Source organism: Limnohabitans sp. 2KL-1, from assembly GCF_003063435.1.
GTDB lineage: Bacteria > Pseudomonadota > Gammaproteobacteria > Burkholderiales > Burkholderiaceae_C > Limnohabitans_A.
This window is the reverse complement of record NZ_NESL01000002.1, coordinates 224853-338157: the sequence shown is the minus strand read 5'-3', so window position 1 is coordinate 338157 and position 113305 is coordinate 224853. Positions and strand designations below refer to the sequence as shown.

At 59.6% G+C, this 113305-nt stretch carries 104 protein-coding genes and 3 pseudogenes (2 of these 107 only partly in view); 63 read left to right on the top strand and 44 right to left on the bottom strand.

The features are described from left to right. The 26 genes and pseudogenes from B9Z47_RS06080 to B9Z47_RS05960 form a co-directional block, all read left to right on the top strand. Nucleotides 1–711, top strand: the 3' portion of a protein-coding gene (locus B9Z47_RS06080) for an oligosaccharide flippase family protein (protein WP_158271632.1). Its footprint begins 549 nt before the window's first position; 711 of the gene's 1260 nt are visible here — the last part of the coding sequence; its start codon lies off the left edge, out of view; the stop codon is at nt 709–711. Next, nucleotides 708–1925 carry a glycosyltransferase family 4 protein gene (locus B9Z47_RS06075; RefSeq protein ID WP_108330353.1) on the top strand — a complete coding sequence of 406 codons (1218 nt, stop codon included), beginning with the start codon at nt 708–710 and terminating at the stop codon, nt 1923–1925. The genes B9Z47_RS06080 and B9Z47_RS06075 overlap by 4 nt, the downstream gene beginning before the upstream one ends. 220 nt (nt 1926–2145) lie before the next feature. Continuing rightward, nucleotides 2146–2610, top strand: a complete 465-nt coding sequence (locus B9Z47_RS18355) for a hypothetical protein (protein WP_146185766.1) — start codon at nt 2146–2148, stop codon at nt 2608–2610. Beyond that, nucleotides 2573–3037, top strand: a complete 465-nt coding sequence (locus B9Z47_RS06070; protein WP_233253715.1) for a helix-turn-helix domain-containing protein — start codon at nt 2573–2575, stop codon at nt 3035–3037. The genes B9Z47_RS18355 and B9Z47_RS06070 overlap by 38 nt, the downstream gene beginning before the upstream one ends. 20 nt (nt 3038–3057) lie before the next feature. Further along, nucleotides 3058–3468 (top strand): hypothetical protein, encoded by a 411-nt coding sequence (locus tag B9Z47_RS06065; protein ID WP_146185765.1) that lies wholly within the window; start codon nt 3058–3060, stop codon nt 3466–3468. Between the two features lie 9 nt (nt 3469–3477). Continuing rightward, the gene (locus tag B9Z47_RS18655; protein ID WP_233253679.1) at nt 3478–3651 is read left to right on the top strand and encodes an AAA family ATPase; all 174 of its coding nucleotides are present in this window, start codon (nt 3478–3480) and stop codon (nt 3649–3651) included. A gap of 14 nt (nt 3652–3665) precedes the next feature. Beyond that, nucleotides 3666–3872: a hypothetical protein gene (locus tag B9Z47_RS06055; RefSeq protein WP_108330349.1), complete on the top strand. Its 207-nt coding sequence runs from the start codon at nt 3666–3668 to the stop codon at nt 3870–3872. 51 nt (nt 3873–3923) lie between these two features. Next, on the top strand, nt 3924–4277 hold the full coding sequence (locus B9Z47_RS06050; protein ID WP_108330348.1) for a glycosyltransferase: 354 nt from the start codon (nt 3924–3926) through the stop codon (nt 4275–4277). A 148-nt stretch (nt 4278–4425) separates the two neighbouring features. After that, a complete protein-coding gene (locus B9Z47_RS06045; RefSeq protein WP_158271630.1) occupies nt 4426–4776 on the top strand; it encodes a type II toxin-antitoxin system RelE/ParE family toxin in 351 nt (116 codons plus the stop codon). Then, nucleotides 4769–5266 carry a helix-turn-helix transcriptional regulator gene (locus B9Z47_RS06040; protein WP_158271629.1) on the top strand — a complete coding sequence of 166 codons (498 nt, stop codon included), beginning with the start codon at nt 4769–4771 and terminating at the stop codon, nt 5264–5266. The genes B9Z47_RS06045 and B9Z47_RS06040 overlap by 8 nt, the downstream gene beginning before the upstream one ends. After that, complete coding sequence (locus B9Z47_RS06035) at nt 5263–5598, top strand: hypothetical protein (protein ID WP_108330345.1); 336 nt, start codon at nt 5263–5265, stop codon at nt 5596–5598. The genes B9Z47_RS06040 and B9Z47_RS06035 overlap by 4 nt, the downstream gene beginning before the upstream one ends. A 120-nt stretch (nt 5599–5718) precedes the next feature. After that, nucleotides 5719–6942, top strand: a complete 1224-nt coding sequence (locus B9Z47_RS06030) for an AAA family ATPase (protein ID WP_108330734.1) — start codon at nt 5719–5721, stop codon at nt 6940–6942. 47 nt (nt 6943–6989) lie between these two features. Next, nucleotides 6990–7442, top strand: a complete 453-nt coding sequence (locus tag B9Z47_RS06025; protein ID WP_108330344.1) for a hypothetical protein — start codon at nt 6990–6992, stop codon at nt 7440–7442. Nucleotides 7443–7507: 65 nt separating this feature from the next. Then, entirely contained in the window at nt 7508–8101 is a 594-nt protein-coding gene (locus tag B9Z47_RS06020) for a sugar transferase (protein WP_108330343.1), read from the top strand. Next, nucleotides 8098–8751: an acetyltransferase gene (locus B9Z47_RS06015; protein ID WP_108330342.1), complete on the top strand. Its 654-nt coding sequence runs from the start codon at nt 8098–8100 to the stop codon at nt 8749–8751. The genes B9Z47_RS06020 and B9Z47_RS06015 overlap by 4 nt, the downstream gene beginning before the upstream one ends. 3 nt (nt 8752–8754) lie before the next feature. Then, entirely contained in the window at nt 8755–9297 is a 543-nt protein-coding gene (locus B9Z47_RS06010) for a hypothetical protein (protein ID WP_199226280.1), read from the top strand. Between the two features lie 55 nt (nt 9298–9352). Then, nucleotides 9353–10624, top strand: a complete 1272-nt coding sequence (locus B9Z47_RS06005; protein WP_108330341.1) for a DegT/DnrJ/EryC1/StrS aminotransferase family protein — start codon at nt 9353–9355, stop codon at nt 10622–10624. A gap of 49 nt (nt 10625–10673) precedes the next feature. Beyond that, entirely contained in the window at nt 10674–11582 is a 909-nt protein-coding gene (locus tag B9Z47_RS18350) for a hypothetical protein (RefSeq protein WP_199226278.1), read from the top strand. A gap of 389 nt (nt 11583–11971) precedes the next feature. Continuing rightward, nucleotides 11972–12250, top strand: a pseudogene (locus B9Z47_RS05990) (hypothetical protein); the annotation flags it as partial. Between the two features lie 162 nt (nt 12251–12412). Then, nucleotides 12413–12598 (top strand): hypothetical protein, encoded by a 186-nt coding sequence (locus B9Z47_RS18855; protein WP_233253677.1) that lies wholly within the window; start codon nt 12413–12415, stop codon nt 12596–12598. After that, the gene (locus B9Z47_RS05985) at nt 12552–12815 is read left to right on the top strand and encodes a hypothetical protein (protein WP_233253676.1); all 264 of its coding nucleotides are present in this window, start codon (nt 12552–12554) and stop codon (nt 12813–12815) included. The genes B9Z47_RS18855 and B9Z47_RS05985 overlap by 47 nt, the downstream gene beginning before the upstream one ends. Before the next feature lie 97 nt (nt 12816–12912). Then, nucleotides 12913–13197 carry a DNA-binding protein gene (locus B9Z47_RS05980; protein WP_108330339.1) on the top strand — a complete coding sequence of 95 codons (285 nt, stop codon included), beginning with the start codon at nt 12913–12915 and terminating at the stop codon, nt 13195–13197. Between the two features lie 86 nt (nt 13198–13283). After that, nucleotides 13284–13574, top strand: a complete 291-nt coding sequence (locus B9Z47_RS05975; protein WP_108330733.1) for a CopG family ribbon-helix-helix protein — start codon at nt 13284–13286, stop codon at nt 13572–13574. Beyond that, entirely contained in the window at nt 13562–13852 is a 291-nt protein-coding gene (locus B9Z47_RS05970) for a type II toxin-antitoxin system RelE/ParE family toxin (protein ID WP_108330338.1), read from the top strand. Before B9Z47_RS05975 ends, B9Z47_RS05970 begins: the two co-directional genes overlap by 13 nt. A gap of 135 nt (nt 13853–13987) precedes the next feature. Then, the gene (locus B9Z47_RS05965; RefSeq protein WP_146185763.1) at nt 13988–14962 is read left to right on the top strand and encodes an ATP-binding protein; all 975 of its coding nucleotides are present in this window, start codon (nt 13988–13990) and stop codon (nt 14960–14962) included. A 606-nt stretch (nt 14963–15568) separates the two neighbouring features. Next, complete coding sequence (locus B9Z47_RS05960) at nt 15569–17509, top strand: nucleoside-diphosphate sugar epimerase/dehydratase (protein ID WP_108330336.1); 1941 nt, start codon at nt 15569–15571, stop codon at nt 17507–17509. A 49-nt stretch (nt 17510–17558) separates the two neighbouring features. Here B9Z47_RS05960 and B9Z47_RS05955 read toward each other — a convergent pair whose 3' ends face one another. The 6 genes from B9Z47_RS05955 to yjgA form a co-directional block, all read right to left on the bottom strand. Then, nucleotides 17559–20177 (bottom strand): bifunctional diguanylate cyclase/phosphodiesterase, encoded by a 2619-nt coding sequence (locus B9Z47_RS05955; RefSeq protein WP_108330335.1) that lies wholly within the window; start codon nt 20175–20177, stop codon nt 17559–17561. A 1-nt stretch (nt 20178) separates the two neighbouring features. After that, nucleotides 20179–21414, bottom strand: a complete 1236-nt coding sequence (locus B9Z47_RS05950; RefSeq protein WP_108330334.1) for an ABC transporter substrate-binding protein — start codon at nt 21412–21414, stop codon at nt 20179–20181. A 25-nt stretch (nt 21415–21439) separates the two neighbouring features. Then, nucleotides 21440–22087: a Crp/Fnr family transcriptional regulator gene (locus B9Z47_RS05945; protein WP_233253675.1), complete on the bottom strand. Its 648-nt coding sequence runs from the start codon at nt 22085–22087 to the stop codon at nt 21440–21442. Between the two features lie 242 nt (nt 22088–22329). Further along, entirely contained in the window at nt 22330–24852 is a 2523-nt protein-coding gene (gene rpoD, locus B9Z47_RS05940) for an RNA polymerase sigma factor RpoD (protein ID WP_233253674.1), read from the bottom strand. 403 nt (nt 24853–25255) lie between these two features. Next, on the bottom strand, nt 25256–25864 hold the full coding sequence (gene mog / locus B9Z47_RS05935) for a molybdopterin adenylyltransferase (protein ID WP_108330332.1): 609 nt from the start codon (nt 25862–25864) through the stop codon (nt 25256–25258). Further along, nucleotides 25857–26513 (bottom strand): ribosome biogenesis factor YjgA, encoded by a 657-nt coding sequence (gene yjgA / locus B9Z47_RS05930; protein ID WP_108330331.1) that lies wholly within the window; start codon nt 26511–26513, stop codon nt 25857–25859. The genes mog and yjgA overlap by 8 nt, the downstream gene beginning before the upstream one ends. Here yjgA and pmbA point away from each other — a divergent pair. Continuing rightward, on the top strand, nt 26512–28038 hold the full coding sequence (gene pmbA / locus B9Z47_RS05925; RefSeq protein ID WP_233253673.1) for a metalloprotease PmbA: 1527 nt from the start codon (nt 26512–26514) through the stop codon (nt 28036–28038). The genes yjgA and pmbA overlap by 2 nt on opposite strands. A 13-nt stretch (nt 28039–28051) precedes the next feature. Next, nucleotides 28052–28942 carry a DMT family transporter gene (locus B9Z47_RS05920; protein WP_108330330.1) on the top strand — a complete coding sequence of 297 codons (891 nt, stop codon included), beginning with the start codon at nt 28052–28054 and terminating at the stop codon, nt 28940–28942. An 84-nt stretch (nt 28943–29026) separates the two neighbouring features. Here B9Z47_RS05920 and B9Z47_RS05915 read toward each other — a convergent pair whose 3' ends face one another. Both B9Z47_RS05915 and rpsU read right to left on the bottom strand, forming a co-directional pair. Then, nucleotides 29027–29473 (bottom strand): GatB/YqeY domain-containing protein, encoded by a 447-nt coding sequence (locus B9Z47_RS05915; RefSeq protein WP_108330329.1) that lies wholly within the window; start codon nt 29471–29473, stop codon nt 29027–29029. Between the two features lie 110 nt (nt 29474–29583). Continuing rightward, the gene (gene rpsU / locus B9Z47_RS05910) at nt 29584–29796 is read right to left on the bottom strand and encodes a 30S ribosomal protein S21 (RefSeq protein WP_019428257.1); all 213 of its coding nucleotides are present in this window, start codon (nt 29794–29796) and stop codon (nt 29584–29586) included. A 305-nt stretch (nt 29797–30101) separates the two neighbouring features. Between rpsU and B9Z47_RS05905 the strand changes: the two genes are divergently transcribed. After that, nucleotides 30102–32357: a patatin-like phospholipase family protein gene (locus B9Z47_RS05905; protein ID WP_158271628.1), complete on the top strand. Its 2256-nt coding sequence runs from the start codon at nt 30102–30104 to the stop codon at nt 32355–32357. 295 nt (nt 32358–32652) lie between these two features. Here the strand turns inward: B9Z47_RS05905 and B9Z47_RS05900 are convergent, their stop codons facing one another. The 13 genes from B9Z47_RS05900 to B9Z47_RS05840 form a co-directional block, all read right to left on the bottom strand. Next, the gene (locus tag B9Z47_RS05900; RefSeq protein WP_108330327.1) at nt 32653–32832 is read right to left on the bottom strand and encodes an addiction module protein; all 180 of its coding nucleotides are present in this window, start codon (nt 32830–32832) and stop codon (nt 32653–32655) included. A gap of 171 nt (nt 32833–33003) precedes the next feature. Beyond that, on the bottom strand, nt 33004–34242 hold the full coding sequence (locus tag B9Z47_RS05895) for an NAD(P)/FAD-dependent oxidoreductase (RefSeq protein ID WP_108330326.1): 1239 nt from the start codon (nt 34240–34242) through the stop codon (nt 33004–33006). 116 nt (nt 34243–34358) lie between these two features. Further along, a complete protein-coding gene (locus tag B9Z47_RS05890) occupies nt 34359–34787 on the bottom strand; it encodes a YidB family protein (protein WP_108330325.1) in 429 nt (142 codons plus the stop codon). A 115-nt stretch (nt 34788–34902) separates the two neighbouring features. Beyond that, nucleotides 34903–35751: a uroporphyrinogen-III C-methyltransferase gene (gene cobA / locus B9Z47_RS05885; protein ID WP_108330324.1), complete on the bottom strand. Its 849-nt coding sequence runs from the start codon at nt 35749–35751 to the stop codon at nt 34903–34905. Further along, nucleotides 35748–36656 (bottom strand): DNA-binding protein YbiB, encoded by a 909-nt coding sequence (gene ybiB / locus B9Z47_RS05880; RefSeq protein ID WP_108330323.1) that lies wholly within the window; start codon nt 36654–36656, stop codon nt 35748–35750. Before ybiB ends, cobA begins: the two co-directional genes overlap by 4 nt. Nucleotides 36657–36708: 52 nt before the next feature. Beyond that, the gene (locus B9Z47_RS05875; RefSeq protein ID WP_199226274.1) at nt 36709–39570 is read right to left on the bottom strand and encodes a nitrate reductase; all 2862 of its coding nucleotides are present in this window, start codon (nt 39568–39570) and stop codon (nt 36709–36711) included. A 10-nt stretch (nt 39571–39580) separates the two neighbouring features. After that, nucleotides 39581–39967, bottom strand: coding sequence for a nitrite reductase small subunit NirD (gene nirD, locus B9Z47_RS05870; RefSeq protein WP_108330322.1), 387 nt, complete (start codon nt 39965–39967; stop codon nt 39581–39583). A gap of 84 nt (nt 39968–40051) precedes the next feature. Continuing rightward, nucleotides 40052–42520, bottom strand: coding sequence for a nitrite reductase large subunit NirB (gene nirB / locus B9Z47_RS05865; protein WP_108330729.1), 2469 nt, complete (start codon nt 42518–42520; stop codon nt 40052–40054). A gap of 10 nt (nt 42521–42530) precedes the next feature. Continuing rightward, a complete protein-coding gene (locus B9Z47_RS05860; protein WP_108330321.1) occupies nt 42531–43337 on the bottom strand; it encodes an ABC transporter ATP-binding protein in 807 nt (268 codons plus the stop codon). Continuing rightward, on the bottom strand, nt 43334–44236 hold the full coding sequence (gene ntrB / locus B9Z47_RS05855; RefSeq protein WP_108330728.1) for a nitrate ABC transporter permease: 903 nt from the start codon (nt 44234–44236) through the stop codon (nt 43334–43336). The genes B9Z47_RS05860 and ntrB overlap by 4 nt, the downstream gene beginning before the upstream one ends. An 11-nt stretch (nt 44237–44247) precedes the next feature. Next, on the bottom strand, nt 44248–45492 hold the full coding sequence (locus B9Z47_RS05850; RefSeq protein ID WP_108330320.1) for a CmpA/NrtA family ABC transporter substrate-binding protein: 1245 nt from the start codon (nt 45490–45492) through the stop codon (nt 44248–44250). Between the two features lie 405 nt (nt 45493–45897). Next, the gene (locus B9Z47_RS05845; RefSeq protein ID WP_108330319.1) at nt 45898–46524 is read right to left on the bottom strand and encodes an ANTAR domain-containing response regulator; all 627 of its coding nucleotides are present in this window, start codon (nt 46522–46524) and stop codon (nt 45898–45900) included. Nucleotides 46525–46562: 38 nt separating this feature from the next. After that, nucleotides 46563–47252 carry a substrate-binding domain-containing protein gene (locus tag B9Z47_RS05840; RefSeq protein ID WP_108330318.1) on the bottom strand — a complete coding sequence of 230 codons (690 nt, stop codon included), beginning with the start codon at nt 47250–47252 and terminating at the stop codon, nt 46563–46565. A 182-nt stretch (nt 47253–47434) separates the two neighbouring features. On the opposite strand from B9Z47_RS05840, the gene tsaD reads away from it, so the two are divergent. From tsaD to B9Z47_RS05815, 5 genes are all read left to right on the top strand, one after another. Further along, nucleotides 47435–48478 (top strand): tRNA (adenosine(37)-N6)-threonylcarbamoyltransferase complex transferase subunit TsaD, encoded by a 1044-nt coding sequence (tsaD, locus tag B9Z47_RS05835; RefSeq protein WP_108330317.1) that lies wholly within the window; start codon nt 47435–47437, stop codon nt 48476–48478. Between the two features lie 222 nt (nt 48479–48700). Further along, nucleotides 48701–49972, top strand: a complete 1272-nt coding sequence (locus tag B9Z47_RS05830) for a branched-chain amino acid ABC transporter substrate-binding protein (RefSeq protein ID WP_108330316.1) — start codon at nt 48701–48703, stop codon at nt 49970–49972. A 344-nt stretch (nt 49973–50316) separates the two neighbouring features. Continuing rightward, on the top strand, nt 50317–50928 hold the full coding sequence (locus B9Z47_RS05825) for a hypothetical protein (RefSeq protein ID WP_108330315.1): 612 nt from the start codon (nt 50317–50319) through the stop codon (nt 50926–50928). A gap of 349 nt (nt 50929–51277) precedes the next feature. Further along, complete coding sequence (locus B9Z47_RS05820; protein ID WP_108330314.1) at nt 51278–53269, top strand: FAD-dependent oxidoreductase; 1992 nt, start codon at nt 51278–51280, stop codon at nt 53267–53269. A 112-nt stretch (nt 53270–53381) separates the two neighbouring features. Continuing rightward, nucleotides 53382–54374 carry a tripartite tricarboxylate transporter substrate binding protein gene (locus B9Z47_RS05815; protein WP_158271627.1) on the top strand — a complete coding sequence of 331 codons (993 nt, stop codon included), beginning with the start codon at nt 53382–53384 and terminating at the stop codon, nt 54372–54374. Nucleotides 54375–54392: 18 nt separating this feature from the next. Here B9Z47_RS05815 and B9Z47_RS05810 read toward each other — a convergent pair whose 3' ends face one another. After that, nucleotides 54393–55712: an FAD-binding protein gene (locus tag B9Z47_RS05810; RefSeq protein ID WP_108330312.1), complete on the bottom strand. Its 1320-nt coding sequence runs from the start codon at nt 55710–55712 to the stop codon at nt 54393–54395. A 130-nt stretch (nt 55713–55842) separates the two neighbouring features. Next, nucleotides 55843–56517, bottom strand: coding sequence for a GntR family transcriptional regulator (locus B9Z47_RS05805; protein ID WP_108330311.1), 675 nt, complete (start codon nt 56515–56517; stop codon nt 55843–55845). A 207-nt stretch (nt 56518–56724) separates the two neighbouring features. Between B9Z47_RS05805 and B9Z47_RS05800 the strand changes: the two genes are divergently transcribed. The 5 genes from B9Z47_RS05800 to B9Z47_RS05780 all read left to right on the top strand — a co-directional run bounded on the left by B9Z47_RS05800 (nt 56725) and on the right by B9Z47_RS05780 (nt 61249). After that, complete coding sequence (locus B9Z47_RS05800; RefSeq protein ID WP_108330310.1) at nt 56725–57918, top strand: NAD(P)/FAD-dependent oxidoreductase; 1194 nt, start codon at nt 56725–56727, stop codon at nt 57916–57918. Continuing rightward, nucleotides 57915–58826 carry an oxaloacetate decarboxylase gene (locus tag B9Z47_RS05795; protein WP_108330309.1) on the top strand — a complete coding sequence of 304 codons (912 nt, stop codon included), beginning with the start codon at nt 57915–57917 and terminating at the stop codon, nt 58824–58826. Before B9Z47_RS05800 ends, B9Z47_RS05795 begins: the two co-directional genes overlap by 4 nt. Before the next feature lie 7 nt (nt 58827–58833). Further along, nucleotides 58834–59466: an isochorismatase family protein gene (locus tag B9Z47_RS05790; protein ID WP_108330727.1), complete on the top strand. Its 633-nt coding sequence runs from the start codon at nt 58834–58836 to the stop codon at nt 59464–59466. A gap of 3 nt (nt 59467–59469) precedes the next feature. Then, complete coding sequence (locus tag B9Z47_RS05785) at nt 59470–60210, top strand: arylmalonate decarboxylase (protein ID WP_108330308.1); 741 nt, start codon at nt 59470–59472, stop codon at nt 60208–60210. Nucleotides 60211–60271: 61 nt separating this feature from the next. Beyond that, entirely contained in the window at nt 60272–61249 is a 978-nt protein-coding gene (locus tag B9Z47_RS05780; RefSeq protein ID WP_108330307.1) for a tripartite tricarboxylate transporter substrate binding protein, read from the top strand. Between the two features lie 54 nt (nt 61250–61303). Here B9Z47_RS05780 and B9Z47_RS05775 read toward each other — a convergent pair whose 3' ends face one another. Next, nucleotides 61304–62803, bottom strand: coding sequence for a M81 family metallopeptidase (locus tag B9Z47_RS05775; protein WP_108330306.1), 1500 nt, complete (start codon nt 62801–62803; stop codon nt 61304–61306). 276 nt (nt 62804–63079) lie between these two features. Between B9Z47_RS05775 and B9Z47_RS05770 the strand changes: the two genes are divergently transcribed. Continuing rightward, nucleotides 63080–64276, top strand: coding sequence for a C45 family peptidase (locus B9Z47_RS05770; protein ID WP_158271626.1), 1197 nt, complete (start codon nt 63080–63082; stop codon nt 64274–64276). A gap of 112 nt (nt 64277–64388) precedes the next feature. On the opposite strand, the gene B9Z47_RS05765 is transcribed toward B9Z47_RS05770, so the two are convergent. Continuing rightward, on the bottom strand, nt 64389–65066 hold the full coding sequence (locus tag B9Z47_RS05765) for a transglutaminase family protein (protein WP_108330304.1): 678 nt from the start codon (nt 65064–65066) through the stop codon (nt 64389–64391). 84 nt (nt 65067–65150) lie between these two features. Here B9Z47_RS05765 and B9Z47_RS05760 point away from each other — a divergent pair, with 84 nt between their 5' ends. The 7 genes from B9Z47_RS05760 (at nt 65151) to B9Z47_RS05730 (ending at nt 73840) form a co-directional block, all read left to right on the top strand. Beyond that, nucleotides 65151–66044 carry an MBL fold metallo-hydrolase gene (locus tag B9Z47_RS05760; RefSeq protein ID WP_108330303.1) on the top strand — a complete coding sequence of 298 codons (894 nt, stop codon included), beginning with the start codon at nt 65151–65153 and terminating at the stop codon, nt 66042–66044. Between the two features lie 32 nt (nt 66045–66076). Next, nucleotides 66077–66892 carry a 2-keto-4-pentenoate hydratase gene (locus B9Z47_RS05755; protein WP_108330302.1) on the top strand — a complete coding sequence of 272 codons (816 nt, stop codon included), beginning with the start codon at nt 66077–66079 and terminating at the stop codon, nt 66890–66892. A 183-nt stretch (nt 66893–67075) separates the two neighbouring features. Then, nucleotides 67076–67933, top strand: a complete 858-nt coding sequence (gene cho, locus B9Z47_RS05750; RefSeq protein ID WP_108330301.1) for an excinuclease Cho — start codon at nt 67076–67078, stop codon at nt 67931–67933. A gap of 755 nt (nt 67934–68688) precedes the next feature. Then, nucleotides 68689–69483, top strand: coding sequence for an OmpA family protein (locus tag B9Z47_RS05745; protein WP_158271625.1), 795 nt, complete (start codon nt 68689–68691; stop codon nt 69481–69483). 46 nt (nt 69484–69529) lie between these two features. Next, nucleotides 69530–72277, top strand: a complete 2748-nt coding sequence (locus B9Z47_RS05740) for an Ig-like domain-containing protein (protein WP_108330299.1) — start codon at nt 69530–69532, stop codon at nt 72275–72277. Between the two features lie 93 nt (nt 72278–72370). Further along, nucleotides 72371–72637, top strand: coding sequence for a hypothetical protein (locus B9Z47_RS05735; protein ID WP_146185762.1), 267 nt, complete (start codon nt 72371–72373; stop codon nt 72635–72637). A 348-nt stretch (nt 72638–72985) separates the two neighbouring features. Then, the gene (locus B9Z47_RS05730) at nt 72986–73840 is read left to right on the top strand and encodes a transporter substrate-binding domain-containing protein (protein ID WP_108330297.1); all 855 of its coding nucleotides are present in this window, start codon (nt 72986–72988) and stop codon (nt 73838–73840) included. A gap of 43 nt (nt 73841–73883) precedes the next feature. On the opposite strand, the gene B9Z47_RS05725 is transcribed toward B9Z47_RS05730, so the two are convergent. Continuing rightward, nucleotides 73884–74528, bottom strand: coding sequence for a response regulator transcription factor (locus B9Z47_RS05725; RefSeq protein WP_108330296.1), 645 nt, complete (start codon nt 74526–74528; stop codon nt 73884–73886). Nucleotides 74529–74713: 185 nt separating this feature from the next. Next, nucleotides 74714–76060: an amino-acid N-acetyltransferase gene (gene argA / locus B9Z47_RS05720; RefSeq protein WP_108330295.1), complete on the bottom strand. Its 1347-nt coding sequence runs from the start codon at nt 76058–76060 to the stop codon at nt 74714–74716. 102 nt (nt 76061–76162) lie between these two features. On the opposite strand from argA, the gene hrpA reads away from it, so the two are divergent. From hrpA to B9Z47_RS19185, 4 genes and pseudogenes are all read left to right on the top strand, one after another. After that, a complete protein-coding gene (gene hrpA / locus B9Z47_RS05715; RefSeq protein WP_108330726.1) occupies nt 76163–80239 on the top strand; it encodes an ATP-dependent RNA helicase HrpA in 4077 nt (1358 codons plus the stop codon). A gap of 43 nt (nt 80240–80282) precedes the next feature. Next, entirely contained in the window at nt 80283–80660 is a 378-nt protein-coding gene (locus B9Z47_RS05710) for a type II toxin-antitoxin system RelE/ParE family toxin (RefSeq protein WP_108330294.1), read from the top strand. Continuing rightward, nucleotides 80650–80997 (top strand): DNA-binding transcriptional regulator, encoded by a 348-nt coding sequence (locus tag B9Z47_RS05705; protein WP_108330293.1) that lies wholly within the window; start codon nt 80650–80652, stop codon nt 80995–80997. Before B9Z47_RS05710 ends, B9Z47_RS05705 begins: the two co-directional genes overlap by 11 nt. A gap of 4 nt (nt 80998–81001) precedes the next feature. Continuing rightward, a pseudogene (locus B9Z47_RS19185) lies at nt 81002–81187 on the top strand (DUF3418 domain-containing protein); the annotation flags it as partial. A 10-nt stretch (nt 81188–81197) separates the two neighbouring features. Here B9Z47_RS19185 and B9Z47_RS05695 read toward each other — a convergent pair. Beyond that, a complete protein-coding gene (locus B9Z47_RS05695; protein WP_108330292.1) occupies nt 81198–82136 on the bottom strand; it encodes a LysR family transcriptional regulator in 939 nt (312 codons plus the stop codon). A gap of 112 nt (nt 82137–82248) precedes the next feature. Between B9Z47_RS05695 and B9Z47_RS05690 the strand changes: the two genes are divergently transcribed. Next, complete coding sequence (locus tag B9Z47_RS05690; protein WP_108330291.1) at nt 82249–82641, top strand: 4-oxalocrotonate tautomerase family protein; 393 nt, start codon at nt 82249–82251, stop codon at nt 82639–82641. Nucleotides 82642–82654: 13 nt separating this feature from the next. On the opposite strand, the gene B9Z47_RS05685 is transcribed toward B9Z47_RS05690, so the two are convergent. Beyond that, complete coding sequence (locus B9Z47_RS05685; RefSeq protein ID WP_199226270.1) at nt 82655–82960, bottom strand: addiction module antidote protein; 306 nt, start codon at nt 82958–82960, stop codon at nt 82655–82657. A gap of 323 nt (nt 82961–83283) precedes the next feature. Between B9Z47_RS05685 and B9Z47_RS05675 the strand changes: the two genes are divergently transcribed. Further along, nucleotides 83284–85494 (top strand): OsmC domain/YcaO domain-containing protein, encoded by a 2211-nt coding sequence (locus tag B9Z47_RS05675; protein ID WP_108330289.1) that lies wholly within the window; start codon nt 83284–83286, stop codon nt 85492–85494. Nucleotides 85495–85551: 57 nt separating this feature from the next. Here the strand turns inward: B9Z47_RS05675 and B9Z47_RS05670 are convergent, their stop codons facing one another. Beyond that, on the bottom strand, nt 85552–86814 hold the full coding sequence (locus tag B9Z47_RS05670) for a D-alanyl-D-alanine carboxypeptidase family protein (protein WP_108330723.1): 1263 nt from the start codon (nt 86812–86814) through the stop codon (nt 85552–85554). A gap of 340 nt (nt 86815–87154) precedes the next feature. Between B9Z47_RS05670 and B9Z47_RS05665 the strand changes: the two genes are divergently transcribed. Beyond that, nucleotides 87155–88273, top strand: a complete 1119-nt coding sequence (locus B9Z47_RS05665) for a stealth family protein (protein ID WP_108330288.1) — start codon at nt 87155–87157, stop codon at nt 88271–88273. Nucleotides 88274–88280: 7 nt separating this feature from the next. Here the strand turns inward: B9Z47_RS05665 and B9Z47_RS05660 are convergent, their stop codons facing one another. From B9Z47_RS05660 to B9Z47_RS05635, 6 genes are all read right to left on the bottom strand, one after another. Then, nucleotides 88281–88646 carry a TIGR03643 family protein gene (locus B9Z47_RS05660; protein WP_108330287.1) on the bottom strand — a complete coding sequence of 122 codons (366 nt, stop codon included), beginning with the start codon at nt 88644–88646 and terminating at the stop codon, nt 88281–88283. Next, nucleotides 88633–88995: a hypothetical protein gene (locus tag B9Z47_RS05655; RefSeq protein ID WP_108330286.1), complete on the bottom strand. Its 363-nt coding sequence runs from the start codon at nt 88993–88995 to the stop codon at nt 88633–88635. Before B9Z47_RS05655 ends, B9Z47_RS05660 begins: the two co-directional genes overlap by 14 nt. A 45-nt stretch (nt 88996–89040) precedes the next feature. Continuing rightward, entirely contained in the window at nt 89041–89478 is a 438-nt protein-coding gene (locus B9Z47_RS05650; protein ID WP_233253672.1) for a thiol-disulfide oxidoreductase DCC family protein, read from the bottom strand. A gap of 188 nt (nt 89479–89666) precedes the next feature. Further along, nucleotides 89667–90584 carry a B12-binding domain-containing protein gene (locus tag B9Z47_RS05645; protein ID WP_233253671.1) on the bottom strand — a complete coding sequence of 306 codons (918 nt, stop codon included), beginning with the start codon at nt 90582–90584 and terminating at the stop codon, nt 89667–89669. A 110-nt stretch (nt 90585–90694) separates the two neighbouring features. Then, nucleotides 90695–91198, bottom strand: a complete 504-nt coding sequence (locus tag B9Z47_RS05640) for a cupin domain-containing protein (protein ID WP_108330284.1) — start codon at nt 91196–91198, stop codon at nt 90695–90697. Nucleotides 91199–91233: 35 nt separating this feature from the next. Next, nucleotides 91234–92454: a D-amino acid dehydrogenase gene (locus B9Z47_RS05635; RefSeq protein WP_108330283.1), complete on the bottom strand. Its 1221-nt coding sequence runs from the start codon at nt 92452–92454 to the stop codon at nt 91234–91236. 175 nt (nt 92455–92629) lie between these two features. Between B9Z47_RS05635 and B9Z47_RS05630 the strand changes: the two genes are divergently transcribed. Further along, the gene (locus tag B9Z47_RS05630) at nt 92630–93583 is read left to right on the top strand and encodes a TAXI family TRAP transporter solute-binding subunit (RefSeq protein WP_108330282.1); all 954 of its coding nucleotides are present in this window, start codon (nt 92630–92632) and stop codon (nt 93581–93583) included. Nucleotides 93584–93762: 179 nt separating this feature from the next. Then, entirely contained in the window at nt 93763–95943 is a 2181-nt protein-coding gene (locus B9Z47_RS05625) for a TRAP transporter permease (protein WP_233253670.1), read from the top strand. A gap of 164 nt (nt 95944–96107) precedes the next feature. Here the strand turns inward: B9Z47_RS05625 and B9Z47_RS05620 are convergent, their stop codons facing one another. The 3 genes from B9Z47_RS05620 to B9Z47_RS05610 all read right to left on the bottom strand — a co-directional run bounded on the left by B9Z47_RS05620 (nt 96108) and on the right by B9Z47_RS05610 (nt 99910). Further along, complete coding sequence (locus B9Z47_RS05620) at nt 96108–98021, bottom strand: PhoX family phosphatase (protein ID WP_108330281.1); 1914 nt, start codon at nt 98019–98021, stop codon at nt 96108–96110. A 52-nt stretch (nt 98022–98073) separates the two neighbouring features. Beyond that, entirely contained in the window at nt 98074–99078 is a 1005-nt protein-coding gene (locus B9Z47_RS05615; protein ID WP_108330280.1) for a S1C family serine protease, read from the bottom strand. Between the two features lie 199 nt (nt 99079–99277). Continuing rightward, nucleotides 99278–99910 (bottom strand): flavin reductase family protein, encoded by a 633-nt coding sequence (locus B9Z47_RS05610; RefSeq protein WP_199226268.1) that lies wholly within the window; start codon nt 99908–99910, stop codon nt 99278–99280. A gap of 447 nt (nt 99911–100357) precedes the next feature. Here B9Z47_RS05610 and B9Z47_RS05605 point away from each other — a divergent pair, with 447 nt between their 5' ends. Beyond that, on the top strand, nt 100358–100654 hold the full coding sequence (locus B9Z47_RS05605; RefSeq protein WP_108330278.1) for an AlpA family transcriptional regulator: 297 nt from the start codon (nt 100358–100360) through the stop codon (nt 100652–100654). A gap of 394 nt (nt 100655–101048) precedes the next feature. Here the strand turns inward: B9Z47_RS05605 and B9Z47_RS05600 are convergent. Both B9Z47_RS05600 and B9Z47_RS05595 read right to left on the bottom strand, forming a co-directional pair. After that, nucleotides 101049–102324 (bottom strand): annotated as a pseudogene (locus B9Z47_RS05600) (Y-family DNA polymerase). Between the two features lie 274 nt (nt 102325–102598). Continuing rightward, nucleotides 102599–103234: an SOS response-associated peptidase gene (locus B9Z47_RS05595; protein WP_108330276.1), complete on the bottom strand. Its 636-nt coding sequence runs from the start codon at nt 103232–103234 to the stop codon at nt 102599–102601. A 140-nt stretch (nt 103235–103374) separates the two neighbouring features. Here B9Z47_RS05595 and B9Z47_RS05590 point away from each other — a divergent pair, with 140 nt between their 5' ends. Next, nucleotides 103375–103962 (top strand): DNA-binding protein, encoded by a 588-nt coding sequence (locus B9Z47_RS05590; protein WP_108330275.1) that lies wholly within the window; start codon nt 103375–103377, stop codon nt 103960–103962. A 58-nt stretch (nt 103963–104020) separates the two neighbouring features. Here the strand turns inward: B9Z47_RS05590 and B9Z47_RS05585 are convergent, their stop codons facing one another. From B9Z47_RS05585 to B9Z47_RS18540, 3 genes are all read right to left on the bottom strand, one after another. Next, a complete protein-coding gene (locus B9Z47_RS05585; protein WP_146185761.1) occupies nt 104021–104761 on the bottom strand; it encodes a hypothetical protein in 741 nt (246 codons plus the stop codon). A gap of 144 nt (nt 104762–104905) precedes the next feature. Next, the gene (locus B9Z47_RS05580) at nt 104906–105448 is read right to left on the bottom strand and encodes a SprT-like domain-containing protein (RefSeq protein ID WP_108330273.1); all 543 of its coding nucleotides are present in this window, start codon (nt 105446–105448) and stop codon (nt 104906–104908) included. Next, a complete protein-coding gene (locus B9Z47_RS18540) occupies nt 105436–105603 on the bottom strand; it encodes a hypothetical protein (RefSeq protein ID WP_158271624.1) in 168 nt (55 codons plus the stop codon). The genes B9Z47_RS05580 and B9Z47_RS18540 overlap by 13 nt, the downstream gene beginning before the upstream one ends. A 528-nt stretch (nt 105604–106131) precedes the next feature. Between B9Z47_RS18540 and B9Z47_RS05575 the strand changes: the two genes are divergently transcribed. The 5 genes from B9Z47_RS05575 to brxC all read left to right on the top strand — a co-directional run. Then, nucleotides 106132–107097, top strand: a complete 966-nt coding sequence (locus B9Z47_RS05575; RefSeq protein WP_146185760.1) for a hypothetical protein — start codon at nt 106132–106134, stop codon at nt 107095–107097. Nucleotides 107098–107211: 114 nt separating this feature from the next. Beyond that, nucleotides 107212–108951, top strand: a complete 1740-nt coding sequence (locus tag B9Z47_RS05570; RefSeq protein WP_108330271.1) for a hypothetical protein — start codon at nt 107212–107214, stop codon at nt 108949–108951. A 175-nt stretch (nt 108952–109126) separates the two neighbouring features. Next, a complete protein-coding gene (locus B9Z47_RS05565; RefSeq protein ID WP_233253669.1) occupies nt 109127–109927 on the top strand; it encodes a hypothetical protein in 801 nt (266 codons plus the stop codon). Further along, complete coding sequence (locus B9Z47_RS05560; RefSeq protein ID WP_108330270.1) at nt 109917–110486, top strand: BREX protein BrxB domain-containing protein; 570 nt, start codon at nt 109917–109919, stop codon at nt 110484–110486. Before B9Z47_RS05565 ends, B9Z47_RS05560 begins: the two co-directional genes overlap by 11 nt. A gap of 18 nt (nt 110487–110504) precedes the next feature. Further along, nucleotides 110505–113305: the 5' portion of a BREX system P-loop protein BrxC gene (gene brxC / locus B9Z47_RS05555; protein ID WP_108330269.1), read on the top strand. It continues 664 nt past the right edge of the window; 2801 of the gene's 3465 nt are visible here — the first part of the coding sequence; its start codon is at nt 110505–110507; its stop codon lies beyond the right edge, outside the window.

Genomic DNA, 113305 nt, shown 5'->3' with positions numbered 1-113305 from the left:
TTTACGATTTACATATTTAATCATGTCGGATTTTTTAAAGAAAAGCCTGAATTGCGAAAGAGTATAATAATTTGGGCACTTAAATTTTCAATTCCTACAGTATTAAATGCGTCAAGCGGATGGGCTCGCGCTAGTTTTGACCGCTATATACTAGTTACATTAGTTGGTACTGCAGCACTTGGTATTTATTCACTTGGCTTTCAATACGGTTCGATAGTTGGTGTGGTTGGTATATCAATATCACGGGTTTCAACAAATATTTTATTAAAATGTCTTAATAACAAGTTGATTCCAAGGTTGAAACGTGTTGAGGGTTCCCTTCGTATTATCAGAGGATTTGTACTTCTTAATTTTTTTGTTCTTCTTATTTTTTTTGCGTTTATTTATTTCGGTCAAACAATTTTTTTCCCCAAAGCTTTTGAACATTCTGTTTGGGTCAGTTATATTGTTGGCATTGCTTTTTTTTTTCAATCATGTGCTTCACTGGCGACACCTTGTATTCAATTCATCTCAAAAAATAGTTTTCTTGGATTTCTCGCTATAGGTCTATCAATAGTTAGTTTGTTTTTGGTTTTCTTTTCAATTAAATTGGCCGCACATACTGGGGCTTCAATAGCTTTCTTGTTTGTGTGGGTCCTTCATGCGGGCATCTCATTAATGTGGGTGCACAAATTTCTTAAAATATGGGCAAATACGCGACTGAGTCAATGAAAGTTCTATATTTCCATCAGCATTTTGTGACGCCACATGGCGCGGGCGGTATCCGCTCGTATGCCATGGCGCAGCGTTTGATCGAGTGCGGGCATTCGGTGACCATGGTGTGCGGCAGCATGGGGGGCGGTAACACCGGGCTGAGTGGCGCGTTTGCCAATGGGGTGCGGCGTGGCATGGTCGATGACATTGATGTGGTGGAGCTGGATCTGGCTTATTCCAACAGCGACGGTTTGCTCAAGCGGTCATTTACTTTCTTGAAGTTTGCATGGCGCAGTGTGTTGTTGGCTTTGCGCGAGCCGTATGACTTGGTGTTTGCCACGACCACGCCTTTGACGGCTGGCATTCCGGGCATTGCGGCGCGTTGGTTGCGGGGCAAACCTTTTGTGTTCGAGGTGCGCGATCTTTGGCCCGAGTTGCCGCGTGCGATGGGGGTGATTCGCAACCCGCTGGTGTTGTGGGCCATGGGTGTGCTGGAGTGGGCGAGTTACCGCTCGGCGCACCGTTTGGTGGGGCTGTCGCCGGGCATTGTGCAGGGCATCATGCACAGGGGCGTGCAGGCGCAGCGCATTGCTTTGGTCCCCAATGGTTGCGATCTGGCCCTGTTTGGGCAGGATGCGCAGCCGTGGCGGCCTGAAGGTGTGCAGCCCGATGACTTGATGGCCGTTTTTGCGGGCACGCACGGGCAAGCGAATGGTTTGGATGCCGTGCTGGATGCAGCCGCCGAGCTCAGGCGCCGGGGGCGGGACGATATCAAGCTTTTGTTGATTGGCAGCGGCAAGCTCAAACCGCCCTTGCAGGCGCGTGCCGTGCGTGAAGGTTTGGGCAATGTGGTTTTTCACGCCCCAGTGAACAAGGCGCGTTTGGCCGGGTTGATGGCCTCTACCGATTTGGGTCTGCAGGTGTTGGCCAATGTGCCTGCTTTTTACTTTGGCACATCGCCCAACAAGTTTTTTGACTACATCGCAGCGGGTTTGCCTGTGCTCAACAACTACCCGGGCTGGCTGGCAGAGATGATTGAAGCAAACGCCTGCGGCTTTGCCGTGCCACCCGAAAACCCGTCTGCTTTTGCCGACGCACTGGAGCAAGCCGCCAACGACCGCCAAGCCCTGAAAGCCATGGGCCAACGCGGCCGTGCATTGGCCGAGTCTGAATTTGCCCGCTCTGTGTTGGCAGATAAGTGGGTGGCTTGGGTGGTGGAGGGGCGTGCGTGATTGCGCATGGCTTGGCACCGTTGGTGGACACCATCCCCGGCTGCGCGTGTATGACATCACCAACTCCGGGCAAGTCAGGCTGATGCCTGGCACTGGTACCTTCAAACGATGACAAATACGACGTGCACAAGGTCAATGCGGTGATGCTCAAAGAGATGGGGTTGGGGTCGGCCTGCCCGGTTCTGTGTCGTCAGGTGCGCGCAGAGAACGGCCATTGACCATGTCTCCCAAAGGATTGCAACATAACTTTGGAGTTATATACTACGCGGTTCGTTGGGCTTCTGATTCTGTGCAGGCTGATCTGGATGCTGCATATGCCACGGACGGGGCGAATGGCTTGTATTTGGACGGACTCTTTGATTTGTTGGAAGAGAGCGATTCGCTCAGGCTGGCTTTGGCAGAGGGGCGATTCAGGCAAATCAAGGATCCTCGGTTCGATGCAGCACCCATCGAGTGGGCCAGGCGTTGGGGTTACAACTTGTACTACCTCAAGATGTGGCGTGCCGATGGCGCTTTGTTGCCGGTTCGGCTGATTTATGCCGTCAATCATCAACCCAGCCAGCAGGCTGTCTGGGTTTTGGGCTTGATGCCAAGGGGTGATAACTATGATGAACACAGTGAGTTTGCAAAGCGCATTCGTCGTGACTATGACGATCACGGCATCCCACGCTGGCGTGCGCAGTGAGCCGATGGCGGCGGCTGTGTCGGCAGGCTTTGTGATGCCTGCTGCGACAAAGGCTGCTTATCTGCCAGCAATAGGGTCAGCGCCACTGCTGGTCGATTCAAGGCCCAACCAGCGACCGCTGTCCAAGCGCCGTCAAGCGCTTTTGCAAACGCCACAGGGGCAGGCCTTGCAAGTGCAAGCCTTGCAGGATTTGGGGGAAGCCCTGGACGCGCATGGTTTGGCACCTCTGGTGGCTTTGCGTATGCGCAGCGGCCTGACACAGAAGGCGCTGTGCGAGGCGACGCGTTTGCCGCAACCCCATATTTCTCGCTTGGAAAACGGCAAGGTGCCCAATCCGGATGGCGCGACCCTTCAGCGGTTGGCTGTGGCGATGGGGGTGAGCATGGACGAAGTCATGACGGCGATTCAGCAAGGGGCAAAAGTATGACGAGCGAAGCAGGCCCATTGATGGCGTTCACTTTGTTTTGTGATGACCTGCGCCAGGAGGCTGGCGGCAAGTTGTCGGCCATGGGTATTTACCACGGGGTGATGGCTATTCCAGCACAGGGCGTGCTGCTGCCCAAGTTGGTGGCCTGGACGGTTTTCAAGTTGCCAGTTTCGCAGATGGGCGCTGCGGCGACGGTGCTGTTGCAAGACAAAGACCGTGTGATCAGTTCTGCAACGCTGGATTTTGCGCAGTCAGAGCAGCTGGCGGTCAATGGCTTGTCTGCTGACCCTACAGATAAGCTGGCCATGCTCAACATTCCTTTTGAGCTGACACCGTTTCAAGCGCAAGTGGGTATGGAGATTCGGGTGGTTTTCGAGTCGCCTAACTTTCATTACGAAAGCGATGTTTTGCACATCATCAAAGCGGCTTGAGTGAGTGGGGTGCGTGCTAACATTTTTGAGGCCCTGGAGCTGCCTTTGGGGCGGTGCCTGACCTTGCTGATGGGCGAAAACGGGGCGGGCAAGACTTCTGTGCTGGATGCCATGGCGGTGGTCTTGGGTGAGATTCAGTCGCATTTGCCTCGAATCCATCATGATTCCGGCGTCTTTGGCTAAACAAAAGCCGCACGGTGGTGTGTCTGGTGGAGCTCAAGGGCGCAGGTGACATTGCGCATGCGTTTGCTCAGTTGGCGTTTGTGTGGCACAAGCGCCCGGCCTTTCACCAGTTGCTGGCTGATTTGGAGCGGCAGGGCGGTGTCAAGCCTGTCGTCACGGCGTTTGTGGTGACCAACTCCCGACCTTCGCAGCCGTATCTTGAATTGATCGGCCTGCTTTAAGCAGTTGCTGTCCATGGCCTTGGTGGCGGTGGCAGATCCAGATAAAAAACCATGAAACGTTTGTTTGATTTGTTGGCTTCGGCCATGGGCCTGTTGCTCTTGGCCGTGCCTTTGGCCTTGCTGGCCTGGCAGGTGCGCCCGGGCATCACGGGTTGGGCGCAGGTCAATGGCCGCAACGCGCTCAGCGTACATTTCCCTGGCTGCCGCGAAACGGTGGTCGATGGCGACAACGGTTTTTTGGTGCCCGTCCAGTCCGTTGATGCTTTGGCCGAAGCCATGGCCCGTTTCATCACAGACCCCACCTTGGCCGCCCGCATGGGCCAACGCGGCCGCCAGTTGGCCGAAGACAAATACGACGTGCACAAGGTCAATGCGGTGATGCTCAAAGAGATGGGGTTGGGGTGAATTCGGATGGCATTCAGCTGCTAAGGCAAGTCTTGGTTGGGCATGGCGTACGCAGTTGCAGTCATTCGGTTATTCCATATTTGGTATCATGATCTGGCGGTTCAGGACTTACGTCAGCGCGAGCGGTCGAAACGATGTGCAGAAGTCCGTGGACGCGTATGAGACCTATGGTCGCAACAAGTTTGAACGTGCAGTGGCGCATTTGGCTGTGTCGCCCAAGTCTCAGTGGGATGAGCCTCATGGAAAGAAACTGAAAAATGAAGACCCTATCTACGAAATCCGTTACCAAGCGTTCAACCGCCAAGAGCGTGCGCTTGGGTTCTTCGATGACGATGGTGGAGTCTTCGTCATCGTCCTCATTTGTTACCACAAAGGCCGCATCTACACCCCGCCCAATGCCATCGACACGGCCCACCGCCGCATCTCACAAATACGCGACCACACAGCAACGACTGCTCCTCTCCAAATCTTTGGAGAAGACTTTCCGCCGCATGAGTGACAGTGCGCAAGAGCGCGATGCTTTCGTACAGGCAGAGGTGGCCACGGCTTTGGCGCATCAGATACGCGCCATTCGCATGCAGCGCGGCTGGTCTCAGGCTCAGCTGGCCCAGCGCATGGGCACCAAGCAGCATGTGGTTTCACGTCTGGAAGATCCAAGCTATGGGCGGTGCAGTTTGCAGACCCTGTTTTTGCTGAGCCGGGCGTTCGATGTGGGGTTGAAAGTGGGTTTTGTGTCGTTTGTGGCCATGCTCAAAGACAGCTTTAAACCCAAGCACGCAGACAGAATGGTGGCCTCTTTTGAGGATGAAGCAGGCACAGTGGGGTTTTATACACATCTGTCAGCGGATAAAGGTCTCACGCATGTGTCTTCGGTGTGGACGGCCAAGCCAGATGCTCAGCAAGCTGCAAGCACTTACAAGCAGGTGGTTCGCGCACCCTCTGATGCGTTGGTTTGGCCACAGTTCAATAAATTGGAAATTGCCCCATGAAAAAAGATGCAAACCCTTCCCCTGAGGTGATTTTTCAGGGTAATCCGCCCTCGATTTATGCTGAGGGCGTGTCGCAGTTGATGCTTGGCTTTCCCAATTCCAGGGTGATGCTGTTCAGCATGGCTGCTCGCAACTCGGAGCAGGCAGGCAGCCCCACCATTCAAAATTTGGCCTGTGAGCTGGTGATGCCGACCCCGGTGTTGATTGACATGTGCAAAACCGTTTTGAAGCATGCCGCTGAAGCAAGCCCGAGCCTGAGATCAGGTGGCGAGCAGTGGTTGGAGCAAGTCAACGGCATGCTGGACAGTTTGCAGGCCCAAGTGGATGGATGAGCTTGTGCGTGCGTGCTAACATTCTTGGAAATCGCGCCCAGACCTCTGTTGTTGGCTTGTCCGGCCATACGTCTGGGCCTTTTCATGGTTGATTTTTTTGTTTCAAAGAGTGGGTTTGTCTTGATTCTTCGCCACCTGTCATTGGAGTTGTTTCGGGGTTTTAAGGCCCTGGACCTGCCTTTGGGGCGTCGCCTGACTTTGTTGATGGGCGAAAACGGGGCGGGCAAGACTTCTGTGTTGGATGCCATGGCGGTGGCCTTGGGCGAGATCCAGTCGCATCTGCCACAGGTGAAGGGGCGCGGCTTTCGCAAGACGGGCGATATTCACCAAAGCGCTGGCAAGTTGGCCCCCTACACCCGCGTGGGCCTGACGGCGTCTGATGGCCTGCAGTGGGACAGAATGCGCTGGCGCGACAAGAGCCGCACAACGTTGAAGCAGGTGCCGTTTTATGCCGTGGGGACGCGGGCGCTGCGCAAGCACCTGGACCAAACGGTGCTGGACCCTTTTAATGAGGGGCAGCCATTTGTGATGCCTGTTTTTGCCTATTACGGCGTGGGCCGTGCATTGCTCGATGTGCCCTTGTCGCGCAAAGGTTTTGAGGTGGATGAGCAGCCTTTTGCGGCCTTGTCTGGGGCCTTGGAGGCCGATAGCCGTTTTCGCACCGCGTTTGCCTGGTTTTACGCCAAAGAAAACGAGGAGCTGCGGCTTAAAAATGAGTCCAAAAATTTTGAGCTGCGCTTGCCAGCGCTGGAATGTGTGCGCCGGGCGTTTCAGGCGATGTTCCCTGATTTGCGCGATCCGCATGTGACGCTCAATCCGCTGCGCTTCATGGTGAGTCAGGGCCAAGAGCCTTTGGACATCACCCAGTTGAGCGATGGCTACCAGACGCTGATGGGCCTGGTGATGGATTTGAGTGCACGCATGGCCATGGCCAATCCGCATTTGGCCGACCCTTTGGCTGCCGAGGCGATTGTGATGATTGACGAGGTGGATTTGCATTTGCATCCCGCCTGGCAGCAGCGGGTGGTGGGTGATTTGTTGCGCACGTTTCCGAATGCGCAGTTTGTTTTGAGCACGCACAGTCCGTTTGTGGTGGAGTCGATCAACAACCTGCTCAAACGCCATGCCATTCGCAACTTGCCTTTGGCAGACGCGACTATCAAAGCTTTGTTGCCGCTCGACCCTGCAGACGTGTGCGCTTATGTGATGAGCGAGGGGCAGGCGCAGTCGCTCATGGATGCGGAGTTGGGCTTGCTCGATGACCGTTTGTTGGCGCACTTCAATCGGATCAGCGCTGTTTATGAGCAGATGCGAGATATGGAATGGGACTCGAATCCATCATGATTCCGGCGTCTTTGGCTGGGTGTGTTTGTTCAAAATACCCAGACAACTTGACCACTTGTGATGGGCCTTATGGGCTGAAAGAGCAAGGCAAAAAGGTTCGTTTGTTGCCCAAAGCGGGTGAGCAGGCGTGGGCCTTGGTCTTGGACGGTTGTGTGTTCCAGGACAGCCAGATCAAGTGTGATGGTGCCCTGATCTGGTCGAACAAAAGCCGCACGGTGGTGTGTCTGGTGGAGCTCAAGGGCGCAGGTGACATTGCGCATGCGTTTGCTCAGTTGGCGTTTGTGTGGCACAAGCGTCCGGCCTTTCACCAGTTGCTGGCTGATTTAGAGCGACAGGGCGGCGTTAGGCCTGTCGTCAAGGCGTTTGTGGTGACCAACGGTTTGCTGTCGCGGCCTGAGAAAGAGCGGCTTGAAAAACACCACGGCGTGCGCGTGCAAGAGGTTTTGCATTGCGAGGCCTCTACCCCGATTCCCGACCTTCGCAGCCGTATCTTGAATTGATCGGCCTGCTTTAAGCAGATGCTGTCCATGGCCTTGGTGGCGGTGGCAGATCCAGATAAAAAACCATGAAACGTTTGTTTGACTTGTTGGCTTCGGCCATGGGCTTGTTGCTCTTGGCCGTGCCCTTAGCCCTGCTGGCTTGGCAGGTGCGCCGCAAGCTGGGCAGCCCTGTGTTGTTTACCCAGGTGCGCCCGGGTTTGCATGGCCGGCCGTTTCGCATGGTCAAGTTCCGCACCATGACGGATGCGCGTGACGCCAGCGGCGCTTTGCTGCCCGATGCGCAGCGGCTCACGCCCTTTGGCCGCTTTTTACGTGCCAGCAGCTTGGACGAGTTGCCCGAGCTGTGGAATGTGTTGCGCGGCGAGATGAGTCTGGTGGGGCCGCGCCCTTTGCTGATGGAATATTTGCCGCTCTATTCGCCCGAGCAGGCCCGCCGCCACGAGGTGCGCCCGGGCATCACGGGTTGGGCGCAGGTCAATGGCCGCAACGCGATCAGCTGGGCCGACAAGTTTGCGCTGGACGTTTGGTATGTGGACCACCGCAGCCTGTGGCTGGATGTGCGCATCTTGTGGCTGACGGTGCGAAAGGTGTTGGTGCGCGATGGCATCAGCGCGGCGGGCGAGGCAACGATGCCAAGGTTTGAAGGAGACAAAGCATGAAGCGTTTTGCCATTTTTGGGGCCAGCGGGTATGGCCGTGAGGTTTTGCCTTTGGTGCGCCAGCAGCTGCAGGCCGCTTTGGCGGCGGGCGATGCCGATTTGGTGTTTGTAGACGACCACCCGCCAGCGCCCGTGGTCAACGGGCAGCGGGTGCTGACTTATGCGCAGTGGCTGAGCGAGCCTGCCAGCAGTCGGCACATGAATGTGGCCATTGCCAACAGCCGTGTGCGCGAGCAGTTGGTGCAGCGTTGCGCGGCCGATGGGGTGCAGTTTTTTGAGGCGAGGGCGGCCAATGTGGTACAGCTCGACGAGGTGCAGCTGGGCGAGGGCGCGGTGTTGTGCCCCTTTGTCACGCTGACCAGCAACATCCGCATTGGCCAGCATTTCCACGCCAACATTTACAGCTATGTGGCGCACGATTGTGTGGTGGGTGATTTTGTGACTTTTGCCCCCGGCGTGATGTGCAACGGCAATGTGCACGTTGAAGACCATGCCTACATTGGCACGGGTGCTGTCATCAAACAGGGCCTGCCCGGCGCACCTTTGGTCATTGGCCGTGGCGCGGTGGTGGGCATGGGCGCGGTGGTGACCAAGAGCGTGCCACCGGGCGTGACGGTGGTGGGCAATCCGGCGCGGGTGTTGGTGAAGTAAACCATGCTGCGAAGATTGGGTTTTCCTGCTGGCACCCGTGTATTGGCGCTGTTTGCCCGTGACACCGGGATCAAAGTGCACCCGTCGTACAAAGCTGCTAAATCGGGTGATGCCCAGGCGGCGCTGACTATGGTTTCCGACCTGGCAGGCGATTGGCTCTTCCAGCAAGAGGGTAAGTTCAAATCAGGTACTGTTTTTGTGGCACCTCATGCCAAAGAGGCGAGCGGTGACAATGCGATTCCTCAGACCTTGTCGACGCTGTGTGAGCGCAAAGACGTCCGTTTAATCAAGGAGCGGTTTCAAGATGAATTCACAGAAATCTTCGGGATCAACCCCGATGCCCTTACCGCCAACGAAGCCCGATACCTTGTTGGTTTCAGATCAATTGACGCGATCCGAGATCGACTTGCTGCGGCAAAACAAGAAATCGATCTCCGACTACGTTCAAAAGGTTTATCCCGATCGGGAGTCTTTTCTGCGGGCTTGCAAGCTGAAGGCAAGCTGAGCGGTCGCGATTCGTCCGATACACCCTTTCCATCACCATAAACCCGAAAACGCTGCCCCGTGTGGGTCGTGTTTTCGGGTTTTTTTGTCGCTCCAAATGCTGAACACTCCCTTTTCCCCCTGGCCCAGTTTCACCCCCGAAGAGGCCGACGCGGTGCACCGCGTGGTGATGTCCAACAAAGTGAACTATTGGACGGGCACCGAGACCCGCGAGTTTGAAAAAGAGTTTGCCGCTTGGTCTGGCACGGCGCATGCCGTGGCGCTGGCCAATGGCACGCTGGCGCTCGATGTGGCGCTGAAGGCTTTGGGCGTGGGGCCGGGCGATGAGGTGGTGGTGACGCCGCGCACGTTCATTGCGTCGATTTCGTGTGTGGTCAATGCCGGCGCGGTGCCTGTGTTTGCCGATGTGGAGGCGGACAGCGGCAATGTGTCGGCCCGCACGATTGCGGCGGTGTTGTCGCCCCGTACCAAGGCGGTGATTTGTGTACATCTGGCCGGCTGGCCGTGCGACATGGACCCGATCATGGCGCTGGCGGCTGAGCATGGCCTGAAGGTGATTGAGGATTGCGCCCAGGCGCATGGGGCGCGTTACAAGGGGCGGCCTGTGGGCAGCATTGGCCATGTGGGGGCCTGGAGTTTTTGCCAGGACAAGATCATGACCACGGGCGGCGAGGGTGGCATGGTCACAACGAATGATGAGGCGCTGTGGCGGGCGATGTGGTCGTTCAAGGACCATGGCAAGAGTTACGAGGCGGTGTACGAGCGCCAGCACGCGCCGGGGTTCCGGTGGTTGCACGAGAGTTTTGGCACCAATTGGCGCATGCTGGAGATGCAGGCGGTGCTGGGGCGCATTCAGCTGCAGCGCATGAGCGCTTGGTCTGCAGCGCGTGCGCACAACGCGCAGGCCATTTGGGCGGCGTGTGCCGAGTTTGCGGCTTTGCGCGTGCCGCAGTTGCCGCTGGTGGGCTGTGGCAGTTGCCCGGCGGGCGAGCAGGGTGGCGAGCTGGGTGCAGAGATTGAAATGGGTGGCCCGCGTGCTTGCGCGGCGGCGGGCACGGCTTGCGAGCACGCGCATTACAAGTGTTATGCCTATGTGCGCCCCGAGCGCCTGGCCCCGGGTTGGTCGCGAGACCGGATCATCGAGGCGATCAACGCCGAGGGCGTGCCGTGTTTCCAGGGGTCGTGCTCCGAGGTGTATCTGGAAAAGGCTTTCGACGGCACAGGCTGGCGTCCCGCCCAGCCGCTGCCCGTAGCGCGTGCGCTGGGCGAGACGTCCGTGATGTTTTTGGTGCACCCAACGCTGACGCAGGCGGAGGTGGACAGGACGTGTGAGGTGGTAAGGCGGGTGATGGGGGTGGCGGGGATATGACTTCGTACGAAATGTGTCGTATAGTCGGTGACTGGCGGTAATCAAACCCATGGGATTTTCGAGCGTCAAGCAGGAGGTGATTGAGGCGCTTTTGTCGGGCGACTATGGTCATGAGGTGCGCGGTGATATCGAGATCAAAAATTTACTCAGCACCGGGGCGGTAACTGCAGCAGCTGTTGTGGACATCATTAAGCGTTCAAGGGGGGTGACTACGCTTGTTCACCCCATCATTTGGCTGCAGAAATTGATGTGCATGTCATCACGCGAGAGGGGTGGTACATCAAGTTTTACTTTTTGGAGCCACAGACGATGTTTATCAGTGTTCATCAGTGATTTGAGGATCATGAGATTTTTTATCGAAAATGAAAAAGGTCGGGCGCTGTGTCATTCATGTGGCGGCTTGGTCGCGACGACCTTCAAGCGGCGTGATGTGCCTTTCAGTGATTCGAAAGGCTTCGCACAGAATATATTGGTGGGTGTCTGCGATCAATGTGATCAAGTTGTTGTGATTCCTGCACAGTCAACGCCAGCCATTCGCGATGCTCGACACAAAGGTGTTAAGCCGATTGAGGCTTCTTTGCCTGCCATTTATCTGGATGTTTTGGACTTGGCGGCCTTCACGGTTGATAACCGGGCTTCGACCGATTTCAGGCGGTATTTGCTGAGTTATTTTGTGCATAAGACAGCGCAAAAAGAAGATCAGTTAGGGCAGGTGGTTGAGCGTTATGAGATGGCCATTCGACTGTTCCCAGAAAAGCGTGGTGTTGCTCGCAGGCGCTTGTCATTGAAGGTTCCGCAGGCAGTCAGTGATGACTTGCGCTTACTGTGCGAAAGCAGCCATCTCAACACGTCAAACGTCATCAAGTCAGTGGTTTTTGACATTCAGTCGCAAATCATTGAGTCACCAAAGCAGCCTTTGCTCAGAGAACTTCGGTCATTTGCCGCCGTTTTGGGTTGAGGTATCAATTGGGGTCAGATCCCAATTTTTTCCTCTTGTGCTTGCACTTTAGACGAAGAACAGCAGCATGCCCCGCAGTAGCGTAGTCGCATGTCTGTGGCCGCTGTGCGATGCCTGGTTTTGTCAATGGTGTGTCTGAAGCCGTTGCAGTGTCCTTTGTCCATGGACCGTGGACAAGGGGAGCGCTTACCGTGATTTGGCCGCACAGATGTTGGCGGACAGGATGACGGTGGATGTGAAACCGGCTGAGCCTTTGCTGCAATGGGGGCACGCAGTGGTAAGCTTTGTTTATCCCGCCCTAGGCAGTACGCCGTCTAGCCAGACAGGACGCGCCGAGACCTAGGGTGTTTGTTTTTTTGGATTTGCCTGACACCAGCGGGTGCTTGCGCTGGGCTGTTGACCGGATCATCGAGGCGATCAACGCCGAGGGCGTGCCGTGTTTCCAGGGTTCGTGCTCCGAGGTGTATCTGGAAAAGGCTTTCGACGGCACAGGCTGGCGTCCCGCCCAGCCCCTGCCCGTAGCCCGCGCGCTGGGCGAGACGTCCATCATGTTTTTGATGCACCCAACGCTGACGCAGGTGGAGGTGGACAGGACGTGTGAGGCGGTAAGGCGGGTGATGGGGGTGGCATGCGCTGGCTTACATCAATCCTATGATTTACAGCGGTGACAACGGCAGGGTGCTGGGTTACGACAACAGTCATGGGTTTTCGCACAGGCACTCTTTAGGCACGGTGACGGCAGAAGCTTTTCCTGGGTACGAGGCGCTTTATGAGCGTTTTGAGTCGGAGTGGCGAGATATCGCCATCAGATTTGTCAACGGGGAGATGTGATGGGTAAGCAAAAAATTTCTGTCGATGACTTCAATCAAGATTCTGGGTTGAGTGCGCATTCGCGCAAGAGCAAGGAAGTCGCTCGTGCCGTGGATGCCCATGCGGATTCGCTGCCTTTTGCGAGGGTGTTGACCAGTTATGAGTTTGAGGATTTTTTTAAGCCAGCTGACGCCCAAGCGTTTTGAGTTACTGCGCTTGGCGAGCAAGGGTGGTCGATCCATCGCTGATCTGGCCGCTGCGTCTCACCGTGATCCCAGTGCGGTGTCCAAAGACGTGAGTCGCTTGAGCAAGTTGGGTTTGGTGAAGGTGGATGTGGTCCAAAACGCGGGCCATGGCCAGAAAAAAATCGTAACGCCCTTAGCCACCACGATTTCGATCAATGCGTCGATTGCGCTGGGGTGAACCGGGTGCTCCATAAAAAAATCGGGGTCAGATCCCGATTGTTTTTGTTCAGTGGCGGCACCAAAGGTACTCAAGCAGCAGATCACATGATGACGCGATGGCTGAGTTGTACCGTCAAGATCCTGCTTTGGCACTTCAGGTGATGAACGACATTTTGGAAGACCCAGAGGCAGAGCAATCTGAGTTGGTGGTGGTGTTGCGCCAGATGGCCAAGGCCCATGGTGGTGTGCAGGCATTGGCCAGCAAGGTGAACCTCAATCCAACGCAGCTGTACCGGACACTGTTGCCGCAGGGCAATCCGGGCTTGAGCAGTTTGATGGCGATCCTGAGGGCGCTGGGCTTGCATTTGGCGGTTCGACCGCTGGGTGAACAAGCGCTGTAACTGGATCGTCAAGTCGCCAAGCTTGTCGCGGTTGTTGGGGGGTGGTATCGTTAGGTATTACCCATAAATACTTTTTGGAGATGCGCATGTCTGCTTTAGCCGCTCGACCCATCGCGATCAAGATCGACGAAGTCACCAGGGCACGGGTTAAGCGGCTGGCAGATGCCCGCCAGCGTACGCCTCACTGGCTCATGCGTGAGGCGATCCACCAATATGTGGACCGTGAAGAAAAGCGGGAAGCGTTTCGTCAGGATGCCCTGCAGGCGTGGGAGGACTTTCGCGTCACCGATCTGCATGTGACGGCTGATCAAGCTGATGCATGGTTGGCTCAGTTGGAGCAGGGTAACGATGTCGATCCACCAGCATGCCGCAGCTAATCTGGTCGCCCCAGGCCTTGCTCGATGTACAGAGGCTTTATCGATTTCTTGCCCTGAAGAATCAGGATGCGGCAAAACGGGCGGTGACGGTCATTCGTCAAGATGTGAAAGTGCTTTCTTTGCAGCCTGGCATGGGCAGGCCCTCCCCGGACATGGACGATGAGTTCCGCGACTGGATCATCGATTTCGGTGACAGTGGCTACGTAGCGAGATACCGTTTGGACGCGCAGTACGTGATCATCCTGGCGGTAAGACATCAGAAAGAAGCGGGCTTTTGAGAGTTGAGGTCAAATAATTGGGGTCAGATCCCAATTGTTTCCTGTCTTTGCGAGCGAAGCGCGGCAATCGATGGATCGCTTCGTGCCTCGCGATGACGTAAAGCGCGTGCACAGGGCTGGACGCCCATCCTATTTTTGGTACACCCGATCCTGACGCTGACGCAGGTCGAGCTGGACAGAACGTGCGAGGTGGTGATGGGGGTGGATGACGAGATTCAGAAGGTGGCCAATTGGCCCGAAACGATCAAGGCGCTTTGGGATGCCCAACCCGGGAGGCTGAGGGTGTTGTTGCTGGTTTCGAGCGCCTTGCAGATTCAGGCCGGGGTGACGGAGAGTCTGGCGGGGCGGTTTGAGTTACTGCGGGTGCACCACTGGACCTTTGCCGAGTTGCAGACGGCTTTTGATTACGACTTGCCGCGGTATTTGGCGTTTGGCGGTTACCCGGGGGCTGTGGCTTTGGAGAGCGACCCCGACCGTTGGTACGCCTACATGAAAGACGCGATTGTGGAGGCGGTGATTGGCAAGGACATCTTGCAAAGCCAAAAGGTCGCGAATCCGGCCTTGTTTCGCCAAGCCTTCCAGATTTTGTGTGCTTACCCGGCTCAGGAGATCAGTTACACGAAGCTGTTGGGTCAGTTGCAGGACAGGGGCAACACGGATTTGATCAAGCATTACATCGATTTGTACGGCGGGGCGTTTTTGCTGCACGCGCTGCAAAAGTATTCCCCCAAGGCTTGGCTGGCGCGCAGTTCCAGCCCGAAGATGCTGCCGGCTTGCCCGGCGCTTTACAGCATGGCCGCAGGTGTAAATGTGGCGCAAAACGCCGAGCAGCGTGGGCGGGCTTTTGAGCTGGCAGTGGGGGCAGAGTTGGTGCAGCAACCGGGGCAGGTGTTTTATTGGCGCGAGCGCAATGATGAGGTGGATTTTGTTTACCAGTACCGTGATGCGTTGTACGCCATCGAGGTGAAGTCTGGTCGCAAGAAGTCAGCCAAGGGATTGGCCGCATTTTGTGCACAGGTGCCGCAGGCTTTGCGGGTGATCGTGACCCCGGAAAACTTTCCTCAATTCTCAGCCAACCCGCGTGGTTTTTTGGCGCAAGTGGCGGTGTAGTGGTGGGTCGGAAACTCAATGAATGTGGATTGAGCAAATGAAGCGTTTTGCCATTTTGGGGGCCCGTGGATGTGGCCGTGGCGTGTTGCCTTTGGCAGCGGGGCGGGCAATGGATCGCTACTCTGCGCTGGCGGCTCGTGCTGGCGGCGGCGTAGGCAGTTAATTGGGGTCACAGTTAATTGGGGTCAGACCCCAATTGGCAGATCCCAATTGTTTTGGTGCCGTTTCTCGTGATGACCTGGGAACAGCTGTCCGCTCTGCTTGTGTAACTCAGCGCCTTCAGGCACGACGGCCATACCCTGCCAGAGCGATATTTTCAAAAAGCAGCAGCGCAGACCGTGCCTACCCAAAAGTCACCCGGCCGATGTCGCTGCAGTGTGGGCATTACCCCTCTTGTGCTCACCGCCCAATTTTTTCCGAGTCTTTTGATGCCGCAGATGGAGCCCTTTGGTTGGGTCTGCTGCATCCAACATCGCGCAAGTGATTGCGCATTTCCCAACGTCTGAAGGCGTGTGATGGGCCATTGGGGTGTCGCCCCGCTTGGCCTGTTTGTGTTTTGGTTTGACGCACCCGCAACGGGTGCGTTTTCACTTTTTAAGTGACTTCATGATTCGTATTCCCCTTTGGTTTTTGGCTTGGCCGCGTTGGTCCAAGCAGGTCACAGTTTTGCTGCTGGATGCTTTTTTGTGCGCGTTGACTTTGTGGGCGGCTTTGGCTTTGCGCCAAGAGGCCTGGGTGCCGTGGTCGAAGACATTGGAGTTGCTGACTTTGGTGTCGATGCTGCTGGCATTGCCTTTGTTTATTGTGTTTGGTTTGTACCGGGCCATTTTTCGGTATGCGGGGTTGGTCGCGTTTGTCGCCATGGGTCAGGCGCTGGCCATTTATGCGGTGTTGTTCGCGGGCTGGGTGATGTGGGTGGGCCTGCCGGGGATACCTCGCTCGGTGGGCTTGATTCAGCCTTTGCTGTTGTTGATGGCGGTGGGGGGCAGTCGTGCTTGTGTGCGCGCCTGGTTGGGCGGGGTGCGCCGCAAAGCGCGGCAGCCACTGGTCGGTGATCGGGTGTTGATTTATGGGGCAGGTTCAGTGGGTCGGCAGTTGGCGATAGCCCTGGAGCACAGTGCTGATTTGCGGGTGGTGGGGTTTTTGGACGACGATGTGAGTTTGCACGGTCATGTGCTCAATGGGGTGCGGATTGCTGGTTTTCCGGACTTGCCTAGGTTGATCGCGTCGGAGCGTGTGAGTTTGGTGTTGATGGCGATTCCGTCGGCTTCCCGTGTGCGGCGCAACCAAATTCTGGAGTGTTTGCGTCTTTACAAATTGAAGGTGCGGACGTTGCCGGGTTTGGAAGACCTGGCACGGGGCCGGGTGGATGCGTCTTTGCTGCGCGAATTGGATGTGACGGATTTGCTGGGGCGCGACCAGGTTCCGCCCCATCAGGATTTGATGGCCAAAAACATCGCAGGCAAGGTGGTGATGGTCACGGGGGCGGGGGGCTCGATTGGTTCTGAGTTGTGCCGCCAGATCGTGCGCTTGGGGCCTGAGGTGTTGTTGTTGGTGGAGTTGACCGAGTTTGCGTTGTATTCGGTTCATCAGGAGCTGGAGCGTTTGGTCATGGAGTCGGCGCCGTCCGATGTGATTTTGGTGCCGTTGTTGGCAAATGTGCGCGATGCGGTGCGCATTGGCGAGATCATGTCGACCTGGAAGCCGCATACGGTCTACCACGCGGCGGCTTACAAGCATGTGCCTTTGGTGGAGCACAACCCGGCCGAGGGGGTGAAGAACAATTTGCATGGCACCTGGATCACGGCTTTGCAGGCCACTTTGCATGGGGTGAGCGATTTTGTGCTGGTGAGCACAGACAAGGCGGTGCGGCCGACCAACATCATGGGGGCGAGCAAACGGCTGGCCGAGATGGTGTTGCAGGCCTTGGCTGAGGTGATGGTGGAGCGCCGTGGCAAGACGTGTTTCAGCATGGTGCGCTTTGGCAATGTGCTGGGGTCTTCGGGGTCGGTGGTGCCGTTGTTTCGCCGCCAGATCGATGAGGGGGGGCCGATCACGCTGACGGATGCGCGCATTACCCGCTATTTCATGACGATCCCTGAGGCCGCGCAGTTGGTGATTCAGGCCGGCGCGATGGCCACGGGGGGCGATGTGTATGTGTTGGACATGGGTGAATCGGTGAAGATCATGGATCTGGCGCGGCGCATGGTGGATCTGTCCGGCTTGAGTGTCAAAGATGCAGAAAATCCGGATGGCGACATTGAGATCCGGGTGACGGGCTTGCGTCCTGGAGAGAAGTTGTACGAGGAGTTGTTGATTGGCGACAACCCGCTGCCCACCAGCCACAGCCGAATTCTCAAGGCGCATGAGGATTTCTTGCCGTGGGATGTTTTGCAGACCAAGTTGGCCAAGTTGAATGAATTGCTGGATTTGAACAACGTCCCCCAAATCCGCCGTGTCCTGAAAGAAGTGGTGCCCGGGTACCAGCCCGATGGTGATGTCGTCGATTGGGTTTGGATGGAAAACGAGCGGCACGTCTCGAATTGAACCGAAGGTGGGGGGCGTGCTGTTGGCCCCAACGCTTGGCCTCAACGCTTCAACCAGGCCCTAAAGTTGGCGGCAGGGCCAGTACGTCCCGAAGGGGCATGGGCCGGGCGTAAAAATAGCCTTGGGCTTGCAGGCAACCCAGGCGAAGCAGCGTGTCGCGCTGGAATCGGTTTTCAACGCCTTCTGCCGTCACTTCGAGCCCAAGGGATTGGGCCAAGGCCAGGATGCCCGAGACGATCTTGACGTTTTCTTCACGATCCAGTCCGGTGGTGAAAGACATGTCCAGCTTCAGTTTTTGGATGGGCATGTTGGCCAGGCGTGAGAGCGATGAGTACGATTTTCCGAAATCGTCGATGGCGATGCGCACGCCCATGCCCATGATCGATTGCAGCTGAATGGCCAGCTCTTGGGGGCTCAAGTCGAAGTCCGACTCGGTGATCTCCAACACGAAGTGGGCCAGCCCGTTGTCCTGCTCGGAGGCCAGGTTGGACAGCATCGCAAAAAGCCGTTTGCCAGACAAGAGCTGGGGCGATGAATTCAAGGCCATGACGGTGTTCGGAAACCGTGCGCGAATGCTGCGGCTGTCTTGCACCACTTGCTCGAACATGCTCTGCGTCAAGGGGTCGATGGCCCCCGATTGCTCGGCCAGGGGAATGAATTCGGCCGGCGTGACCGTGCCCAACTCCTCGTCTTGCCAACGCGCCAAGGCTTCAAATCCGATGATTTTTCCGCTTTGCAAGTCCACTTCCGGTTGGTAGCAGGGGTGGATTTTTCCTTCGCGAATGGCCTGTGCCAATTTCGCATCCACCCGTGATTTGCGTGTGGTGGCGGCCATCATCCGGGCATCGAGCCACTGGATTTGGTTGCGCCCTGATTCTTTGGCGTGCAGCAGCGCGGTGTCGGCGTAAATCAGCAACTCATGCAAAGTTTGTGAGTGGTCGGGGCACAAGGCGGCCCCGGCGCTGAAGGTGGCCGTGATCTGTACGGTGCCTTGGCCGTTGACCGGAAAAACGGTGGGTTTGAAGATGGCTTGCAGATTTTTGCGGAATGCTTCTGTCGGTGCATCTGCGTCCACCACGGCGATGAATTCGTCGCCCGAGCGCCGGCACAAGAAGTGTGCAGGTGGCAATTGCGCGCGAAGGTGGTTGGCAATTTGCCGGATGACTTCATCGCCTTGTTCGTGCCCCAGCGTGTCGTTGATGCGCTTGAAGTGGTCGAGGTCAATGAACAGCAGGGCAAAACGTTCACCCTTGATCCGCTGCTGCATGAATGCCAGAAACGCGCGGTAGTTGGGCAAGCCGGTGAGCTGGTCTTCGTGCAGCATTTCGGTGAGTTTTTGTTCTGCGCGGCGAATGGGGCGTATGTCCGTGAACACCGAGACATGGCCTTGGCTGCGACCTTGGGCGTCCAGCAAATTGGACACCGAGAGCAAAACCGGGATGGGCGTTTGCTGTTTGCTCAGGAAGTAGGTTTCGCCCCGCCAAGCACCTTGTGCGCGAACGGTTTGTGCGATCAGCAACCGGTCTTTGCCTTGCTGGTCCTGGATGTACAGGCGGCCTGCGGGTTGGTTGAGCAGTTCTTCTCGGGTGTAGCCGGTGACTTGCAGCAGCGCGGCGTTGCCATCGATCACGAGGCCTTGTTGGTTGGTGATCAGGATCGCTTCAGCGGCGGTTTCAAACACCCGAGAAAAAATGGTCAGCTGCTGGGTGAATTGCCTTTGTTGCTGCAAGATGCCCTGCAAAGCATGGGCGACTTCAGAGATTTCATCGCCTGCGTTGTCGGGCTCCAACGAGCTGCCGTGGCCTTGCAAGGTGTTGGTGGCCAATTCCACCAGTTGGGCGAGTCGCTGGGTGGTGCGTTGGGAAAAATGCCAGGTCCAGCGCTTGAGTCCCCAAAACAACAAAGCGCCGCACACCAGGGACATGACCAAGCCTGCGGTGACGAACAGGAAGGCCGGCAAATAACTTTGCTGCAACTGTGCATGGATGGCATGTTCGCGTCCTGCCTCGGTCCATGCCAGCCGGAAAGTTTCGCTTTGCGTGGAAACATCGGCGGTGCCGAAGTCCGAGGGCGTCATGCGGAAGCTGACCTGGAGGTCTCGGGGTAAATCCAGGCTGGCCAAGGTCTTGCCCAAGTCCAGCCGAAGCAAGAGCAGGCCGACGCTGCCATCGGTGAAGTTGGCGGTGATGGGTTTGCTGACCACCAGCGCATGGCGCTGACCGCTGTACACGGTGTCGATGTGGGTCCGGCCGTCTGCGATGGCGCTTTGAATGCTGGCCCTCGCGTCGATCATCCAACTTGCAGCGTTTTCATTGGGGATCAATGCCCGCCCCCGGTAGTCCAGCAGGGCAAATGTGCAGTTGGGGTTTTGGTTGGCTTGGGCCAGCACGGGCAACAGGTAGCTGCCCCGCCCGGCCGAGTCGGTCATGGCGGTCCAGACTTCTGTGGACTGCGCCAAGCCCTCGGCTTGCTGGAAGGCCGCTTTGATTTCAGCCGACAACCGGGTAGAGATCAGCGCCTTGTAGTGTTTGAATTCTTCTTTTTGGTAGTAATAGATGCCGTAAATGGCCAACAGCATGACCAAAGCGGTAGCCCCCACGACGTAGGCCCCGAAGAGACTGAAAATTTCCCGGCTGATTTGCGCTTGAAGCGATGTCGAGCGGGCCATGTCAGTCTTGCGGAATCAGCTGCCCGGTGGGGGTGAGCTTGACAAACAAGACTTGCGATTTGTCCAGTGCATCGTGGCGCTGACTGGTAAACGGCCGGGCGTAATGACGCACAGCGCCATGGAAGGCGGGAAGCCGCTCCAGTGCATTGCGGATTTGGCGGGGGTCGGTGGACTGACCCAGCTTCAGGGCGCTGGCCAACAGGTGCACCGTGTCGTAGGCATGGGCGGCCCCCACAGGGCTGGGAATGTCGCTGCTGGATTTCAGCTCGGTGTTTTTCAAAATCCAGTCGGCCAAATATTGGGCGCGGGGTCTTTTGTTGCGGATGAAACTGAAGGTCTGGATGAAGTCGATCCGCACCAAGGGCAATTCCGCCGTGGCCAGTTCATGCAAGGTGCCGCCCGCAGCCCCCCAATGCGACACCACAGGCAAGCGCAGGTTCGGGGGCTGCGCTGCAATTTCCTTGATCATGACGGCGGCTTCTTTTTCATTGCCGACCAGCAGCAGGCCCTGTGTCCGCGAATCCAGGCAGGCTTGGTAGTGCACTTTGAGCGAGGCATCGCCCCAGTTGTACCAGCGCACGACGGGGAAACGGATGTGGTTGGAGACCGATTTTTCCTGGATGACGCGTTCGGCCGAGCGGCCCCAGGCGGTGTTGGGCAAGATGGCGCAGGCTTGCCGAGCGCTGTATTTGGAGGACAGGCGCTTCATCATGGCTTCGACACCCCAGGCGTCCTTGAGTGACACGCGAAACGTGTACGAGGGGGTTTGGTCATGGTCCGTGATCGGGTCTGCAGAACCCCAGACGCTGATCAAGGGGACTTGAAGCCGCTGGGCCTCAGGCAACATTTCGACAATCACGGGGCTGTATTTGCCCCCCAGCACCGCGATCAGATCTTTGGTTCCGGCCAGCTCAATGAAGTTGTCCTTGCCCCGCGCCGTCAGACCTTTGTTGTCGGTGGTCAGCAGTTTCAGGGGGCGGCCGTTGAGCACGCCACCTGCGGCGTTGATCTCTTCCATGGCGGCTTTGATGCCCCATTCAATGGCGGTGGCCGAGGTGTTGGTTTTCAGGCCGTAAGCGTCGTCAAAACCAATCCACACGGGGGGTGGGTTGGCCGGTTCAGGGCCGGACTGTGCCAGTGCTTGAAACATGCCTGCGCTGAGCAAGCAGGCCAGGCCGTGCCGGGCGCGAATGGTCAGGATGCGCTCGGGGTGGTGTACGGGGGTGTGGTGGTTCATCGTTCGCGTTCTGCGCAGGGAACACTCAATGTTTGGCGATGGGATTCATGATCCGGTAACACTCGCAAGCGCGGGCTTGCAGTTGGGGTCGGTTCAGAACGTGCAGTTGTCCGCGTGAGACTTCGATCAAGCCTTCATGGCTCAACCTGCCCGCGCTCAGGGTGACCGATTCTCTGCGGATGCCCAGCACGTCCGCGATTTCCTGGTGGGTGACTTGCAGTGTCTGTCCCTGGGTTTTGTCCAGCGTGTTCAGGATCCAGCGCACGATTTGTTGCTCATTGCTGTGTTTGCTGCTGCAGACGCTGGGCATGGCAATTTGCAAGATCATTTGCCGTGTGGCGGCCATCCAGATTTTCAGAAATGCGCGGTCCTGCGCCAGTTCGGACTGGAAGATGGGCAGGGGCAACTTGTAGGCAAAACCCGAAAATTTGACCCGCGCACGGCTGAAATTCTGATTGCTGCCCATGACACCGCTGCCCACCATGCCCTCTTTGCCCACCCAGGCGATGTCTGCACTGGAACCGTCGGAGATGTCAATTTGCAAGGCGATGATGGTGGTTACGGGAAAGTAGGCGAACTGGATCAACTCTTGGGGTCTGAAGATCAGTTGTCCCGCTTCCAGGCAGCTCAGTTGCAGATGGGGTAAAAGAATTTCGCATTTTTCACTGCTCAACTGCGAAATAAGTACATTGCACGCGGGGTTCATTGTTTTTTATTCTTTCGTTGATTTTGTATTAATTGTAAATATTAGGCGTGATTTTATTGTGCGATAACGAACATATAAATTTTTAATTCATATTTTTTGCTTAAAGATTTACTGAGACCAGATGGCGTTGACCTGGGCCGCGACCAAAGAAAAAGCCTCCCGACTTCGCAGTCGGGAGGCTTTTTGCTGTGAGCGGCTGCTGAGCCGGCTTACATCGTGTCGATGAAGCTGCGCAGCTTGTCGGAGCGGCTGGGGTGCTTGAGCTTGCGCAGCGCCTTGGCTTCGATCTGGCGGATGCGTTCGCGGGTCACGTCGAACTGCTTGCCCACTTCTTCCAGCGTGTGGTCGGTCGACATTTCGATGCCGAAACGCATGCGCAGCACTTTGGCTTCGCGTGGCGTGAGGCTGTCGAGGATGTCCTTGACCACATCGCGCAGACCGGCCTGCAGGGCCGCGTCCATGGGGGCGGTGTGCGTGCTGTCTTCAATGAAGTCGCCCAGGTGGCTGTCGTCGTCGTCACCGATCGGCGTTTCCATGGAGATCGGCTCTTTGGCGATCTTCATGATCTTGCGGATCTTGTCTTCTGGGATTTCCATCTTCTCGGCCAGGATGGAGGCATCGGGCTCGAAGCCGAATTCCTGCAAGTGCTGGCGCGAGATGCGGTTCATCTTGTTGATGGTCTCGATCATGTGCACCGGAATGCGGATCGTGCGGGCCTGGTCCGCAATGGAGCGGGTGATGGCCTGGCGAATCCACCAGGTGGCGTAGGTCGAGAACTTGTAGCCCCGGCGGTATTCGAACTTGTCCACCGCCTTCATCAAGCCGATGTTGCCTTCCTGGATCAAATCGAGGAACTGCAGGCCGCGGTTGGTGTACTTTTTGGCGATCGAGATCACCAGGCGCAAGTTGGCCTCGATCATCTCTTTCTTGGCGTCGCGGCTGGCACGCTCGCCCGCGTTCATGCGTTTGTTGATGTCTTTGAGCTCATCAAGGGGCACCACCACCTGCGATTGCAGGTCCATCAGCTTTTGCTGCAGGTCTTGCACGGGCGGGATGTTGCGGCCCATGACGGCGCTCCAGCTCTTGCCAGCGGCGGCCTGCTTTTCAATCCATTTCAGGTTGAGCAGCTGGGATTCGACGCGCTTGCCGTTTTTGTCACGGCCGCTGAATTCGGCAATGAACTGCTCTTGCGGGTAGCCGCATTTGTCCACAATGATGCGGCGCAGTTCGCGCTCTTTCTTGCGCACATCGTCCACCTGGCCGCGCACCATGTCGCACAGCTTTTCAATGGTCTTGGCCGTAAAGCGGATGGTCATCAGCTCTTCCGACAGGGCGGTTTGCACCTTGTTGTAAGCGGGCGTGCCCCAGCCTTCCTTGTCGTAGACCTTGTGCACTTTTTCGAAGTACTCGGTGATGCGGTCAAAACGCTCTAGCGCCTGGTTCTTCAGCTCTTCGAGCTTCTTGGTCAGGGCCTTGGAGCCGCCTTTGCCGTCGTCGTCATCGGCTTCGTCGAATTCGTCGAAGTCTTCTTCGGCCACGTAGTCGTCGGCTTCGTTCAGGTTGGCGAAACCGTCCACCACGGTGGAGATGACGACCTTGCCTTCACGGATTTCGTTGGCCATGCGCAAGATTTCGGCGATGGTGGCAGGCGATGCGCTGATCGCGGCCATCATGTCCATCAAGCCGCCTTCGATGCGCTTGGCGATTTCGATTTCGCCCTCGCGGGTCAGCAGTTCCACGGTGCCCATTTCGCGCATGTACATGCGCACCGGGTCGGTGGTGCGGCCGAATTCGCTGTCCACGGTGGACAGGGCGGCTTCGGCGGCTTCTTCGGCTTCCTCTTCGGTAGAGCCGGTGGGTGCGTTGTCCGTGATGATCAGGCTTTCGGCGTCGGGCGTTTGCTCGTACACCGCCACACCCAGGTCGTTCAGGGTGGCGATCACCACTTCCAGGGTTTCGGCATCGACCAGCTTGTCGGGCAGGTGGTCGCTGATTTCACCGTTGGTGAGGTAGCCACGGGTCTTGCCCAGCTTGATCAGGGCTTTGAGGCGGTCGCGGCGCTGCTTCATTTCTGCTTCGGTCAGGACGGTTTCGTCCAGACCAAATTCCTTCATCAAGGCACGTTCTTTCGCCTTGCTGATCTTCATGCGCAGGGGCTTGACCTTTTCTGCAGTCTCGGAGCCTGGCTCGGCAATCGGTTCCGCTTCGAGCTCGTCTTCGATGTCGCTCAAATCATCGTCCATGCTCGGCTCGGCGATGCTGCCTTTTTTCTTGGGGCCGCGCTTGGCGCCCGTGGATTTGGCGGGCGCTTTTTTGGCGGCAGGCTTTTTGTCTTCTGCCGGGGCAGCGGCTTTGGCTGCTTTGGCGGTTTTCTTCACTTCCACGTCACCCGCAGCTTCTTTGGCTTTGACGACGGTTTTTTTCTCGATGGCTTCGGATTTATTGGCTGGCACGGAGGCGGCTTTCTTCACAGACTTGGCGGAGGTGTCCGGGGCTGGCGTGGCTTTGACCTGGGGCACTGCATCCTTGGCAGCCACTTTGCCTGCCGTTTTGGCGGGTGTTTTGGCGGCCGTGGGCGTGGACACCTTGGCAGGTGTTTTCACAGGCGTTTTGACTGAGGCCTTGCTCTTCGCGACGGGCGCGTTGGCTTGGTCTGCAGCCTGGGTGGTCTTGGCTACGGTTTTGGATTTGGCTGGGGCCTGAGCAGGCTTCTTCGGCTTTTGAGCGGGCATGGACACCTCGGGACACAAAAAGGAACAAGGAAACAGACACAGTCAGCGCCAAATACATCCCGGCGCGGGCGTGGGTTAAGGCACAGATCAGAACCTTATGTAGGAATCCAATCTGCAAAGGCAAGAGGGTGGGCGAACATTTGGAGTGCAGTCCTTGCGGAACGGTGACCTGCCCGCATGGGGGCGTCGCTTGGATGGCGTTGGTCGGGCCGGAGGTGCTGCTGTCGCGCTTGCCGAAAAAATCGGATTATACCCGAAAAGGGTGGCCCGGTCAGAGGCAGGGCTGTCGGCAAGAGGCTTTGGCCGAGGCCCTGAACGTTGCAAGTGCAGCCGTAGCCGTAGCCGCCTGCCTGTATGGCACAGTTTTTGTAATGAACTTGAGCCCCGACACGAGAGTCAGGCGTCAGCGAGGCGGGCGGATTGCGGTTTTGGGCCGGAAGGCCTTGCAGACCTCGTCCTTGGTTTCCATGTAGGGGCCGCCAATCAAATCGACGCAATAGGGCACGGCCGCAAAAATGCCGTGTACCACCGGTTTACCGTCGGCGTCCTTCAGGCCTTCCAGGGTCTCGGCAATCGACTTGGGCTGGCCGGGCAGGTTGATGATCAGGCTTTGGCACCGAATGACGGCCACTTGGCGCGACAAAATGGCTGTGGGCACAAATTTCAGGCTGATCTGACGCATTTGCTCGCCAAAGCCGGGCATTTCCTTGTCGGCCACGGCCAGTGTGGCCTCGGGCGTCACGTCGCGCAGGGCAGGGCCTGTGCCGCCGGTGGTCAGCACCAGGCTGCAACCGGCGTCGACCAATTCGATCAGGGTGGCGCTGATGCGGTCCTTTTCGTCCGGAATCAGGCGCGGCTCAAATGTGATGGGGTTGTGCAGGGCTTTGGTGAGCCACTCTTGCAGTGCGGGCAGGCCTTTGTCTTCGTACACGCCGGTGCTGGCGCGGTCGCTGATGGACACGATGCCGATCTTGATCGGGTCAAAAGGGATCGTAGCGTTGGATTCACTCATCTTCGGTCTCGTCGGGGGTGTTGTCGCTTTCGCCGCCGGTGAGGATGCTGCGCACCAGTTTGAACAGTTCGCGGTAAGCACGGCCCTGGCGTGGGGCCAGGCCTTGCGAGACTGCCGCGTTGGTGACCGGCACCGCGTCCTTGCGGGCCTGGCGCACCAAGGCGCGCAGTTGCTGGATGTCGGTTTGCGGGTAATGCGCAATCCATTCGCCCACGGCGGCATCGTCTGCGATCAGGCGGTCACGCCAGGTTTCGGCCAGGTGCAGGGCTTGCGTGTCCTTGGCGCTGCCCAGGCGCTGAATATCCAGCGCTTCGCGCACGGCTTGGAGGGTTTCGGGGCTGAGCAGGCGCATTTGTTTGCCGATGAACTGCATCTGGCGGCGCTTGCCTTCAAAGTTGGTGATGCGCTTGGCTTCGGCCAGGCCGTCCACCAGTTTGTCGGGCAAGGCCAGGCCCTCCATGAGGTCTTTGCGCAGCGTGAGCAAGGCGGTGCCGAGTTCTTGCAGTTCGGTGCTTTCGCGCTTGAGTTCAGTGCGGCTGGGGCCGTCGAGGCCGCCTTTGAGCTCGCGCTTGTACTCCAGGTCAAGTTCGCTGCCTTCGGCAACAAATTGACCACGGACGAAATAGCCTTTTTTGGGTTTACGGGACATGACTGGGGGAACTCGTTCTCTGAGGCAGCGCAGGGGCTGGGTGGCAAGTATCATAGCGGCCACTGCGGGCCCGGCGCCCGCCATTTTTTTCGAGACCCTCTTCGTGAAAATTTCTGTGAAAAGTTCCGTGAAACAAAACGCCCCTGCCGCCGCCTCCAGCGCGCAGGCCCACGACGGTTTCAGCTACTCGCGTGACCACTTTGAAGAGCTGGTCGACATCGCCCTGAAACACGCCAAAAAGCTGGGGGCCACCAACGCGGGGGCCGAAGCGTCCGAAGGTTGTGGCCTGTCGGTCAGCGTGCGCAAGGGCGAGCTTGAAAACGTGGAGCGCAACCGCGACAAGTCGCTGGGCGTGACGGTGTACGTGGACCACCGCCGTGGCAACGCCAGCACCTCGGACTTTTCCAAAGCCGCGATCGAGCGCACGGTGCAGGCGGCTTACGACATCGCCCGCTTCACCGCAGAAGACCCGACAGCCGGTTTGCCCGACGAGGCCGACATCGAAACGAACCATCGCGATCTGGATTTGTTCCACCCTTGGGCGATCAACAGTGAAGAAGCTGCCAAGCTGGCCTTGCAGTGCGAAGCCGCAGCCATGAAAACCAGCCGCCGCATCACCAACAGCGACGGCGCGGCCGTGTCGGCCCAGCAAAGCCATTTTTTCAGCGCCCACACGCACGGTTTTCGCGGCGGCTACGCCAGCTCGCGCCACAGCATTTCGGTCGCCCCGATCGCCAAGCTGCCCGGCCGCAACGCCGAGATGCAGCGCGATGCTTGGTACACCTCGATGCGTTGCGCCGATGAGATGGCTTCGCCCGAAGCGGTGGGCCGCTATGCCGCCGAACGCGCCTTGTCGCGTCTGGGAGCCCGCAAGATCGCCACGACCGAGTGCCCGGTGCTGTTCGAGTCACCTGTGGCCGCTGGCCTGTTGGGCGGCTTTGTGCAGGCCGTGAGCGGCGGCGCGCTGTACCGCAAGAGCAGTTTCTTGCTCGACTCTTTGGGCAAGAAGGTGTTCCCGAAACACATCGACATCGAAGAAGACCCGCACTTGCTGCGTGGCAAGGGCAGTTCGCCTTTTGACGACGAAGGCGTGCGCTCGGTGCGCCGCCAAGTGGTCAAGGGAGGGCGTGTCGAGGGTTACTTTTTGAGCAGCTACTCGGCCCGCAAACTTGGCATGAAGACCACCGGCAACGCGGGGGGCTCGCACAACCTGACGCTGACTTCGCGCCTGACGCAGTCCACGGACGATTTGGACGCCATGCTGCAAAAGCTGGGCACGGGCCTGTTCGTGATCGAGCTGATGGGTCAGGGCGTGAACTACGTCACGGGCGACTATTCGCGCGGGGCCAGTGGCTTTTGGGTGGAGAACGGGCAGATTGCCTACCCGGTACACGAGATCACCATCGCGGGCAACCTGAAAGACATGCTGATGGGCATCGAGGCCGTGGGGGCGGACACCTACAACATGGGTGCCAAAACCACCGGCTCCATTTTGGTCAACCGCATGAAGCTGGCCGGCAGCTGAGGCCTGCTGCGCTGTGCAGGCTGAACTTCTGGCGGCTCTCGCCGCCTTGTCGTGGGCGGTGGGCAGTTTGTTTTCTGCTGCCGCCTCCAGCCAGATGGGGGCGTTTGCTTTCACCCGCTGGCGTTTGTTTTTTGCGCTCACCTTGCTGTGGGCGCTGGCGCTGTTCACAGGGCAGTGGCGCAGTCTGGGCAGCTCGAACATCGCCTTGCTGGCGCTGTCAGGCTTCATCGGTATTTTCATTGGCGACACCGCGCTGTTTGCCTGCATGAACCGGCTGGGGCCACGCCGCAGCGGCGTGTTGTTTGCCACGCACGCCATCTTTTCCACCTTGCTGGCCTGGCTGTTTCTGGGCGAAACCCTGTGGGGTTGGACTTTGCTGGGCGGTGGTTTGCTGGTTTCGGGCGTGATGGTGGCGATTGTCTGGGGCCGCCGCGAGAGCGAAACGCATGCTTGGGAAAATACGCGCGGCACCTTGATGACCGGGGTTTTGCTGGGCCTGTTGGCCGCCGCCTGCCAGTCGGTGGCCACCTTGATGATCAAGCCCTTGATGGCTTCAGGTGTGGATGCGGTGGCGGCGTCTGCCGTGCGCACTTCGGCCAGCTTTTTGGCGCATCTGGCGCTGCTGTGGGCTGGGGCGCAGGTGGCGCGGGTGCAAAACCCCTTGACCGCCAAAACCCTGTTCAACACCTGGGCCAGTGCGGCGGTGGCCATGGCGCTGGGCATGACCTTGATCTTGCAGGCCTTGCACACGGGGCAGGCCAATTTGGTGGGCATTTTCTCGTCGCTCACCCCCATCTTGCTGCTGCCGCTGCTGTGGGGTGTGTACCGCCGCCGCCCGGCTTGGGGGGCATGGGGTGGGGCGGTGTTGGCGGTGGCCGGGGCGGCGCTGATTTTGCAGGCTTGATTTCAAGCCCAGCTTGTCCCCGGATGCGTCTGCGGTCAGCGCGAATTGATCAAGCCAGTCGCTGCCCGCCGCGCTGACGGTGCATCAGCCCGCCAAGGCGGCTTTGACCGCTGCCGACACCTGACCCATATCGGCCTTGCCGGCCAATTGGGCTTTGACCGCACCCATCACTTTGCCCATGTCGCCGGGGCCTTTGGCACCGAGATCGGCCACGATGGCCTGCACAGCCGCAGTCACTTCTTCGGTGGACATGCGCTCGGGCAGGTAAGCCACCAAAACAGCCATTTCGGCTTTTTCCTTGTCGGCCAGGTCCTGGCGGGCGGCTTGCTCAAAAGCGGTGATCGAGTCTTTGCGCTGTTTGATCAGTTTGTCCACGATGGCCACCACGGCCACATCGTCGAGTTCGATGCGTTCGTCGACTTCCTTTTGCTTCATGGCCGACAACAGCAAGCGGATGGTGCCCAGACGCTCGGTGTCTTTGGCGCGCATCGCGGTTTTCATGTCTTCGGTGATTTGTTCTTTCAGGCTCATGAGGGGCTCCTGGGGTTTTGCAAATGTGGGGTGTAGAAACGACAAAGCCCGCCTGAGCGTCCTCCAGCGGGCTTGTTTGCAGACCTTTTCAGGCCATACAAATCAGAAGATCAATACATCTTCTTGGGCAGTTGCATGCTGCGAACGCGCTTGTAGTGACGCTTGACGGCAGCCGACTTCTTGCGCTTGCGCTCGGTCGTGGGCTTTTCGTAGAACTCGCGGGCACGCAGGTCTGTCAGCAGGCCGAGTTTTTCGATGGTGCGCTTGAAGCGACGCAGTGCAACGTCAAACGGCTCGTTTTCTTTCACGCGGATGGTGGTCATTGAATCAAATTTTCCAAAAATGTGCCGGCTGCGGAATCAAGGGAGATCGGGCCCTTGAAACCCAGTTCCGGCGGTTCCCCGTCACGAACTAGTATTTGGCAGACGGGGGTTTGCCAGCAAAGCCTCGGATTATAGCGCCTGGGGAACCGTGATGCCGGTTTTTGTGTGGCCCAAAGCACATCTTGAGCCGATGGCGACAGCCAATGCGGTGACACTCGTTGGCACCTGGCGCTGGGTTGGGGGCGAGCCCAAGGCAGACTTCCTAAAATACAAGTCCAATGCATTTCCACCAATCGATCACCCTTGTGCGTGCGCTCCTGACTCAGGTCATCGCAGCGCTTGCCTTGGGCCTGATGGCTTGTAGCGCCATGGGGCAAGATGCGCCCATCCCCCAGACCCCGAGGCCTTCGGTGGTGGTGGTGCTGGCGGGAGGGGGCGCCAAAGGCTTTGCCCATCTGGCCCTGCTGCGTCAACTGGAACAAGACCGGATTCCGGTGGCCCGCATCGTGGGCACCAGCATGGGGGCTGTTGTGGGGGGCTTGTACGCCAGTGGCATCTCCATCGATGAAATCGAGCGGGTGATTGGGGGTCTGGACCCGTCCAAAGTGGCGCTGGACCAGCTCAACCGCCTGGAGTTGCCTTCGCGTACCCGGGCTTACCAGCAGAAATACCCGGTGGAGTTGGAGTTTGGCATCAAGGACGGGGGTGTTTCCTTTGCGCGGGGTGTGAGCGATGGGCAGCGTTTTCTGAGCCTGTTGCAGGGCCTGACTGTGCATGTGCCGCCCGATGTTGATTTCAATGACTTGAAAATTCCGTTCCGTGCTGTGGCCACCCGCTACCGCGATGGCGAGATGAAGGTGTTCGCGCAAGGGGCCTTGCATCTGGCCATCCGCGCCAGCATGGCTGCACCGGCTGTCTTTGCCCCGGTCGAGGTGGATGGCGAAACCTATGTGGACGGGGGCTTGGTGGCCAATTTGCCCATTGAAGTCGCGTTGCGTGAAGGTGCTGATGTGATCGTGGCGTCTTTTTTGGGCGGAGGTGTGGACGAGGACAAGACCGCGCCGGCCAGCCACGCCCTGGTGGTGGCCAACCGGATGCTGGACATCCTGATTCGGCAAAATGAAAAGCGCAACCTGGCTTTGCTGCGCCCGCAAGATGTGTTGGTCCAGCCTTTGGTGAAGGACATCGGCTTTGCCGATTTCAACCGTGCCTCGGAAATCGTGGCGCGTGGCCAGCAGGCTTTGGCCGCCGTGCAGCCCCAACTGCAGGCTTTGCGCGCAGCATGGGCCGATCAGCCTGTGGCACAAGCTGCGACACGGCTGTCGTTTGACCAGCGGGAAAAACGCATCGTGGCGATTCAGGCGCAAGGCCACAAGGATGTGTCGGAGCGCTACATACAGACCATGTTGTCACCGATGCTGGACAAGGAGTTTTCACCCGTTCAGGCCGAACGATTGATGGATGAGCTCTACACCAGCGGTTACTTCGACCTGGTCAGCTACAGCCTGACGCAGCAGCACGGTGATCGCTACACCTTGACGGTCAAGGTCCGTGAAAAGCCTTACAGCCCCCATTTCTTCAAGACAACCATGGGTTTTTCGACGGAGGTCGATGGTGTGACGCAATTCACGGCAGGTATCGGCTACCGCAGACCCTGGGTGACCCCGTCTGGCTTGGAATTTTCGGTGGATGCCCGCATGGGCTCGCAGTCGGAACTGGGCCTGGGTTTGCACCAGCCGCTGTCTCGGGACTGGCGTTTGGAGGCCGGTGCCTCTTGGCAACGCAGTGATTTGCCTTTGTACAGATCCGCGATTTATCGCGAAGAAGCAGGCAGCCAGAAACTGGCCAATTTCAGCCAGACGATTCGCACCCTGGAGGCGCAACTGGTGTATGACCTTGATCGCCATGCGGCCATCAAGCTCGGCCGCGTCTCCAGCGGGATTCGCAGAAGTTTTGACACAGCAATGCCTGTGGGGCTCAGTGACCGCTATGTGACCGATCTTGTCAAATACAGCGCCTTCAAGGTGCAGTTTCAGGTGGATCAACTCGACTCACTGAGTTTCCCCACGCGCGGGTATTTTTGGGACAGCAGTGTGGAGCGCGGGGTCTCGGGCGCTGTGTACAGCGGTGGCCGTTTGACGGCCAAGTGGGCTCATTCGGAGGGGCCGCACAGTGTCAATCTGGGCCTTCAGCTGGCGCGTGATCGTGTCAGGCTCGACTGTGACAACTGCCGATCACCCACTCAGTTGATGCTCGGTGGCTTTCAGAACATGGGGGCTTACCGCATGGGCCAATTGGCCGGGGACCAGCTGGCGCATTTGCAAACCACCTACATGTACCGCCTGACCGACGGGGGCCTGTTCAATCAGAAAACCTATGTGGGCACCGTGCTCGAAGCGGGGGATGCCTGGTACAAGGGCGACGCGATGCGCTGGCGCTACAGCGGCACGCTGTTTGTCGCAGTGGACAGCAAGATCGGGGATATTTATCTGGGCGCTGCCAAGGGCTCTGGCGGCACGTACAACCTGTTTTTGCAGTTGGGCAGGCGCTTCAGTTTTTGACGGCAGCGTCCAAAGCTGCGATCTTGTCGATGTGGTCGATGACCGAACAATCAAAGCACGAATGCATTCCGCTGCGCTGGGCCACAGGTCCATTGCGCAGTGCCCCAAGCGTTACCGTAGCCGCCGCTATGCACGATAGCGGCCAACAGGGTGATTACCCAGGGGTTTGCATCCATCGCGCGAATGTCGCAAGGCATGCAGCACATCTGCATTCAGCCTGATTTTGAAGAGATCACTGGGCGCAGACGTTGGGGGCCTGTCCATTGCGCACCGTTTTGGCTTCGTCATGCAGCGCTTAGCGCGCAATGGTTTGTTCTTGCCCGGCGTGGAGTTTTTGCAAGCGGGCTGACAGCACTTGCTGATGCCATTCGGGAATGATGTTGAGTGCCGGTGTGTGTGCAAAGGATTGCCACAGCGCTTCCATGGCGAGCAGGCGGTCTGTGAGGGGCAGGGCCTTTAAATGGTCAAATTTCATGGTGTCCCTCGTGATGCCCGTTTGGCTGCATGCAGGTTGTGGATTCAGTTTAGCAAAGACCCAAGATTCAGTGGTTTTGTCACATGGCCAAGCTGGTGCTGTGGTCAGTTGGAACGTTTTGAGTTTTTTACACGATGCGACGTGCTTTTGTGCTGATGGGTATTTCACCCACTACGCCGAGCCGTGACGCTCAGTGGGACAGTGCAGCGCGACAGCGCACGCATGGGCACTGGCCCAGGCCCACTGGAAGTTGTAGCCGCCCAGCCAGCCGGTCACGTCGATCACCTCGCCAATGAAGTACAGCCCGGGCTGTTTGGACTCCATGGTTTGAGAAGACACGTCGCGCGTGTCCACCCCGCCGAGCGTGACCTCGGCTTTTTTGTAGCCTTCGCTGCCATTGGGGGTGAGCTGCCAGTTGGACAGGGCTTCGGCCAGTTTGTTCAGGGCCTTGTCGGGTACTTCGGCGGCGGTGCGTTGCAGGGCCGGGTCCTGGCTGACCCAGGCCTCAGCCAATCGGCTGGGTACCAGGGTGGCCAGTTCATTGCCCAGCAGTTTTTTGGAGCGCAGCTTGGCCTCTTGCAGGCGCTCGGGCAGGTTCACCTCCGGGGCCAGGTTCAGGCGAATCGGTGTGCCTTCTTGCCAATAGCTGGAGATTTGCAACACACCCGGCCCGGACAATCCCCGGTGCGTGAACAGCAGGTCTTCGTCAAAGTGCATGCGGTTTTTCTTCTCACCTGTCTCGATGCCCACAGGCAGTGCCAGCCCGGCCAGTTGGGCATAAGGTGCCCAGGCATCGCCATCAAAGGTCAGGGGCACCAGGCCGGGGCGGCGTTCCACCAAGCGCAGGCCAAACTGGCTGGCGATGCGGTAGCCCCAGTCGCTCGCACCGATTTTGGGGATGGACAAACCGCCCGTGGCCACCACCACAGAGGTGGTGTGAAGGTTGCCTTGCGTGGTTTCAAGGGTGTAGTGCGTTTTTTCTTCGGTGGGCGCCTGGACAGACTTCACACTGCAGCCCGTGCGGATGTCCACGCCGCCCGCCTCGCATTCGGCCAGCAGCATGCGGATGATGTCTTCGGCCGAGTGGTCGCAAAACAGCTGCCCCTTGTGCTTTTCATGGAAGGCGATGCCGTGTTTTTGCACCAGGTCGATGAAGTCTTGCGGCGTGTAGCGCGACAGGGCCGAGCGGCAAAAGTGCGGGTTTTGGCTGATGAAGTGCTTTTGCGGGGCCGATGCATCGAGCAATCGGTTGGTGAAGTTGCAGCGCCCGCCGCCTGAGATGCGGATTTTTTCGGCGATCTTGTCGCTGTGGTCGATCACCAGCACCTTCAGCCCGCGTTGGCCCGCCACGCCTGCGCAAAACAAACCGGCAGCCCCGGCCCCGACGATCACGACATCCCATGTATTCATGGCTGGGAAGTGTAAGGGGCAAGCTGGGTGCGCTCAGCGGCGGATCAAACCCAAATTTGGCACAAACATTTGGCACAAACGCCCCGCTGGGCGTTTGTGCTTTCAGGGTATGGGAATCAAGACTTCATGAAACCCTTGAGCAGACCCATGCCTTGAGACATCAGGTCGCCACTGGGCAGTTGACCATCGGGGGTGAGCTGGTCGACCAGGCCGGGCAATTGCTCGGACAGGGTGGAGGCCACGTCGCCCGTGGACAGGCCCATTTTGCTGGCCAGGTCTTGCAACGGGCCTTGGCCCAGCACGGACTGGATTTGCTCGGCCGAAATGGGCAAATTGGTGTTGTTCGAGATCCATGACGCCACGGTGTCACCCAGGCCGTTTTTCTGGAAAGCACTGACCAGGCCGCTGATGCCGCCCAGCTCGGGGTTGTTCAGCAAGCCTGTCAGCATTTGCATCATGTTGTTGCCGTCTGTGCTGTTGCCACCCGACAAGGCCGATGTGGCTTGTTGAACGACTTGGCCTGCGATTGAATCAAAAAGTCCCATGAATTACTCCCTTGCTCACGGTGAAAAGTACCGCGCGGCAAAGTCTAGTGGCTCCATCGTCCTGAAACGATTCCATCGACCGGAAGATGTTGGAATTTGTAATCCTACAGATGCATCACGCATGCAAGGCTGTGGGTTGCATGGGGTGCTGCCGGCTGGCCCAGGCGCGCGCGCCCTGCACCACATCACCCACCACGATCACGCTCGGGCTTAGCAGGCCTTCGCGTTGCACGGTGTCCAGCAGTTGGTCCAGCGTGGTCAGGGCTTCGCGTTGGGTGGGCAGGCTGGCGTGCTGAACGATGGCCACTGGCGTGTGGGCGGGCAGGCCTTGCAGCAAGCCCTGGCAAATGCGCGCCAGGCTGCTCACACCCATGTAGATCACCAGCGTCAGCTTGGCCTGGCGTGCCGTGTTGGCCAGTTGTGCCCAGTCGGTGCCGCTGTCACCCGGTTTCGCGTGGCCGGTCACAAACACCACGCCGTGCGCGTGCTCGCGGTGGGTCAGCGGTGCGCCCAGGCTGCTCATGCCCGCCAGGCCCGAGGTGATGCCGTTGACCACCTGCACGTCAATGCCCGCTTGGCGCAGGTGTTCGACCTCTTCGCCGCCCCGGCCAAAGATGAACGGGTCACCGCCCTTGAGGCGCACCACATGCTCGCCTTCTTGCACGGCGGTGATCATCAGCTTGTCAATGAATGCCTGTGGCGTGCTCTTGCAGCCGCCACGCTTGCCCACATGCACGATGCGGGCGTTGGGGGATGCATGGGCCAACACCTCGTCATTCACCAGGTCGTCCACCAGCAGCACGGTGGCGCTGGCAATGGCTTTGACGGCTTTGAGGGTCAGCAGCTCCGGGTCGCCCGGGCCTGCGCCGACCAGGGTGCAGCGGCCTTGGCCAGTGGCCTTGGCGGTGCGGTCATTCGCGAGCAGGGGCTCGCTCCCACGGGGGAGTTCGGGTGGGGTGTTCATGGCTTCACCTCGCGCAGGATGTTTTGGACTTGCAGCGCAATGGCTTGGGGAACAGGCAGCAGGCCTTGCAAAACATGTTCGGTGTACATGGCTGTGGCGGCTGCGTCCGTGGTGGGCAGTTCAGGCACTTGCACCAGTGAGCCCTCTTGCTGTTCCTGCACGCGCAGGGTCTGACCGTTCTTGAAAACGTCCATCGCCGGGGTGCGCCGGGCATCGGCCACGGGTTCGCCTTCGGTGCCGCGCAGCAACAGGGCGTGCTGGCCCGTCAGCGCAAACGTGGCCGACATGGACAGCAAATATTCGGGGTGCGTGTAGCTGCTCACCACCAGGGCGGGGCCCTTTTCTGAATCACAGGGGTTCATCAGTTTGACCAGGCTGTGGCCGGGGTTGCGCAGGCCCACCACGCGGCGCACGGACAGCAGACGGTCCAGCCCAGCGTGCAGCACCCCCGTGGGGATGTACTGCACTTGCCCTGCCGCCGCTTTGCCAACGTGGTCGATGGCGTTCACGCCCAGATGGGCCAACACCGCCTGACTGCTCACCCGTTTGTCTTCGGTGGCGCTGCCGTGAACCACCACCGCCACGCCTTCGCGTGCCAGCAGCAGGGCCAGCAGAGGGGTGAGCACCGGCAGCTTGCGTGCCCCGTTGTAACTGGGCAGCACCACCGTAGGCACCTGGCCCGTGTGGACCTTGTTCAGGCGCGCATGCGTGGCGTCTAGAAAACCGGCCATCTCTTCGGGCGACTCGCCCTTGATGCGCATGGCGATGCAAAACGCACCCAATTCGAGGTCGCTGACCTGCTGGTCCAGGATCAGGCCCATCAGGTCAGCTGCTTGCGCACGGCCCAGCGCCCGCGCGCCGTCTTTGCCGCGTCCGATGTCCTTGATGTAGTGGCTGATTCCCATATGAGTGATTGTGAAGGAAGTCGAATAACTGTTCGTTATATGGGTATGCGCTTCAGGCGGGCTGGGGGACTCGCCGGATGATCTTGCGCAGCTCGGGCACGCACGAGCCGCACTGGGTGCCGCAGCGCAACTGGCTTTGCAGCCCGGCCAGGCGCTGGTCTTCGCTGCCCGACTGGGTCTGCAGGCAGGCGGTGATGGCGTCTTCGCGCACATTCAGGCAGCTGCACACCTGGCGGCTGACCGGTGCTGCGCCTTCGGGCGGTGCGTCGGACGCCATCAGCCATTGGCGTGCGGGCCAGCTGAGCGGCGTGGCCTCCTGCAGCAAGTTTTTGAGCCAGCGGGCCGAGCGGCTGTCGCCTGCGACCAGAAAGCCTTGCAGGCTGCGCAGGCCGGTTTTGTCCGGTGCACTCAATTGCACCGAACGGCGCTGCGCCCGGATCGCGTCCTGGTAGTTCAGGGTGTCTGCGCCGTTCAGCCCAAGGGCCTCGGCCACGGTGTGCAGCAGCGCCGCATCAGCGGCTTGGCTGCAGGCCGCGCGCAGCAGCAAGCCTGTGCGCGGGGTCTGGTCGGTCAAGGCGGCGCTCGGGTCGGTGAAGGGCACCAAGAAGGCAAAGTCAAATTGCGGCAGCAGCTTTTGCAATTGCTGGCGCACGGTCCAGACGGTGTCGCTGGGCAGCCAGGCCATGGCTGCCAGTTGCCAGGTGGCATCGGCCGACAGGGCGGCGCGGGTGATTTGCACCGCCGCGTGTTTGAGTTCGGGTTGCTTGGATGTGGCGCAGTAGCTCGATGTGGTGAGCACATTCACGCCCAGCCCGGCTTCTCCTTGGGCATCTCGGCCACAGAGCACTTCGGGGCCCCAGTGCATGGCGATGAAGGCCTGCATGGACGCCACTTGCGCGCTGGCCTGCACCGGCAGCACCAGAGTGCCGCGCTTGCTGCGCACCTGCACCAGCTCGCCGTCTTGCAGGCCCAGGCGCTGCGCGTCTTCTGGGTTGATTTGCACGCAAGGCTCGGGGCTGTGCGCAAACAAGCGGCCTGCGGTGCCGGTGCGGGTCATGCCATGCCACTGGTCGCGCAGGCGGCCGGTGGTCAATGAAAACGGGAACTGCGACACGCGCTCTTCGGCCACGGGTTGCCAGCTGACGGCGGCAAAGCGGGCGCGGCCATCAGCGGTAGGGAATTGGCCGTCGGCATACAAACGGCCCTGCCCGGTGCTGGTGCCTTCGGGCAGCGGCCATTGGGCGGGGCCTGTGGTTTCCAGATGGGCGTAGCTGAGACCCGTGATGTCCAGGTCGCGTCCCCGTGTGCTTTCACGGTGTTCGTTCCAGACCGACTCGGGGCAGGGGTAATGCATCAGCCGGACGTCTTGCGGACGGCCCAGCGCCACGGCCAGGCGCTGGCCCAGGTCGGCAGCAATCGCCCAGTCTGCTCGGGCCAGCCCAGGCGCCGTCACGGCGGCGCGCACGCGGCTGATGCGGCGCTCGCTGTTGGTCACTGTGCCTTCTTTTTCGCCCCAGGTGGTGGCGGGCAAAAGCAGGTCGGCGTAGTCGCACGTCGCAGCTGTGGCAAAAGCCTCTTGCACCACCACGAACTCGGCACGTTGCAAGGCGCGGCGCACGGTTTTCTGGTCAGGCATGGACTGCGCGGGGTTGGTGCAGGCGATCCACAGGGCTTTGATTTGACCGTCGGCGGCGGCCTCGAACATCTCCACGGCTGTGAGGCCGGGTTGGGCGGGCACATCGGCCACGCCCCACAGCGCGGCCACTTCGGCGCGGTGTTGCGCATTGGCCAGATCGCGGTGGCCTGACAGCAAGTTGGCCATGCCACCGACTTCACGCCCACCCATGGCGTTGGGCTGGCCCGTGAGTGACAGGGGGCCTGCGCCGGGGCGGCCGATTTGCTGCGTGGCCAGGTGCAAGTTGATGAGCGTTGCGTTTTTGGCGGTGCCGTTGCTGGACTGGTTCAGGCCCTGGCAATACAGGCTGAGTGTGGGTGCACGGTCAGCGCTTGCCTCCATGATGCGATCGTCTTGCACGCCCGCAAACCAGCGGGCAGCGGTGAACAGGTCAGCCTCGGGCACGCCGCAAATCTGCGCCACATGCGCAGGGGTGTAGTCGGCGGCCAGCGCTTGCAGGGCTTCAAAGCCGCTGGTGTGGGTGGCGATATAGGCGGCTTGAGTCCAGCCTTGGGCCAGCATGATGTGCAGCAGACCGTGGAACAGCATCACGTCGGTGCCCGGCTGGATGGCCAGGTGCAGATCGGCCATGTCGGCGGTGTCGGTGCGGCGCGGATCGACCACGACCATTTTGAGCGCCGGGTTGGCGCGTTTGGCGTCTTCGATGCGGCGAAACAGAATCGGGTGTGCCCAGGCCGCGTTGCTGCCCGCGATGAACAGGCACTGTGCGTGGGCGATGTCGTCGTAGCAGGCGGGTGGGGCGTCGGCCCCCAAGGTCATCTTGTAGCCCGCCACCGCGCTGCTCATGCATAAGCGCGAGTTGCTGTCGATGTTGTTGGTGCCCAGCAGGCCCTTGGCCAGCTTGTTGAAGACGTAATAGTCTTCGGTGAGCAACTGGCCCGAGATGTAAAAGCCCAGGGCATCGGGGCCGTGGTTTTGCACGATGGCGGCCAGACGCTGGCTGGCCATGTCCATGGCGGCATTCCAGACCAGTGCTTGAGGGGCCTGGCCGCGAACGGGCCGCCACTGAGGTGTCAGCAAGCGGGTTTGCGCCGTAACCTGAGGTGCGGCCGTCAGGTGCAGCGATTGGCCCTTGGTGCACAAGCGTCCGAAGTTGGCCGGGTGATCCGGGTCCCCGCGCACGCCGGTCATTTGGGTGCCGTGTGACTCAATGACCACGCCGCAGCCCACGCCGCAGTAGGGGCAGGTGGATTTGGTTTCTTGCAGGATGGGGATCATGGGCGGGGGTTCAGGCGCAGGCTGTCTTGCGCGAAACGGGACCGGCGATGGGCCGTGTCAGGTCCGTCGCATGGCCGACCAATTCATCGGCGTTCAAGAACACCACGCCCGCCTCGACCTTGACTTCAAAGCGCGGCGTGCAGCCCTCGTCGGGTGCTTGCGCCTGGCCATCGCACAGGCCGATGGTCCAGTTGTGCATCGGGCAAGCCACGCTGGTGCCAAACACAATGCCTTGCGACAGTGGGCCGCCTTTGTGCGGGCAGCGGTCTAGCAGGGCAAACACCTCATTCGCATCGTTGCGGAACACGGCTACGTCCAGCCCTTGCTCACGCGCCACGCGGCGCGAGCCCAGCACCGGAATGTCTTCCAGTTGGCAAATTTGTTTCCATGCGGTCATTTTTTGTTCCTTGTTTTTTCGTGGGAGGCCGCAGGGGCGACCTCCCACAGGGGGAGGGTTCAACTGCGCAACGTCCGCCCTTGTTCAGGCGATGGTCAGGGGCTCGAATTGGCGCGTGTCCACCTTGGCTTCTTGCAGCTCAAACCAAGGGTCGGGTTCACCATCCAGCGCGGCTTGCAGCTTGGCCCACAGCGCTACGCGCAGCGTGGCATCGTCCAGAATTTTCTTCTTCACGTAGTCGAGGCCCACCCGGTTGATGTAGTGCACCGTGCGCTCCAGGTACCAACCTTCTTCGCGGTACAACTGCATGAAGGCGCCCGTGTACTCCAGCACTTCTTCGGCGGTCTTGAGCTTGGTAAAAAAGTGCGCCACCTCGGTCTTGATACCGCCGTTGCCGCCCACATACATCTCCCAGCCGCTGTCCACGCCGATGATGCCCACGTCCTTGATACCGGCTTCGGCGCAGTTGCGCGGGCAGCCCGACACGGCGAACTTGACCTTGTGCGGCGCGTACATGCGCCACATGGCCTTTTCAAGGTCTTTGCCCATTTGCGTGCTGTCTTGCGTGCCCATGCGGCACCACTCGCTGCCCACGCAGGTCTTTACTGTGCGCAGGGCCTTGGCGTAGGCGTGGCCGCAAGGCAAGCCGATGTCTTTCCAGACACCGACCAGGTCTTCTTTCTTGACGCCCAGCAAGTCGATGCGCTGGCCGCCTGTGACTTTCACCGTGGGGATCTGGTACTTGTCCACCACGTCGGCGATGCGGCGCAGCTCGGCTGCGGTGGTCTCGCCTGCCCACATGCGCGGGATCACGCTGTAGGTGCCGTCTTTCTGGATGTTGGCGTGGCTGCGCTCGTTGATGAAGCGGCTTTGCGGATCGTCTTGCGCCTCTTTGGGCCAGGTGCTGATCAGGTAATAGTTGACGGCCGGGCGGCAGCTGGCGCAGCCGTTGGGTGTGCGCCAGTTCATGAACTTGAAGACGCCGCCCACGGTGAGCAACTTGTGTTCGCGCACCGCGTCGCGCACCGCCTGGTGGCCGTGCTCGGTGCAACCGCACATGGGCTTGAGTTTGGGCGTGGCCGAATAGTCGCCACCGGCGGTGAACATCAAAATCTGCTCAACCAGCCCGGTGCACGAGCCGCAGCTGGCGCTGGCCTTGGTTTGCTTGCGCACTTCGTCGAGCGTGAACAAACCTTTGTCCTTGATGGCCTTGCAGATCGCGCCCTTGGTCACGCCGTTGCAGCCACACACCTCGTCGGTGTCCTGCATGGCGGCGGCTTTGCTTTGGCCCTGGTGGCCTACGTCGCCAATGTTCGATTCGCCAAACATCAGCTTGTCGCGGATGTCGGCCACGCTGCGCCCATCGCGCAGCAGCTTGAAATACCAGCTGCCGTCCACCGTGTCGCCATACAGGCAGGCCCCCACCAGCTGGTCGCCCTTGAGCACCAGCTTTTTGTAGACGCCACCTGCCGGGTCGCTCATCACGATCTCTTCGCACTCCGGGCTTCCCATGAAGTCGCCCGCGCTGAACAGGTCGATGCCGGTGACTTTGAGTTTGGTCGAGGTTTGCGAGCCCAGATAGCGGGCAATGCCGAATTCGGCCAGGTGGTTGGCCAGCACTTTGCCTTGTTCAAACAGCGGGGCCACCAGACCGTAGGCGATGCCTCGGTGCGCGGCGCATTCGCCCACAGCCCAGATGCGCGGGTCGGTCACGGTTTGCAAGGTGTCGCTCACCACGATGCCGCGGTTCACATGCAGGCCCATGCTTTCGGCCAGCGCCGTGTTGGGTCGGATGCCCACGGCCATGACCACCAGATCGGCAGGCACATGGGTGCCGTCCTTGAATTCAACTTTGCAAACGCGGCCGCTGTCATCACCCACCAGCGTAGCGGTTTGCGCGCTCATGCGGAACTGCATGCCCCGCGCCTCCAGCGAGGCCTGGAGCATCTGCGCGGCGACCTTGTCGAGCTGGCGCTCCATCAGCCAGTCGCTCACATGCACCACCGTCACTTGCATGCCGCGTTTCATCAGGCCGTTGGCCGCTTCCAGGCCCAAGAGACCACCACCAATCACCACCGCGTGTTTGAACTGCGTGGCCGCATCGATCATGGCCTGCGTGTCCGCGATGTCGCGGTACGCCAGCACGCCTTGCAGGTCTTTGCCAGGCAGGGGCAGGATGAAGGGGTTGGAGCCGGTGGCCATCACCAGGCGGTCATAGGGCGTTTGTACGGTCTCGCCCGAGCCGTTTTGCGCGATGACCACACGCTTGACGCGATCGACCGATGTGACCTTCCAGCCCGCGTGCAGCGTGATGCCGTTGTCTTTGTACCAGGCCCAGTCGTTGAGCACGATTTCTTCGAGCGTTTGCTCACCGGCCAACACGGGTGACAGCAGGATGCGGTTGTAGTTGGGGTGCGGTTCGGCACCGAACACGGTGATGTCGTACAGGTCAGGTGCGAGCTTGAGCAGCTCTTCAATGGCCCGGACCCCGGCCATGCCGTTGCCGACCATGACCAGTTTCATTTTCTCTTTGGCATTGACGCGCATGTCCATGGTGTTCTCCTTAAGCGGTTTTTTCCACATGCGCTTGCCGCGTGTAGAGAAAGTCGATCACCGCTTTGCGGTAACGTTGGTACTCGGCGCTTTCGGCCAGTTCGACACGCTTGCGGGGGCGCGGCAAGTCCACGCTCAGCACTTCGCCAATCGTGGCTGCGGGGCCGTTGGTCATCATCACGATCTTGTCGGACAGCAGCACGGCTTCGTCCACGTCGTGCGTCACCATGACCACGGTGCTCTGCGTGCGAGCCACGATTTCCAGCAACTCGTCTTGCAGCTTGGCGCGGGTGAGAGCGTCCAGCGCGCCAAAGGGTTCGTCCATCAGCAGCACTTTGGGCTCCATGGCCAGGGCCCGGGCAATGCCCACGCGCTGCTTCATGCCGCCCGAGATTTCGCCGGGGCGCTTTTGCGCGGCGTGCGTGAGGCCCACCATGGCCAGCGCCGCATCGGTGCGCGCACGCAGCTGGCCCTTGGTTTCGGCCTTGCCAAACACGCGCTCGATGCCCAGGTGCACGTTGTCAAAGCAGGTGAGCCACGGCAACAGCGAATGGTTCTGGAACACCACCGCACGCTCGGGGCCGGGGCCTGCGATCTCGCGGTTGGCGCACAACAGAACGCCTTGTGTGGGCAGGGTCAGCCCGGCGATCAGGTTGAGCAAGGTGGACTTGCCGCAGCCCGAGTGGCCGATCAGGGCCACGAACTCGCCTTTGGCAATCGTCAGGTTGATGTCCTTCAGCGCCGGGAACAAACCTTTGTTGGTTTTGAAAGTTTGCGCAACGTGTTCGATCTGGATGAATTTGCTGTCGTTTTTCATGACTGGACATCCTCGTAAGTGAAGGCCGTGGCGATGCTGATGAGGGCGTATTCGAGGACCAGACCCACGCCGCCGATCACAAAAATCGCGATGATGATGTTCTTCACGTTGAGGTTGTTCCACTCGTCCCAGACCCAAAAGCCGATGCCCACGCCGCCCGTCAGCATCTCTGCCGCCACGATCACCAACCACGCGGTGCCCACGGCCAAACGAACACCGGTCAGCATGTAAGGCAATACCGCGGGGAACAGGATGGTGGTGGCAATTTTCCATTCCGACAGGTTGAGCACACGGGCCACGTTCAGGTAGTCCTGGGGCACACGTTGCACGCCCACGGCGGTGTTGATGATCATGGGCCAGATCGAGCAAATGAAAATCGTCCAGATGGCCGCCGGGTTGGCCCCTTTGAAGACCAGCAAACCGATCGGCAGCCAGGCCAATGGCGACACCGGGCGTAGCAGGCTGATGAGCGGGTTGAACATGCGCGAGAGGAAGGTGAAGCGCCCGATCACAAAGCCAGCCGGGATGCCGACGAGTGCCGCCAGGCCAAAGCCCACGGCCACGCGTTCCAGCGACATCAGCACGTTCCAGCCCACGCCTTGGTCGTTGGGGCCTTTGCGGTAAAACGGGTCGCTGAAGATCTCGATCGCCTGCACGCCGGTTTCGTAGGGGCTGGGGATGCTGCCTTTGGTGGTGATGGACACCAGGGCCCACAAACCGATCAACAGGCCCAGACCCATGAGTGGCGGCAAGACCGCCATCCAGAAGGCGTGCCATTGGCGGGCCCGCTGGTGTTTGGCAGCGGTCATCGCGAGGGTGGGTGTTGTTGTTGCCGTTGAGGGCGCGGTCACCGGGGCAGTTTTGCCCCCGGTGGGTGAATGGAAAACGGCACTGACCATGGTGTTCTCCTTCACGCTTTGATTTTGAAACCGTCGGCGTATTTCTTGGGGTCTTTGCCATCCCAGACCACGCCGTCGATCAGCTTGTGGCTGCGCATGTCGCTCTTGGGCACCGGGGCCTTGGCCGCTGTGGCGGCTTGCTTGTAGATCGCGATCTGGTTGATCTGTTTGGCCACGCCCAGGTAATCGGGGTGGTCCTTGAGCAAGCCCCAGCGCTTGTGCTGTGTCATGAACCACATGCCGTCCGACAGGTAGGGGAAGGTCACCGCGCCGTCGTTGTAGAACTTCATGTGGTTGGCGTCGTCCCAGGTCTTGCCCATGCCGTTTTGGTAGCGGCCCAAAATGCGCTGGTTGATCGCGTCCACACCCGTGTTCACATACGATTTGTCGGCCACGGTTTCGGCCATCTTGAGCTTGTTTTGCAAACTGGCATCGATCCACTGGCCCGCTTCGATGATGGCGGCCGTGACGGCGCGGGCGGTGTTGGGGTATTTCTTGACGAATTCGGCGGTGGTGCCCAGTACTTTTTCAGGGTGGTCTTTCCAGATGTCCTGGGTGGTGGTGGCCGTCACCCCGATGCCGTCCATGATGGCGCGGTGGTTCCAGGGCTCGCCCACGCAAAAGCCGTCCATGTTGCCCACGCGCATGTTGGCCACCATTTGCGGTGGCGGCACGGTGATGACCTTGGCGTCCTTCATCGGGTTGATGCCGTAGCTGGCCAACCAGTAATACAGCCACATGGCATGCGTGCCGGTGGGGAAGGTCTGCGCAAAGGTATATTCGCGCTTGTCGGTGGCCATCAGTTTGGCCAAACCTGCACCATCGACAGCGCCCTTGTCGGCCAGTTTTTTGGACAGTGTGATGGCTTGGCCATTGTGGTTGAGCGTCATCAGCACGGCCATGTCTTTCTTGGGTCCGGACAGCCCCAGGTGCACGCCATAAACCAGTCCGTACAGCACATGGGCAAAGTCCAGTTCGCCGTTGACCAATTTATCGCGCACACCGGCCCAGCTGGCTTCTTTGCTCAGCACGAATTTCACACCGTGCTTCACGTCCAGGCCCAGCACCGAAGCCATGACCACGCTGGCGCAATCGGTCAGCGGGATGAAGCCGATCTTGACTTCTTTTTTCTCGGGGGCATCCGAGCCTGCGGCGTACACCACTGAGCGCAGTGCGGGCGAAATGCCTGCAGCGCCCACGGCGGCGGCTTGCAACACGTTGCGGCGGGTCAAGCTGTTTTTGAGAAGGTCGGTCATGGCGAAGCTCCTTGCAGGAATAAAAAAACAAAAAAGGCGTCCTCATGTCACTCGCGCCTGCAGTGCAGGGCGCGAACGCATGGGGACGCCTTTGTCCGGTGGGACCTCACCCGCCATTGGGTGGGGTCACGTTTGACCTTCGTTGGTCTTGCTTCGGGTAACGCAAGCCGCGTGCCAGGGTTTTCCTGGGGGTGAATGCCCTGAAAACCACTGGTTTGGGGTTTTGGCACCGTTGGGGTGCGATGGCGTGCACTTGTGTGGTGCGCCAAGGCATCTTGTGGGGGCCGCTCTGCGGTGATGTGGCTTGTTCTGTGGGAGGCTGCCCCTGCGGCCGAATGCATGATGTGGCATAGGCGCGCATTCGCGAGCAGGGGCTCGCTCCCATCAAAATCTGGCTGTGCCCCTTCAGCCCAGCAGTTCGGCCATCTCGATCATCTGCTGCGCGATGTCGGCCAGCTTCACGCCTTTGTTCATGGCGGCTTTGCGCAATTTGCCATAGGCCTCTTGTTCGTTCAGACCCTGGCGCTGCATCAGCAGGCCCTTGGCGCGATCCACCACTTTGCGGTCGCTCAGTTCTAGCCGGGCGCTGTCCAACTCGGCCAGCAGCGCCTGCTCGTGTTTGAAGCGTGCCATGGCCACCGTCAGGATCGGGTGGATACGCTCGGGGGCCAGCCCTGCCACGATGTAGGCCGTCACGCCTGCGGCCACGGCCTCGTTCATGGGCCGGGTGTCGTTGTCGTTGGTGAACATCACGATGGGGCGGCGCTCGTCGCGTGTGGCCATGACCACATGCTCCAGCGCATCGCGGGCATCGCTCTCGGCGTCCACGATCACCATGTCGGCTTGCAGTTGGGCCAAGCGTTCTGTCAAAAACACATCGGCGGGCAGGGTGGCCACCAGGTTGTAGCCCGCTTCGAGCAGGCCAATGCGCAGCAGGCGCGAGCGTTCTTCGAGAGCCTGTGCGTGCTCATCGCCCTCGGCCACCAGGGCGGGGTCGGAGATGATGACGACGATTCTCAGGGCTTCTTGCATGGGCAAAACGATGCAAGAAGCGCGCCTAAGCGCAGGACTTAGGCCGGGGCCATGCCGTGCTGGCGCTTGAGTGCGTCGCACGCGGGTGATTGCCAAAAAGCCAGCAGCGCACGCATGGCGTCCTGTTGCGTGCTGGTGGATGCCACGCTGCCCGAAAACGTGGTGATGATCTCCACCGCTGGGGGCATGCCGCCCACGATGGTGATGCCCTGCACGCCCAGCATTTCACTCAGTTGTTGAAAGCCCAACGACACTTCACCCAGGGCCACCAGCGAGCCCACCGGCACGCCGGGTTTGGCCTGCACGATGCGTGGCGCGATGGTTTCGGCGATGCCCCAGGCCTCAAATTGTTTGGCCAGCTGCACGCCGCTCGGGCCGGTCGAATAGCCCAGCGTGGGCGCAGCCAAGATGGCGGCCTTGAGCGCGGCTTCGCTCGAGATGTCGGGCACGGGCTGCCCTGCAGGCACGGCCACTGCCACGCCCGAGCGCACCAGATCGGCGCGGCTGCCCGCCAGCACATGGCCGCTGGCTGTCAGTTTGTCGATGGCGTCGCTGGCCAACACCACGCCGTCAAAGGCTTCGCCCGCCTGCACGCGTTTGGCTGCGTCCACGCCGCCAACCGACTCGAGCTGGATTTGAACGTCGGGGTCCTGCGCTTTGTAAAGCGCCACCAGATCGGCCAGCAGCGGCTTGGTGGCCATGGAGGAAATCAGTCGGAGTGTGGTCATGGCGAATTCAACGGTGTGTTTTTGTAGGAGCCTGCCCTGCAGGCGATCATTTGCAGCGCCAAACACGCTATCGCCAGCAGGGCTGGCTCCTACAGGGGCAGTGGTGTTTGGGCTGGCAAGCATTTGCAAGGATTATGGCCAAGGGCAGTACCAGCCTCCATGCCCCCCTTAAACTACCTGTTATGCGAATTTTGGGTATCGAATCTTCTTGCGACGAAACCGGCGTGGCCTTGGTAGAGACCACCGGCGAGGCTTTGCCGCGCTTGTTGTCGCACGCGCTTTACAGCCAGATCGAGATGCACCAGGCCTATGGCGGCGTGGTGCCCGAGCTGGCCAGCCGCGACCACATCCGCCGCGTGCTGCCGCTCACGCGCCAGGTGCTGGCCGAGGCGGGGACCGCGTTGGCCGATATTGACGTGGTGGCCTACACCCGGGGGCCGGGCCTGGCCGGGGCGCTGCTGGTGGGCTCTGGCGTAGCCTGTGCGTTGGCTGCTGCTTTGGGCAAGCCGGTGCTGGGCGTGCACCACCTCGAAGGGCACTTGCTCTCCCCGTTTTTGAGCGCCGACCCGCCCGAGTTTCCGTTCATTGCCTTGCTGGTGTCGGGCGGCCACACGCAGCTGATGCGGGTGGACGGCGTGGGTCGTTACGAGTTGCTGGGCGAGACCATTGACGACGCCGCAGGCGAAGCCTTTGACAAGTCGGCCAAGCTGATGGGCCTGCCTTATCCCGGTGGCCCGGGTCTGTCTCGCCTGGCCGAGCAGGGGAACCCTGCGGCCTACAAACTGCCCCGGCCCTTGCTGCACAGTGGCGATCTGGATTTTTCGTTTGCGGGCCTGAAGACGGCGGTGCTGACCCAGAGCCAGAAAATCGGCCCTGCCGCCCACACCGAAGGTGCGCCCGAGCGGGCTGACTTGGCCGCTTCGACCCAGGCGGCGATTGTGGAAGTGCTGGTCAAGAAATCGATGACCGCTTTGAAAACCAGCGGCATGAAGCGCCTGGTGGTGGCGGGCGGCGTGGGCGCCAACCGCGAGTTGCGCGCCCAACTCAATGCGGCTTGCGCCAAAGCCCAAGTGCGCGTGCATTACCCCGAGCTGCACCTGTGCACCGACAACGGGGCCATGATCGCTATGGCCGCCGCCATGCGCTTGCAAGCCGGTGCGCAGCAGGCCGAGGCGCGTTACAGCTTCGACGTCAAGCCGCGCTGGCCCTTGCACGAACTGGCTTGACGCTGGGTTTCCCGCCCCCCCCTGTGGGAGCGAGCCCCTGCTCGCGAAGGTGTGCAAACCACAACACCCATTCAAAAGTGTTGTCCCATCAGACATTCGGCCGCAGAGGCAGCCTCCCACAAAATCCACTCAACTCAGCGGCCATCGTGTGTGTCTAACGGGGCAGTTACACTGCGCCCCTTCTTGGTTTCAACCCGCCTTCTGGCGGGTTCTATTTTTGATATGCGTTTGTCCTTCATTTCCCGTCGTATCGCCGTGTCACTGGCTGCAACCCTGCTGTTGTTGCCTGCGTGGGCGCAATCGCCAGCGCCCATCAAATTGGCCTTGATCGAGGGCTTGAGCGGCCCCTTTGGCAACACGGGTGAGGCCGTGGTGCGCAACATCGCCTGGGCGGTGGAGCGGATCAATGCCCGGGGCGGCGTCAAGACCGCGCAGGGCATGCGACCCATGGTGCTGGAGCGTTACGACAGCAAAGGCCAAAGCGAAGAAGCCTTGTCGGCCCTCAAGTCGGCCATCGACGATGGGGCGCAGGTGGTGTTGCAGGGCAACTCATCGGGCAATGCGGCGGCCTTGATTGACGCGATCAACAAACACAACGAGCGCGAGCCAGCCAAGCGCGTGCTGTTTTTGAACTACTCGGCGGTGGACCCGATCCTGACGAACGAGAAATGCAGCTTCTGGCATTTCCGTTTTGACGCCCACGCTGACATGCGCATGACCGCCTTGATGCAGGTTTTGCAGGCTGACAAAAAAGTCAAATCGGCTTACCTGATCGGACAGGATTACAGCTTTGGCCAGGCTGTGCTGCGTGAAGCCAAACGCCAGTTGGCAGACAAGCGCCCGGATGTGAAGGTGGTGGGCGATGAGTTGCACCCCATGGGCCGCGTGAAAGACTTTTTGCCCTACGCCGCCAAGATCAAGGCCAGCGGCGCACAAGCGGTCATCACCGGCAACTGGGGCAATGACCTGACCTTGCTGGTCAAGGCCGCCCGTGAGGCGGGTTACGAAGGCAAGTTCTACACCTTTTATGGCAACGCGTTGGGGGCGCCTGCGGCTTTGGGTGATGCCGGTGTGGACCGCGTGATTGCGGTGGCCGACTGGTTGCCCAATGTGCCTGGCAAAGCCAGCGAAGCGTTTTACCAATCTTTCCGCCAGCGTTTCAGCAAGCCCTCGGAAGACTATGTGCATGTGCGCATGCAGTTGATGGTGGAGGCCCTGGCCCAGGCGGTCGAAAAAGCCGGTGGCACCGATCCCGTGGCCGTGGCGCTGGCGCTGGAAAAAGCCCGCGTCAGCACGGCTGGGCAAACCGGCTTCATGCGCGCCGAAGACCACCAGTTCCAGCAGCCCTTGGTGGTGGGCGTGATGCAGCGCCAAGGTGTGCCCGGTGTGCCGTTTGACGTGGAAGGTTCGGGCTACGGCTTCAAGGTGGTGCGCCAGATCAAGGCCGAGCAGGCCCGTCTGCCCAGCACCTGCAAGATGGTGCGGCCGGGCTGAGGTCTTTTCGGGTCAAGCGAGGCCAGTCCGTCGGCCGTTTCTGACAAGCCTTTGTCGCTGTTCGCCTGCGTCCAGTCGGACAGTGAACGCCAGCCCACAGCTGGTCTCATCTGTCGCGCAGACCGTGTAGCGGTGGTATTTCACGTGCCCCATTTAAACAATATGTAACAACTTTAAATTGCTTTAATTTTTTAAAAATAATTATTAAGATACATTAAAAACAAAATAGGCCCAAAAGAAAAAACAAATATAAAGTTTTGCCTGCCTAGCCAAGCTACCTGCCTCCATGTTTCGATGTGGAGCGCGTTGTCCGCTGAATTCATTTTCTGACGAGAGGCAAAGACATGAACATCGAGCACTACTTCGATACCGGCTTCCAAAGCGATATTGCGAAACTGCAGTTCAGCGAGGTGCCACAGGTTCTCAAAGACATCCTCAACGACCAGGAGTTGGTGTTGTTTGGTGGCAAGAACTGGTCTCATGTCGAAGCCGACCTGGGGCCCATGGACTCCGAAGTCAGGCCGTTGTTCGTACTTTGCCTTTTTGCTGTGGTGGCCACGGACCAATGCATGCAATCGTATTTCAAACCGCATTACGCCCGCTGGCGCAGCGAAACGGCTTACCCCAAATTTGCCTGGACCCGTTTTGGTCTTTACAACGAAAACCCCCTGAAACTTCTTTCTGTCCCGGAGCAGGCTGGTCTGCTGGATACCGCTCGCACCAGTGGCCTCATGCGGGAATTTGTGCTTTTCTACCGCAATTTGGTGGCGGACTATTTCGACATGCATGCAACGGGTCTGTCAGCCGACATGTTTTTCACCAAGCTCCTTCAAGACGACATCATGGCGTTGGACGAAGGTGTTCTGGTCGCGGCATTCAAGCAAGTGGCCTTTGATTTGCTGCCAAAGCCGGCCAGCAGTTTGTCGCCAACGGACGGGTATTTTCTGGCCGTCTGAGAAGTGCCAAGGGCCGAGCACCTTGCTTGGCGACACCAACGAAACCAATGACATCTACCAAGCCTTGGTCCTTTGGCCGGATCGGCATGGACGGTGCGCCTTGACCTGAATGCGGCCTGATCTTGCCTTCCTCCATCTTTCAGGGCGTGCGGAGGGGCAGGGTATGAGGCATTGGGGTTACCACGGGGGCTCGTCAAGAGTTTCAGTGCGTCATACTTCTGCGCATGTGTTTGAACTACTCAAGAGGGCGGAGGTGCTCGTGTGTTGGGGTGATGGCGAGCGTGGTGCGCCCATGCGGCCCTTATGGCGCGCTCTTTTGTTCACAGCTTGCCGTTACCGCTGAGCCAGGATGAGCCCCCTCGTTTCTGACGGGCCTTACCCCGCGTTGTTTTCGCCTTTGCAGCTCGGTGGCCTGCGACTTGCCAACCGGATCGTGCACGCCTCGATTTCGACCCGTTTGGGCGCGCACAGCGCCTTGGGCGAGGCCTATTTGCGGTATTGCGAAGCCCGGGCTCGAGGGGGCGCGGCCATGCTTGTCACCGAGCCGATCGGTCTGGGCGAGTGGCAAAACGCCATGCGCCTGCCTGCCTACCGGGACGCCCATGTGGCGGGTTTGGCGCGATTGGCCGATGCCGTGGAAGGCCATGGCTGCCGCTTGATCGCGCAGATTCAGGACCCCGGGCGTGGCCGTCACATTCCGGGTCGTGGTGTTCGTGCGTTGGCACCGAGTGCGTTGCCCGATGACCTCAGTGGCACCATGCCCCGTGCCATGAGCACAGCAGAAGTCCAGGATTGGGTGGGCATGGTGGCTGAACGGGCAGCTCGCTTGCAAGGTGCGGGTTTTTCCGGTGTTGAACTGTCGGCCTGCCATGGCCATTTGTTTCACCTTTTTTTATCGCCTCGGGCCAATCACCGCGAGGATGGCTACGGTGGGGATGTCCACGGTCGCACCCGCTGGTTGGCCGACATGGTCCTGGCCATCCGACAAGCCTGTGGCGACCGTTTCATCATCGGCATCAAGATGCCGGCCGACGACGGGTTGGTCGACAGCTTACCGCCCGAGCAGGCCATCCTGACCCTTGAGGCCTTGCTTGACCAGTGCCGCCCCGACTATCTTGCCTTTGCCCAAGGGGCCCATGCGCGTTCACTGGAGATGCATTTGCCCGACAGTGCTGGGCCTCGCATGCCTTATGCGGGGCTGACCGAGCGTCTGGCCGCGCATGCGCGGGGCGTCGCCGTGATGAGTTTGGGCCGGATCACCGACCCGGCCGAAGCTCAGGCGCTGCTGCAGGATCGGCGGGTGTCTCTCATTGGTTTGGGGCGGCCTTTGATCACGGATCCGGACTGGCCACGCAAAGCCCTTGCCGGGCGTGCAGCCAGCATCCGTTACTGCGTTTCCTGCAACACCTGCTGGAAGACCATCGTTCAGGACCGCCCGATAGCCTGCGACAACAATCCCCGATTGGCGGCACAAACGGAAGGGCAGCCGTTGGTCGCGGCGCGCGAGGCTAAAAAACTGTTGGTCATCGGTGCGGGCATCGCGGGGCTGGAAGCGGCTTGGGTGGCTGCTGCACGCGGGCATCAGGTGACCGTGGTGGGGGCATCCCTGCAGGTGGGCGGCAAGGCCAGACGCCTGGCCAGCCTGCCGACGCTGGATGCGCTGTCCAGCATTTACGACCACCAGTACGAACGGGCACTGGAGCATGGGGTGCATTTTGATCTGGGCCGCAGGCTGCTCAGCCAAGACATCGCACAGCAAAACAGCGATGAGTTCATCCTGGCCACGGGCGGCACACCGCATTGGCCACTGGAGTTGCCTGCCGAGTTGCAGGCGCTGGGCATGATTGCCGACTTGCCAACGCTGTGCGCCCAACTGCCGCGCTACACCCGGCGTCAGCCCGGCACGGCCTTGATCTGGGACCTCGATCCAGTGGAAGCGACCTATGCCGTGGCTGAAAAACTGGCCACTTTGTTTGACAAGGTGGTGCTGATGACCCCGCGCGAACACATCGCGGCCGATTGCAGCCTGGTCACGCGGCAGGGCGTCCTGCGGCGCATGCACCAAGCGGGTGTGCAGGTGCTGACATTGAGTCAGCTGCGCTGGGACGACGCGTTTGAGGAGCAGGCCCGCGTGCCCTATGACAGCGTATTTGGGGGCTGTGCTGGCTTTGTTGATGATGTGGCCCTGATCACTTATGCCACGCCACGCGCCCCCGATACCGATTTGCTGGCCGCCTTGCAGGCCACGGGGCGGCCGGTGCATCTGGTCGGAGATTGCCTGGCCGCTGGCGATACCTTGTCAGCCACGGCCCAAGGGTATTCTCTGGGGGTGTCGATTTGAATTCGCTGTCGCTGCCCGCGGTGCCATCGGGCTGCCGCCGCGAGGTGGTGGGATGGCCATCAGGGGGCGGCGCTCACACATCATGCGTTTATTCACCACAAAGGAGACTTTCATGACTTCATCGTCCCGTCGACGCCGACTGGCGCTGGCCACCAGCCTGGCCTTGCTGCCCCTGTTGGCACCGCTCGACAGCCTGGCCCAGGCCAGCGATTGGCCCACGCGACCTGTGACTTGGGTCAACCCGTTTGCGGCAGGCTCTGCGGTGGATGTGGTGGCCCGCATCATTGCCAACAAGATGGCTGCGAACACCGGCCAAGGCATGAATGTGGACAACAAGACGGGTGCCAGCGGCAACATCGGCACCGACTTTGCGGCCCGGGCCAAAGCTGATGGCTACACCTTGCTGCTGGGCTCGCCCGGCACCATGGCGATCAACCCTTATTTGTTCGCCAAACTGCCCTACGACGCGCTCAAGGACTTCACGGCGGTGACGCAACTGGTGTCGTTTCCTCAAGTCGTTGTCACCAGTCCCAAGCAAAGCTTTAAAACTTTGCCGGACTTGATCGCTGCGGCCAAAGTGCAACCCGACAAGCTGGCCCATGCTTCTTCCGGGCCAGGCACCACATCACATCTGGTGATGGAGTTGATCAAGGCCGATGCGGGCATCAAGCTCACCCACGTCGGTTATCGGGGCGGCTCGCCGGCCATGCAGGCCGTGATGGCCGGCGATGTCCAGACGGGTGTCGAGGGCTTGCCCTCTTTGGTGGGGCAGATCAAGGCAGGGGCCATCGTGCCGCTGGCGGTCACGTCGCTCAAACGCTCGCCCCAGTTGCCACAAGTGCCGGCCATCTCGGAATTCATCCCGGGTTTTGACGCCACGGCCTGGATCGTGCTCATGGCCCCGGCAGGCACGCCACCGGCGTTGGTGTCCCGCATTCAGGCCGAAGTCAAAAAAGCGCTGGACGATCCGGGTGTGAAGCAGCAACTGGAGGCGCAGGGTGCCACCGTCGTGGGTTCCAGTGCCACCGAAACGCAAGCCTTTCATCGCAGCGAAATGGCCAAATTCAAGCGCGCCGTGGAAATCTCAGGGGCCAAAGCCGAGTGATCGAAGCCCCTTTGTCGCTCAGCCCAGGGCCTGGGCCACCCGCCAGCCCAGGCCAAATGCCTGGGCCAGGCCGTTGCCGGGCAGGTAGCCGTCGGCACCTCGTCCTGACAATCCCGCCGCGCAGCCCCCGGCGGCAAAGACGCCCGGGATCGTGTTGCCCTGTGGGTCCAGCACTGCGCCGTCGGCTTGTGTGAGCAAACCGCCTTGTGTGTGCGACAAAGCCCCTGTGACCCAAGAGGCTTTGAACGGTGGGCGCAGCACCCGGGCAAAGCTGCGCCGCCCCAGCGGGTCGTTGGCCTGACCTTGCGCCAAGGCGCTCACTTGTGTGAGCGTGCGCGTCAGTGCTGCGGGGTCCACACCGGCCTCTTCGGCCAGGCTGGCCACGCTGTCGGCCGTCATGACGCGACCGGCCTGCACGGCTTGCTGATATGCACCGTGGTTGCCCAGTTGGGCTTCGATGGCTGCATCAAACACCTCCAGTGCCAGGCCATTGTCTTGTGCCAGCACTTGCGGCGCGAGAGCTGAGGGGCCGATGTCCTCGGCGACAAACCGCAACCCCTGCCGATTGACCAGGATGCCGCCCAAAGGCGGAATGGACATGCCCAAGCGCGTGGCACCGCCCGGGTGCGTGTGGCCTTGTCCCTGGTAGCCGTCCATGCCCCAAAGTTGCGCGCCCCATGCCATGCCCAGGGCCATGGTGCTGCCGTCCTGGGTGGATGAGCCGTTGTGCAGCGCGCCAGCCATGCCGGGGATGAAGCGTGCCACCATCTCGGGGTTGGCCCCAAAGCCACCGCCGGCCAGCACGATCTGACAGGCGTGGTAGGTGTCTTGTGCGGTGGTCAACTGAAAGTCCTGTGCCCCACGCGTGACATGGGCGCGGTCCGTTACAAACCGGATGCGGGGCTGTTGCATGCAAGCTTGGCGAAACCAGGTGTGCAATGCGGCCCCCGAGGCGGGCGCGACACAGTGAAAGCGCAATTGCCGGTGGCCTGGTGCCACAACGTCGGGCAAAAACTGCACTGGCGCTGCGCAGTCATTGACCAAAAAAGCGGTCGCCAGTGGCAGGGCATGGGCCACGGAGCTGGCGATGTTTTCATTGACCATGCCCGGTGCAAATTGGCGCAGGTCATCCAGCCAGGCCTCTGGACTGTCTTGCGTGCCCGAAGACCGCTGCAGGGCAGAACCTGCGGCCGGAAACAACCCCCCGCTGATGGCCAAATTGTTGGGGGTATGCGCTGATGGATCGATCAGGACGACGCTCAGCCCCCGCGCTTGAGCGGCGAGGGCCACGAACATGCCGGCTGCGCCAGCGCCAAGGATGGCGACATCGGTTTTCATCAAAAAAGTAGGATCAAAGCGTTGGTAAAACCACCCGTTCAGGCATGTTCGGTGGGGCACTGACACAGTATGGGCCTGAGCGCCAAGCCTGGGCGTCAGCCCTGTGACAAAGCCTCGTGCGGTGGGCGGCTCAGAGCAGGTCGATGGGCATCAGGGCTTGGCTCAGCATGGCCAAGGGGCGGGCGGTGATGATGTGGGTCTGCACCCGAAGCCGACCGAGCAAAGGGTCGCGGGCGCGCAAGGACTCGATGATTTCCCAGTGTTGCTGATTGGAGCGGCGTATGCGCACTTCGCCGGGCCAGGCGTGCTGCTTCATGGTCACCAATGGCAGCTCGATCAGGGAACGCGCCAGGCCCTGCAGCCTTTGCGAGCCGCTGGCTTGCAAGATGATGTCGTGGAAGCGGGTGTTGCTGGCTTGGAAGCGGGCGTACCGCTGCGCATCCGATGCTTCAGGTTGCGCCAGTTGTTGGTCGATCGCCGTGGCGACGTCGGCCAGCGCTTGCCAATGGTGCTCTTGCCCATTGATCGCCGCCAAGGCGGTTGCATGTCCCTCCAGCACGGCCCGAAGCTGAAAGATTTCGTCGATCTCGGTGCTGCTGAATTGCGTCACAAAGGTCCCCCGATTGGCCTGCGTGCAAACCAGTCCCTCGGCATGGAGGCGTCTGAGCGAGTCGCGAATGGAGGTCCGTGAAACGCCCGTGCGGTGTGCCAACTCTTCTTCGAGCAAGCGCTCGCCCGGCTGGAAACTGCCGCTGATGATCCATTCACGGATGGTGTTGTAGGCAAGGGTGCTGGCGCGGGTCATGGCTTGTGAGTGGAGGGTGTTCGGCTATTTTGTACACATTGATGTGGGTCAATGGTGTTTTGATGGGATGTCGGCGTGATGTTTGGGTCGTAATTTGGGTGTTTCAAGGTCATTTTATAAGTGGTTTCCCTGATTTTTTAAAATTTTCATCCATTTTCCTTTCTGCTTTGTGTACATTGAACCATCACCTTGTCATCGGGGAGCCGGATGAATTCGCATGTTTTGATTGCTGGCGGCGGGCCTGTAGGCTTGGTCAGTGCTTTGGTGCTGGGCCGGGCGGGCGTGGCCGTGACGGTGCTGGAGGCCTCTGCGGACCTCAACCGCGACCTGAGGGCGTCCACCTTTCATCCACCCACGCTGGACATGCTGGCACCCTATGGCCTGACCGCCAAGTTGGTGCCTCAAGGTTTGGTGGCCCGCTATACCCAGCAGCGCGATCGCCAGGACGGTGTGATCGCCGAGTTTGATCTGGATCTGCTCAAGGGGCATACCGACCACCCCTTTCGCTTGCAATGTGAACAGTGGAAACTGGCTGACCTGATCAAGCAGGAACTTGACCTGTTGCCCCATGTCAAGCTGCTTTTTTCGACCCGCCTGGAGTCGGTCACGCAAACCGCCGACAAGGTCACGGCCACAGTCAGTACCGAAGGGCAAAGTCATCCCATCGAGGCCGACTACATGATCGGTGCAGACGGTGCCTGGAGTGCCACGCGCCGGGCCTTGGCCATTGATTTCGAAGGTTTGACGTATCCGGAGCGGTTTTTGGTCATCTCCACGGATTTCGATTACGCCCAGCATCTGCCGCGTCTGTCCTACGTCAACTATTGCTCCGATCCGCAGGAGTGGTGTGTTTTGTTGCGTGTGCCCACACTTTGGCGGGTGCTGTTTCCCACCACGGCGCAAGAAACCGACGAGGAGGTCATGACCGACGAGGCGGTGCAGGCCCGTTTGCAAAGGCTGCTGCCCCAGCCATTGCCTTACAACACGGTGCACCGAACACTTTACAAAGTTCACCAACGTGTTGCCAAGACGTTTTTGCAGGGCCGCATCTTTCTGGCGGGCGATGCTGCGCACATCAACAATCCATTGGGGGGCATGGGCATGAACGGCGGTGTGCACGACGCGATGAACCTGACCCAAAAATTGCTGCAGGTGATCCAGCAAGGGGCCGCCATGGATGTCATGGCGCGCTATGAGCGCCAGCGCCGCACCATCGCCATTGATTACATCAATGCCAACACGGCGCGCAACAAGCGGGAGATTGAAGAGCGTGATCCCGTGGTGCGCCAGCGCGTGCAGGACGAGTTGCGGGCCATTTGCGGGAACCCCGAGAAGGCCCGGGACTATTTGAAAAAATCTTCCATGATCGAAGCGCTTGAGCGCGCAAAGGCCATCGCATGATGCACAACGGTCTGTCCCAAGTCAGCAACGCATCACGGCGCAGCCAGCTGGCGGCGCGTCTTCGGCAGGGCGATCTGGTGGTGGCACCGGGCGTCTTTGAGATGATTTCCGCCAAGATGGCCGACCGCATGGGGTTCGATGCGCTCTACATGACGGGCTACGGCACCGTGGCGTCGTACTTGGGCTTGCCCGATGCGGGTTTGGCCAGTTATACCGACATGGTCAACCGCGTGCAGCAGTTCACCGCCATCACCACCACGCCGATGATTTGCGATGGCGATACCGGCTACGGCGGGCTTCTGAACGTCATGCACACGGTGCGCGGTTATGAGCGTGCCGGGGCCTGTGCCATTCAACTGGAGGACCAGGAGTTTCCCAAAAAATGCGGCCACATGCTGGGGCGAAGGGTGGTGCCGGCGCAGCAAATGGTCGAGAAGATCCGCGTCGCAGTGGAGGCCCGCAGCGATCCCGACTTTCTCATCATTGCCCGCACCGATGCCCGCACCACACTGGGGCTGGACGAGGCTTTGCGGCGCGCAGAAATGTACGCGCGCGCGGGCGCTGACCTGCTGTTTGTGGAGAGTCCGGAGTCGGTGCAAGAGATGGAGACCATCTGTCGCCACTTCGACTTGCCTCTGGTGGCCAACATGGTCGAGGGCGGTCGCACGCCCGTCTTGAGCTACGAGGCATTGCAGCAGTTGGGTTATGGGCTGGTCATTTTTCCGGCAACCGCCTTTTTGGCCGCTGGCGCAGCCTTTGAATCGGTTTACCAGGGCATCAAGCAGACGGGGTCTTCCAAAGACGGTTCAACCCCACTGCATGGCTTTGGCCAATTCTCCAGCCTCATGGGTTTTGACTGGGTGCAGGCTTTCGACCAAAGCCATGCCCAGCGTGAAGAGGACGCCTGAAGTGACCATGGACAAACACGCCATTTACCGTCACCAAGGCCTGGGCGGGACCAGCGGTATCGGGCACAAGTGCGCGTTGGTGCTGGTGGATTTTGTCAACGGCTTTGTCGATGCCGACCAATTGGGCGGGCCGCACATCGCGGCGGCCGCAGACCGGACTGTGCCCTTGCTGGCGTATTTCCGGGCGCAGGGTTTGCCAGTGGTGCATACCCGAGTGGTGTTCGCGAGCGATGGCGCGGATGTCAACATCTTTGCGCTGCGTGTGCCGCCTTTGCAAAAACTCACCGAGCAGGCGCACGCCTCGCAAATTGTGACTCCGCTCACGCCGGAGCCTGGTGAGTGGGTGATTCGCAAGCAGTCGGCCTCGGCTTTTTTTGAAACCGGATTGGCGGGCTGGCTCTTGCAGCGCTCCGTGGACACCGCCGTCATCACGGGTTGCACCACCAGCGGTTGCGTGCGTGCCAGCGTGGTGGACGCGATGCAGCACAACCTGCGCACCTTGGTGGTCTCCGATTGCGTGGGCGACCGCGCGCTGGAGCCCCATGTGGCCAACCTGTTTGACATGCAACAAAAATATGCCGACGTGATGACGCGCGATGAGTTCATCACACAACACCAGGCCATCACGGCCTGCACCTGATTCATGGACCACCTCGGATACCGAAAAAAACTGGGCACCTTGGGGCCCTCGACCAACACCATCGTTCAACCTGATTTCGATGACCTGCGGCCAGTGGGCGTGACCAATCATTACAGCCGCATCGCGATCCCGAACAATCCGGTGACGGACGATGCCAGCTTTGTCCAACTGGTGAACAACATCAACCAAGCGACCATGGACGCGGTGGATGTGTTGCGCAGTTGCGAGATGGATTACCTGGTGATGGGCATGTCTGCGGCGACTTTCTGGAATGGTCGCCAGGGCGCCAACGATTACCTGAAAATGATGCAAGACAGGGCGCAGGTCGGCGTGTCCTGTGGTTCCTTTGCCACCGAGGCGGCTCTGAACGTTTACAAGGTCAAGCGCATCGCCTTCATGTCGCCGTACTTCGAAGTGGCCAATGCCCAGGTGCGTCGGTTTTACGAAGACTGCGGTTTTACCGTGGTGCGAGACGTGTGTCTGCGTCGCCCCAGTCCGGTTCAGATCGCCCATTCCACCGATGAGATGTGCCGCCAGGCGATCTTGCAGCTGGACGGCGATGACGTGGACGCCATCGTTCAAGTGGGTACCAATTTGTCCATGATTCGCTTGGCTGCAGCCGCTGAACTTTTTCTGGGCAAGCCGGTCATTGCGATCAACACCGCCACCTATTGGCATGCCTTGCGGGCCCAAGGGCTGCAGGACAAGAAAGCCGGCTTTGGCTCCTTGATGGAATGCCATTGAGGCGCGTGATCGCCGTTGTTGTCCAACATTTTGTTCGTTGAATCCGAAAAAGGATGGGTCTATGCGCCGCCGTGAATTGCTCCTTTCCACTGCAAGCCTGGGTTTGGCTTGTGCGGGCTTGCCCGCCCTGGCCCAGGGCCAGACTTACCCCACCAAAACGGTGCGCATCGTTGTGCCCGCCTTGGTGGGCAGTGCCGATGTGTTTGCCCGTGCCATGGCCCAGCGGCTGAGCCCCGTGTTGGGCCAGTCGGTCATGGTGGAGCAAAAGCCTGGGGCAGGCACCAACATTGGCAACGATTTCGTGGCCAAAGCCGCCCCCGATGGCCACACGCTGCTCATCAACGGCTTGCCACTGGTGACCAACCAGGCGCTTTATGCCAACTTGCCCTACAACACCATGCGTGACCTGACGCCCGTCATCGAGGTGGCCGAAGTCACCAACGTCGTGACCGTGCATCCCGGCCTGGGCATCCAGTCTCTGAGTGAGCTGGTGCAACAGGCACGCAGCGACCCCAACAAGTTCAACCATGGCACGCCCGGTGCGGGCAGCTCCGGGCACTTGGCGGCTGAGTTGCTGAGCGTCAAGACCGGTGCCAAGTTCACCCATGTGCCTTACCAGGGCAATGCCCAAGCCACCAATGACCACCTGGGCGGTATTTTGCAGGTGGGCTTTGTGAATTTGCCGGTGGCGCTGCAGTTCGTGAAAGCGGGTCGTTTGAAAGCGCTGGCCGTGACCGGTTCCCGACGTTCTGCCTTGCTGCCCGATGTGCCCACGGTCAATGAGGCGCTGGGCCTGAGTGACTACGAGTTGGTGGGCTGGTTTGGCATTCTGGCACCTGCCAAAACGCCTCAGGAGGTGGTGATTCGCCTGAATGCCGAAATCAACAAACTGATGCGCGATCCGGGTTTTCTGGAGGTGATTCGCGGTGCGGGCGGAGACCCACTCGGTGGCACCCCCGCTCAGTTCGAGGCGCGGATGCGCCGGGACGAGGCCCGTTTGAGCGAAGTGATCCGGACCTCGGGGGCCAAAGCCAATTAAGGCCCGCAGCCTTGCTTGGACACAGGCCGAGCCCAGGGTTGGCTGCGGGGCATTTCAGGACGGACTGGACCAGCGCATGCCTGCGTCCAGCGGGTAAATCGGGCGGCGCAAGCGTTTGAACTGCAGCTCGCTGTAGTCCGATGTGCAGGCCCCTGCGCCCGCGCATTCCACGGTGGCGCGGGCCAGATGCCCCAAACCGGCGCGCCAGTGCACCCGGCTTTTGAGCACGACAAAATCCTTTTGTGCCGGGTCGATGCCCAGGCACAGCAGGGCATTCACATCAAAAGGCTCGACATGGCGCGAGATCAGCGCCACTGCCACATCGCCCGTGTCGATCACCACCGCATGGCCCATGTTTTGCCGTGCGCCCTGGCTCATCGGGCCTTTGTTGCGGTATTTGCCGTTGGAGATCAGCTTCACCACGCCGTTGAGCTCAATCGGCTCGCTGCGGTGCGGCATGAGCGGCATGGCCATCTTGCCGCCGACTTGCAAGCGCACGGGTGATCCGATGCCTGCCGCCATGGCCTCTTGCACCGCCTGGGGGTCAAAAATCGCAAACACCGCCACGTTGCGCAAGCCCTGGCGCAGCACTTCGGCCAGCACAGCGGTGGTGTCCATGGTGCCGCCCGAGGCCGCGTTGTCGTAATGGTCCAGCAGCATGACCGGAAAGTCGGTGAACGTTTGGGCTCGGGCCACCGACGCGGCCAGCGGCTCCAGCTCATAAACCCATTGCGCTCGGCTGTCCCAGGCCATTTGCATCAGCTCGTCGCGCAGACGACGGGCCAGCGCCGGGTCGTTGTCGGTCACGACCACCACCGACAGGCCCGCGTTTTCGATGTCGGCATGCGGAAATCCGGTGAACACGCTGGCGCACAAGGCGCCGTCTTTTTCCATCTGCCTTGCGCGCGCCTGGAGCGAGCGGTTGGGCTCGTCCAGCGAACTTTGCCGCATGATGTGCGGGATCATGGGCAAGCGGCCCCAGGCCGTGCTGGGCTGTGCCTGGCCCTGGATCAGTTTCAACAAGGCCGAGCCCGCCCGCACCCCCGTGTCGTACATGTCCACATGCGGGTAGGTCTGGTAGCCCGCTACGGTTTGCGCCAGCTCGACCATGTCGGCGTACACATTGGCGTGCATGTCGTAGGCCACGCCAATCGGCGTGCGTGGATCGATGGCACGGATGCGGCGCAGCAACTCGCCTTCGCCGTCCTCGTGGCTTTCGCTCACCATGGCGCCGTGCAGGTCCAGCAAGATGCCGTCAAAACCACCCCGTGCAACGGCCTGCACAATCGTCTGGCTCATGGCCTCGTAAGCCGCGTCGTGCACCAATCCGCTGGGCGCGGCATGCGCGGCCAGGGCCAGCTCGAACTCGGCCCCGGCCTGCTCGGCCAGATCGATGAACGCCCCAGTGGCCGTGCCCGTGCCGCGAAACGCCGCGATAGCGGCTGGCCCCATCGGGGGCGTCTCACCCGGGCCAAGTGCAAACCGCTGCAAATCGGTGGGCACCGGTGAGAAGGTGTTGGTCTCGTGCATCATCATCGCGATCAGCAAGCGCATGGGTTTCTCCCGTTCAACAGGCTTGCATGATGGTCCCCTCAGCCTGCAGCCCACAGTCACCGAGGTGCCAGCGACGACGCCAGTTTGTCCGGCTTCTAATTGACAGGGCAGGGCCGATGGCATCAGACTGGGTCGTTAAGTCTGGACGGGTCAGCCGAAGCGGGTTGGGGATCGTCCAGCCGGGCATCAGGGTCCGACCGCATGGTGGCCATGTGGGCCATGTGGGCCTTGCATGCCTTGTACCCGAACCCCCATTTTTTGTCAGGAGACCCGCGCATGTTCCCTTGCATCGACACTTTGGGTGCGGCCTCTGCCCGCGAGCGCGGTCAGATCTATGGCCGCGAGGCCCAGGATCGCATCCATCACAGCGTGGTGACTTATGCCCGGCTGTTTGCCGCTTGCGGCATCGATTGGGCCTGTGCGTGTGAGCGGGCCATGCGCTTTGAAAGCGTGATTGCGCAAGTGGACGCCGACTTGATGGCCGAGCTGCGCGGCATGGCCGAGGGCAGCGGTCAGAGCCTGGGCAGCCTGATGGCGCTGAACTGCCGCACCGAGATTTTGCCGCCCACGTTTTTTTCGGATGAACCCCAACTGGCCCACGCGGCTTTGGCCGCCAACCGCGCCGCAGGTCTGCCCGACTGGCTGGAGCAAGCCGCCTGGGACGGTGCTTTGAAAGACGGCGAATGCACCGCCATGGGCGTGACCGCCGCCGCCAGCCGCACTGGCCAAGCCTGGCTGGCGCAAAACTGGGACTGGATGGGCCGCCAGCGTCAGGCCTTGGTTGTGTTACACACCCAAGGCCCCAGCGGCCAACGCATCACCACGCTGACCGAGGCCGGCATGCTGGCCAAGATCGGCATCAACCGATGGGGCTTTGCGCTGGGCCTGAACATTTTGCGCTCCCTGCACGATGGCAGCCGTCTCGGTGTGCCAGTGCATGTGTTGCTGCGGCACCTGCTCGACTGCCGCAGTGTGGCCCACGCCCGCGAGCGCTTGCAGGCCTTGCAAGAACTGGGTTTTGGCGCAGCCTCCAACGTGCCCTGCGCCGACGCACAAGGGCAGGTTGCCTGTTTTGAAGTCTCGCCCGCAGGCTGGGCCGAGCAGCCGCCCACCAACGGCGTGGTGTTGCATACCAACCATTTCCTGTGCCCATCGCTGCTGGCTGAGCAGGCACCCATGGGGCCGGGTTTGTCCAGCCACAGCCGCCTGAGCACCGCTCGTCAACACGCGCTGCAAACGCCCATTGGCCAGGCTGAATTGGAGCGCTTTTTGCGTGATGAATCCGACGGTTTTTTGTCCATTTGCCGCAGCCCAGACCCGAGCATTGCGCCCGAAAGCCGCGTGGAAAGTGTGGCGGGCATCCTCATGCATACCCAACCCCCGGCCATGTGGGTCGCATGCGGTGTGCCCAGTCGTGTGGCCTTTGAAGCCGTGCCCTTGCCCTGGGCGGATCAGCCTGCCAGCGTGCGGTGAGCCACGCATGGCGCCCACCGACGGCGATTTGAGGTCTTGCGGGTTCTGGTGTCACGTCCGTCGCCCAAAGTCTTGGGCTTGAGCGCAGAGGTTCTCCCTCGCATGGGCTGCTTTAACGCGTTTCCCGCGCCACGTCGTGTTCAAAACTGGCGTTTTTCAAGGGATCTTTTTCGGCCATCCAGCCGCGGTAAACGGTCTTGAAGTCGGCCACGATTTGCGCCAGCGGCATGTCGTCAAAGGTGCCGCGTTGGTTCACGTACTCCATGTGCCGGTTGCCCGCCTTGTCAAAGGGGTGGTAGATCGAATCGTTTTTGCCGTCAAACTCCAGCGGCAGCAGGCCGAACTTGTCGCACAGCTCGATGTTGAAAGCGGGCGTGGCCTTGACCCATTGGCCCTCCAGCCAGATGTCGGCGTAACCATGCCAGATGAACACATCGGTTTGCATGGTTTGGCGCAAGCGCTCGGTGCTCAGGTGGTTGCGGACATCGGCGTAACCCAGCCGGGCGTGCAGACCCACCGCACGGCAGGCTGCAGCCATCAAGGCCGCTTTGGGCACGCACCAGCCCGAGCCCTGGGCAAGCACCGAGCTGGCGCGCATGCCTTCGGGTGAAAGATCAATGCGGTAGGGGTCGTATCGGAATTGGTCACGCACCGCCAGATAAAGCGACACGGCCCGTTCGCGGTCGTCTTGGCCTTGCGCGTGTTGGTGGGCAAAGGCGATCACTTCAGGGTGATCGCTGTCGATCAGGGCGGTGGGTGCCAGAGTGGCGGCACAGGGCAGGGTGTTCATGCCATTCACTGTAGCCTGTGCGGCAGCCCGAGCGTGTCACGCTGGCTATAGTTCCCTGCACATGGAAATCTTGGAAAGGCTGTCATGTCGTCTGTTTTGTGTTTTGGCTCGGTCAGCGTGCACTTGGGGGACAAGTCGGGCAAATACCCCGATGGCAACCAACTCATCGTGCAAGGGGCCGACATGCGTGTGGCCTTTGACACGCCCGAGGTGGCCAACCGCATCGGCCCCGAGCTGGACAGGGTGGATCTGGTGATTCTGGGGCATGTGCACGAAGACCACATGGCCGGGCTGCACCGCTTGCCTCATGCCCGCGTGCAGGTGCACGAGGCTGATTTGGCCGCCGCCCAGTCCTGGGACGGCATGTGCCGCCACTACGGCTACCCGCAGGACGTGCTGGACGCGATGCTCACCATCGTGCAAAAGGATTTTCATTACCACCCACGGCCCGACGCCACTGGCTACAGCGACGGTGCCATGTGGGACCTGGGCGGCGGCGTGCGCGTGCGGGCCCATCACTTGCCGGGTCACACCGCAGGCCACTGCGCCTTGGTGGTCGAGAGCGAAGGGCTGGCCTTCATCGGTGACATCGATCTGACCGGCTTCGGCCCGTATTACGGCGACGCCACCTCCAGTTTGAGCGACTTTCGGCAAAGCCTGAAAAAAGTGGCCGAACTGGATGCCCGCATCTGGGTCACCTCGCACCACAAGGCGGTGGTGACCGATCGGGCGCAGTTTCTGGCCGATCTGGCCCGCTTTGCCAGCAAGATCGACCAGCGCAGCGAACAACTGCTGGGCTATTTGCAAACGCCGCACAACCTGGACGAACTGGTCAGCCGTCGTCTGTTGTACCCCGCAGGCTATGACGTGCCCTTTGTGCCTTGTGCTGAACGCAACGCCATTGGCATGCACTTGGCTGAGTTGCAGGCGCAGGGGCACATTCAGCCCCTGGAGGATGGCCGCTTTGTCGCGGTTTGAGACCTTTTCAGCTTTTCAACAGGAACCCACGCATGACGCCCGAACAACTTTTGCAACACCACGACCAAGCCCGTTTGTGGGGTCTACCGCCCGGCGTGGTGGGCGGCCCCGATACGGCGGCGGCTTACCAGCAGGCCTTGGCTGTGCGCCAGTTGCGCCAGCAGCGCGGCGAAGTGCCCAGGGGCTACAAGATCGGCTTCACCAACCGCACCTTGTGGCAGCGTTACGAGGTGTTTGCGCCCATGTGGGGCACGGTCTGGGACACAGGCCTCAGCTTTGCCGAGCCCGCCGCATTGGGTTCGGCCGGGGGCAGCATCGACCTGACGCACACCTGCCAGCCCCGGCTGGAGCCTGAAATCGTGTTCGGCATGAAGGCCACGCCTGTGGCCCATGCGAGTTGGCAGCAATTGTTCGAGGCCATTGACTGGATCGCCCCCGGTTTTGAGGTGGTGCAGTCGCATGCCCTGGACTGGAAGTTCACCGCCACCGACACCATGGCCGACAGCGGCTTGCATGCCCGTTTGCTGGTGGGTCCTCGCCAAGCGGTGCAACAACTGGCCACGGATGCACAGGCTTTGCACGCCCTGTTGGCGCAAGCCCAAGTCACGCTGTTCAAAAACGGCCAGACGGTGGAGCAGGGCACAGGAGCCAACGTGCTGGACAGTCCGTTGAACGCCTTGCACCATTTTTTGAAAGAACTGCGTCAATGCCCTGGCGCGGTCGATTTGCAAGCCGGTGACGTCATCACCACCGGCACCTGGACCGATGCCTGGCCCCTGCAAGTCGGGGACAACTGGCGGGCCGAATTTTCTGCCCCACTGGGCAGCCTGAGCGCCCAGATGCGCTGATTCAGTGCACGACGCCGGGCAAAAAAACGCCCCGAGCCTTCCGGTTCGGGGCGAAAATCAACAAAAATGTCAGGCAACTGCAAGAAGCATGACCACGTCAGTATACTGTGAATTTAACCAGTATTTTGAGGTGTGGATGTCTGAGCCCTTGCTGAACAGTACGCGTCCCGCCCCACACTTACCATGCCCTTGACACGCCGCCGCCGAGACGACTTTGCTGACAGTCAGGGCTACGAATACCCGCAGCACTTGCGCGATGCCATCGAAGACGCCCCCACGGGTGCAGGCGTCTACACCTTCCATGGTCAGGCGGGAGATTTGCCGCTGTACATTGGCAAGAGCATCAACATCCGTGCCCGTTTGCTTTCGCATCTGCGCACGCCCGACGAAGCCCGCATGCTGCGTCAAGCCCAACGCATCAGTTACATCCGCACGGCGGGCGAGATCGGGGCCTTGTTGCTGGAGGCGCAAATGATCAAGGCCCAGCACCCCGTGTTCAACCAAAAACTGCGTCGCAACAAACAACTGTGCAGTCTGCACATGGCGGGTGACGTGCCCCAGGTTGTCTACGCCAAAGACATCGACTTTGCCACTCAGCGCGAGCTGTATGGCCTGTTTGCCAGCCGCCACGCTGCGCTGGACGCCCTTCGCGCCATTGCCGACCAGAACAAGCTGTGCTACGGCCCGCTGGGCCTGGAAAAGTTGCCTCCCGGTAAAGCCTGTTTTCGGGCCGCTATCCGCCAATGTGCGGGCGTGTGTCGGGGCGACGAAAGCCACGAGGCTCACCGTGAGCGTCTGTTCAGCAGCCTGCTGGCACTGCGCGTGGCGTGCTGGCCTTATCCAGGGGCGGTGGGGTTGGTGGAGCGCGACGAAGGACTCACCCAAATCCATGTCGTCAACCATTGGTGCTATTTGGGCAGCGCTCCCAACAGCGCAGCGGCCCGGCAACTGAGCAGCGTGGCCGCAGGCTTTGACGCCGATGGCTACAAAATCCTGTGCCGCCCGGTGCTCACCGGGCGTGTGGAGATCCTGGTGTTGTGAGCAGGGCTGCGGCATGCAGCAGCCGACTTGTGGTTGGCGGTCAGGCATGTCTTGTGTCGGTGGGCCGTTGACTTTGGGTGTGTCACACCCTCCCCAAAGCCTGTTGCCCCACACGCTGTGTCTTCAGCGTGGGCAACCAGGTTGGCGCTGCTCAAACTTGAAAAATGCGCCGCCTCTAATCATCGGGGTCGGATGCGTTGGCGCGGAGTCCAGTTGGACCATTTGGCCTGTGAGCGCTGGGAGTACGGCCACATTTTGGTTTTCAGTCTGTTGTTGCACCTGGCTTCGTCATCCAGATATTTGATGAAAATACTTGTTGATTTTAAAAATTTAATCAGTTGTTAATCTGTTGATTGCTTTGTTGCTCGTATTTTTATTGGTATTGATATTTTATAAATTGATAAATCTTCAATTTTAAATACGCTTTCTAGCCAGTTTACAGAGCCCTTGTGTCACGGATGATTGGACATAGAGTTGTAGATCAATTAGCGACTCTAAGTTTTTGAATTCATACAAGTTTTTGAGAGGTCACTATGCGTAAATCAGCACCATTAATGACGGGTTGGCCCACCAAATTTCCAGTCATCGGGCGTTTGTGTCTTGTCGGGCTTCTTTCACTTGGCTTGCCTTTTTGGGCGGCAGCTCAAAACAATGGAAATAACGCAAACACCGGAAGCAGTGGTGCTCGGGTTTCTATCGAATCCTTTGGTGAGGCTTTTACTTCAGCCTTGGTGGCACCGGCCGAACAAACCCGTGTGTTCATCTACAGAGCCACTCAGGGTTTTTCTCAGTTGCCTGTGAATATTTACCTCAATGGTCAATACCACGCCTCCTTGTTGCGGGGGGGGTACACCGAGTTCTGTACGGCACCGGGTGCTGTGAGTGTCAAGCTGGCGTTGGATGATGCCTCCCGGTTGCACCTGAGCAAGCAAGACAGCGGTCAGCGCATGACCATGCAGGCGGGGCAGAGCATGTTTTTGAGGGTCGATGAGAGCGCTTTGCCTGCGCTTGGTTTGCAAAACATTTTGCAATCACAAGCACAGTCCGACATGTCGGGCACGCGGCGTCAGATTCACACCATCTCTCGGGCCAAGGCGGCGCTGAATTGCGGCGAGCCCGCCAAACTGGCACCGCCGCCGGTCGCTGCTGCGCCCAAGCCTGCTGTTCCCAGGGAATATGCCCTGGAGACGGATGCCTTGTTCGAATTTGGCAAGGCAGAAATCCGAGCTTCGGGCTACAACGCCATTGAAAGCTTGGTGCAGAGATTGCGGCAAGACTTCACATCGGTGGAGCGTATCCGCGTGGTGGGCTACACCGATGCCATCGGATCGAACGCCTTCAATAAAAAGTTGTCGCAAGAACGTGCCGATGTCGTTGCTCGCCAAATTACGGCACGCAATGTCAAACCAATCATGGGGATTGATGCCGAGGGGCGTGGTCCGATCGAGTTGGCCAAAACCGGCTGCAAAAACGCGCCCACACCAGAGAACAAACTTTGCCATGCACCCAATCGCAGGGTCATGGTTGTCATCACCGGCGCCCGCCGCTGATGCGCCGATTGTTCATTCATTCACCACATTTTGACTGTCACACATCATGAGCAAAGCATACAAAATCAAACTGAATCAAGGCCAAGGCGAAACCAAGTTTCTGGATATTCCCCAGTCGGGGGCGTTGGGTACGCCCCTGGCCGTCAAGGCGGTGGCGGGTGGTAAATACCAGTTGATGGATGGCTCCACCGGTTACGCACCTGAAAACATCAGGACATCTCGCTTGGGCAAAAATTTGCTGGTTTTTTTTGAGGGCCGCAGCACCGCTGATCTGGTCATCGAAGATTACTACGATGTAACGCCCGAGGGGTTCAATGGCCTGATTGGCGAATCCGAGTCGGGTCGTTTTTATGAATACATTCCTGAGACGGCGGTGGGGTACACCTCGGTGCCCCTGTTGGCCGATGGCTCGGGTCAGGTTGGCATGGCGCTGGGGGGTGCTGAAATCACGGCCTCTGGCGCAGCGGTGGGCACGCTGGTTGCTGCTGCAGGTCTCAATCCCTTGCTGTTGGCACCGTTGGGCTTGTTGGGGGCTGCCGCTGGCGGCGGCGGAGGAGGCGGTGGCGATGCGGGAACGGGGGGTGGCGGAACGGGTGGCGGTACGGACACCACCGCGCCTGAGATCAAGTCAGCCCAATTGCACACAGACGACGATTCAGGCCCGAAAGACAACATCACGGCGGACACCACGCCTCGCATTCAGGTGCAAACCGAGCCGAATGCCGATGTGTCTGTGGAGTTGGATGGAAAAACTTACACAGGCAAAGCCAATGAAAATGGTGTGTTTGTGGTTCAGGTACCGGATGCCAACCCCCTGAAAGATGGCGCGTATACCCCCAAAGTGACCGCAACCGACGCCGCAGGCAACAAAGCCCAGTTTGATGGCACCCCATTCACCGTGGATACCAGTGGGGAAAAAAATCCACCTGAACTGGACCCGAATGCCAATGCCTTGATTGACATCATCAGCATCACGGAGGATTCTGGTGTCAATAAAACAGACTTCTATACCAAAGACAACCAGTTGGTCTTCAATGGAACGGTCAAGCAGTTCACCCAAAATGGGGACTGGGTCAAACTGGAGCTCAAAGATGCGAGCGACAAATTGATTGACACCACGTATGTCAAGCCCGTGGCCAGCGGCACGACCTGGAGCTGGAGCTGGGATCGCACAGCCAAGGACAAATTGGTGGACGGTCAATACAAGTTGACTGCCGTGGTGGTGGATGGCGCTGACAATGTGGTGGGTGTGGGCACCTCCAAGGTGTCGGATGTTCAGGCCGTGATCATCGATACCGATTCGGGCAACAACTTTGTCCCCGCCAAACAAGAAGACCCCAACAAGTCGTGCACCGTTGAAATCATCTCCATGAACCAGGACACGGGGGCATCCGGCAGTGATTTTGTGACACAGGACAGAACCCACGTTTACTTGGGCAAGTTGAACGCCTTTGTCGATGACAAAAACGGCACCTTGGTCGAGGTGTCTTTGAAAGATGCAGCAGGCAAGGTGCTGGCCTCGGACTACGTCATTCCCAAACTCGTGGATGGCCAATGGACCTGGACCTGGGATCAAACCGCCAACATCCTCAAAGATGGTGAATACACCTTGAGCGCCAGTGTGGTGGACAAAGCCGGCAACGTGATCCACAAGGACGATCCGCAATTGGTGGTGATTGACAACAGTACCGCTGACAACGGCGCACAAGCGGATGCCAACACGGCGCTGAAAATGCTGCCAGTGTCTTTTTCCGACGATACGGGCCTCAAGGCAGACGATTACCTGACCAAAGACCAGTCACTGTCCGTCAAGGGTGCGTTTGACAAGGACTTCATTGACAACGGTGACCGGGTGTTGGTTCAGATATTTGGTCAGGATGGCAAGCTGATGAATCAGCAATATGTCAAGCCTGAAGGGCCAAACTGGACTTTCCAGAACGACATGGATCTGGGACAAAAGGACGAGACCAAGACTTACACCGTTAAATCTTCTTTGGTCGATGCTGCGGGCAATACGCTGCAGGCCACCAGCCAATCATTTGTGGTGGATCTGTTTACCTCGGTCATCACGCCCAAGCCAGAGCAGGGCAGCAACGGTGTCAACACCTTCAAGATCATCGATTTTTCATCAAGCGAACGGGGCTCTTACACATTCGCAACAGGCACTGGTGCCAGCATGACCAAGTCCTATGACGGTGGTGTCTTTCAAATGAAAGAAATTGAGGGCAAAGTATTTGCTGCGGGTCAATTTTCCCTGGAGTTCACGGATTGGGCTGGCAACGTGAAAACCGTGAAAAATCCTGGCGAGGTGTGGGATTTCAGCCAAGCCGTGATGTCCAACCCCGTACCGAGTGTGTTGCCTGTACCTGGCTTCAATGCGGATCAGTTGGTGGGGTCGGTGGGCAAGTTGGTTTTGCCCACAGGTCAAAAGGAATTTGACATGGCCTCTTTGTACGATGGGATCTCAAGCATCGGCGAGACGGTCGCCGTGAACCATGTGGACATGGCGCAAGGCATCCACACGCTGGAGTTGACCATGGGCGATGTGCTGCAGTTGGGTGTCAAAAACAGTTTCTCGACATCGACGACCCACAAAGGCAAGCTTCAAATGCGCATTGAAGGTGATGCAGCTGACAAGCTGGTGCTGGACGACCTGGTTGGCGAAAAAGATTACGACTGGGTGAACAACAATTCCGTGGTCTCACTGGACGGTCAAAATTACAACGCCTATACTCATGAATCGCTTGGCTTGAGTCTTTTTGTTCATACCTCAGTTTCTATCCAGATGGTCTGATTTCATTCCTTCCAACCTTTTGTGCTGAATTCAAAATCATTTTTCAGAAACTTCACATGTGCCACGATGGGGGTCTTCATGGCGGTCAACGCCATGGCCGATCCTCTTTTGGACTTTGCGATGTTCGCGCCACCGGAGGCTGCGCAGCGCAAGCTGCCTGATCCGGTGGTCAGTTGGCTGGTCAAGCCCAATGCAAGTGCTTATTGTCAGCATGTGCAAATGAAAGATGGTTATGTCACTCGCCCGGAAGGTTGTGTGTTTTGGCAGGCGCAGGCTTCGCGATGCACCATCGTGACCACGGGGCACACCACCCATTCACTGCTGGGCCACTTGTTTGTGCATTGTCTTCAGACACGTTGATGTCGATTTGTCCGATTTCTTTTTTGCACAGCATCGGGTCCCGCGCTCCCAAGCTGCTTTTTTTACTGTTGAGCCTGTTGCTCCTGACAGCTTGTGAGACGATCCCCACCATGCGCCCTCCTCAGGTGGATATGGTGCGTTTTGCACCTGTTGCCGATACGAAACGGATATTGAATGATCCTAAGATCAAGTATCTGGTGCGAACCGATGGTTATGAATATTGCGCCCGTATCACTGGCATACCGGTGACCCCGACTTCGCGCCCCATGGCATGCGCTTTTTGGAATGTGCGTCGCAAAGAGTGCACGATCGTGACCCCGATGACCACTGGGTTCAATTATCTGGGCCATGAGCTCCGGCATTGTTTTGAGGGGGCTTTTCATGATTGATCGGTCCAGTTTGCAGTTCGACTCACGCGTCAATCGACGGCGTTTCCTGCTGGCGACCATGGCCTCGTGGGCTATGGGGCAGTGGGTACACGCACAAGCACAGTCAGGTCAGGAGGGCGTTTTGAAAGTCGGTTTTCTTGCTCATTACAAACCCTTCAGCTTTGTGGATGGGCAATTGAAGGGGTTTGACCTGGATGTGTTGAAACGGCTGGCGGTCATCATGAAATTGGAGTTGCAAATTCATGTAGATGGCATGGCGACATTGCAGAAAAAAATGGCTTCCAATGAAATTTCTGTCATTGGCAATCAGCTGCTGGCAACGCCAGAAAACCGCAGAGTGTTTGATTTCGCCAAATCTTATGCAGCCAACCAATTGGTCTGCATTCAGCATGAAGACGATTCAAGAAACTTCTTGAGTCTGGACGATCTGTACGGCAAGAAGTTGGGGGTGCTGGCCAGCACCGGCATTGAGGAGCAGGCTCGAGGCGTGTTGGGTAAAACAGTGCTCTCTTTTTCCTCGATTGATCAAGCCCTGAAACAATTGGCCAACAAGCAACTGGATGCAGTTCTGGAAGAGAGTTTGATTGCAGACTTCTATATCGAACAGGATGCATTGCCCGTCAAAGTCACTGCACCCTTCGCACCGCCATTGGTGGTGGGCTTGGTGGTGCGCAAGGGCAACAAAGAGTTGTCGCAACGCCTGACGGCGGCAATTCAAACGGCCTTGGCGGATGGCTCTTTCAAGGAGATTTCCGTGCGCTGGTTTGGCTACGACGTGAGCCGCTCCAGTGTGAGTCATGCTGCCTCTCGATGAACACCGGGCCGCTACCGGGTGCCATCGCGGCAGGCTCTCACATTCAGGGGTTGCTGAAAATGTCCAGAATTTTATTTTCTGCGTCCATGGCCATCTGCAGCAATTCAGGCAAGGACGCGCAGCCCATTTTTTCCAGTACCCGGCTGCGGTGAAGTTTCACCGTTGCCGGGGCTGAGCCATTGATGTTGGCGATCTCTTTGTTGCCATAGCCTTTGACCATCCAGCGACACACTTTGCGCTCCTTCTCGGTCAATCGCATGAACCGTTCCTGAACGTTCAAAGCGCTGGTTTTTTGAGCTTGCTGGACTTTGTCTTTTTGCAGAGCCATATCGACCGCCAGGAGCAATGTCTCCAACCCAAAGGGTTTGAGCAGAAAATCCACAGCGCCTTGTTTCATGGCTTCGATGATTTCAGATGGTTGGCTTTCTCCGGAAATGAAAATGATGGGGGTTTCTCTACCCTTGCGTTTCATTTCGATTTGCAAAGTCAGACCACTCATTTCGGGCATGCGAATGTCCAGCAAAATCACTGCGGGCGTGATGGGCAGTGCATCTCGCAAAAAAGAGGCGGGGCTGTCAAAAGTCTGAATGGAATAGCGTTCGGAGCTGAGGCTGAAAGCCAAACTTCGGCGGATTGAAGGATCGTCGTCGATCAGATAGACATGTCCCTTGAAGTCGTCAAAGTTCATCGCGCGCCGTGAATGGGTTCTTGTGTTTGATCGGTCGATTTCATCTGCTGTGATCGATTCTATCGTTGATCAAAATGGGGGGCGTTTCTTCGTAATCGTGGGTCATTTAGTTTTGAACGGAGCCAATTGCATGCGAACAATCTCGATGGGTTGCCGGATCATGGGGTGATGCGCACAGCTTCAGCTTACAGCTTCTTGACCAGCACCTGGCTCTTGCGGTCCCAGTTGTATTTGCGTTTGCGCGCTTCGGGCAGCCAGTCGGGGTCCACCTGCGCAAAGCCGCGCTTGATGAACCAGTGCATGGTGCGTGTGGTCAGCACAAAGATGCTTTTCAGGCCCATGGCTCGGGCGCGTTGCTCGATGCGCTTGAGCACCTTTTCGCCGTCGCCTTGGCCTTGTGACTGGGGCGACACGGTGAGCGCCGCCATTTCGGCCGTCTTGGCTTCGGGGTAAGGGTAGAGCGCCGCGCAGGCAAAGATCACACCGTCGTGGTCGATGATGGTGTAGTGGTCCACATCGCGCTCGATCTCGGTGCGGTCGCGCTTGACGAGGGTTCCGTCTTTCTCAAACGGCTCGATCAGCTGCAAGATGCCGCCCACGTCGTCGGCGGTGGCTTCGCGCAGTTCCTCGAGCTTTTCGTCCACGATCATGGTGCCGATGCCGTCGTGCACATACACCTCTAACAACAGCGCACCATCCACCGCAAAGGGCAGGATGTGGCTGCGCTCCACGCCTTCTTCGCAGGCTTTCACGCAATGCTGCAGATAAAAGCCAATGTCGGTCGGCTCGGTGGGGTTGGGCAATGCGGCCAGCAACTGCTTGGCGGCGGCCAAGGGCAATTCGGTGTCAATCGGGTTGTCGTCGCTGGCCGGGGCGTGCGGCTCGATGCGGATGCCCGGGATCTCGGTCACAAAAATCAGTTTGTCGGCCTGCAGCTCGGCGGCCACGCTGGTGGCCACTTCTTCCATGGTCAGGTTAAAAGCTTCGCCCGTGGGCGAAAAGCCAAACGGCGACAGCAGCACCATCGCGCCCATGTCCAGCGTGCGCATGATGCCGTCCACGTCCACCTTGCGCACCAGACCTGAGTGCATGAAGTCCACCCCGTCCACAATGCCCACCGGGCGGGCGGTGATGAAGTTGCCCGAAATCACCCGCACCGTGGAGCCCGCCATGGGCGTGTTGGGCAAGCCCTGGCTGAAGGCCGCTTCGATCTCGTAACGCAACTGGCCCGCCGCCTCTTGGGCGCAGTCGAGCGCCACGCTGTCGGTGATGCGGATGCCGTGCGAATATTTGGGCATGTGGCCCTTGGCCGCCAGTTGTTCATTGACTTGCGGGCGAAAGCCGTGCACCAACACGATCTTGACGCCCATGCTCTGGATCAGGGCCAAATCTTGCGCCAGGTTTTGCAGCTTGCCCGCCGCAATCGCCTCGCCCGCGATGCCCACCACAAAGGTCTTGCCCCGGTGCATGTGGATGTAAGGTGCCACCGACCGGAACCAGGGCACGAAGGTGAAGTTGAAGACTGTGGGCATGGGCGGCGAAGGTGCGGTGAAAGGGCTGCGAAAGTGGCAGGGTGCGCGGGACTGGGATAATCCCCCGCTGTTCTTGCCTTGATTTTCACAGAAGTTTCCGCCTTGTCTGACACCCCCCTCCAAATCGAGTTCCCCGAAGGCCTGCCGGTCTCGGCCCGCCGTGACGAAATCATGGCTGCTATGGACCAGCACCAGGTCATCATCGTCTGCGGTGAAACGGGCTCGGGCAAGACCACGCAGCTGCCCAAAATCGCGCTGATGCTGGGGCGCGGCAAGCTCAACGCCAAGCCGGGTGAGCGGGCGCGCATGATCGGCCACACCCAGCCACGGCGCATTGCGGCCAGCTCGGTGGCCAAGCGGATTGCCGAAGAACTCAAGACGCCACTGGGCGAGGTGGTGGGCTTCAAGGTGCGGTTTCAGGACCGTTTGAGTAAAAACGCCTCGGTCAAGCTCATGACCGACGGTATTTTGTTGGCCGAAACACAGACCGACCCGTTGCTGCAAGCCTATGACACCATCATCATCGACGAGGCGCACGAGCGCAGCCTGAACATCGACTTCTTGCTCGGCTACCTGCGTCAGATCCTGCCGCGCCGCCCGGACCTCAAAATCGTCGTCACCTCGGCCACCATCGACGCCGACCGTTTTGCCAAACACTTTGCCTCGCGCAACGGTCCGGCCCCGGTCATCATGGTGTCGGGGCGCACCTTCCCGGTGGAGCAGCGCTACCGTCCGTTTGAAGAGTCGCGTGACTACGGCCTGAACGATGCCATTGCGGACGGTGTGGACGAACTCTGGCAGGGCGGGGTAGGGGGCGACATCCTGATCTTCTTGCCCGGCGAGCGCGAGATCCGCGAGGCCGCCGACCACCTGCGCAAGCACTTGGTGCACCAGCCGCTCACGCGCAACGCCGAAGTGCTGCCGCTGTTTGCCCGCCTGTCGCAGGCCGAGCAAGACCGGATTTTTGAAGCATCGAATGGCCGCCGCATCGTGCTGGCCACCAACGTGGCCGAAACGTCATTGACGGTGCCCGGCATCCGTTATGTGATCGACGCGGGCACGGCGCGGGTCAAGCGCTACAGCCTGCGCAGCAAGGTCGAGCAGCTGATGGTCGAGCCCATCAGCCAGGCGGCGGCCAACCAGCGGGCGGGCCGCTGCGGCCGTGTGGCCAACGGCATCTGCATCCGCCTGTACGACGACAAAGACTTTGCGGGCCGCCCGCGTTTTACCGATCCGGAAATTTTGCGTTCGTCTCTGGCGGGTGTGATCTTGCGCATGAAGTCGCTGCACCTGGGTGTGGTGGAAGACTTCCCGTTCATTGAAGCGCCGTCCAAACGCGCCATCACCGACGGCTACCAGCTGTTGGCCGAGCTGGGCGCGGTGGATGATGACAACGAACTCACCCCCATTGGCAAAGAGCTGGCCCGCCTGCCGCTGGACCCGCGTGTGGGCCGCATGATCTTGGAAGCCCGTGGCCGAGAAGCGCTCGACGAAGTGCTGGTGATCGCCAGCGCCATGAGCGTGCAAGACGTGCGCGACCGCCCCATGGATTTGCAAGCCCAGGCCGACCAACAACACGCCAAGTTCGACGACGACAAGAGCGAATTCACCGGTTACCTGAAGCTGTGGAAGTGGATTCACGACGCCCGAGGTGGGCCCACTAAAACAATTGGGGTCAGATCCCAATTAAATTCCCCAGCCCAGCCGGGGCAAAACAATCGGGATCTGACCCCAATTAAAGGCGGGCCCGCGCAAGAAGCGCCGCAGCACAAACTCAGCAACCGCCAATACGAGCAGCTGCTGCGCCAGAACTTCGTCAACATCCGGCGCGTGCGAGAGTGGCGGGACACGCACACCCAGCTGCTCACCGTGGTGGCCGAGCACAAGTGGCGCATCAACACGCAGCCTGCGAGTTATGAGCAATTGCACCTGTCCATGCTGGCGGGTCTGTTGGGCAACGTGGGCTACAAGCTCGAAGACGAAGAGGCCTATCTGGGCGCACGCGGCATCAAGTTTCACAAACACCCCGGCGCGCACCTGAGCAAAAAACCGGGCCGCTGGATCGTTGTGGCCGAGCTGGTCGAAACCACGCGCCTGTTTGGCCGAGGCATCGCCGCGATTGAGCCGCAGTGGTTGGAGCAAGTCGGCGCGCACCTGCTGCGCAAACAAGTGCTCGACCCGCATTGGGAAAAGAAATCGGCCGAAGTGGTGGCGCTGGAACGCGCCACGCTGTATGGCCTGGTGGTCTACAGCGGGCGGCGCACGGCCTACAGCCGGGTGGACCTGCACGGCGCACGCGAGATTTTCATCCGCGAAGCGCTGGTGGGCGACCAGTGGGAGACCAAGCTGCCTTTCCTGGCCGCCAACCACAAGATGATCGCCAAGGTCGAAGAGCTGGAGCACAAGTCGCGCCGCCAAGACGTACTGGTGGACGACGAGCTGATCTACGCTTTTTACGACCAGCAGATTCCGCCCGAGGTGTGCAGCGGCCGCCTGCTGGAAGACTGGTACCGCCATGAGAGCGTCAAGCAGCCGCGCCTGTTGCTGCTGAGCCGCGAAGAACTGATGCGCCACGAAGCCGCAGGCATCACCACGCAGGCCTTCCCCAAACACATCCGTCTGGGCGGCACCGACTGCCAGGCCACTTATTTGCACCAGCCAGGCGACGCCCGCGATGGTGTGACGGTGACGGTGCCTTTGTTTGTGCTCAACCAGGTGAGCGAAGACCGCTGCGAATGGCTGGTGCCTGGCCTGCTCAAAGACAAAATTCAAGCCCTGCTCAAAAGCCTGCCGCAGCGCCCGCGCAGCCGCTTTGTGCCGCTGCCCGAATCGGCCACGCGCCTGGCCGCCGAGCTGTCTGTGCCCGAGCTGTTTGGCAGCGGCTCGCTGACCGATGTGCTGCTCAAAAAAGCCCGCGACGAAACCAGCCTGGACATCAAGCGCACCGATTTCAAACACGAGATGCTCAGCCCGCACCTGTTCATGAACCTGTGCGTGGTGGACGAGCACGGGCGTCAGTTGGGCATGGGCCGCAACCTGGGCGCGCTCAAAGGCGAGCTGGGGGCCAAGGCGCGTGGCGCGTTCCAGGCGCTGGCGCAGCTCAAAGTCGCTTCATCAGCCATGCCTGCCTCTGCTGTCATGCCTGCGAACGCGGGCATCCATGACCCCGATGGACACCCGATCAAGTCGGGTGTGACAACAGGGCAGTCGGGTGCGACCAAAGAAGCTGTCATACCCGCCTCCCATGTCATACCCGCGAACGCGGGTATCCATGCCCGCACAGGTACAACACCCGCCAAAGCCACCCCCGCCAAACAAACCCCTATCGCCCCCCAGCGCTACACCGCTTGGACCTTCGGCGAACTCCCCGAGCTGATGGAAATCAGCAAAGGCGGCCAGACCCTGATCGGCTTCCCGGCGCTGGTGGACATGCAAGACGCCGTCACCATCGAAGTCTTTGACGAGCCCGATGTGGCCGCCAGCAAAAACCGCGCAGGCCTGCGTCGCCTGTTTGCGCTGCAGATCAAAGACGCGCTCAAGTACCTTGAGAAAAACATCCCCGACCTGCAAAAAATGGCCGTGGCCTACATGCCGCTCGGCACAGCCGACGAGCTGAAAACCCAGATCATCGATGTGGCGCTGGACCGCGCCTTTTTGCTCGACCCGCTGCCCAACGACGAAATCACCTTCAAGCGCCGCATCGAAGAAGGCCGGGGACGCTTGACCCTGATTGCCAACGAAGTGGCCCGACTGGCGGGCACCATCTTGCTGGAGTTTGGCGCGGCCACCCGCAAGATCAAGGACACCAAAAATGCGCCCGACGCCACAGCAGACTGCACAGCGCAACTGCAACGCCTGATGCCCAAAAACTTCATGGCCGCCACCCCGTGGCCGCAGCTGCAGCACTGCGCCCGCTACCTCAAAGCCGTGACCCTGCGCCTGGACAAATACCGCGCCGACCCCGCCCGCGACGCCCAGCGCCTGACCGAGCTGAAGCCGCAAGAGCAGCGCTACTGGCGCCTGGTGGCCGAACGCAAAGGCGCGCAAGACGCCCGCATGCTGGAGTTCCGCTGGCTACTGGAAGAGCTGCGCGTGAGCTTTTTCGCCCAAGAACTGCGAACCCCGCAACCCGTCAGCATCAAGCGGCTGGAGAAGGCTTGGGGCCAGTTGAATCATTGATGGGGTTTTACGATTTATGCCACTAAGTGGCATAATTTGATGCATGCGCCGCGTCTTCAAAACCCGTCAATTTGCCAAGTGGATGCGTAAAACCGATCTGACGGATCACGCTTTGTGCCTGGCAGTGAGCGAGATGCTCGGTGGCTTGGTGGATGCTGATCTGGGTGGCGATGTGCTCAAGAAGCGTGTTGCCTTGCCCGGCCGTGGCAAGCGTGGGGGTGCCTGCACGTTGGTGGCCACACGCAGGGCCAGTCGTTGGTTCTTCGTTTTCGGATTTGAAAAGAACGAAAAGGCCAATGTGACCCGCACTGAGTTAGAGGCCTTGCAGTGGCTGGCCAAGCAACTGCTGGACTTGTCCACAGCTCAGGTTGAAGTCGCGGTGCAAGACGGTTCATTACAGGAGATTTGCCATGAGCACTAAACCGAAAACCCAGACAAAGGCCAAACCCCAAGCTGCCAGCCGCGTGCTGGCAACGGTTTACGAAACAGCGGCGGATCTGGAGCGTTTGGGTTTCATCGACAAGCGGAAGATGCAAAAGCTCGACGCGCTTTGCATGGAGCCGATTGCGCCCTATGACAGCGCCCAAATTCGCGCACTGCGCGAGCAGCACAATTTGAGTCAGACCGTGATGGCGTCGGTGCTGAACACCAGCGCCTCTACCGTGCGCAAATGGGAGATCGGTGAGAAGCACCCCAGTGGCCCGTCGCTCAAGTTGCTGAACTTGCTGGACCGCAAGGGGCTGGATGCCTTGTTGTGATGCCCTAGACAAATACCGCGCCGACCCCGCCAGCGATGCCTAGCGCTTGACCGAGCGGAAACCGCAAGAACACGCTACTGGTGCCTGGTAGCCGAACGCAAAGGCCCAAGACGCCCGCATGCTGGAGTTTCGCTGGTTACTGGAAGAACTGCGCGTGAACTTCTTTGCACAAGAACTGCGTACCCCGTAGCCGGTCAGCATCAAGCGGCTGGAGAAGGCTTGAGGGCAGTTGAATCATTGAGTTGGACACTTGAAATGCCGGTTAGCCGCTGCGCCCAATAGTCCACACAAGCCCTGATCTTGGGCAGCCGGTGCCGTTCGGGCAGCATCACGGCATAGACGGGGATGTCGCTCACATCAAAGCTGCCTTGCAGCAGAGGCACCAGCTCTCCTGCCTTCACCCAGGGTCGGGCCACGAAGTCGAGCAGGCGCGCAATGCCCACGCCGTGGCGCACCAGGGTGAGCATGACAGCCGAGTTGTCGGTCAGGCTTTGACCTTTCACGGCCCAGGGCGCTTTGTTGTCGTGCCTTTGCCATTGGTTCATGCCTGGGGCTTTGCTGTTGCCAATCAGGTGGTGCTGCGCCAGCTCGTCGGGTGTTTGAGGTGTGCCGTGCCGAGCCAGATAAGCGGGGCTGGCATACAGGGTGCGGCTGGCATGACCGATGGTGCGGGCCACCAGGTTGTCGCTGTGCACATCGGCGGTGCGAACAGCGATGTCGATGCCGTCGCGGGCCATGTCGGCCAGGCGGTCGTCCACCACGATGTCGATGTGCAGTTGCGGGTAAAGCGCATACAAGCCCGGCAGGCTGGGGGCGATCACGGCTTCGGCCACCGAGGCGCTCACGCCCACGCGCACCCAGCCGCTGGGCTGGCCCTGGCGCAGTTGCAGTTCGGCCCCGAGCACCTCGGCGGTATTCAGCATGTCTTGTCCATGGGCCAGCAGGGTGTCGCCTTCGTCGGTCAGGCTCAGGCCGTGGGTGCTGCGGTGCATGAGGCGTGCGCCGCAAGCGGTTTCTAAGCGTGTGAGTGCGCGGGTGACCTGGCTGACCGGGATGTCGCGTTCACGGGCAGCGGCAGACAGAGAGCCCAGTGCCGCAATGCGGGCAAACAGCGCGAGGTCGTCCAGGTGAAAAGGCATGGAGTACTCCGGATTGGTTTTGCAAATAACGATTTACCGATTTGCATTTTGTACTGTTTCGGTGGGTTGGTTGTTTACTTAAAGTGGCTTTCAACATTTACAGGAGAAAACCATGCCCATCTTGAACGTCTTGCTCAGCGGTCCGGCCCATCCGCAAACCACCCGCGAAGTGGCCGCGTTGTTGTCTGATTTGACGGCCCGGTTGCTGCACAAAAAACCGGAACTCACCTCCATCGCCGTGCGCTATGTTGATCCCGAACATTGGGTGGTGGGTGGCCGCACGCTGGCAGAGCAGGGATGCTCCAGCGTCTATGTCGAGATCAAGGTCACGGATGAGACCAACACCCGGGCCGAAAAGGCTGATTACATCCGGGCAGTGTTTGACGGCTTGTCAGCCCTGATGCCCAACCTGCACCACGAGAGCTACATCCATGTGCATGATGTGCGGGCCGGGGCGTATGGCTATGGCGGGTTGACGCAGGAGTACAGGGCGCAGCACGGGTGAATGTGTGGACAAGTCACGCTTTCATCGGCTGCGCGACGAGCTTCACTCCCAGCGCCGTGCAGACGCGGGCAATCGTGTCAAAGCGCGGGTGCGATGTGGGGCGCAGGGCTTTGTAGAGGGCTTCGCGGGTCAAGCCCGAGGCGCGGGCCACTTCGGTCATGCCGCGAGCGCGGGCAATGGTGCCCAGCGCGTGGGTCAGCTCAGCAGGGTCGTTTTCTTCCAGCACCAGCGTCAGGTAGTTGGCCACGTCCTCGTCGGTCTTGAGGTATTCGGCCATGTCGAAGTCGGGCAGGTCGGCGGCTTTGATTTTGCGGTTCATGCTCAGTCACTCCGTGAGGGTTCGGCACAATGCAATGGCTCGGGCAATGTCGTCAGACTGCGTTGATTTGTCACCACCGCCCAGCATCACGATCAGCATGCCAACCTGATGGTTGGCAAATAAAGGGTCAAACTCGGGCATGTGGTTGATCTTGAACGCAACTATTGTAATCAGTTGTTCACACTTTGGCTTGATGCAGCGGTGGCTTAAAAGCAGCCAGATCCCAGAGTTTGGGTCCTGTATTAAGGCAAACTACGCACCTTTCTTTCACCTTCCCAGCTGCTCACCAGCCCCTGGGCGCATCCATTCCCAGGGACCACAGCATGGAAATCAAAGTCAACTTTCTCGACAAACTGCGCCTAGAGGCCAAGTTTGACGATTTCACCGTGCTGGCCGATCAGCCCATTCGCTACAAGGGCGATGGCTCTGCGCCTGGGCCTTTCGATTATTTTTTGGCGTCGTCGGCTTTGTGCGCGGCGTATTTTGTGAAGCTGTATTGCCAGACGCGCGGCATCTCCACCGAGCACATTCGCCTGTCGCAAAACAACATCGTGGACCCCGACAACCGCTACCTGCAGACCATCAAGATCCAGGTGGAGTTGCCGGCCGACATGTCCGACAAAGACCGCCTGGGCATTTTGCGGTCGATTGACCGTTGCACGGTCAAAAAGGCGATTCAAGCGGGCCCCACTTTCATCGTTGAGGCGGTGGACAACCTCGACGCCGACGCGCAAGCCTTGCTCTCCCTGAACCCCGATGCGCAATCGCAGACCTTGATTGCGGGCAAAGACTTGCCGCTGGAGCAGACCATCGCCAACTTGACAGCGGTGTTGGCTAACCTGGGCATCAAGATCGAGATCGCGTCCTGGCGCAACCTGGTGCCCAATGTGTGGTCGCTGCACATCCGCGATGCGCATTCGCCCATGTGCTTCACCAACGGCAAGGGATCGACCAAAGAAAGCGCCTTGGCCTCGGCGCTGGGCGAATACATCGAGCGCCTGAACAACAACCACTTTTATGCAGGCGTGTTTTTTGGCGAAGACATCGCGCAGGCCGACTTTGTGCACGACCCGCAAGAGCGCTGGTTCCAGCCCGGCAAGCGCGACGCGCTGCCCAAAGGCTTGTTGGATGCCCACTGCTTGAGAGTCTACAACCCCGACGGCGAGCTGCGCGCCTCGCACCTGTTCGACACCAACTCGGGCAACACCGAGCGCGGCATTTGTGCGCTGCCCTATGTGCGCCAGTCCGATGGTGAGGTGGTGTACTTCCCGTCGAACCTGGTGGAAAACCTGTTCGTGAGCAACGGCATGAGCGCGGGCAACACGCTGGTCGAAGCGCAGGTGCAGTGCCTGTCGGAAATTTTTGAGCGGGCCGTCAAGCGCGAGATTTTGGAAGGCGAAATGGCCTTGCCCGATGTGCCGCCAGGCGTGTTGGCCAAGTACCCCGGCATCGTGGCCGGTATCGAGGCTTTGGAGGCGCAGGGCTTCCCGGTCCTGGTCAAAGACGCTTCGCTCGGCGGTGTGTACCCGGTGATGTGCGTGACCTTGATGAACCCGCGCACGGGCGGTGTGTTTGCGTCGTTTGGTGCACACCCCAGGCTGGAGGTGGCGCTGGAGCGCAGCCTGACCGAGCTGCTGCAGGGCCGCAGTTTTGAGGGCCTGAACGACTTGCCCGCGCCCACCTTCATCAGCAACGCCGTGACCGAGCCCAACAATTTTGTGGAGCACTTCATTGACTCCAGCGGCATCGTGTCGTGGCGGTTTTTCAGCGCCCGGGCCGATCACGAGTTTGTGGAGTGGGACTTTGCCGGACAAGGCGAAGACGCCACCGCCCAAGAGGCCGCCACGCTGTTCGGCATCTTGCAGGCCATGGGCAAAGAGGCCTATGTGACGGTGCACGACCAACTCGGTGCCACCGCTTGCCGCATCTTGGTGCCCGGTTATTCCGAGGTGTACCCGGTCGATGACCTGATTTGGGACAACACCAACAAAGCGCTCTTGTTCCGCGCCGATGTGCTCAACCTGCACCGCCTGGACGACGAAGCGCTGGATGCCTTGCTGGACCGCTTGGAGAACAACGAGCTCGACGATTACCTCGACATCGCCACACTGATCGGCATTGAGTTTGATGACAACACGGTGTGGGGCCAGTTGACGGTGATGGAGCTCAAGCTGCTCATTCACCTGGCTTTGCAGCAGCTCGAAGAAGCCCACGAACTGGTGGGTGCTTTCTTGCAATACAACGACAACACGGTGGAGCGCCGATTGTTTTACCAAGCGCTGAACGTAGTGCTCGAAGTCACGCTGGGCGAGGACTTGGCCCTGGAAGACTACGTGGTGAACTTCAGGCGCATGTTCGGCGACGAGCGCATGGATGCGGCCATCGGCTCGGTGGACGGCAGCGTGCGTTTTCATGGCCTCACGTCCACCAGCTTGCAGCTGGACGGCTTGGACCGGCACCAGCGCTTGCTCGACAGTTACAAAAAACTGCACGCGGCGCGGGCGACTGCTGCAGCGAAGCGGGCCTTGGTTTAAAACAGCCCACCCGTGAAAAAGGCACCCGCAGGTGCCTTTGTGCTGGCTTGTCGGCGTTTACTTGCCGAACAATTGGGTCACATGCTGCCAGCCACGCAGCAGCAGGCCCGAGCGTTCCACCTCGGCTTGCGCCACCAATGGGGCTTCGCCCACAGCTTTGCCGTTCGATGTGGCGATCACTTTGCCAACCACTGCGCCCTTGGCCACGGGGGCTTCCAGGCCTGGCTTGAGTTCTACGGCGGTCTGCACTTGCGTGCCGCGTGGCACGGTCAAAAGCCATGGTGTGCCCAGACCTGCGGCCACGGTGTCGGCCTTGCCAAAGCTGACTTTGGCGGTGCCGACCACAGCGTTTGGCTGAATTGGGGTGGCTTTTTCGAAGCTGCCAAAGCCCCAGCCCAGAAGGGTGCGCGATTGGTCAGCCCTTGCCTGGGGGCTGTTGGTGTTGAGGATGACCGTGATCAGGCGCATGTCGTTTCGCTTGGACGAGGTGACCAAGCAGTAGCCGGCTTCTGCGGTGTGGCCGGTTTTCAGGCCGTCCACGCTGGGGTCGGTGTAGAGCAGGGCGTTGCGGTTGCCTTGTTTGATGCCGTTGTACTTGAACTCGCGTTCAGCGTAGAGGGGGTAGTACTCCGCCCCGTCTTTGATGATGGCGCGCGCCAGGATGGCCAGATCTCGTGCAGACGATTTGTGCGCCGGGTCGGGCAGGCCCGTGGGGTTCACAAAGTTCGTGTGCGTGAGCTCCAAGCGCTGGGCTTCGGCGTTCATCAGCTTGGCAAAGCCGGCTTCGGAGCCGGCCATGTGTTCGGCAATTGCCTTGGAGGCGTCGTTGCCCGACTGGATGATGATGCCGCGCAGGATGTCGATGACCGTCGCTTGGCTGTTCAGCGGCAGGTACATGCAGGACTCGGCGCTGGTGCCTCGGCACCAGGCGTTTTCGCTCACGGTGACCAGGTCGGTGGGTTTGAGCTTGCCCGAACGCAGCGCTTGCTCGACGATGTAGCTGGTCATCATCTTGGTGAGCGACGCTGGCGGCAGCGCTTCGTCGGCGTTGGCCGAGGCGAGCACCTGGCCGGAGTCGTAGTCCATCAGCAACCAGGCTTTGGCGGGCAGCGCAGGCGCGTTGGCCGCCAAGGCGGTCTCAGCGGCCAATGGCGGCAGTGCGCTGGCGACAGCAGTGGCCTTCTTGTTGGACGTGGCCTTTTTATGGGCTGCAGGCTTGGCGGCTTTGGGGCTTGCCGCAAAGGCGGCTGAGTGGGTGATCAAAGCGCCTGTGGCGATGGCGAAGAGGACGGGAAGAATGGAAGAAGTCTTGGTTTTCATGGTGATCGCAGGCAGAGTGTCGATTGTCACCGATTGGCCAAATGCACCTCAGTGGTCCGCCGCATCTGCGTGGTCGCAGGTGCGTCCTGCCGCGCTCTGGTGCATCCGGCATGGTGATGCCGATCGCATGAAGCGGCCATCTTCAACAGGGTGTTAAACTGGATTTCAGGCGGATTTATGACCTTTGTCAAAAAATCACGGTGTCGTCTCTTGATGGAGCCATTCACACGGATCGTTCGCACAATGGCGAAATGACTGCATCCACAAGGGCTGAGGCCTTGGCAGACATGGACCGCCCAGACCCATGGCCAGACTGGCCTTTAACCCATCCAACGTTCACATGTCTCACGATTCAGCCATCGACATTGTTTATCTGTGGGTCGACGGCAATGATTCGAGTTGGCGTGCCAAACGCCAGGCTGCGCTGCAGCGACTTGCCAGCGATTCCAGCGCCGCCATGGCCCGCTACAGCAATGTGGAGGGGCGTTTTCGTGACAACCATGAATTGCGTTACAGCTTGCGAGCGCTGGAGAAGTTTTTCCCTGAGCACGGGCATGTTTACATCGTCACCGATGCCCAGGCCCCTGAATGGTTGTGCCCTTCAGACCGCCTGACCCTGGTGGACCACCGTGATTTGATGCCCGAGTCGTCCTTGCCCACATTTGACTCGGGCCACATCGAGTCCTGGATTCACCACATCCCCGGCTTGTCCGAGCGTTACTTTTATTTCAACGATGACGTGTTCTTTGGCGCTCCGGTGCAGTTGCGCGACTGGTTTCACCCTGAGGGTTTTCATCTCGCCTGGTCAGATGATCCTGAGGTGACCGATGAGGCCATGCGCATGGACGCGACTTCGCTGGAGAACGCATGTCGCTTGTCGATCCAGTGGTTGAGTGATCCGACCCGATCTGGCGAACCTGCTTGTCGTGTGCAAGATCCACGCTATCAAAGCACGTTTCGCACCTTTGCACATTCGCCCCGGCCCATGCTCAAGTCGATCCTTTGGGAGTTGGAGGATGTCGCCCCCGAGTTGTTTGCGACGGTCAGGTCTACCGTGTTTCGCAGTTGGGACAAACCGACCATCGTGTCAGATTTCGTGTTGCGTTGGGCTTTGGCGCATGGCATAGCCAGCATCCGGCCTTATCGTCATCGTTACGTTTCCACGGGCGAGGCCGATCAGCAAAAGCAATTACAAGCCTTGGTTGCCGAGTTTGGGGCACTCGAATTTTTCTGCATCAACGACACCACGGACGATGCCCAGACCCAGGACCCGCGTTTGCTCAACGTGCTGACGGCGTTGCAGTCGATGCTGCCTTCGCCTTCACGCTTTGAAAACACGATGGTCGTGCAGCACAGCGACACCGTGCCCCAAGTCGCAGCGCCGACTTTTCAGATGCCTGTCAAGGGGGCTCAAGCCCATGAGTCCACCAATGCCTCGGGGCTTCAGCGTCGCGCCTGAGTGCTTTTCAGCGCAAAGATGCCAGCGTGATGGACGGGGGCAAAAAGCGATCGTCTTGCACATCCGATGGCGCATGCTCCCCGCACATGGGTGAGTCCAGCGCATGCTGGCGAGGCTCTTCGCGCGCGTGTCGGCCTCGGTGCAAGGCCTGGTGTTTGGCAGACTGTCCACGTACCCGCATGCGCCAGACGGTGAACGAGCGGGGCTTCAAATGTTCGCGCATCATCGCGATGACCTCGGACTCGCTCAAGGAAAATTGCAAAGCAATCGCCTCAAACGGCGTGTCGTCTTGCCAGGCCATGGCCATGATGCTGGACACGTCTGATTCGCAGGGTGTCCAGGCAGGGCAAGCGTGAGCGTCAGTTTTTTTCATGTGGTGTGTCCGGATTGGGGCTGCCCGGTTTGTCGCTGTGTTGCACTTCAAAACCGTCGGCCACAAAGGCCGGACCTTTCATGAGCATCACGATCACGCAACCGATGGTTGCCGTCAGCACCAGCGTCCAGTGCAGCACGACCGCGCCAATGGCGATGTAAAACCATTGCGTCAAGGCGCGTTCGGTGGCCGCGGTTGTGGGGGTGTCTGCGGCCCAATAGGCCAGGCCGATCAAGACCAAGGGCAGCGCTGTGCCTGCCAGCGCGATCCATGGCAGCTTTTTCCACAGAGCCCATTCGAGGCCTGGCGCGGACCGGGTAAAGCCCGGTAACCTCCTGAGCCAGTTCATGCGGTTTTTCCTTTGGCGGTGCGAGTCACGTTGTCGGTGATGCGCTCAGGTTTCGAATCGTTTTTTGAACAAACGCTGCAGCCCGGGGCGAATGGTCAGAAATGCGCGGTACACCCATTCCATCAGCGGCGTCATGCCGGGTAAGCGTCCCAGGCGACCCAGCCAACGCCAACCGGGCATGTGGAGCCAAAGCGCCACAAAAGCGGCGGCGCCACTGAGCATTTGGCCATTGCTTTGCTGCACATGGAAACGCGCCATGAGCTGGGCGCGCACGGGTGCGGTCAACTCGGCTTGACTCACGTCAACCCAGACCACAGGCTGCAAAGGCGTGAGTGACCGGTACAGCCCGATTTCCCGTTGGCACAAGGGACACGAGCCGTCGAACATGACGGTGAGGGTACTGCACCCGGACGGGCCGTCAGCGGTTGAGTGCGCTTGCGGGGCCGCAGGGCAAGTCATGTGGGGGTCAGGCTCGTTGTTCAAGGACGCACTTTCATGGACCGCAAGTCGGTGGCAGACCGTAGCTTGCTGCATTGGATGCCGAAAGTGTTTGTAACCGACTGTCAGGCGATGCACACCTGACCTGTGTCAATGATCTTGCCGCTTCAAGGGCAAGAAGCCAGCTGCGTGGTCGCGCATCCGCATCGCGGCGCAGGCTGGGCGCGTCAGATTCAGGCTGGGCGCGTTCTGAAAGAAGCCGCCAGAGCCACAGCCTCTTTGACATCGGTACAAATGCCATCGGCACCCAGGCTGCGGGCATCGTGCTGTTGCAGGGTGAAGATGGGGCCGCCCAGCAGCACGCCGGGTTCGGGGTTGCCTGATGCGGCTTTGAGTGAACGTATCAAGCCGGGCAGGCTCTGCAGTTGTGCTTGTGTGCCGCACGAAATCCCGATGACGTCAAACCACTCGTTGCTGACGGCATGCTGCAATTCTTTTTCGCTGACCGAGATTTCAATGACCACGTCCCAGCCGGCTTTGCGGAAAAAGTCCGACACGATGGTCATGCCCAGAAAATGCTGGGAGCCCGGTGCCGAAGCCAGCATGATGCGTTGCACATCGCTACCGAGTTGAGGGCCGTTTTGGTATTCAAAACCCAAGCGGTGGGTGATTTCGTGCATGCACACCAAACCTCGGGTGACCTCGGTGAAGTCGCACAGGTCCTGCTCCCACATCAGGCCCAGTTGCCGGGCTGCGGGTGCGATCAGTTCCAGAAAAATGCGGTCGGTGGTGATGCCGTCCTTGAGCAATTGGTCGATGTACCGGGTGGTTTCGCCGGTTTGGTTGAACTGGCTCAGTCTGGCAAAAGTGTTGACCTGCTCGGCGCTGAGGGTCGGCGCTGCCGGTATCACGGTTGTTTGCGCACCCGTGAGATGGATCTGGTGCGCTTGCACCATGCGCGGGATGATTTGTGTCTCAATCACCTCGGTCAGTGATCTTTTGCATTCGTCTTGACCGTTCAATGACTCGACGTTGTGCGGCTGCATCTGGAGCGGGTTCGAGCGTTGTCCCAGGGATGACATCCAGGTCAACAAGCTGTTGGCAGGCGCGCTCCACGGGTTGAGGCGCAGGCCCGGTAAATGGAGATGCATCAGGTCGTCCCAGAGTGGCTTTTGACCTTAACGCTTTCAACAAGGCAATGCAAGGCGTCAGCCCGTGGCCGGTCTAGGGGTTATCACTTGGGTGTGAGCCCAGCTCCAGCTCAAACGCCGCCTTGCGGGTGGGTGGGATCGATCCAGAGCACGGTCTCGGGTTTTTCCACCGGGTCGATGGCCATGTTGACCGCCACGGCCTGGCCATCGCTGCGGCACAGCACGCATTCCAGCGTCTCGTGCTCGCTGGCGTTGATTTCCTGATGCGGCACAAAGGGCGGAACGTAAATGAAGTCGCCAGGGCCGGCTTCGGCGGTGAATTCGAGCGCGTTGCCCCAACGCATGCGGGCACGGCCTTTGACCACGTAAATCACGCTTTCCAGGGGGCCATGGTGGTGTGCGCCGGTTTTGGCATTGGGGTGGATGTGCACCGTGCCAGCCCAGAGTTTTTGGGCCCCAACGCGTGCAAAGTTGATGGCCGCCTTGCGGTCCATGCCCGGGGTGGAGGGCACGTTGCTGTCGAGCTGGTCACCGGGCACGACACGGACACCGTCGTGTTTCCAGTCGGTGGATGGGGTGTCGTTGGCAAAGCCGGGGTCGTGTGATGGGGTCATGTGGCACCTTTTGTCGGGTGTGGAGGGGTGATTTGTCAGACGGACCGTGTGATGGCGTCGGCCACCTCTACGGCCGAGCCTGCCGCCAGGGTCAAGCCCAGGCCGCCATGGCCAGTGTTGAGGTACAGGTTGGCAGGGCCTTGCGGCTGGCGGCCCAGTACCGGCAGGCCGGTGGGTGTGGCCGGGCGCATGCCGGTCCAGGGGTGCAGGTCGGCAAAGCGTGAGCAATCGCCAAACAGGTCTTGTGTGGCGGATCTGAGGCTGTCGATGCGGTCTGCCGGAATGCCTGTGTTTCGGCCCACGAGCTCGACCATGCCCGCCACGCGCAAGCGCTCGCCCAGGCGGGCGAACACCAGTTTGCGGGCACTGTCGGTGATGCTGACACGGGGGGCCAGGCCCGGGCCATCGGTGTCGACCGTGATGCTGTAACCCTTGAGGGGGTATACCGGCAGGCGGATGCCCGCCTGTACCGCCAACAGAGGGGCGCTGTGGCCCGTGCTCAGCACAAAGGCGTCGGCCGTGATGTCCTGGCCCGAGGCCAGTTGCACCGCCTCCATGTGCTGGTCCCGCACCACCAAGCGCTGCACTGGCTGGCCCATGCGCCAATGAACATCACGGACCGAGAGAATCCGCACCAAGGCGTCGCACAGCTTTTGGCCGTCGGCGGCGCATTCACTGTCGGTGTAAATGCCGCCCGCAAACGCGTCGCGCCGGGGAGTCAGGGCGGGTTCAATCGCGCAGGCTTCTTCGGCGGACACCGCTTGCTGTGGTGCACCGCCCAGTTGCCGCTGCAAGGCGAGCTGACTGCGCGCTGCGTGGAAGGCCGCAGCCGAGCGGAACATCACCAGTTTGCCGCTGGCAGAAAAGTCGATGTCCAGGGCTTCGCGCTCGCGCCAGGCGTCCAGGGCCGTGCGGCTTTGCGCGGCCAGGCGCAGCAGTTGGGCGGTGGTGCTGTGCGATTGAGCGGTGTTGCAGGCTTTCAAAAAACGCAGCAACCAGGCCCATTGCGCCGGGTCCCACTGGGGGCGTACCTTGAGGGCCGACGAGGGCGAGAGCAGCAGCTGTGGCAGCTGTGCCCAGATGCCGGGGTCGGCCATGGGCTGCACGTAGGAATAACTCAGTTGGGCACCGTTGCCACCCGTGGCCCCCGAGCCGGGAGCGGCCGGGTCAATGACGGTCACGCGGTGCCCTTTTTGGGTCAGCGCGTAGGCGGTGGACAGGCCCACAACCCCAGCGCCCACGACACACACATGCATTGACAAATCCTCTGGCTACACAACAAGACACCCCTTCTGCAGCATCAGGGGGATCGATATCAGAGTCTACCCTGATGCTGTCGCCTTCTGGCTAGAAATGGGCACAAGATGTGCTACACATCGGGTTCTTGTTTCTTTATTCCTGTTCAGTCCTTCATTCGCAAAAGGGTATCTCATGAAACGTCGTCAACTGGTTTGGGTTTTGGGTCTGGCTGCCGCCTTGGTGGCCCCCGTGCAGGCGCAGCAGTTTTTCCGCATCGGCACCGGCGGCACCGCAGGCACGTATTACCCGGTGGGGGGCATGATCGCCAACGCGGTGAGCCAGCCCGGCAAGATCGTGGCCACAGCCCAAGCCACCAACGGTTCGGTGGCCAACGTCAACGGCGTGGCCGGTGGTGCCATGGAGTCGGGCTTTTCGCAGTCTGACGTGGCCACCTGGGCCTATACCGGCACAGGTGTTTACGAAGGCAAGCCCAAGGTGGCCGACCTGCGCATGATCGCCAACTTGTACCCCGAAAGCATCCACCTGGTGGTCAAAAAAGGCTCGGGCATCAAGTCGGTGGCCGACCTCAAGGGCAAGCGCGTGGCGCTGGACGAACCCGGCTCGGGCACCCTGGTCAATGCCCGCACGGTGCTGGCGGCTTATGGCGTGAAAGAAAGCGACATCAAGCCCGAGTACATCAAACCCAACCAGGCCGGTGACAAGCTCAAGGACGGCGCACTCGATGCCTTCTTCTTCGTGGGCGGCGCTCCTGCCGGCGCGATCGCCGAGCTGGCTTCCAGCGGTGCAGGCATCGAGTTGGTGCCTTTGGCGGGCCCACAAGCCGAAGCCTTGCGCAAGAGCAACCCCTACCTGGCCGTCGACACCATTCCTGCTGGCACTTACAAAGATGTGCCCGCCGTGCAGACCATGGCGATGGGGGCCCAGTGGGTGACCAGTGCCAAGGCCGACACCGAGACCGTTTACCAGATCACCAAAGCGCTTTACGGCAAAGCCGCTCAGGATGCTTTGGCGGCTGGCCATGCCAAAGGCAAGTTCATCACCAAGGAAAACGCCGTCAAGGGTGTGGGCATTCCTTTTCACCCCGGTGCTGAAAAGTTCTACAAAGAGGCTGGTGTGCTGAAGTGACCGGTTTTCCGCGGATGTTTTGGCGTCCGCGGGTTTTCCAGGGCGCTGCGGCGTCCGTTGTTTTTACAGCCAAGTGTTTTCAGACAGGGCGCAGCAGCGCCCTGTTTTTTAACCGGGCGCAGCAGCACCCGGTGTTTTGAACCAGGCGCAGCAGCACCCGGTGTTTTCCAAGGACAGGTATGACCGAAGCCCGCGAGCGCGACATGCGCGATCTGCAGGAACTTGAAGAAAAGTTCGACCCCGAAATGCGTTTTCGGCCCACGTTGCCCCCGGCGTCGGTGATTGTGAAATGGCTGCTTGTCATTTTGTCGGGCTTCCATTACTACACGGCGGGCTTTGGTCTGTTGCGCGAAACCACCCACCGTGGTGTTCACCTGGCATTTGTGTTGGGTTTGATTTTTCTGGTGTTCGCGGCGTTCAAATCCGACGCAGACACCACCGTTTCCAAAAGCCGCCTGAGCATTGGCGGCGTGCCCTTGGTGGACTGGCTGCTGGGCTTGGCCTGCGCGGCCAGCGTCATGTACATCCCGTATGTGTTTGACGATCTGGCCTTCAGGGTGGGCAACCCGGACACGATGGACGTGGTCATGGGCTCCGTCCTGTTCATCACCTTGCTCGAAGCCACCCGCCGCTCCATGGGCTGGCCTTTGCCCTTGATTGCGCTGGGCTTCACGGCCTATGCACTGGCCGGGCCTTATTTTCCGGGTTTGCTCAAGCACGCAGGTGCCAGCTGGAGCCAGATGATCAACCACCAGTACCTGACCAGTCAGGGCATTTACGGTGTGGCCGTCGGTGTGGTGGCCACCTATGTTTTTCACTTTGTGCTGTTTGGTGTATTGGCCACGCGCATTGGTCTGGGTCAGTTGTTTCTGGACATTGCGTCCACAGTGGCCGGGCGTTACGCGGGTGGTCCTGCCAAGGTCAGTGTGTTCGGCTCGGCCATGTTCGGCATGCTCAGCGGTTCGTCGGTGGCCAACGCGGTCACGGTGGGTTCGCTCACCATTCCGGCCATGATCCGGGTGGGTTATCGCCGTGAATTTGCAGGCGCGGTCGAGGCCGCTTCTTCGACGGGCGGGCAGATCACGCCACCCGTGTTGGGTGCCGCCGCCTTCTTGATGGTGGAATTTTTGAACGTGTCGTATCAGACCATCGTTGCTGCGGCGGTGGTGCCTGCGTTCATGCACTTCTTTGGCGTGTTCATGCAGGTGCACTTCGAGGCCAAGCGCTACGGCTTGCGCGGTCTGACCGAAGAAGAAATGCCCAAGCTGCGCGAGTCCTTTCAGCAGCGTTGGCCCACCTTGATTCCGCTGGTTTTGTTGATCACCATTTTGGTGTCGGGTCGCACGCCGTATCTGGCGGCGTTCACCGGCATCACGTCCTGCATGATCGTGGGCCTGAGCACCTCGGTGCGCGGTAACCGCAGCGTCAATTGGGTGCTGTTGATCGCGCTGCATGTGCTGCTGGCCTTGATCGCTTTTGTCGATTGGGGCGGTGATGGCGAGACCATCAAACTGGGCTTTTTGGCGTTGGGCGTGGCCCTGATCTGGGCGGGTCAAAAGTGGCTGGGCGTGATCGGCCGCATCGACAATGCGGTGTTGCTCGAAGCGTTTGAGACCGGTGCCAAGTACGCGCTGGCCGTGGGCGCAGCAGCGGCCACCGTGGGCATCGTGATCGGCGTGGTCACGCTCACTGGCGTGGGCTTCAAAATCAGCTTCATCATCACCGGTTGGGCGCAGATCGTTGCCGCCTTCATGATGGATTGGCTGCCCGCTTTCATGGCCGATGCCAAGTCCTTGACCCTGCTGGCCGCGTTGTTCATGACCGGCATCGTCTGCATTTTGATGGGCTGCGGCATTCCCACCACAGCCAACTACATCATCATGGTCACTGTGGCCGCACCGACCCTGGTGCAACTGGGCGTGGAGCCCTTGGTGGCGCACTTTTTTGTGTTTTATTACGGCGTGCTGGCCGACATCACGCCGCCGGTGGCGCTGGCCGCTTATGCGGCCGCAGGCATGGCAGGCAGTGACCCGTTCAAGACCGGAAACATGGCCTTCCGCCTTGGGCTGGCCAAAGCCCTGGTGCCTTTTGTGTTTGTGTTTTCGCCCTCGTTGCTGCTGGTGGCCAAGGGCTTCAATTGGGGTGATTTTGCGGTCACCTTCACCGGCTGCATCCTGGGCATTGTGGCGCTGGCCGCAGCGCTCAGTGGGTACATGCTGACCGAAATGAAGCGCTGGGAACGTGTGCTGTGCACAGCGGGGGCCCTGTGCCTGATCGCACCGGGTCTGAAAATCAGTTTGCTGGGCGTGGCGCTTATGTTGCCGGTGCTGATCCAGCAATGGACAAATCGGGACCGCTGAAGTGACGTGCTCAGGCGGTTATCCGCCGCATTTGGACCGTTGAGGGGCATCGCAGGGGTGTCGTGGTGGTGCGCAGCGCAGAGACCTTTGCTGCGCTGCGCCCTGGACGGTGCCTGGCCTTGGCCTCATTTGACCGCGGTTGAGGGCGATGGGCCGCAGCCCCATCAGGTGCCGATCACGCCGCCATCTTTCTTGCGGATGGCCACGGTGGATGAGCGTGGTCGCCCTCCGGCGGCGTAATCGGGCCAGTTGGAGTACTTGGCGGGATCGGCCGGGTCGCTGCGGTCCGTGGGGGTCTCGCCCGGGTGCTGGATGCTCACGAACATGGTGGTGCCATCGGGTGTCAGGGCCACGCCGGTGACTTCGCAGTGGGTGGGGCCGGTCAGAAAGCGCCGGGTTTCGCCGGACACCGGATCACAGGCCAGCATCTGGTTGTTGCCCACGCGGGCCAATTCGCCTTTGTACATCTGGGTGGCGTGGGCGTCGGTCTGAATCCACAGCACGCCGCGCTGGTCGAAGGTGATGCCGTCAGGGCAGGCGTAAATGTCGCCGTTGATGTTGCCCTTGGCCTCGGCGCGTTCATTGGCGGGGTCGCCCGCCAGCACCAGGTGGTTCCATTCGAAGCGGCGGCCGTCAAAGTCGCCTTCGTCTTTCCAGCGGATGATCTGGCCCATGACGTTGTTGGCGCGCGGGTTGGCCGCGTCCACACCCGGCTTGCCGGGCTCGCCGCGCTGGCTGTTGTTGGTCAGGGTGCAGTAGACCCAGCCGCTGGCCGGATCGATGGTGAGCCACTCGGGGCGGTCCATCTTGGTGCCGCCCAGCAGGTCGCTGGCCTGGCGCGCCTTGATGACGACTTCGCCCTGGTCGGCAAAGCCGTTGGCCGCCGTGAGTGGCCCCTGGCCATGCACCAGCGGCAACCACTGGCCCCGGCCATCGGCATCAAAGCGGGCCACATACAGGGTGCCGTGGTCCAGCAGTTCCCTGTTGGCCTGCGCCTGCGTGAGGCCGTTGCCAGCGGGTGCAATTTTGTCGCGGCTGACAAATTTGTAGATGTATTCAAAACGGGCGTCTTCGCCCGAATACACCACGGCCCGGCCGTCGCGGGTCACGCCCACCCAGGCGCCTTCGTGCGCGGCGCGGCCCAGGGCCGTGCGTTTGATGGGGGTGCTGGTGGGGTCCATCGGGTCAAGCTCGACCACCCAGCCAAAGCGGTGGAATTCGTTGGGGTTTTGCTTCAGGTTGAAGCGGGCATCGTGTTTTTCCCAGGCATAAAACCCGTCCTTGCGGGCCCCCCAGCGGCTTTGGTCGGGCGTGGGCTGATCGGCCCCGCCAAAGTAAAACGCAAAGTTTTCTTCGCCCGACAAATAGGTGCCCCAGGGCGTCTTGCTGCTGGCGCAGTTGTTGAGGGTGCCCAGCACGGTGCGCCCTTGCGGGTCGGCGGCGGTGCGCATCAGGGGGTGGCCTGCAGCCGGGCCGCCCACGCTGAAAGGCGCGCTCATGGGCAGGCGGCGGGCGTAGCGCGAGGGCCGCACCATCTGCCACTGCTGGTTTTGCAGCTCGACCTCGATCACCGACAGGCCGTGCGCGTTTTGCGATTTGCGCACCTTCTCGGCATTCATGGCGTTGAAGCCGCCCACATGCAGCAAGCCGTCGTCGGTGTATTCGTGGTTGATGGCGATCAGGCCACGGCGCGAACCGTCCAGGGCAAAGTAGGCCAGGCCGTCGTGGTGCATGCCCATTTGCACGGCTTGTTCGTCGGCGGTGTTGGAGCCGTCGATCTTGAACGCAGGCATGTTGCCTGCAATGCCCACCGGCTCACCCCAGGGGGCCAGCGGCGTGGCCACATAGCCTTCGGGCACGACCAGCCGGTCGCCCATGCCGACCGCAATGCCTTTGAAGCCCAGTTTGGGCTGGGCCGTGCCCAAGGCCGCACAACCGGCCAAAGGAGCCAGCACAGAGGCCAGCGAAACGGCGACGCCACTTTTGAGAAAGCGGCGTCGGGATTCGGCCATCACGTCGTGGATGCTGGGGTTGGACGAGCGGTTGCTGTCTTCGAGGGTGCTGAAGTCTTTGGCCATGGTACTGAGGCTGAGTGTTGATCGCCAAAGTATCAACCAATTCCCTTCGAATTCAAACCCCTCGAGGACGCTTCAAGGACAGGGCGCGGTCACCGGTGACCAGCTTGACCGCGCGCGTCTGGTTGTCGCGCAGCACCGTCAATTCCACTGAACTGCCAGCTGGTCCCAAGCGCCACAAACGCCGGTAAAAATCAGCCAAGTCCGCAATGGCCTGTCCCTGCAGGGCCAGCAAGGTGTCGCCCACCTCGATCCCCGCTTGTTCCGCGGGGCTGTTGGGCGCGACACGCAGTATCACCAGCCCGCCATCAGACCGCGCTTGGCTGTGGATGCCCAACCAGGATGGAGCGGGTCCGGCGCGTTTGCCGGTTCGCAACAAATCGGGCAGTGGTGTTTTGAGCACATTCACCGGGACAAACAAATTGCCCGGCAAAGGCAGCTTGTCGCCAAACACATCTTGCACCAGCAAAGAGCCGATGCCAATCAGTTGACCTTGCTCATCGAACAGCCCCGAGCCGCTCCAGTTGTTCACGGCGGGCAGGGTCATCAAGGGCGATTCCAGCAGGTATTCCCAGGTGCCGGCAAATGGTTTTCTGGACACCAACTCCAAGGCCGTGGGGGCCGACTCGCTGTGCCCCAAGGTCCACAAGCGGGTTGGTGCCTGGAGCTTGTCCGAGTCGCCCAAAGGGACGGGTTCCAGGCGCAAAGGCACCAGCGATCGGATCAGTCCCAAACCGTTGATGTTGTCTACAGCGCGCACTTGCCCCGGAATTTTTCGGCCCCGGTGATCGATCAGATCCACCGACTGGGCTTCAATCAGCAAATAGCCCACGGTCAAAACCAAGTCAGTACCGATCACCACACCCGAGCCCTGCCTTTGGTTGCCCAGGCTGCGTGTGCTGCTGGCGTCGTCATCGGTCTGGGTTTGCACGGCCACCACCGATTGCATCAGCCGTTGCTGCGCTTGCGGCGGTGCAGGCATGGGTGTGTCCGGCTGTGCCCAAGCCGAAGACCAGAACAGCGTCACCGCACAAACGACGATCAGACATGAATTCGGCATGGCAACTCCTCGGCAGAAACAAGGCCCGGACTGGGCTGTGTCATTGTCCGCTGGGCATATTTAACCCTGCGACCGAGGTGCCCAATGTGGCGCAGCTTACGCAGCGTTTTGCAGCAGCCCCGGAGCCGGGCTGCGGGTCTGGGTGGTCTGGTTTGCGGCCGATGCTCAGGCCGGGCCTGTGGGGCTCAACCGGTTGGGCTCATTTGGGCAAATCGCGTGCGCCGCTTGCCGGACGGTAGATTTTGAAAAGCTGCTCCGGGCCCACGCTGAAGTAATCGGCAGGGCCACCACCGCGCAGCACATGCCCGGCGTTGGCGGTGTCGTAGACGCCGTTGACGATCAGGCGTTCGTCGATGTGGATGCCCACCACTTGGCCAAACACCATCCAGGTGTCGAGCTTTTCACCTTGCAAGTCCTGCATTTGCAAAATCTGGGTGCAGCGGCATTCAAAGCTGACCGGGCTTTCTGCGACCCGGGGCACGTTGACCATGCGCGAGGCTTCAGGGGTCAGGCCTGCCAGGCCGAATTCGTCCACTTCGGGCGGCACGGCCTCGCAACTGCGGTTCATGGCTTCGGCCAGTGGGCGGGTCACCAGGTTCCAGACGAACTCGCCAGTGGCCTCGATGTTGTTGAGCGAGTCCTTGCGCCCAATGCTGGAAAAACCGATCAGCGGCGGTACGTAGTTGAAGGCGTTGAAAAAGCTGTAAGGCGCCAGGTTCAACACCCCGCTGGCGCTGCAACTGGACACCCAGCCAATGGGCCGGGGGCCGACGATGGCATTGAACGGATCGTGTTTGAGGCCGTGGCCCAGGTGGGGTTCGTAGAAGTGCATCGTGCAAATTCTAGCGATGACACCCCAGAGTTCCGGGTCATTTGCCGGACAGCCCATCCAGTCAACATGGCATTCGCCGCCACGAAGGGCGTAAAAGGAGGGGCAAAGAAAAAGCCCTTGCATTGCTGCAAGGGCTTGTCTGTTTTTGGCTCCTCAACCTGGGCTCGAACCAGGGACCTACGGATTAACAGTCTAATCCGAGACCCTTGATTTAACAGGGTTTTCAAGGAAATCCTATGCAAATCAACAACTTAGCTTACCAGTGTTTACCGCCTTTTACCCCAATTTACGACACCAATTGTCGCAAATTTGTCGCAACCACATACTCATTATGAACCGCTTTTGGAACGATCGTACAAAAAAATTTAATCCCATGAAAGGTTTCTCGACCTGCTGACGCTATACCTTAACGCTGGCATGTGCTAGCAATAACCAATTGGCGTAACCATGCAATCTTTGCTCACTGTCACCGAACTTGCTCAATTTTTAGGCATCTCACCTCAAACCATCTACAACCGCCGCAGTTACGGCACGCCGCATGCGCTCCCAACTTGCGTCCAGATTGGAGCCATCGCCCGGTACCGTCTGTCTGACGTAGAAGCATGGCTCGATCAGTTATCTCACGAATCTAGAAATGAAACGTACGAGTCCAAGTCCGCAGAACTGCCCAAGCGACGCGGACGACCCACCAAGGCAGAGGAAATCCAGCGGCGCAAAAAAATCGATGTAGGCCGTCCCCATTAAGACTTTTATCGACGATGAACTGTCACGCACCTTAGGGTGCGTTTTCGCTTGTTAGCGCTATTCGGTAGTTGTCGCTCATGCCTTCATGCGAATTCCCGTATGTTGTTAGCAGTCAGTATCCTTCCGGTTATCCGATCTGGACGTAGACAAATGCAGTAAATAAGAGATACGAGTCCACGAAATAATCGTGGACTCGTATCTCTTATTCAAGTTCCAGCGGTGCGGCAACAGCTCATTGAGTCGGCTGTTCGGCTAGCAGGCTGCTGAAATACTCATCAGTTCAGTCAGAGCATCTTTCCCCGAGGCGCATTTCAACGATTTATTTTCGTATTTTGAAATGCCGGTCTGTTTGGGGCTTCAAAACCAGTTTTTGAGGCACCTTATCCAGCACTTTTCACTCATCGGGTACCTTGCAGGCGCACCTGCCCGCCACCGCCAACCCCCGCCAATCCGTCGTAAACCCCGACGACAACTGTTCCTGGCGCATCGCCCACAGCTTCATCGCCTTCGGTGCCCCCGCGCTGGCCAGCTTCAGCGTCCCACGCCCATAGCGCTGGTTCAGCTGGTCCATGGCCAGCATCAGGCGCACGCGGTTTTCGGGCATGGTTTCGTCAAAGTCCAGTGTCAGTTGTTCGCGGGTGGCCGGTTGCAGGTCCATCAGCATCACGCCTGCTTTGGCGTATTTGAAGCCGGGTTTGTACAGGCGTTTGACGATGGCGTTGGCCGCCTGGGTGATGTGCGCGCTGTCGCTGGTGGGGCTGGGCAGGGGGATGCTTGCGCTGCGGCTGTATTGCGGGTCTTGTTGCCGGAAGGGGCTGGTCCGGATGAAGGCCATGATTTGGCCCGTGTGGCTGCCTTGTTTGCGCAGTTTTTCTGCGGCGCGGCAGGCGAATTCGGTGATGGCTTCTTGCAGCTCGATCAGCTCGGTCACCGGGTGGCCAAAGCTGCGGGTGCAGGCGATTTGTTGTTTGGCCGGGGGTTCGTCTTCGAATTCGATGCAGGGCGTGCCGCCCAGTTCGCGCACGGTTTTTTCCAGCACCACCGACCAGCCCGCTTTGGCGGCGGCCGGGCTCATGCGTTGCAGATCCAGCGCGGTGTGGATGCCGTTCTCGCGCAGTTGAGCCCCGATCTTGCGGCCCACGCCCCACACGTCGCCCACTTCGGTGGCCTGCAGCAGGGCCTGCAGTTCTTCGGGGGTGCACGCGCCCAGGTGGCAGATTTGCGCATGGTGGGCCGGGTAGCTGCCGGGTTTACGTTCGGCGTTTTTGGCGATGGCGTTGGCGAGTTTGGCGAGGGTTTTGGTGGGGCCGATGCCGATGCAGGTCGGGATGCCGATCCATTGGTGGATGCGTTTTCGGATGGTGCGGGCGCGGCGCACCAGGTCGCCACGGATGCCGCTCAGGTCGACAAAGCTTTCGTCGATGGAGTAGACCTCTTGGTTGTGGCCCAGGCCTGCGGCCAGGCTCATCATGCGGTCGCTCATGTCGCCATAGAGGGCGAAGTTGGCCGACAGGGCGATCAGGCCGGCGTCGCGCTCGAGCTCGCGCAGCTGGAAGTAAGGCGCAGCCGTCGTTGTTGGACAGCACAACCACCGGCCGGCCTTGCAGCCAAGGCTGGAAGACGCGTTCGCAGGAGACGTAGAAGTTGTTGCCGTCGATGAGGGCGAGCATGGGGGGGGGTAAGGTACTGTATGAATGGACAGTATAACGAGCCTTGAGCGGTAGCAGGTCAGGGGATCAGCAGCGCTGACCGTGATCCCGGCTGCGATCAATTCGAGCACCAGATACACGGCGGTGAAGTGTCCGGCTTTGGCGTCTTGGATGAGTTTGCGGATGAAGGGCATGTCGAAAAATGAGCCCCCGGCACGACGATGGACACTGCCGGGTATTCATGACGGGTGACACAGCTCGCCGTCACGGCAGGGGCATTCTAGGGCCTCGATATTCATGCGGCAACGAGATCCAGCCAGGGTTGCAAATACGCCCCACTCTCGCCCGCACTCGCCTGCAGCCACCCGTCATAGCGCTCAGGCGGCAAGATCACCACCGAACGTTTCTCATCCTGCGGCTTGTGAAAGTTGCGCATGAATGGATGTTCATCGGCGTTGATCGTCAGCATCGTGAAGCTGTGCACTGTCTCGCCTTCGGGTGAACGCCACTGCGCCCACAACCCGGCCAGGCCCATGGGTTCGCCGCTGGTCAGCGTGATGCGGGTGGGCACGGCTTTGCCGCTGCGCCAGTCGGGTTCAAAGAACGATTGCACTGGGATGATGCAGTGCTGCGCACGCCGCCAGGCATCGCGGAAGCTGGGCTTTTCCGCCACCGTTTCGCTGCGGGCGTTGTAAGTGTGGCGGGCGATCTTGTCGTCTTTGGACCAATGCGGGATCAGGCCAAAGCTGCCGAGCAGCGCTTCACGTTCGGGCACCGCGTCATCACCCACATCGGCCTGGGGGTGGCGGCGGATGAAGGTGCTTTTGTAGCCCGGCCAGACATCGCGCCGGGCCAGCTCGCTGGGCAAGTCAATGCCGAAGTGTTTTTTGAGCAGGGCTTTGTCGTGGGGGGATTCGTAGTGGGCGCACATCACGCAGATGGTATTCGACCGATCTGGTGATTTTTGCTACCCACGTTAGCGGGCAGCAAGAGCGGTGCAAGCCTTAAAAATCTCTTTTTGCATGCTGTAGTATTGTTTCTACTACTAAAAAATACACAAAGGGTAGCGTCATGGCTGCAAACACCGCCCGTATTTTCGAAGTCGCCGACGAACTCGATGCAGCTGGCCACTACCCCACATGGGTCAGAGTGCGCAAAGCCTTAGGCGGTGGCAGCATCATGACGATCAGCGAAGCCATGACCGAATGGCGCGCACGGAAGGCCGCGAAGGAAACCCCGGTACGCGAGGCTTTGCCTCAAGCCGTCTCTGAGCTATTGGCGCAGTTCGGCGCGGCGCTTTGGGCGCAGGCACTGCAGTTGTCGGCCGGGCGCGAGGCGTTGAAAAAAGATCGACATGGGATTGAAGCCCAGCACCAAGAAGCGGCAGACCTGGCCGACCAGCTCAGCAGCGAACTGGAGGCAGCCCGGCAAGAAGCAACGGATTTGCGCCAGCAACTCGAGGTGGCGCAGTCGACAGTCAAGGGCTTGGGCGATCAGCTGCGTGAGCGTGAGCAATCGTTGGCCGTGGCCCACGCTCGTACCGACGAAATCAGGAACCGCGCCACCCAGCTCACCGAGCAGCTGAACGCCGCGACCGCTCAGAATTCACAGCTGCTGCAGACCATCACGGACATGCAGCAAGCCAAGAACAACAAGTAAGGCCCCGTCGCGGCTCTCATTTTTGGAAATGGCTGTGAGCTGCGTTTTTTGGAGCAGTTCACATCTTGAACCGCATAGGCGCAGTTTCGCGTTGCTGAATGAGATTTGCGATCAGACGACGGGATTGGTTAGGTCCATCTTGCTTCTGGTCTTTTATGGCTTCACTCGCTTGATCAAACTGCCCCAGCTCGCGGTGCAGTTCAGCGCAAATCACACCATCCAGTCGGTGCTCTTCGTGCTCATGCATGCGCAACAGGGCCTGCAAGTTGTCACGTTGCGCATCACTCAGCACAAAGGGCGGGTAGGTGAAAGGGCTGTCATCTGGCCGGACATAGGTCGCAGCTTTTTTGGGCAATAGCTTTTGCCACCAGCTGCGGCGTTCGGCATTTTGAGCAAGCCATGCAGCTTGGGTGGCCGCTTCTTCGGCCGCACGGTGGGCGCGGTAGAGCTCGCGGTAGGGGTGATTCAGTTCCTGCCAATACGTGAGCCGGGCAGCATGCTCGATGGCCAGCGATCTGGCCTTGTCAATCGCATGGGGCAAATCTTCGGGCTTGACCTTGTCAGCAAATGGCGTCTCTGTGTCTTCGGTTTCGCCCAGATCTTTCAGTTCATTCATCAGAAAGAATGCGCCGCATTGGCACCGGCGCAGGCCATGGTCGTTGGGCATCAATGTCCTGTGCCGGTAGCCGTCCGTCCAGTGTTCCTCCGCCATGAAGTTGATAGACCGATACTGCAAGCTTCTGAAATGGGCACCACAGCAAGGGGCTGCATTGAGGTTGTATCCGGCAATGCTAGTCATGGGTGTCGCTCCATTCTTTGTTCCACAGTTCCTTCAATCCGCCTTCCCGCCCATGCCTGGGCCTGGACATAGGGGATAGCGCAGCGCGCGCGCATGGCATTGGCGCACAAGGACGCCAAGGCCAAGCAGGGCGCAAGGCAAGACTTACGCCGCCAGCTGTTCATGGGTTACCAATGCGGTGTTACTCGGAAAGCCATAACGTCTGTGATAACCACCGCGTGGGTAACGTCCAAGTTGGTCCAGCATCGACTGGTAGGACCTCACCGTATCGCGAAAGTCGAAGAGGTTGACCGCCATGCAATCTGCGAGCTTCAGGTCTTTGGATATTTTTTGAAATACAGGACCGTGGCTATGTTTGCAATCATCTATAGCGTGCACCAGCTCGTGGGCAAGCGTCACAAGTACGTCCATGGGTTCATCCAAAATGGGCGAAATGAAGATCTGGTTAATGCCATCTTTGTCCATCCTGCGGCTGCAACACGTCCCCATGGTGAGCCTTTTGGTGTTGACGCGATAACCCGATGAGCTGAACCCTACGGACAAGTGCACAGGCGGGATTTCGTAACCAGCGGCTGTAAAACTCGGGCGCATGAGTTCCACCGCCTCATGGAGCCAGACTTCAGCGTATTTGTGGATCAATGGGCGGTCTTCGTTTTTGATCCGGATTCGTTTTTTCACAGTGTCCATGCTTGTGCCAAAAGTGACGCCACTTCTGTCCTCAATTCGTTGATCTTCTGGCTGGCGATTTCTGCCCGCATCAGCCGTTTGATTTCTTCATCCAGCAAAGCTGCAGGGCCACAAGGCACCTCCAGCGCATCGATGTCGCGGGGGGCTACGCGCATCACATCCGGCGCAATCGCATGGTGCGGTGGGCAAGGCTCAGGTTGAGAGCCTGTGGGGCTGTTGAATTATCCAGTGAGTGTGATTCCACGAACGTGGGTTTTGCGGGATGAGGTTTTACAGAGCAGTGGGCTGATTTGCGCAAACCTCAAAACGCTGAGCTGACGTGGCCGGGCGCGCAGGCAAACGAAGCATGGGTCTCGCAAAGCCCCTGCACTGAAAGCAGAAAGAAGCTGTTCAGGTGGAATAAGCAGCACTCTCGCATGACTGTATTCATGAACAGGTCATAAGGCTCATGGCAAGAGCCCCCAGATGCTTAAGATCTATAAGTCATCAAAGGATTCGGCATGCTCCCAGGCCCCATTCGTCTTTACCGCTGCGGTTCATGCGACGGCTTGTTTTCGCGCAGGACGCTGGCTTCGGGCAATACCCTCGGCGCGCAATACCGCTCTGACGGCCAGATGAAGGCCCGCATGTTGCCGCAGATGCCGCCTTTGGTCGTCTGCCCCCACTGCCAAGCCCTGTTTTGCATGCTGGGTGCAAAGCACGCCATTGAGTTCAGGAACTACTTTCCAGGTTGGGGCTTTCTGGGAGAGCCGACGCCAGAAGAAGTGGCCAGCAAAAAGGCCCAAGAAGCCTTGGCGCAGCAATACAAGGATGTCCCCCGCTACGAGCTGGCAACGCTGACGCAATGTTTGGACTATGTCCAGAGCCAGAAAATGGCGGAGAACGAAGAGCATTTGCGTCTTTATGCCTGGCACCGTGTCAACAACGAGCGGATGGACTCACCTCGACATCTTTCGGCTGCAGAAGCGCAAAATCTTCAGTCGCTTTTGATGCGGAGGGATACAGAAGAGGATGACGGCATCCTCATCAAGGCCGAAATGCTGCGTGAACTGGGGCAATTCGAAGCCGCCGCCGCCGTTTTGGACCACGATTTCAGCGACGAGGCTGAAGCCCAAGCCGAGCAAATGATGCAGGCAATCGAACGGCAAGATGACCAACCCTTCATCTTCGCGCCCAACCGGGATGACGGCGACATTGAATTCGCCTGGGCATGGCAAGCCCGCCGTTACCCACCCGAAGTGCCGCAACTGCTGGATGAGGACTCATTGGACCCACCCCTGTTTCACGTCAGCAACAGAGATTGGTGGGTCAAAGTGCTGGGAATGATGTCGCACAACTGGGCCTTGATCGAGCCCCAGGCCAACGGAGAAGCTACGGTGTACTTCTTTCACGACAAGGGCATGACGCTGCGCCCAAGTACTTACAAGGGGGCCGACTTCAGCAACCGCAGTGCCGTTGTCGATGCATTGCAGTTTGAAGATGTACACCAGGCGCAGCGAGCCCTGAAAGCCAACGACTTTGACCGACTGAAGGTAAAACCCGGGCCTTGGCTTGACTTCGTACCCGAGGGCTACTTTTGGGATGCCAGGGCGACTGAGGAAGGGATTTACTCTAAAAAGGGGTATTGGCGGTCAACTCATGGAGATTGAGATTGTCCGGACAGCCAATCCAGCCGGAATTGCTGAATGCATTGGATGCCGCCTATCAAGACGACAATTGAATTCTGTCCAAAATTGACATTTTTAGAGTGAAAGCTATCCGACATGATCGTTGACGACCACACGCTGGACGATGAAATGCTGACGTTTTACAAAAACGCAGTAGATGCCATGCCTGATGGGCTCTTGATCATGTCAGCTCGCAAAATGCCTGAACTGCTCAACGGGCTCAAGCAAGACAAACCCAACGTCGAACAGCTTCGGCAACGGGTGACGGCCAAGTTGCAGCTCAAATCACCACCGCCTCCCGTTTTGGATATTCTTCGGTCCGCGACGTTGTCGGAGTCTTTGATAGACGTTCTCAGCGAAAAGACCATCAAGCTTGGCCTCGCCTCACTGCTCGATCATTTTGGTCGCTTGCCCATATTGGCGGCCATGCTGCTGGACGCGCGTGAAAGTGTGCGCGAGCTGGCCCTGGCTGAAATGCCAAAGCCGCCGAAAGCCAGAGTTGCCACCAAGACCAAAGAGGAGGAGTTATTCAAGAACCGCTTCAAGCCGCTGCTGGAAACTTTGCGCCCGATTCTTGAGGGTGTTCCCTACGAAGCCCCTGCGCCCCGCACAGTTACGGTAGCCGCAGCGCCTATCTTGACCAAAGAACAGCAAGAGCGTGACATCGTTTCCAGCACCCTATATCGCCAACTCCAAAAAGAGCGAAATTTATTGGCAACGGAGCGAGACAAGCTCCAAAGCCAGGTCAACAAACTCAGCGCTGACCTTTCGGGCCAAACCCGATTGGCCAGTGAACGCAGCTCTGATTTAGTCGCCATGCAATCACAGCTCAACCAGCGGGTGGCACAAGGCATAGCCGATGGGCTCAAAAATCGTCTTGCACCTTGGCTTGAATCCTGCGAAAGCTTGGCCAATTGGTCATCCAACAGCAGCAGTCGACTGAACAGTGCACAGCAATTGCTTGCCCGGCAGGCTCAGCAAGACAAACGCTACGGTATTCGCACTCAGGTGGCCGAAGAACTTGCCCAAGCGCGTCACTTGCTGGCGGCGCTCAAAACGGCCCAGCAAGAATCTCTTCGTCCTTTACCCCAGCTTTTGGACGAAATCCGGGCATTGGCGGCCCACATTGAAGCGACCGAAGCGCGACTGAACCAAACCAGCCTCCAGCCGCAAACACCCCAGTTGCGGGAATTGGCTCAGACGCTCCAAACCCTGCATGACATGGATGCCTTGCAAGCCCATAAAAAAGCGATGGAACGCACCATGCTGACTGAGGGCTGGAGCATAGGCCTGTGCCAACAAGCTTATGCGCTCATCAATCGACAGATCATGGCCATTTATGCCATGCATCATCCGGACCCAAAAGACTTGGCACCCCCCATTACCGCCAGTCAGCTCCTTGAAGACTGTCTGCTCAATGCCCGACCATGTCGGCTGCTGATTGACGGGCATAACCTTTTGCCCAAGCTCAAGCCCATTATTGGCGGCGACTATTTCCGGGAAGGGCAGGGCCCAAACGCCAAAGCCAGAGCTTTGCTGATTGATTGCATCAAGAATTTGACTGCGAGCCACCCGCTTTTGCAAGCGGACATCTGGTTTGATGGCCCTGACGACCAACATTGGAGCGAAACCGACAACCTCAGGGTGTGGTTTTCTGGGGGAAAGGGCTCAGACCGAGCCGATGGTCGGATTCTCGAAAGTTTGCAGTCTGAGGTCTATCGAGGCAGCCACACCACACTTTTGCTCGTGACCGAAGACCGTGAGTTGCTCCTGCAGGCCCAACAAAAAGGGGCTGTGGGCGTGTCGCCATTGGAAATGTGGACTATGGTTTGTTGAAATGGTTGCAAAAACACAAGTTGAAAGGCATGCGACTTTTGCTGGACTCTCAATTGGTCATTCATTACCTGACCTTCAAAGTCAACATATCCCGACTGACTGGAGGCCCAAAACTGGCTGTTCCTCAGTTAAGCTAAGAAGCAATTTTCTGTATTTTTCCTCAAACACTCGCCCAATGTCTGAACGTAGCCAAGATTTGCTCACAAAACTCGGATTTCGGTTCGGGACCAATGGCCCGCACGCCGCCCGCACCATGATGCTGGACGATCTGCAGGTCTTGCTGGCGGCTGTGCCCCAAGAAGCGCCAGAGAGCGATTACGCCTACCAAGTCAAGGAATTGAACGTCCTGGGTAAACCTACCAAAAAAGCCAGGGAGTTGGCCTACCGGCATCTGGTGACTTTGTATGGCTTGGACCCCCAGTTGCCTCTTTTTCGCATGTTTCGCCGCCTTTGGGCTGCAGACAGCCAAGCACAGCCGGTTTTGGCTTTGACATTAGCCATTGCCCGCGATCCTTTGCTGGCAGGCACACAAGACTTCATCTTGTCAAAACACGAGGGCCAGCACGTTAGCCGCGAAGACTTGGAGGTACTGCTATCCCAGTCTCACCCAGACCGTTTCAGCCCGGCTTCGTTGAAGTCGTTTGCGCAAAACGTCAACGGCACCTGGACCTTTGCGGGCTATTTGTCTGGGCGCAATCGCAAAACCCGCACGCAGCCGGTCATCACTCCAGCCAACGTGGCCATGTGTTTGTTCATGGGCCACTTGCAGGGCATGTCTGGTCAGCGCCTGTTCACCTCCAGCTGGTGCAGCCTGCTGCCCGGGTCCGAGCAAGACCTGGAAACCCTGGCCAATGCCGCTTACCACCGGGGGCTGATCGTCTTTCTCAATGCCGGCGGCGTCAAAGAGGTGCGCTTTCCTGACGGCCTGACCACTGCTGAAGAACACATTCGCCAGGAACTAACCCATGAGCTCTAAAGTCGGCAAACTGGCTGCGGCCTACAAACAGCACCTGGGCGTGCCATGGCAAGAAGGCATTGCGGGCATCCAGCGCGTCATCTTTGCGGTCTATGACAAAACAGACGAGCTCAGATTGCGAGCCAATGTGGACGAATTCCAGCTGACCACGCAGCAAGCCCAAAAGAAATGGCTCTTGATCGACTTGACCAACGCTTTCCCCGAATGGATGGCCAAGCAAGAATACAAAGATGCTTATTTCGAGTCACCCGAGGACTTGGACGGTTACCAAACGGGTGAGTTGACCCAATTCGTCAATCATCTGATTGAGCAGTTGAAGAGCCAAATTCATGAAGACTCTGACAACAACACCGTCGTGGCCCTTCTGGGCGTCGGCAGCTTGTTCGGCCTGGCCCGTGTTTCCACGGTGGTTGAAGGCATCAAAGACGTGATCAAAGGTCGTTTGCTTGTGTTCTTCCCAGGTGAGCACCATCCCGAAAACCACACCTACCGATTGCTGGACGCACGAGATGGCTGGAACTATTTGGCCATCCCACTGACCGCCACTGAAACCAACTGACAAATCAAAAGAGAAGAAATGATCAACAGGGACATATACAACAAGGCACCGCAAGACAACCGCCTGGTCAACAACGGTGTGGCCGAGGTGTCAGAGGACCATTCCGAAGCTGCCCAATCCATCTTGCGCTACGAGCTCGAAACATTCGTGTGCGATGGTCAATACGAAAAAGGGTTGGAGACCATCCTTGACAAGTTCTTGATGAACTTGAACTCCAAAACCGAGCAACCAGGCGTCTGGGTGTCTGGTTTTTACGGCAGCGGCAAATCTCACCTGGCCAAAATGCTGCGCACCCTCTGGACCGACTACACGTTCAGCGATGGCGCTGCAGCTAGAAGCCTGGCTAAGTTGCCCGAGGGCGTGGTGGCCCATTTGAAGGAACTCTCAACGCAAGGCAAGCGCCATGGTGGTTTACATGCAGCCGCAGGCAAGCTGGGTGCGGGCGTAGGCGACAAAGTACGGTTGGCCCTGCTCAGCATCATCTTCAAATCCAAAGGCCTGCCTGAGCAATACAACCAAGCCCAGTTTGTGCTGTGGTTGAAACAAGAAGGGCTGGTTGAAAAACTAGACGCCGAGTTGAAAGCTGCAGGCAAAACCCTGCAGCAAGAGCTGCCCCACATGTACGTGTCTAGTACGCTGGCTAAGGCCTTGTTGCAAGTGCAGCCAGGGCTGGGTGCGTCAGAGGCTGAGGTTCGCCAGGTTTTGAAGGCGCAATTTCCGCAGGTCACCGATGTCACCAGCGAGCAAATGGTCGCCGCCATCGAGGCCACGCTGTCCAACAATGGCAAGTTCCCCTTGACCTTGGTGGTTCTGGACGAAGTGCAGCAATACATTGGCACCGACGCCGAAAAAGCATTCCAGATCCAAGAGGTCACAGAAACCCTGTCCAAAAAATTCAATGGTCAGTTGCTCTTTGTAGGAACCGGTCAGTCGGCCCTATCTGGCATGCCCAACTTGCAACGACTCATGGGGCGCTTCCCCGTGCAAATCATGCTGGGTGACTGGGATGTGGAGAACGTCACCCGCCAAATCATCTTGGCCAAAAAACCCTCCGCACAGCCCCAAATCGAAGGCATTTGGCGGGCCAACCTGGGTGAAATCTCACGCCACCTGCGCGGCACCAAGCTGGAACATGTGACCGAAGACGAATCCTTGATGACGTCTGACTACCCCTTGCTGCCCGTGCGCCGACGCTTTTGGGAGCGCGTTTTGCGCACGATCGACACCACGGGCACCGTGTCGCAGTTGCGCAGCCAGTTGCGCGTGGTGCACGAGGCTGTGTTGGCCACGGCCAACGAGCCCTTGGGTCATGTGGTGCCTGGCGACTTTTTGTACGACCAAATTGCCCCCAACTTGGTGTCCACCGCCCAGCTGCCTAAAGAGGTTTACGAGAATGTCCAAAAATTCGCAGCAAGCGATTCCGATGGTCAACTCAAGGCCAAGCTGCTCAAGCTCATCTACCTCATCAACAAGCTGCCGGCTGATGCCGCTGTCGATCTGGGCCTCAAAGCCACAGAAGACGTTTTGGCCGATCTGTTGGTGACCGATTTGTCTGCCGGTTCGTCCGAGCTGCGCAAAGCCTTGCCCACCTTGCTGGACCAGTTGCAAAACAAAGACCGCCTGGTCATGGCTTTGGCGGGTGGCTCGGGCACCGAATACCGCCTGCAAACTCGCGAATCCAGCGCCTGGTACGACGAGTACCGAGCCCAAGAGGCCGACTTCAAGTCCTCGCCCCAGCGCATCGAGCAAAAACGCGCCGAACTTTTAAAGACCCGCTATGGCGAAGTCTTAAGAAAAGTTCGCGTTGTGCAGGGCAAAGACAACGTTGAACGCAAGCTAACCCCCTGGTACGACGACACGCTGGCCCGCGACCACGACAAGAACCTGTACCTCTGGGTGCAAGACGGCTGGCAAACCGAAGAGCGCTCGGTGATCGCCGAGGCTAAAGCCAAAGGGGCCGACAACCCCACCTTGTTTGCCTTTTTGCCTGCGCAAAACAAAACCGACTTGTCCAACGCCATCGTTGCCCTGGAAGCCGCCCGCAACACTTTGCAAAAGAAGGGCAGCCCGTCCACCGAAGAAGGCCGCGATGCCCAGCGCTCCATGGAAAGCCGCCAGCGCAATGCCGAAAAAGAACTGGCCGACCTGATCGACAAACTTTTTGCCGGAGTGCGCCTGTTCATGGCCGGGGGCCAAGAGGCCACCGACGGCCAAGACCTGACCGACCGCATCAACCGTGCCGCCAAGTCATCGGTTATTCGGCTGTTCAACCAGTTTGATGCGGCCGACCACGACCAGTGGAGCAAAGTGCTGGACGAAGCCCGCAAAGGCAACCTTGAAGCCATGAAAGCCGTGGGCCACACGCAAGAAGCCGACAAACACCCCGTGAGCCAAAAGCTGCTGGCCTTCATCGGCCTGAGCAAAAAAGGCGCAGACATTCGCGACCAATTTGAAAGCCCGCCCTACGGCTGGCCCCGCGACGCCATCGACGGTGCGCTTTACGCCTTGCTGGCCACAGGCCACATCAAGGCCACAGACGCCGCCAGCAAAGCCGTGGACGTGAAAAGCCTGGACCGTGCCCGGCTGACCCAGGCCACCTTCCAGCGCGAATCCATCACCATCACGCCGCCACAACTCATCAAAATCAGGCAATTGTTCAGCCAAGTGGGCGTGCCCTGCCAGCCCAAAGAAGAGCTGACCAAAGTGCCTGCGCTGCTGGCCAAGTTGCGTGACCAAGCCCTCAAAGCCGGTGGCCAGGCCCCTGCACCCGAGTCGCCCAAGCTCACCGCCATTGAGGCTGTAGAGGCCCAATCGGGCAA

What these genes read in the sequence shown, in the direction of transcription:
- pmbA (WP_233253673.1), top strand. Translation starts at nt 26,512, where the DNA reads ATGACTGGGGGAACTCGTTCTCTGAGGCAGCGCAGGGGCTGGGTGGCA.
- argA (WP_108330295.1), bottom strand. Translation starts at nt 76,060, where the DNA reads ATGCCCACAGTCTTCAACTTCACCTTCGTGCCCTGGTTCCGGTCGGTG.
- B9Z47_RS05985 (WP_233253676.1), top strand. Translation starts at nt 12,552, where the DNA reads ATGAGTTTGAGGATTTTTTTAAGCCAGCTGACGCCCAAGCGTTTTGAG.
- B9Z47_RS05960 (WP_108330336.1), top strand. Translation starts at nt 15,569, where the DNA reads ATGATTCGTATTCCCCTTTGGTTTTTGGCTTGGCCGCGTTGGTCCAAG.
- B9Z47_RS05585 (WP_146185761.1), bottom strand. Translation starts at nt 104,761, where the DNA reads ATGACTAGCATTGCCGGATACAACCTCAATGCAGCCCCTTGCTGTGGT.
- B9Z47_RS05645 (WP_233253671.1), bottom strand. Translation starts at nt 90,584, where the DNA reads ATGCATCTCCATTTACCGGGCCTGCGCCTCAACCCGTGGAGCGCGCCT.
- B9Z47_RS05895 (WP_108330326.1), bottom strand. Translation starts at nt 34,242, where the DNA reads ATGAATACATGGGATGTCGTGATCGTCGGGGCCGGGGCTGCCGGTTTG.
- B9Z47_RS05900 (WP_108330327.1), bottom strand. Translation starts at nt 32,832, where the DNA reads ATGAAATTTGACCATTTAAAGGCCCTGCCCCTCACAGACCGCCTGCTC.
- cobA (WP_108330324.1), bottom strand. Translation starts at nt 35,751, where the DNA reads ATGAACACCCCACCCGAACTCCCCCGTGGGAGCGAGCCCCTGCTCGCG.
- B9Z47_RS05755 (WP_108330302.1), top strand. Translation starts at nt 66,077, where the DNA reads ATGACGCCCGAACAACTTTTGCAACACCACGACCAAGCCCGTTTGTGG.
- B9Z47_RS05580 (WP_108330273.1), bottom strand. Translation starts at nt 105,448, where the DNA reads ATGGACACTGTGAAAAAACGAATCCGGATCAAAAACGAAGACCGCCCA.
- B9Z47_RS05690 (WP_108330291.1), top strand. Translation starts at nt 82,249, where the DNA reads ATGCCCATCTTGAACGTCTTGCTCAGCGGTCCGGCCCATCCGCAAACC.
- B9Z47_RS06050 (WP_108330348.1), top strand. Translation starts at nt 3,924, where the DNA reads ATGAAACGTTTGTTTGATTTGTTGGCTTCGGCCATGGGCCTGTTGCTC.
- rpsU (WP_019428257.1), bottom strand. Translation starts at nt 29,796, where the DNA reads ATGACCACCATCCGCGTGAAAGAAAACGAGCCGTTTGACGTTGCACTG.
- B9Z47_RS06035 (WP_108330345.1), top strand. Translation starts at nt 5,263, where the DNA reads ATGAAAAAAGATGCAAACCCTTCCCCTGAGGTGATTTTTCAGGGTAAT.
- B9Z47_RS06075 (WP_108330353.1), top strand. Translation starts at nt 708, where the DNA reads ATGAAAGTTCTATATTTCCATCAGCATTTTGTGACGCCACATGGCGCG.
- B9Z47_RS05675 (WP_108330289.1), top strand. Translation starts at nt 83,284, where the DNA reads ATGGAAATCAAAGTCAACTTTCTCGACAAACTGCGCCTAGAGGCCAAG.
- B9Z47_RS05735 (WP_146185762.1), top strand. Translation starts at nt 72,371, where the DNA reads ATGGCCGATCCTCTTTTGGACTTTGCGATGTTCGCGCCACCGGAGGCT.
- B9Z47_RS05915 (WP_108330329.1), bottom strand. Translation starts at nt 29,473, where the DNA reads ATGAGCCTGAAAGAACAAATCACCGAAGACATGAAAACCGCGATGCGC.
- B9Z47_RS05610 (WP_199226268.1), bottom strand. Translation starts at nt 99,910, where the DNA reads ATGCACTTCTACGAACCCCACCTGGGCCACGGCCTCAAACACGATCCG.
- B9Z47_RS05635 (WP_108330283.1), bottom strand. Translation starts at nt 92,454, where the DNA reads ATGCATGTGTGTGTCGTGGGCGCTGGGGTTGTGGGCCTGTCCACCGCC.
- B9Z47_RS05625 (WP_233253670.1), top strand. Translation starts at nt 93,763, where the DNA reads ATGACCGAAGCCCGCGAGCGCGACATGCGCGATCTGCAGGAACTTGAA.
- B9Z47_RS05810 (WP_108330312.1), bottom strand. Translation starts at nt 55,712, where the DNA reads ATGAAAACCGATGTCGCCATCCTTGGCGCTGGCGCAGCCGGCATGTTC.
- B9Z47_RS05765 (WP_108330304.1), bottom strand. Translation starts at nt 65,066, where the DNA reads ATGAACACCCTGCCCTGTGCCGCCACTCTGGCACCCACCGCCCTGATC.
- B9Z47_RS05570 (WP_108330271.1), top strand. Translation starts at nt 107,212, where the DNA reads ATGATCGTTGACGACCACACGCTGGACGATGAAATGCTGACGTTTTAC.
- B9Z47_RS05615 (WP_108330280.1), bottom strand. Translation starts at nt 99,078, where the DNA reads ATGCCGAATTCATGTCTGATCGTCGTTTGTGCGGTGACGCTGTTCTGG.
- B9Z47_RS05665 (WP_108330288.1), top strand. Translation starts at nt 87,155, where the DNA reads ATGTCTCACGATTCAGCCATCGACATTGTTTATCTGTGGGTCGACGGC.
- B9Z47_RS05815 (WP_158271627.1), top strand. Translation starts at nt 53,382, where the DNA reads ATGACTTCATCGTCCCGTCGACGCCGACTGGCGCTGGCCACCAGCCTG.
- B9Z47_RS05565 (WP_233253669.1), top strand. Translation starts at nt 109,127, where the DNA reads ATGTCTGAACGTAGCCAAGATTTGCTCACAAAACTCGGATTTCGGTTC.
- B9Z47_RS05695 (WP_108330292.1), bottom strand. Translation starts at nt 82,136, where the DNA reads ATGCCTTTTCACCTGGACGACCTCGCGCTGTTTGCCCGCATTGCGGCA.
- nirD (WP_108330322.1), bottom strand. Translation starts at nt 39,967, where the DNA reads ATGACCGCATGGAAACAAATTTGCCAACTGGAAGACATTCCGGTGCTG.
- nirB (WP_108330729.1), bottom strand. Translation starts at nt 42,520, where the DNA reads ATGGACATGCGCGTCAATGCCAAAGAGAAAATGAAACTGGTCATGGTC.
- B9Z47_RS05655 (WP_108330286.1), bottom strand. Translation starts at nt 88,995, where the DNA reads ATGAACTGGCTCAGGAGGTTACCGGGCTTTACCCGGTCCGCGCCAGGC.
- tsaD (WP_108330317.1), top strand. Translation starts at nt 47,435, where the DNA reads ATGCGAATTTTGGGTATCGAATCTTCTTGCGACGAAACCGGCGTGGCC.
- B9Z47_RS05605 (WP_108330278.1), top strand. Translation starts at nt 100,358, where the DNA reads ATGCAATCTTTGCTCACTGTCACCGAACTTGCTCAATTTTTAGGCATC.
- B9Z47_RS05740 (WP_108330299.1), top strand. Translation starts at nt 69,530, where the DNA reads ATGAGCAAAGCATACAAAATCAAACTGAATCAAGGCCAAGGCGAAACC.
- B9Z47_RS05575 (WP_146185760.1), top strand. Translation starts at nt 106,132, where the DNA reads ATGCTGGGTGCAAAGCACGCCATTGAGTTCAGGAACTACTTTCCAGGT.
- B9Z47_RS18350 (WP_199226278.1), top strand. Translation starts at nt 10,674, where the DNA reads ATGGGATTTTCGAGCGTCAAGCAGGAGGTGATTGAGGCGCTTTTGTCG.
- B9Z47_RS05790 (WP_108330727.1), top strand. Translation starts at nt 58,834, where the DNA reads ATGGACAAACACGCCATTTACCGTCACCAAGGCCTGGGCGGGACCAGC.
- B9Z47_RS06010 (WP_199226280.1), top strand. Translation starts at nt 8,755, where the DNA reads ATGCTGCGAAGATTGGGTTTTCCTGCTGGCACCCGTGTATTGGCGCTG.
- B9Z47_RS05975 (WP_108330733.1), top strand. Translation starts at nt 13,284, where the DNA reads ATGTCTGCTTTAGCCGCTCGACCCATCGCGATCAAGATCGACGAAGTC.
- B9Z47_RS05845 (WP_108330319.1), bottom strand. Translation starts at nt 46,524, where the DNA reads ATGCAAGAAGCCCTGAGAATCGTCGTCATCATCTCCGACCCCGCCCTG.
- B9Z47_RS05860 (WP_108330321.1), bottom strand. Translation starts at nt 43,337, where the DNA reads ATGAAAAACGACAGCAAATTCATCCAGATCGAACACGTTGCGCAAACT.
- B9Z47_RS05800 (WP_108330310.1), top strand. Translation starts at nt 56,725, where the DNA reads ATGAATTCGCATGTTTTGATTGCTGGCGGCGGGCCTGTAGGCTTGGTC.
- rpoD (WP_233253674.1), bottom strand. Translation starts at nt 24,852, where the DNA reads ATGCCCGCTCAAAAGCCGAAGAAGCCTGCTCAGGCCCCAGCCAAATCC.
- B9Z47_RS05950 (WP_108330334.1), bottom strand. Translation starts at nt 21,414, where the DNA reads ATGAACCACCACACCCCCGTACACCACCCCGAGCGCATCCTGACCATT.
- ybiB (WP_108330323.1), bottom strand. Translation starts at nt 36,656, where the DNA reads ATGGGAATCAGCCACTACATCAAGGACATCGGACGCGGCAAAGACGGC.
- B9Z47_RS05830 (WP_108330316.1), top strand. Translation starts at nt 48,701, where the DNA reads ATGCGTTTGTCCTTCATTTCCCGTCGTATCGCCGTGTCACTGGCTGCA.
- B9Z47_RS06065 (WP_146185765.1), top strand. Translation starts at nt 3,058, where the DNA reads ATGGCGTTCACTTTGTTTTGTGATGACCTGCGCCAGGAGGCTGGCGGC.
- B9Z47_RS06005 (WP_108330341.1), top strand. Translation starts at nt 9,353, where the DNA reads ATGCTGAACACTCCCTTTTCCCCCTGGCCCAGTTTCACCCCCGAAGAG.
- B9Z47_RS05670 (WP_108330723.1), bottom strand. Translation starts at nt 86,814, where the DNA reads ATGAAAACCAAGACTTCTTCCATTCTTCCCGTCCTCTTCGCCATCGCC.
- ntrB (WP_108330728.1), bottom strand. Translation starts at nt 44,236, where the DNA reads ATGGTCAGTGCCGTTTTCCATTCACCCACCGGGGGCAAAACTGCCCCG.
- B9Z47_RS05980 (WP_108330339.1), top strand. Translation starts at nt 12,913, where the DNA reads ATGGCTGAGTTGTACCGTCAAGATCCTGCTTTGGCACTTCAGGTGATG.
- B9Z47_RS05590 (WP_108330275.1), top strand. Translation starts at nt 103,375, where the DNA reads ATGGCTGCAAACACCGCCCGTATTTTCGAAGTCGCCGACGAACTCGAT.
- B9Z47_RS05725 (WP_108330296.1), bottom strand. Translation starts at nt 74,528, where the DNA reads ATGAACTTTGACGACTTCAAGGGACATGTCTATCTGATCGACGACGAT.
- B9Z47_RS06020 (WP_108330343.1), top strand. Translation starts at nt 7,508, where the DNA reads ATGAAACGTTTGTTTGACTTGTTGGCTTCGGCCATGGGCTTGTTGCTC.
- B9Z47_RS05595 (WP_108330276.1), bottom strand. Translation starts at nt 103,234, where the DNA reads ATGTGCGCCCACTACGAATCCCCCCACGACAAAGCCCTGCTCAAAAAA.
- B9Z47_RS05840 (WP_108330318.1), bottom strand. Translation starts at nt 47,252, where the DNA reads ATGACCACACTCCGACTGATTTCCTCCATGGCCACCAAGCCGCTGCTG.
- B9Z47_RS05705 (WP_108330293.1), top strand. Translation starts at nt 80,650, where the DNA reads ATGAGCACTAAACCGAAAACCCAGACAAAGGCCAAACCCCAAGCTGCC.
- B9Z47_RS05770 (WP_158271626.1), top strand. Translation starts at nt 63,080, where the DNA reads ATGTTCCCTTGCATCGACACTTTGGGTGCGGCCTCTGCCCGCGAGCGC.
- B9Z47_RS05795 (WP_108330309.1), top strand. Translation starts at nt 57,915, where the DNA reads ATGATGCACAACGGTCTGTCCCAAGTCAGCAACGCATCACGGCGCAGC.
- B9Z47_RS05955 (WP_108330335.1), bottom strand. Translation starts at nt 20,177, where the DNA reads ATGGCCCGCTCGACATCGCTTCAAGCGCAAATCAGCCGGGAAATTTTC.
- B9Z47_RS06070 (WP_233253715.1), top strand. Translation starts at nt 2,573, where the DNA reads ATGACGATCACGGCATCCCACGCTGGCGTGCGCAGTGAGCCGATGGCG.
- yjgA (WP_108330331.1), bottom strand. Translation starts at nt 26,513, where the DNA reads ATGTCCCGTAAACCCAAAAAAGGCTATTTCGTCCGTGGTCAATTTGTT.
- B9Z47_RS05850 (WP_108330320.1), bottom strand. Translation starts at nt 45,492, where the DNA reads ATGACCGACCTTCTCAAAAACAGCTTGACCCGCCGCAACGTGTTGCAA.
- B9Z47_RS05760 (WP_108330303.1), top strand. Translation starts at nt 65,151, where the DNA reads ATGTCGTCTGTTTTGTGTTTTGGCTCGGTCAGCGTGCACTTGGGGGAC.
- B9Z47_RS05560 (WP_108330270.1), top strand. Translation starts at nt 109,917, where the DNA reads ATGAGCTCTAAAGTCGGCAAACTGGCTGCGGCCTACAAACAGCACCTG.
- B9Z47_RS05685 (WP_199226270.1), bottom strand. Translation starts at nt 82,960, where the DNA reads ATGAACCGCAAAATCAAAGCCGCCGACCTGCCCGACTTCGACATGGCC.
- cho (WP_108330301.1), top strand. Translation starts at nt 67,076, where the DNA reads ATGCCCTTGACACGCCGCCGCCGAGACGACTTTGCTGACAGTCAGGGC.
- B9Z47_RS06040 (WP_158271629.1), top strand. Translation starts at nt 4,769, where the DNA reads ATGAGTGACAGTGCGCAAGAGCGCGATGCTTTCGTACAGGCAGAGGTG.
- B9Z47_RS18540 (WP_158271624.1), bottom strand. Translation starts at nt 105,603, where the DNA reads ATGCGCGTAGCCCCCCGCGACATCGATGCGCTGGAGGTGCCTTGTGGC.
- B9Z47_RS05640 (WP_108330284.1), bottom strand. Translation starts at nt 91,198, where the DNA reads ATGACCCCATCACACGACCCCGGCTTTGCCAACGACACCCCATCCACC.
- B9Z47_RS05825 (WP_108330315.1), top strand. Translation starts at nt 50,317, where the DNA reads ATGAACATCGAGCACTACTTCGATACCGGCTTCCAAAGCGATATTGCG.
- B9Z47_RS05775 (WP_108330306.1), bottom strand. Translation starts at nt 62,803, where the DNA reads ATGCGCTTGCTGATCGCGATGATGATGCACGAGACCAACACCTTCTCA.
- B9Z47_RS05820 (WP_108330314.1), top strand. Translation starts at nt 51,278, where the DNA reads ATGAGCCCCCTCGTTTCTGACGGGCCTTACCCCGCGTTGTTTTCGCCT.
- B9Z47_RS05805 (WP_108330311.1), bottom strand. Translation starts at nt 56,517, where the DNA reads ATGACCCGCGCCAGCACCCTTGCCTACAACACCATCCGTGAATGGATC.
- B9Z47_RS05660 (WP_108330287.1), bottom strand. Translation starts at nt 88,646, where the DNA reads ATGAAAAAAACTGACGCTCACGCTTGCCCTGCCTGGACACCCTGCGAA.
- B9Z47_RS05780 (WP_108330307.1), top strand. Translation starts at nt 60,272, where the DNA reads ATGCGCCGCCGTGAATTGCTCCTTTCCACTGCAAGCCTGGGTTTGGCT.
- B9Z47_RS05785 (WP_108330308.1), top strand. Translation starts at nt 59,470, where the DNA reads ATGGACCACCTCGGATACCGAAAAAAACTGGGCACCTTGGGGCCCTCG.
- mog (WP_108330332.1), bottom strand. Translation starts at nt 25,864, where the DNA reads ATGAGTGAATCCAACGCTACGATCCCTTTTGACCCGATCAAGATCGGC.
- B9Z47_RS05630 (WP_108330282.1), top strand. Translation starts at nt 92,630, where the DNA reads ATGAAACGTCGTCAACTGGTTTGGGTTTTGGGTCTGGCTGCCGCCTTG.
- B9Z47_RS18355 (WP_146185766.1), top strand. Translation starts at nt 2,146, where the DNA reads ATGTCTCCCAAAGGATTGCAACATAACTTTGGAGTTATATACTACGCG.
- B9Z47_RS05890 (WP_108330325.1), bottom strand. Translation starts at nt 34,787, where the DNA reads ATGGGACTTTTTGATTCAATCGCAGGCCAAGTCGTTCAACAAGCCACA.
- B9Z47_RS05875 (WP_199226274.1), bottom strand. Translation starts at nt 39,570, where the DNA reads ATGATCCCCATCCTGCAAGAAACCAAATCCACCTGCCCCTACTGCGGC.
- B9Z47_RS05620 (WP_108330281.1), bottom strand. Translation starts at nt 98,021, where the DNA reads ATGGCCAAAGACTTCAGCACCCTCGAAGACAGCAACCGCTCGTCCAAC.
- B9Z47_RS05730 (WP_108330297.1), top strand. Translation starts at nt 72,986, where the DNA reads ATGAGCTCCGGCATTGTTTTGAGGGGGCTTTTCATGATTGATCGGTCC.
- B9Z47_RS05710 (WP_108330294.1), top strand. Translation starts at nt 80,283, where the DNA reads ATGCGCCGCGTCTTCAAAACCCGTCAATTTGCCAAGTGGATGCGTAAA.
- B9Z47_RS05970 (WP_108330338.1), top strand. Translation starts at nt 13,562, where the DNA reads ATGCCGCAGCTAATCTGGTCGCCCCAGGCCTTGCTCGATGTACAGAGG.
- B9Z47_RS18855 (WP_233253677.1), top strand. Translation starts at nt 12,413, where the DNA reads ATGGGTAAGCAAAAAATTTCTGTCGATGACTTCAATCAAGATTCTGGG.
- B9Z47_RS06015 (WP_108330342.1), top strand. Translation starts at nt 8,098, where the DNA reads ATGAAGCGTTTTGCCATTTTTGGGGCCAGCGGGTATGGCCGTGAGGTT.